This window comes from Roseovarius sp. (assembly GCF_040219995.1).
Lineage (GTDB): Bacteria > Pseudomonadota > Alphaproteobacteria > Rhodobacterales > Rhodobacteraceae > Roseovarius.
Window position 1 is genome coordinate 55,694 of sequence record NZ_JAVJUC010000014.1, and the last position, 112,187, is coordinate 167,880.

108 protein-coding genes, 1 tRNA gene and 2 pseudogenes (1 of these 111 cut by a window edge) are annotated in these 112,187 nt (G+C 65.0%); 67 read left to right on the forward strand and 44 right to left on the reverse strand.

What is annotated here, in order from left to right; all coding sequences use genetic code 11:
• Positions 1–8: 8 nt before the first annotated feature.
• Positions 9–749, reverse strand: coding sequence for a FadR/GntR family transcriptional regulator (locus RID11_RS04440; RefSeq protein WP_350136230.1), 741 nt, complete (start codon positions 747–749; stop codon positions 9–11).
• An 86-nt stretch (positions 750–835) separates the two neighbouring features.
• On the opposite strand from RID11_RS04440, the gene RID11_RS04445 reads away from it, so the two are divergent.
• From RID11_RS04445 to murD, 16 genes are all read left to right on the forward strand, one after another.
• On the forward strand, positions 836–1,570 hold the full coding sequence (locus RID11_RS04445; protein WP_350137712.1) for a DUF2182 domain-containing protein: 735 nt from the start codon (positions 836–838) through the stop codon (positions 1,568–1,570).
• A gap of 16 nt (positions 1,571–1,586) precedes the next feature.
• Positions 1,587–2,222, forward strand: coding sequence for a DUF1326 domain-containing protein (locus RID11_RS04450; RefSeq protein WP_350136231.1), 636 nt, complete (start codon positions 1,587–1,589; stop codon positions 2,220–2,222).
• The gene (locus RID11_RS04455; protein ID WP_350136232.1) at positions 2,222–2,737 is read left to right on the forward strand and encodes a DinB family protein; all 516 of its coding nucleotides are present in this window, start codon (positions 2,222–2,224) and stop codon (positions 2,735–2,737) included. The genes RID11_RS04450 and RID11_RS04455 overlap by 1 nt, the downstream gene beginning before the upstream one ends.
• On the forward strand, positions 2,734–3,846 hold the full coding sequence (locus RID11_RS04460) for a dimethylsulfoniopropionate demethylase (RefSeq protein WP_350136233.1): 1,113 nt from the start codon (positions 2,734–2,736) through the stop codon (positions 3,844–3,846). The genes RID11_RS04455 and RID11_RS04460 overlap by 4 nt, the downstream gene beginning before the upstream one ends.
• 105 nt (positions 3,847–3,951) lie before the next feature.
• Complete coding sequence (gene acuI, locus RID11_RS04465; protein ID WP_350136234.1) at positions 3,952–4,947, forward strand: acryloyl-CoA reductase; 996 nt, start codon at positions 3,952–3,954, stop codon at positions 4,945–4,947.
• Positions 4,948–5,006: 59 nt separating this feature from the next.
• Complete coding sequence (locus RID11_RS04470; protein ID WP_350136235.1) at positions 5,007–5,513, forward strand: GNAT family N-acetyltransferase; 507 nt, start codon at positions 5,007–5,009, stop codon at positions 5,511–5,513.
• Between the two features lie 90 nt (positions 5,514–5,603).
• Positions 5,604–5,963 carry a DUF2946 family protein gene (locus RID11_RS04475; protein ID WP_350136236.1) on the forward strand — a complete coding sequence of 120 codons (360 nt, stop codon included), beginning with the start codon at positions 5,604–5,606 and terminating at the stop codon, positions 5,961–5,963.
• A 67-nt stretch (positions 5,964–6,030) separates the two neighbouring features.
• On the forward strand, positions 6,031–7,440 hold the full coding sequence (locus RID11_RS04480) for a PepSY-associated TM helix domain-containing protein (protein WP_350136237.1): 1,410 nt from the start codon (positions 6,031–6,033) through the stop codon (positions 7,438–7,440).
• Positions 7,441–8,167: 727 nt separating this feature from the next.
• On the forward strand, positions 8,168–8,671 hold the full coding sequence (gene mraZ, locus RID11_RS04485; RefSeq protein ID WP_074787704.1) for a division/cell wall cluster transcriptional repressor MraZ: 504 nt from the start codon (positions 8,168–8,170) through the stop codon (positions 8,669–8,671).
• 3 nt (positions 8,672–8,674) lie between these two features.
• Positions 8,675–9,667, forward strand: a complete 993-nt coding sequence (rsmH, locus tag RID11_RS04490) for a 16S rRNA (cytosine(1402)-N(4))-methyltransferase RsmH (protein ID WP_350136238.1) — start codon at positions 8,675–8,677, stop codon at positions 9,665–9,667.
• A complete protein-coding gene (gene ftsL / locus RID11_RS04495; protein WP_350136239.1) occupies positions 9,667–10,011 on the forward strand; it encodes a cell division protein FtsL in 345 nt (114 codons plus the stop codon). The genes rsmH and ftsL overlap by 1 nt, the downstream gene beginning before the upstream one ends.
• A complete protein-coding gene (locus RID11_RS04500; protein WP_350136240.1) occupies positions 10,008–11,792 on the forward strand; it encodes a peptidoglycan D,D-transpeptidase FtsI family protein in 1,785 nt (594 codons plus the stop codon). The genes ftsL and RID11_RS04500 overlap by 4 nt, the downstream gene beginning before the upstream one ends.
• Before the next feature lie 24 nt (positions 11,793–11,816).
• Complete coding sequence (locus tag RID11_RS04505; protein WP_350136241.1) at positions 11,817–13,301, forward strand: UDP-N-acetylmuramoyl-L-alanyl-D-glutamate--2,6-diaminopimelate ligase; 1,485 nt, start codon at positions 11,817–11,819, stop codon at positions 13,299–13,301.
• Entirely contained in the window at positions 13,298–14,734 is a 1,437-nt protein-coding gene (locus RID11_RS04510; protein ID WP_350136242.1) for a UDP-N-acetylmuramoyl-tripeptide--D-alanyl-D-alanine ligase, read from the forward strand. Before RID11_RS04505 ends, RID11_RS04510 begins: the two co-directional genes overlap by 4 nt.
• Positions 14,734–15,816 carry a phospho-N-acetylmuramoyl-pentapeptide-transferase gene (gene mraY, locus RID11_RS04515; RefSeq protein WP_350136243.1) on the forward strand — a complete coding sequence of 361 codons (1,083 nt, stop codon included), beginning with the start codon at positions 14,734–14,736 and terminating at the stop codon, positions 15,814–15,816. The genes RID11_RS04510 and mraY overlap by 1 nt, the downstream gene beginning before the upstream one ends.
• Positions 15,817–16,432: 616 nt before the next feature.
• Positions 16,433–17,830: a UDP-N-acetylmuramoyl-L-alanine--D-glutamate ligase gene (murD, locus tag RID11_RS04520; protein WP_350136244.1), complete on the forward strand. Its 1,398-nt coding sequence runs from the start codon at positions 16,433–16,435 to the stop codon at positions 17,828–17,830.
• 80 nt (positions 17,831–17,910) lie between these two features.
• Here murD and RID11_RS04525 read toward each other — a convergent pair whose 3' ends face one another.
• A complete protein-coding gene (locus RID11_RS04525) occupies positions 17,911–19,098 on the reverse strand; it encodes a BaiN/RdsA family NAD(P)/FAD-dependent oxidoreductase (RefSeq protein ID WP_350136245.1) in 1,188 nt (395 codons plus the stop codon).
• Positions 19,099–19,225: 127 nt separating this feature from the next.
• On the opposite strand from RID11_RS04525, the gene ftsW reads away from it, so the two are divergent.
• The 12 genes from ftsW (at position 19,226) to recN (ending at position 33,479) form a co-directional block, all read left to right on the forward strand.
• Positions 19,226–20,389: a putative lipid II flippase FtsW gene (ftsW, locus tag RID11_RS04530; RefSeq protein ID WP_350136246.1), complete on the forward strand. Its 1,164-nt coding sequence runs from the start codon at positions 19,226–19,228 to the stop codon at positions 20,387–20,389.
• A 16-nt stretch (positions 20,390–20,405) separates the two neighbouring features.
• Positions 20,406–21,512 carry a UDP-N-acetylglucosamine--N-acetylmuramyl-(pentapeptide) pyrophosphoryl-undecaprenol N-acetylglucosamine transferase gene (locus tag RID11_RS04535; protein WP_350136247.1) on the forward strand — a complete coding sequence of 369 codons (1,107 nt, stop codon included), beginning with the start codon at positions 20,406–20,408 and terminating at the stop codon, positions 21,510–21,512.
• Positions 21,509–22,906: a UDP-N-acetylmuramate--L-alanine ligase gene (gene murC / locus RID11_RS04540; RefSeq protein WP_350136248.1), complete on the forward strand. Its 1,398-nt coding sequence runs from the start codon at positions 21,509–21,511 to the stop codon at positions 22,904–22,906. Before RID11_RS04535 ends, murC begins: the two co-directional genes overlap by 4 nt.
• A gap of 5 nt (positions 22,907–22,911) precedes the next feature.
• Positions 22,912–24,102, forward strand: a complete 1,191-nt coding sequence (locus RID11_RS04545; protein WP_350136249.1) for an APC family permease — start codon at positions 22,912–22,914, stop codon at positions 24,100–24,102.
• Entirely contained in the window at positions 24,099–24,344 is a 246-nt protein-coding gene (locus tag RID11_RS04550) for a DUF2484 family protein (protein ID WP_350136250.1), read from the forward strand. Before RID11_RS04545 ends, RID11_RS04550 begins: the two co-directional genes overlap by 4 nt.
• A gap of 114 nt (positions 24,345–24,458) precedes the next feature.
• Positions 24,459–25,403: a UDP-N-acetylmuramate dehydrogenase gene (gene murB / locus RID11_RS04555; protein ID WP_350136251.1), complete on the forward strand. Its 945-nt coding sequence runs from the start codon at positions 24,459–24,461 to the stop codon at positions 25,401–25,403.
• Between the two features lie 94 nt (positions 25,404–25,497).
• Positions 25,498–26,376, forward strand: a complete 879-nt coding sequence (locus tag RID11_RS04560; RefSeq protein ID WP_502949336.1) for a D-alanine--D-alanine ligase — start codon at positions 25,498–25,500, stop codon at positions 26,374–26,376.
• Positions 26,364–27,233 carry a cell division protein FtsQ/DivIB gene (locus tag RID11_RS04565; RefSeq protein WP_350136253.1) on the forward strand — a complete coding sequence of 290 codons (870 nt, stop codon included), beginning with the start codon at positions 26,364–26,366 and terminating at the stop codon, positions 27,231–27,233. The genes RID11_RS04560 and RID11_RS04565 overlap by 13 nt, the downstream gene beginning before the upstream one ends.
• A 2-nt stretch (positions 27,234–27,235) precedes the next feature.
• Positions 27,236–28,570 (forward strand): cell division protein FtsA, encoded by a 1,335-nt coding sequence (gene ftsA, locus RID11_RS04570; protein ID WP_350136254.1) that lies wholly within the window; start codon positions 27,236–27,238, stop codon positions 28,568–28,570.
• A gap of 174 nt (positions 28,571–28,744) precedes the next feature.
• On the forward strand, positions 28,745–30,343 hold the full coding sequence (ftsZ, locus tag RID11_RS04575) for a cell division protein FtsZ (protein WP_350136255.1): 1,599 nt from the start codon (positions 28,745–28,747) through the stop codon (positions 30,341–30,343).
• A gap of 598 nt (positions 30,344–30,941) precedes the next feature.
• Entirely contained in the window at positions 30,942–31,790 is an 849-nt protein-coding gene (locus tag RID11_RS04580; protein ID WP_350136256.1) for an outer membrane protein assembly factor BamD, read from the forward strand.
• Between the two features lie 39 nt (positions 31,791–31,829).
• Entirely contained in the window at positions 31,830–33,479 is a 1,650-nt protein-coding gene (recN, locus tag RID11_RS04585) for a DNA repair protein RecN (protein WP_350137714.1), read from the forward strand.
• A gap of 86 nt (positions 33,480–33,565) precedes the next feature.
• Here the strand turns inward: recN and RID11_RS04590 are convergent, their stop codons facing one another.
• Complete coding sequence (locus RID11_RS04590; RefSeq protein WP_350136257.1) at positions 33,566–35,656, reverse strand: DEAD/DEAH box helicase; 2,091 nt, start codon at positions 35,654–35,656, stop codon at positions 33,566–33,568.
• Positions 35,657–35,817: 161 nt separating this feature from the next.
• Between RID11_RS04590 and RID11_RS04595 the strand changes: the two are divergent.
• A pseudogene (locus RID11_RS04595) lies at positions 35,818–36,978 on the forward strand (M20 aminoacylase family protein).
• Positions 36,979–37,052: 74 nt separating this feature from the next.
• On the opposite strand, the gene RID11_RS04600 reads toward RID11_RS04595, so the two are convergent.
• Together RID11_RS04600 and purB are read right to left on the reverse strand one after the other, a co-directional pair.
• Entirely contained in the window at positions 37,053–37,211 is a 159-nt protein-coding gene (locus tag RID11_RS04600) for a hypothetical protein (RefSeq protein WP_162838257.1), read from the reverse strand.
• Between the two features lie 34 nt (positions 37,212–37,245).
• A complete protein-coding gene (gene purB / locus RID11_RS04605) occupies positions 37,246–38,553 on the reverse strand; it encodes an adenylosuccinate lyase (RefSeq protein WP_350136258.1) in 1,308 nt (435 codons plus the stop codon).
• A gap of 89 nt (positions 38,554–38,642) precedes the next feature.
• On the opposite strand from purB, the gene RID11_RS04610 reads away from it, so the two are divergent.
• Together RID11_RS04610 and RID11_RS04615 are read left to right on the forward strand one after the other, a co-directional pair.
• Entirely contained in the window at positions 38,643–39,050 is a 408-nt protein-coding gene (locus RID11_RS04610; RefSeq protein WP_350136259.1) for a DUF6314 family protein, read from the forward strand.
• Complete coding sequence (locus RID11_RS04615; RefSeq protein ID WP_350136260.1) at positions 39,047–39,769, forward strand: heme-dependent oxidative N-demethylase family protein; 723 nt, start codon at positions 39,047–39,049, stop codon at positions 39,767–39,769. Before RID11_RS04610 ends, RID11_RS04615 begins: the two co-directional genes overlap by 4 nt.
• A 99-nt stretch (positions 39,770–39,868) precedes the next feature.
• Here the strand turns inward: RID11_RS04615 and RID11_RS04620 are convergent, their stop codons facing one another.
• The 6 genes from RID11_RS04620 to RID11_RS04645 form a co-directional block, all read right to left on the reverse strand.
• Entirely contained in the window at positions 39,869–40,828 is a 960-nt protein-coding gene (locus tag RID11_RS04620) for a metallophosphoesterase (RefSeq protein WP_350136261.1), read from the reverse strand.
• Positions 40,829–40,916: 88 nt separating this feature from the next.
• The gene (locus RID11_RS04625) at positions 40,917–41,576 is read right to left on the reverse strand and encodes a hypothetical protein (RefSeq protein WP_350136262.1); all 660 of its coding nucleotides are present in this window, start codon (positions 41,574–41,576) and stop codon (positions 40,917–40,919) included.
• 99 nt (positions 41,577–41,675) lie between these two features.
• Entirely contained in the window at positions 41,676–42,482 is an 807-nt protein-coding gene (locus RID11_RS04630; protein ID WP_350137717.1) for a lytic murein transglycosylase, read from the reverse strand.
• A 101-nt stretch (positions 42,483–42,583) separates the two neighbouring features.
• Entirely contained in the window at positions 42,584–43,429 is an 846-nt protein-coding gene (locus RID11_RS04635) for a hypothetical protein (RefSeq protein ID WP_350136263.1), read from the reverse strand.
• A gap of 207 nt (positions 43,430–43,636) precedes the next feature.
• A complete protein-coding gene (gene glnA / locus RID11_RS04640; protein ID WP_350136264.1) occupies positions 43,637–45,043 on the reverse strand; it encodes a type I glutamate--ammonia ligase in 1,407 nt (468 codons plus the stop codon).
• Between the two features lie 31 nt (positions 45,044–45,074).
• On the reverse strand, positions 45,075–45,413 hold the full coding sequence (locus RID11_RS04645) for a P-II family nitrogen regulator (RefSeq protein ID WP_050662767.1): 339 nt from the start codon (positions 45,411–45,413) through the stop codon (positions 45,075–45,077).
• A gap of 173 nt (positions 45,414–45,586) precedes the next feature.
• Between RID11_RS04645 and RID11_RS04650 the strand changes: the two genes are divergently transcribed.
• Positions 45,587–47,128 (forward strand): NAD(P)H-hydrate dehydratase, encoded by a 1,542-nt coding sequence (locus tag RID11_RS04650; RefSeq protein WP_350136265.1) that lies wholly within the window; start codon positions 45,587–45,589, stop codon positions 47,126–47,128.
• Between the two features lie 3 nt (positions 47,129–47,131).
• On the opposite strand, the gene crtC is transcribed toward RID11_RS04650, so the two are convergent.
• Together crtC and crtD are read right to left on the reverse strand one after the other, a co-directional pair.
• A complete protein-coding gene (crtC, locus tag RID11_RS04655; protein WP_502949337.1) occupies positions 47,132–48,046 on the reverse strand; it encodes a carotenoid 1,2-hydratase in 915 nt (304 codons plus the stop codon).
• Positions 48,004–49,554: a 1-hydroxycarotenoid 3,4-desaturase CrtD gene (crtD, locus tag RID11_RS04660; protein ID WP_350136266.1), complete on the reverse strand. Its 1,551-nt coding sequence runs from the start codon at positions 49,552–49,554 to the stop codon at positions 48,004–48,006. Before crtD ends, crtC begins: the two co-directional genes overlap by 43 nt.
• A 95-nt stretch (positions 49,555–49,649) precedes the next feature.
• Between crtD and RID11_RS04665 the strand changes: the two genes are divergently transcribed.
• From RID11_RS04665 to RID11_RS04740, 16 genes and pseudogenes are all read left to right on the forward strand, one after another.
• Positions 49,650–50,528, forward strand: coding sequence for a polyprenyl synthetase family protein (locus RID11_RS04665; protein ID WP_350136267.1), 879 nt, complete (start codon positions 49,650–49,652; stop codon positions 50,526–50,528).
• Between the two features lie 5 nt (positions 50,529–50,533).
• Positions 50,534–51,667 carry a methyltransferase gene (locus RID11_RS04670; RefSeq protein ID WP_350136268.1) on the forward strand — a complete coding sequence of 378 codons (1,134 nt, stop codon included), beginning with the start codon at positions 50,534–50,536 and terminating at the stop codon, positions 51,665–51,667.
• Positions 51,668–51,794: 127 nt separating this feature from the next.
• On the forward strand, positions 51,795–52,736 hold the full coding sequence (bchC, locus tag RID11_RS04675; RefSeq protein ID WP_350137723.1) for a chlorophyll synthesis pathway protein BchC: 942 nt from the start codon (positions 51,795–51,797) through the stop codon (positions 52,734–52,736).
• Positions 52,733–53,734 (forward strand): chlorophyllide a reductase iron protein subunit X, encoded by a 1,002-nt coding sequence (locus tag RID11_RS04680; protein ID WP_350136269.1) that lies wholly within the window; start codon positions 52,733–52,735, stop codon positions 53,732–53,734. Before bchC ends, RID11_RS04680 begins: the two co-directional genes overlap by 4 nt.
• The gene (locus RID11_RS04685; protein ID WP_350136270.1) at positions 53,721–53,882 is read left to right on the forward strand and encodes a hypothetical protein; all 162 of its coding nucleotides are present in this window, start codon (positions 53,721–53,723) and stop codon (positions 53,880–53,882) included. The genes RID11_RS04680 and RID11_RS04685 overlap by 14 nt, the downstream gene beginning before the upstream one ends.
• Positions 53,879–55,429, forward strand: a complete 1,551-nt coding sequence (gene bchY / locus RID11_RS04690) for a chlorophyllide a reductase subunit Y (protein WP_350136271.1) — start codon at positions 53,879–53,881, stop codon at positions 55,427–55,429. Before RID11_RS04685 ends, bchY begins: the two co-directional genes overlap by 4 nt.
• 85 nt (positions 55,430–55,514) lie before the next feature.
• Complete coding sequence (gene bchZ, locus RID11_RS04695; RefSeq protein ID WP_350136272.1) at positions 55,515–56,996, forward strand: chlorophyllide a reductase subunit Z; 1,482 nt, start codon at positions 55,515–55,517, stop codon at positions 56,994–56,996.
• Entirely contained in the window at positions 56,989–57,213 is a 225-nt protein-coding gene (pufQ, locus tag RID11_RS04700) for a cytochrome PufQ (protein ID WP_350136273.1), read from the forward strand. The genes bchZ and pufQ overlap by 8 nt, the downstream gene beginning before the upstream one ends.
• A gap of 134 nt (positions 57,214–57,347) precedes the next feature.
• A complete protein-coding gene (gene pufB, locus RID11_RS04705) occupies positions 57,348–57,497 on the forward strand; it encodes a light-harvesting antenna LH1, beta subunit (protein ID WP_050662775.1) in 150 nt (49 codons plus the stop codon).
• A gap of 16 nt (positions 57,498–57,513) precedes the next feature.
• Positions 57,514–57,675 carry a light-harvesting antenna LH1, alpha subunit gene (gene pufA, locus RID11_RS04710; protein ID WP_050662776.1) on the forward strand — a complete coding sequence of 54 codons (162 nt, stop codon included), beginning with the start codon at positions 57,514–57,516 and terminating at the stop codon, positions 57,673–57,675.
• Positions 57,676–57,798: 123 nt separating this feature from the next.
• Positions 57,799–58,638, forward strand: coding sequence for a photosynthetic reaction center subunit L (pufL, locus tag RID11_RS04715; protein ID WP_350136274.1), 840 nt, complete (start codon positions 57,799–57,801; stop codon positions 58,636–58,638).
• A 3-nt stretch (positions 58,639–58,641) separates the two neighbouring features.
• The gene (pufM, locus tag RID11_RS04720; protein ID WP_350136275.1) at positions 58,642–59,631 is read left to right on the forward strand and encodes a photosynthetic reaction center subunit M; all 990 of its coding nucleotides are present in this window, start codon (positions 58,642–58,644) and stop codon (positions 59,629–59,631) included.
• 3 nt (positions 59,632–59,634) lie between these two features.
• Positions 59,635–60,729 carry a photosynthetic reaction center cytochrome PufC gene (pufC, locus tag RID11_RS04725; protein WP_350136276.1) on the forward strand — a complete coding sequence of 365 codons (1,095 nt, stop codon included), beginning with the start codon at positions 59,635–59,637 and terminating at the stop codon, positions 60,727–60,729.
• Positions 60,730–60,821: 92 nt separating this feature from the next.
• Positions 60,822–62,750 (forward strand): 1-deoxy-D-xylulose-5-phosphate synthase, encoded by a 1,929-nt coding sequence (gene dxs / locus RID11_RS04730; protein WP_350136277.1) that lies wholly within the window; start codon positions 60,822–60,824, stop codon positions 62,748–62,750.
• A gap of 251 nt (positions 62,751–63,001) precedes the next feature.
• Positions 63,002–63,503: pseudogene (locus RID11_RS04735) on the forward strand (beta-keto acid cleavage family enzyme); the annotation flags it as partial.
• A gap of 144 nt (positions 63,504–63,647) precedes the next feature.
• Complete coding sequence (locus RID11_RS04740) at positions 63,648–65,423, forward strand: SLC13 family permease (RefSeq protein ID WP_350136278.1); 1,776 nt, start codon at positions 63,648–63,650, stop codon at positions 65,421–65,423.
• Between the two features lie 270 nt (positions 65,424–65,693).
• Here RID11_RS04740 and RID11_RS04745 read toward each other — a convergent pair.
• Positions 65,694–65,768, reverse strand: a tRNA-Asn gene (locus RID11_RS04745).
• A 60-nt stretch (positions 65,769–65,828) separates the two neighbouring features.
• The gene (locus RID11_RS04750; protein WP_350136279.1) at positions 65,829–66,761 is read right to left on the reverse strand and encodes an MBL fold metallo-hydrolase; all 933 of its coding nucleotides are present in this window, start codon (positions 66,759–66,761) and stop codon (positions 65,829–65,831) included.
• 39 nt (positions 66,762–66,800) lie between these two features.
• On the opposite strand from RID11_RS04750, the gene RID11_RS04755 reads away from it, so the two are divergent.
• On the forward strand, positions 66,801–68,087 hold the full coding sequence (locus RID11_RS04755; RefSeq protein WP_350136280.1) for an ATP-binding protein: 1,287 nt from the start codon (positions 66,801–66,803) through the stop codon (positions 68,085–68,087).
• A gap of 47 nt (positions 68,088–68,134) precedes the next feature.
• On the opposite strand, the gene RID11_RS04760 is transcribed toward RID11_RS04755, so the two are convergent.
• The 11 genes from RID11_RS04760 to RID11_RS04810 form a co-directional block, all read right to left on the reverse strand.
• Entirely contained in the window at positions 68,135–69,640 is a 1,506-nt protein-coding gene (locus RID11_RS04760; RefSeq protein ID WP_350136281.1) for a DEAD/DEAH box helicase, read from the reverse strand.
• A 198-nt stretch (positions 69,641–69,838) separates the two neighbouring features.
• Complete coding sequence (locus RID11_RS04765) at positions 69,839–70,807, reverse strand: glycosyltransferase family 2 protein (RefSeq protein ID WP_350136282.1); 969 nt, start codon at positions 70,805–70,807, stop codon at positions 69,839–69,841.
• A gap of 192 nt (positions 70,808–70,999) precedes the next feature.
• On the reverse strand, positions 71,000–71,443 hold the full coding sequence (locus RID11_RS04770) for a MaoC family dehydratase (protein WP_050663526.1): 444 nt from the start codon (positions 71,441–71,443) through the stop codon (positions 71,000–71,002).
• A gap of 101 nt (positions 71,444–71,544) precedes the next feature.
• Positions 71,545–72,417 (reverse strand): TIGR01459 family HAD-type hydrolase, encoded by an 873-nt coding sequence (locus RID11_RS04775; protein ID WP_350136283.1) that lies wholly within the window; start codon positions 72,415–72,417, stop codon positions 71,545–71,547.
• 103 nt (positions 72,418–72,520) lie between these two features.
• Positions 72,521–73,024 carry a flavin reductase family protein gene (locus tag RID11_RS04780; protein ID WP_350136284.1) on the reverse strand — a complete coding sequence of 168 codons (504 nt, stop codon included), beginning with the start codon at positions 73,022–73,024 and terminating at the stop codon, positions 72,521–72,523.
• Between the two features lie 183 nt (positions 73,025–73,207).
• On the reverse strand, positions 73,208–74,584 hold the full coding sequence (locus RID11_RS04785; RefSeq protein ID WP_350136285.1) for a TRAP transporter large permease: 1,377 nt from the start codon (positions 74,582–74,584) through the stop codon (positions 73,208–73,210).
• Complete coding sequence (locus RID11_RS04790; RefSeq protein WP_350136286.1) at positions 74,584–75,264, reverse strand: TRAP transporter small permease; 681 nt, start codon at positions 75,262–75,264, stop codon at positions 74,584–74,586. Before RID11_RS04790 ends, RID11_RS04785 begins: the two co-directional genes overlap by 1 nt.
• 116 nt (positions 75,265–75,380) lie before the next feature.
• Entirely contained in the window at positions 75,381–76,382 is a 1,002-nt protein-coding gene (locus RID11_RS04795) for a DctP family TRAP transporter solute-binding subunit (protein WP_350136287.1), read from the reverse strand.
• 254 nt (positions 76,383–76,636) lie between these two features.
• The gene (locus tag RID11_RS04800) at positions 76,637–77,866 is read right to left on the reverse strand and encodes a sigma-54-dependent transcriptional regulator (RefSeq protein ID WP_350136288.1); all 1,230 of its coding nucleotides are present in this window, start codon (positions 77,864–77,866) and stop codon (positions 76,637–76,639) included.
• Complete coding sequence (locus tag RID11_RS04805; protein ID WP_350136289.1) at positions 77,863–79,623, reverse strand: sensor histidine kinase; 1,761 nt, start codon at positions 79,621–79,623, stop codon at positions 77,863–77,865. Before RID11_RS04805 ends, RID11_RS04800 begins: the two co-directional genes overlap by 4 nt.
• 49 nt (positions 79,624–79,672) lie before the next feature.
• Complete coding sequence (locus tag RID11_RS04810) at positions 79,673–80,239, reverse strand: YqgE/AlgH family protein (RefSeq protein WP_350136290.1); 567 nt, start codon at positions 80,237–80,239, stop codon at positions 79,673–79,675.
• A gap of 134 nt (positions 80,240–80,373) precedes the next feature.
• On the opposite strand from RID11_RS04810, the gene RID11_RS04815 reads away from it, so the two are divergent.
• Positions 80,374–81,186, forward strand: a complete 813-nt coding sequence (locus RID11_RS04815; protein WP_350136291.1) for a protein-disulfide reductase DsbD domain-containing protein — start codon at positions 80,374–80,376, stop codon at positions 81,184–81,186.
• A 6-nt stretch (positions 81,187–81,192) separates the two neighbouring features.
• On the opposite strand, the gene RID11_RS04820 is transcribed toward RID11_RS04815, so the two are convergent.
• The 3 genes from RID11_RS04820 to RID11_RS04830 form a co-directional block, all read right to left on the reverse strand.
• Positions 81,193–82,023 (reverse strand): arginyltransferase, encoded by an 831-nt coding sequence (locus RID11_RS04820; protein ID WP_350136292.1) that lies wholly within the window; start codon positions 82,021–82,023, stop codon positions 81,193–81,195.
• A gap of 77 nt (positions 82,024–82,100) precedes the next feature.
• On the reverse strand, positions 82,101–82,550 hold the full coding sequence (locus RID11_RS04825; protein ID WP_350136293.1) for an RDD family protein: 450 nt from the start codon (positions 82,548–82,550) through the stop codon (positions 82,101–82,103).
• A 65-nt stretch (positions 82,551–82,615) separates the two neighbouring features.
• Positions 82,616–83,083, reverse strand: a complete 468-nt coding sequence (locus tag RID11_RS04830; protein ID WP_350136294.1) for a YbaK/EbsC family protein — start codon at positions 83,081–83,083, stop codon at positions 82,616–82,618.
• Between the two features lie 79 nt (positions 83,084–83,162).
• Between RID11_RS04830 and glnE the strand changes: the two genes are divergently transcribed.
• The 5 genes from glnE (at position 83,163) to RID11_RS04855 (ending at position 88,771) form a co-directional block, all read left to right on the forward strand.
• Positions 83,163–85,949 (forward strand): bifunctional [glutamate--ammonia ligase]-adenylyl-L-tyrosine phosphorylase/[glutamate--ammonia-ligase] adenylyltransferase, encoded by a 2,787-nt coding sequence (gene glnE / locus RID11_RS04835; protein WP_350136295.1) that lies wholly within the window; start codon positions 83,163–83,165, stop codon positions 85,947–85,949.
• Positions 85,950–85,958: 9 nt separating this feature from the next.
• On the forward strand, positions 85,959–86,231 hold the full coding sequence (locus RID11_RS04840) for a hypothetical protein (protein WP_350136296.1): 273 nt from the start codon (positions 85,959–85,961) through the stop codon (positions 86,229–86,231).
• A gap of 128 nt (positions 86,232–86,359) precedes the next feature.
• On the forward strand, positions 86,360–86,995 hold the full coding sequence (locus tag RID11_RS04845; protein ID WP_350136297.1) for a DUF6778 family protein: 636 nt from the start codon (positions 86,360–86,362) through the stop codon (positions 86,993–86,995).
• A 37-nt stretch (positions 86,996–87,032) separates the two neighbouring features.
• Positions 87,033–88,229 (forward strand): RSP_2647 family RNA methyltransferase, encoded by a 1,197-nt coding sequence (locus RID11_RS04850; RefSeq protein ID WP_350136298.1) that lies wholly within the window; start codon positions 87,033–87,035, stop codon positions 88,227–88,229.
• On the forward strand, positions 88,226–88,771 hold the full coding sequence (locus RID11_RS04855; RefSeq protein ID WP_350136299.1) for an RSP_2648 family PIN domain-containing protein: 546 nt from the start codon (positions 88,226–88,228) through the stop codon (positions 88,769–88,771). Before RID11_RS04850 ends, RID11_RS04855 begins: the two co-directional genes overlap by 4 nt.
• 273 nt (positions 88,772–89,044) lie before the next feature.
• Here the strand turns inward: RID11_RS04855 and RID11_RS04860 are convergent, their stop codons facing one another.
• The 4 genes from RID11_RS04860 to RID11_RS04875 all read right to left on the reverse strand — a co-directional run bounded on the left by RID11_RS04860 (position 89,045) and on the right by RID11_RS04875 (position 92,896).
• Entirely contained in the window at positions 89,045–90,229 is a 1,185-nt protein-coding gene (locus RID11_RS04860) for a vWA domain-containing protein (RefSeq protein ID WP_350136300.1), read from the reverse strand.
• A 6-nt stretch (positions 90,230–90,235) separates the two neighbouring features.
• Entirely contained in the window at positions 90,236–90,403 is a 168-nt protein-coding gene (locus tag RID11_RS04865; protein WP_350136301.1) for a hypothetical protein, read from the reverse strand.
• Positions 90,404–90,406: 3 nt separating this feature from the next.
• Positions 90,407–91,780, reverse strand: a complete 1,374-nt coding sequence (locus tag RID11_RS04870) for a DUF2927 domain-containing protein (RefSeq protein ID WP_350136302.1) — start codon at positions 91,778–91,780, stop codon at positions 90,407–90,409.
• 276 nt (positions 91,781–92,056) lie between these two features.
• The gene (locus RID11_RS04875) at positions 92,057–92,896 is read right to left on the reverse strand and encodes an AAA family ATPase (protein WP_350136303.1); all 840 of its coding nucleotides are present in this window, start codon (positions 92,894–92,896) and stop codon (positions 92,057–92,059) included.
• Positions 92,897–93,055: 159 nt separating this feature from the next.
• On the opposite strand from RID11_RS04875, the gene dksA reads away from it, so the two are divergent.
• Positions 93,056–93,511, forward strand: coding sequence for an RNA polymerase-binding protein DksA (dksA, locus tag RID11_RS04880; protein WP_350136304.1), 456 nt, complete (start codon positions 93,056–93,058; stop codon positions 93,509–93,511).
• A gap of 85 nt (positions 93,512–93,596) precedes the next feature.
• Positions 93,597–94,766: an FAD-dependent oxidoreductase gene (locus tag RID11_RS04885; protein ID WP_350136305.1), complete on the forward strand. Its 1,170-nt coding sequence runs from the start codon at positions 93,597–93,599 to the stop codon at positions 94,764–94,766.
• A 16-nt stretch (positions 94,767–94,782) separates the two neighbouring features.
• Here RID11_RS04885 and xth read toward each other — a convergent pair whose 3' ends face one another.
• Positions 94,783–95,565: an exodeoxyribonuclease III gene (gene xth, locus RID11_RS04890; RefSeq protein ID WP_350136306.1), complete on the reverse strand. Its 783-nt coding sequence runs from the start codon at positions 95,563–95,565 to the stop codon at positions 94,783–94,785.
• Positions 95,566–95,755: 190 nt separating this feature from the next.
• Here xth and RID11_RS04895 point away from each other — a divergent pair, with 190 nt between their 5' ends.
• Positions 95,756–96,688, forward strand: coding sequence for a Hint domain-containing protein (locus RID11_RS04895; protein ID WP_350136307.1), 933 nt, complete (start codon positions 95,756–95,758; stop codon positions 96,686–96,688).
• A 2-nt stretch (positions 96,689–96,690) separates the two neighbouring features.
• Here RID11_RS04895 and erpA read toward each other — a convergent pair whose 3' ends face one another.
• Entirely contained in the window at positions 96,691–97,014 is a 324-nt protein-coding gene (erpA, locus tag RID11_RS04900) for an iron-sulfur cluster insertion protein ErpA (RefSeq protein ID WP_350136308.1), read from the reverse strand.
• A gap of 103 nt (positions 97,015–97,117) precedes the next feature.
• Between erpA and RID11_RS04905 the strand changes: the two genes are divergently transcribed.
• The 8 genes from RID11_RS04905 (at position 97,118) to RID11_RS04940 (ending at position 105,761) form a co-directional block, all read left to right on the forward strand.
• Positions 97,118–98,287 carry a deoxyguanosinetriphosphate triphosphohydrolase gene (locus RID11_RS04905; RefSeq protein WP_350136309.1) on the forward strand — a complete coding sequence of 390 codons (1,170 nt, stop codon included), beginning with the start codon at positions 97,118–97,120 and terminating at the stop codon, positions 98,285–98,287.
• Positions 98,288–98,290: 3 nt separating this feature from the next.
• Positions 98,291–100,105, forward strand: coding sequence for a cation:proton antiporter (locus RID11_RS04910; protein WP_350136310.1), 1,815 nt, complete (start codon positions 98,291–98,293; stop codon positions 100,103–100,105).
• A 204-nt stretch (positions 100,106–100,309) separates the two neighbouring features.
• Positions 100,310–102,055 (forward strand): arginine--tRNA ligase, encoded by a 1,746-nt coding sequence (argS, locus tag RID11_RS04915; protein ID WP_350136311.1) that lies wholly within the window; start codon positions 100,310–100,312, stop codon positions 102,053–102,055.
• Positions 102,056–102,137: 82 nt separating this feature from the next.
• Positions 102,138–103,061, forward strand: a complete 924-nt coding sequence (locus tag RID11_RS04920) for an SPOR domain-containing protein (protein WP_350136312.1) — start codon at positions 102,138–102,140, stop codon at positions 103,059–103,061.
• On the forward strand, positions 103,058–104,065 hold the full coding sequence (nagZ, locus tag RID11_RS04925; RefSeq protein WP_350136313.1) for a beta-N-acetylhexosaminidase: 1,008 nt from the start codon (positions 103,058–103,060) through the stop codon (positions 104,063–104,065). Before RID11_RS04920 ends, nagZ begins: the two co-directional genes overlap by 4 nt.
• Positions 104,058–104,846, forward strand: a complete 789-nt coding sequence (locus RID11_RS04930; protein WP_350136314.1) for a segregation and condensation protein A — start codon at positions 104,058–104,060, stop codon at positions 104,844–104,846. Before nagZ ends, RID11_RS04930 begins: the two co-directional genes overlap by 8 nt.
• A gap of 4 nt (positions 104,847–104,850) precedes the next feature.
• Entirely contained in the window at positions 104,851–105,513 is a 663-nt protein-coding gene (scpB, locus tag RID11_RS04935) for an SMC-Scp complex subunit ScpB (protein WP_050663432.1), read from the forward strand.
• Positions 105,514–105,611: 98 nt separating this feature from the next.
• Entirely contained in the window at positions 105,612–105,761 is a 150-nt protein-coding gene (locus tag RID11_RS04940) for a hypothetical protein (RefSeq protein WP_350136315.1), read from the forward strand.
• On the opposite strand, the gene RID11_RS04945 is transcribed toward RID11_RS04940, so the two are convergent.
• The 8 genes from RID11_RS04945 to RID11_RS04980 all read right to left on the reverse strand — a co-directional run bounded on the left by RID11_RS04945 (position 105,749) and on the right by RID11_RS04980 (position 111,421).
• Entirely contained in the window at positions 105,749–106,357 is a 609-nt protein-coding gene (locus RID11_RS04945) for a nucleotidyltransferase family protein (protein WP_350136316.1), read from the reverse strand. The genes RID11_RS04940 and RID11_RS04945 overlap by 13 nt on opposite strands.
• Before the next feature lie 4 nt (positions 106,358–106,361).
• Positions 106,362–107,168 carry an ABC transporter permease gene (locus RID11_RS04950; RefSeq protein ID WP_350136317.1) on the reverse strand — a complete coding sequence of 269 codons (807 nt, stop codon included), beginning with the start codon at positions 107,166–107,168 and terminating at the stop codon, positions 106,362–106,364.
• Positions 107,165–108,046, reverse strand: coding sequence for an ABC transporter permease (locus RID11_RS04955; protein WP_350137725.1), 882 nt, complete (start codon positions 108,044–108,046; stop codon positions 107,165–107,167). Before RID11_RS04955 ends, RID11_RS04950 begins: the two co-directional genes overlap by 4 nt.
• A gap of 57 nt (positions 108,047–108,103) precedes the next feature.
• The gene (locus RID11_RS04960; protein WP_350136318.1) at positions 108,104–108,823 is read right to left on the reverse strand and encodes a transporter substrate-binding domain-containing protein; all 720 of its coding nucleotides are present in this window, start codon (positions 108,821–108,823) and stop codon (positions 108,104–108,106) included.
• Positions 108,824–108,852: 29 nt separating this feature from the next.
• Positions 108,853–109,626, reverse strand: a complete 774-nt coding sequence (locus tag RID11_RS04965) for an ABC transporter ATP-binding protein (protein WP_350136319.1) — start codon at positions 109,624–109,626, stop codon at positions 108,853–108,855.
• A 123-nt stretch (positions 109,627–109,749) separates the two neighbouring features.
• Positions 109,750–110,493 carry a phosphate/phosphite/phosphonate ABC transporter substrate-binding protein gene (locus RID11_RS04970; protein WP_350136320.1) on the reverse strand — a complete coding sequence of 248 codons (744 nt, stop codon included), beginning with the start codon at positions 110,491–110,493 and terminating at the stop codon, positions 109,750–109,752.
• Complete coding sequence (locus tag RID11_RS04975; protein ID WP_350136321.1) at positions 110,490–110,930, reverse strand: tellurite resistance TerB family protein; 441 nt, start codon at positions 110,928–110,930, stop codon at positions 110,490–110,492. Before RID11_RS04975 ends, RID11_RS04970 begins: the two co-directional genes overlap by 4 nt.
• A 53-nt stretch (positions 110,931–110,983) precedes the next feature.
• Positions 110,984–111,421, reverse strand: coding sequence for a tellurite resistance TerB family protein (locus RID11_RS04980; protein ID WP_350136322.1), 438 nt, complete (start codon positions 111,419–111,421; stop codon positions 110,984–110,986).
• A gap of 168 nt (positions 111,422–111,589) precedes the next feature.
• Here RID11_RS04980 and RID11_RS04985 point away from each other — a divergent pair, with 168 nt between their 5' ends.
• Positions 111,590–112,162 (forward strand): hypothetical protein, encoded by a 573-nt coding sequence (locus tag RID11_RS04985; RefSeq protein WP_350136323.1) that lies wholly within the window; start codon positions 111,590–111,592, stop codon positions 112,160–112,162.
• A 4-nt stretch (positions 112,163–112,166) separates the two neighbouring features.
• Here RID11_RS04985 and pyrG read toward each other — a convergent pair whose 3' ends face one another.
• Positions 112,167–112,187 carry the final stretch of a CTP synthase gene (gene pyrG / locus RID11_RS04990; RefSeq protein ID WP_350136324.1) on the reverse strand. The gene runs 1,623 nt beyond the window's last position, so only the last 21 of its 1,644 coding nucleotides appear in the window; its start codon lies beyond the right edge, outside the window; it ends in the stop codon at positions 112,167–112,169.

Below are 112,187 nucleotides of genomic sequence, written 5' to 3' on the forward strand. Positions count from 1 at the left end.
TTGATCCCTCACGCCGGTTGGCGTGGCCGCGCGCGGGCCGCCATCACGTCGCGCCCCAGTGTCAGCGTGTAGGCTTCGAGTTCCGAAAGCGCGGCCTGCGCCGCGTCGGCCTCGTGACGCTCCAGCGCGTCGGCGATGCGGGTGTGAAAGCCGACGATCGCCTCGCGCGACCGCGCGGTGAAGGTGATCATGTTCATCAGCGGCTGCATCGCCTCGACCGCCCCGGCCAGTTGGTAGGACAGCACCGGATTGTCCGCGCTGTCCACCAGGGCCCGGTGAAAGGTGACATCCGAGGCGCAGAACGATTCGTCCGTCAGCCCCGGTTGCCCCTGCCGGTGGATTTCCGCCCGCATCGTCGCCAGCGTGTCGGGCGTGCGGCGCGCGGCGGCCAGCGGCGTGCAAGCGCGCTCCAGCGCATAGCGCGCCTCGCAGGCCACATCAAAGCTGATCGCATTCATCGACAGCAGCAGCGTCGATGTGGTGATATGCTGCCCATACGCCTCGGGATAGCTCAGCCGATTGACGAAGGCCCCGCCGAACGCGCCCCGCGCGGTGCGGATGAGCGATTGCGCCGCCAGCCGCTTGAGCGCCTCGCGCACCGTCGGGCGCGACACCTCGAAGTGATCGGCCAGTTCCGCCTCGGACGGCAGTCGCTCGTCCACAATGAGCCGCCCGGCCATGATCTCCTCGCGGATGGCCTCGGCGATCTGGGCCGAAAGGTCGGCCTTGTTATCGGGATCAATTTTCATTTGTCTTACATTTAAATGTCTGACAATTTAAACGCAAGAGATGAGTCGTGAGGGAGAGCGCGATGATCGCAGCACAGGTCAGACGGATGGGCGGCGGGCACTGGCTGGTGCTGTTCGGTCTCATTCTGGGGGCCTGGGGGCTGCTCTATGCCATGGCGCTGCCGCAGGATTTGCGCGACGGCGCGGTGATCTTTGGGGCTGATTTCCTGCAAAGCCTGTGCATCGTCACACCAGATGCCGCCGGATTTGGCCGCATCATCCTCATGTGGGCGCTGATGTCGGCGGCGATGATGGCCCCCACGGCGCTGCCCGCTTTCGCGACCTACGAAGAGTTGAACCACACCGGCGAAACCCGCTTTGGCGCGCTGGTCGCGGGGTATCTGTCGGTCTGGCTGGGCTTTTCGGTTCTGGCCGCAGCCGCGCAGATGGCGCTCTTTCAGGCGGGCTTGCTCACAGCCTTCGGCGACAGCCGCTCCGGCGTGCTGTCGGCGGCGCTGCTGGCACTCGCAGGGCTATACCAGTTCAGCCCCGCCAAGGAGGCCTGCCTGTCAAAGTGCCGCCGCCCGCTGGCGTTCTTCATGCAATACTGGGACGAGGGCGCTGTGCGCAACGGCGTGCGGCTGGGCCTCGTCTGCCTTGGCTGCTGCTGGGCGCTGATGCTGCTGGCGTTCGTGGGTGGGGTGATGAACCTTGCCTTCATGGGGCTGGCCACGGTGATCATGGTTCTGGAAAAACTGCCCGATATCGGGCGCTGGCTCACCCGCCCCCTAGGCATCGTGCTGCTGGCCGCATCGGTCTGGGTTCTGTTCGCGACAATATGAAAGAGGAGGCCACGACATGGCATTGGACGACGCAAGCGTGGGCACGGTGCCCTGGACGATCAAGGGGGAGCTGATCCTCAACTGCAACTGCACGGTGTTCTGCCCCTGCGTGGTCAGCCTTGGCAAACACGCACCCACCGAAGGCTACTGTCAGGCATGGTCGGGCGTGCGCATCGACGAGGGACAATATGGCGACGAGGACCTGAGCGGCCTCAACGTCGGCCTGATGCTGGAAATCCCCGGCCTGATGGCGCGTGGCAACTGGAAGGCCGCCGCCTATATCGACGAGCGCGCCAATGATGCGGCCTATGAGGGGCTGGTCAACATCTTCTCCGGCAAGGCGCGCGGCACAACGGGCCTTTTCGGGGTACTGGTCAGCGAATTTCTGGGGGCTGAGCGCGCGCCGGTCATCTTCGAGACCGAAGGCAAGGCCCGCCGCCTGATGGTCGGCAAGAAGATCCAGGGCGAGGTGGTCCCGGTCGAGGGCCACAAGGGCGAGGATATCGTCGTCACCAACACCGAATACTGGATGGGTCCCGACATCACCGTTGCCACCGCCACCAAGGGCCGCGTGCGCGCCTTTGGCCGGGTCTGGGATTTCGACGGGCGAAGCGCGGAAATCTGCCAGATCGACTGGAAAGGCCCGCGCTGATGATGCTGACGGCGGATTATGTCGCGCTCATGGCGCGTTATAGTGCGTGGCAGAACGCGCAAATCACCCGCGTCCTCGACGGGGTGAGCCTCAAGGTCTTGACCGAGGATCACGGGGCGCATTTCTCGTCGATCCTCGGCACGCTCAACCATATCCTCTGGGCCGACCGCATGTGGCTGCACCGGTTTGGCGTGGAGGACACCCGCCCCGAGGGCGGCATCGCCGAGAGCACCACGCTCACCCCCACCGGCGCGGCCTGGAGCGCCGAGCGGTTCACCACCGATGGCCGGATCAAGGCCTGGGCAAACCGCGTGCACAGCATCGACCTCACCGGCGATCTGACGTTCTACTCTGGCGCGCTCGGGGCCGAGATCACCACCCCCATGGCCGCCTGCGTCGCCCATTTCTTCAACCACCAGACCCATCACCGGGGGCAGGTCCACGCGATGCTGACCCGCGCCGGGCTGCCCGCCCCGGTCACCGACATCCCCTTCATGCCCGAGGAGGCAAAATGAACGCACCCTTGCTGTCCCTGTCGCGCCGCTTGCGCCGCACACCCTTTTCAGACGGGGTCGAGGCGGCGGGGGTCAAGGCCTACACGGTCTACAACCACATGCTTCTGCCGACGGTGTTCCGCTCCATCGAGGAGGATTACCGCCACCTGAAAGACGCGGTGCAGATCTGGGACGTGGCCTGCGAACGGCAGGTCGAGTTGCGCGGCCCCGGTGCGGGCCGCCGGGTTCAGATGCTGACCCCCCGCGACCGTCGCGGCATGACGCCCGGGGAAAGCGATTACGTGCCCCTCCGGGATGAGACCGGCGGGATGCTCAACGACCCTGTCGCGGTGAAACTGTCCGAGGATCGCTGGTGGATCTCGATTGCGGATTCGGACCTGCTCTACTGGGTGCGCGCCACCGCGCATGGCTGGCGTCTCGACGTGCTGGTCGATGAGCCGGATGTCTCGCCGCTCGCCATCCAGGGCCCGCGCGCCGATGACCTGATGGCGGCGGTCTTTGGCGACGCGGTGCGGGATATCCGCTTCTTCCGCTTCGGCGTGTTCGACTTTCAGGGCCGCGACATGGTGATCGCGCGCTCGGGCTATTCCAAGCAGGGCGGGTTTGAGATTTATGTCGAGGGCTCTGACCTCGGCATGCCGCTCTGGCACGCGCTGATGGAGGCCGGCAAGGGCATGGATGTCCACGCCGGCTGCCCCAACCTGATCGAGCGGATCGAGGGCGGGCTCCTGAGCTACGGCAACGACATGACCGACGACAACACGCCGCATGAATGCGGGCTGGGCCGGTTCTGCAACACCCATACGGCGATCGGGTGCATCGGCCGCGATGCCCTGCTCAGGGTGGCCAAGGAAGGCCCGGTGCAGCAGATCTGCGCCATCGCCATCGAGGGCGGCGCAGTGCCGCCCTGCCGCGAATGGTGGCCGGTCCTGTCGGAAAAGGGCCGCCGCGTCGGGCGGATCAGTTCCGCCGCATGGTCGCCGGATTTTGACACCAACGTCGCCATCGGCATGGTCCGGATGACCCATTGGGACGCGGGCACCGAATTGCGCATCAGCGCCCCGGGTGGCGAACGGCGCGGCGTGGTGCAGGACGGGTTCTGGGCCTGAGCGGTCCTTGAGCGTGGGAGTGAGGGGCCAGCCCCTCACACTCCCCGGGATATTTCTGGCAAGATGAAGCAGGGGGCTGGCCCTGCGATGGAAAAGGAGAGCGACATGTTCAACGCGTTGGTCGTCGAGAAGGACGAAGAGAGCGGCAAGACCTCCGCCGCGGTCAAGCAGATCACGGTCGATGACCTGCCGGAGGCGGAGGTGCTGGTCGCGGTCGAGTATTCCACGGTGAATTACAAGGACGGGCTCTGCGTCGGGCCCGGCGGCGGGCTGGTGCGCAACTATCCGCATGTGCCCGGCATCGACTTTGCCGGGACCGTCGAGGAGAGCAGCGACGACCGTTACAAACCGGGTGACAAGGTCGTGCTCACCGGCTGGCGCGTCGGCGAGGCGCATTGGGGCGGCTACGCGCAGAAGGCGCGGGTCAAGGCCGACTGGCTGGTGCCGCTGCCCGAGGGGCTGGACACGCGGCAAGCGATGGCCGTGGGCACGGCGGGGTTCACCGCCATGCTGGCGGTGATGGCGCTGGAGGATCATGGGCTTGCACCGGGGCACGGGCCGGTGCTGGTCACCGGGGCGGCGGGCGGTGTCGGCTCGGTCGCGACCGCGATCCTTGCCAATCTCGGCCATGAGGTCGCCGCCGTCACCGGTCGCCCCGATCAGGAGGACTATCTGCGCGGCCTCGGCGCTGGCCAGATCGTCGCGCGTGATGAGCTGACCGAGGTGACGAAGAAGCCGCTCGAGGCCGAGCAATGGTCAGGCTGCGTCGATGCGGTGGCGGGCGCGATGCTGGGCCGGGTGCTCAAGCAGATGAAATACGGCACCTCGGTCGCCGCCATCGGGCTGGCAGGGGGACCGGCCATCGAAGGCGCGCTGATCACCCCCTTCATCCTGCGCGGCGTCAACCTGCTGGGCATCGACAGCGTCATGCAGCCCTACGAGAACCGCACCCGCGCCTGGGACCGCATCGCTCGCGATCTGCCGATGGACAAGCTCGAGGCGATGGTGCAGCCCGCCTGCCTCGGCGATCTGCCCGAGCTTGGCCGCGACATCCTCAAAGGTCAGGTCAAGGGCCGCGTCGTCGTGGACGTCAACACCTGAGCCTTGTCAAACCCCGCGCCCCCCGCTAGCCATGGCTTGAGCGGGGGGGGGGCGGCGATATGGACAGCGATCAGGGCATCACCATAAGGTACGCGCGCGAGGGCGATTTCAACGCCCTCTGGCCGATCCTGCGCGGCGTCATCAAGGCAGGCGAGACCTACACGATAGAGCCGGGCCTGACCCGCGAGGCGGTGCGCGAGATGTGGATGCAGACCCCGCGCGCCACCTATGTGGCCGAGATCGCGGGCGAGGTCCTGGGCACCTATTACATCAAGACCAATCAGCCCGGCGGCGGCGCGCATGTCTGCAACGCGGGCTTCATGGTGGCCGAGGCGGCGCGCGGGCAGGGCCTTGCCCGGGCGATGTGCCTGCACGCGCAGGACGAGGCCCGCGCCATGGGCTATCTCGCGATGCAGTTCAATTTCGTGGTCGAGACCAATACGAGGGCCATCGCCCTTTGGGAGGATCTGGGCTTTGAGACCGTGGGCCGCCTGCCGCGCGCCTTTCGGCATCCTGTCGCGGGCCTTGTCGATGCGCGCATCATGTACAAATGGCTCGGGGACTGAGCCTGCCTCCGCATTGAGAACTGGCGCAATGCCCGGACCTGTGGCAGAGTGCCGCGCATGACGCGCGTTTCATTCGGTCTTTTTTCAAGATTGATTTTGGTTATCGCCCTGAGCGTGGCGATGGCGGCGGTGGGTTTTGCCCATCGCGATCTGACCGGGGAGACAGGGCGCAGCGTCAATCCCGATTACCTCGCCTATCTCGCGGCGGGCGGCAGCGCCGATGACCTCTGCGCGCACGATGCCCATGACGGCGGCGCGGGGCACGACAACGCCGCCACCGGATGCGAGGCCTGCCGCCTCGCGGCCTCGGTACTGCTGCCAGGGCAGGCGGCTCTGCCCGAGGCATGGAGCGCTCCGCGTGAGGCGCGGATCAAGCACGCCCCGGAATGGCATCTGACACGGGCCTTTGCCCATGCCCGGCCCAATCCGCGCGCCCCGCCGCGCGCCTGATTTCCTTAAAATTCGTCTCTTTTACCCGTTTCCCCCCGGCATCCGGGGTCTCTGATGGAGCCTTTCCATGACGTCGATCGAGCCGACCCACGCCCCCGCGCAGCCGCGCAGCGGGGCAAACCCGTTCTATTTCGCCGCCTGGCGCTGGCATTTCTATGCCGGCCTCTTCGTGATCCCGTTTTTCTGCATCCTCGCCGTCACCGGCATGCTGATGCTGTGGATTTCCTGGGTCGATGGGCGCGACGGCGAGCGCACGCCGGTGATCCCGCAAGAGGCGGCGCTCGCCGTCTCCGAGCAGGCCCAGGCGGCCACCGCCGCCATCCCCGGCGGCACCCTCAAGCAATACGTGGCCCCGCGCCGCGATGATCTCGCGGCGATTTTCCGCGTCGATCTCGACGGCGAGGCCAACATGGTCGTCGTCGATCCCTACAGGGCTGAGGTGCTGGAGATCTTCCCGCGCCGCTCCGGTTGGTACGATTTCGCCGATGGCATCCACAGCAACCTGATGCTGGGCGTGACCGGCGACCGGATGCTTGAAATTGCGGCCTCGCTCGGCATGGTGCTGATCGCCACCGGCCTTTACATGTGGTGGCCGCGCGAGGCCGGATGGCGCGCCGCATTGATCCCCAGCTTTGGCCGCGGCCGCGCGCTCTGGCGCTCGCTGCATGGCGTGCTGGGCTTCTGGATTTCCATCGTACTGGCGTTCTTCCTCGTCTCCGGCCTCGCCTGGGCGGGCATCTGGGGCGAGAAGATGGTCCAGGCATGGAGCCAGTTTCCGGCTGAGAAATGGGATAACGTGCCGCTCTCGGACGATATTCACGCCAGCATGAATCACGACCGCAAGGAGGTGCCCTGGGCACTCGAACAGACACCGATGCCTGCCTCGGGCAGCCGTGCAGGCCATGCAGGCGTCGATGCCGAGGGCGGCAGGGCAGTGGATATCGACACGCTCGACGCGCTCGCGCGCGAGATCGGCTTTGACGCCCGCTACCAGCTCAACCTGCCGAACGGCGAGGCGGGCGTCTGGACCATCAACCGCGACTCGATGAACACCGATGACACCGACCCCACCAGCGACCGGACCGTGCATGTCGACCAGTATACCGGCAACATCCTCGCCGATGTGCGCTACGCCGACTATTCGCTGGCGGGCAAGGCGATGGCGGTGGGCATCGCGCTGCACATGGGCACGCTGGGGCTTTGGAGCGTTCTGGCCAACACCGTCTTTTGCCTCTCGGTGCTGTTTCTCTGCGTCAGTTCCGTGGTGATGTGGTGGAAGCGCCGCCCGGCGGGCATGGCCGGGCGTCTCGCCGCGCCGCCCTTGCCGCGTGACATGCCGATGTGGCAGGGCGCGGTGCTGGTCGGGCTGGCGGTCTCGCTGGCCTTCCCCCTGGCCGGGCTGACGCTGATCACCGTGCTGGCGCTCGATGTACTGGTGCTGCAACGCCTGCCCGCGCTGCGCCGTCTGGTCAGCTGATCACCGCCCCCGGTGCGGGGACCTTCAATTTGAGCATTGCAAAACCCCGTCCCGAAAGGGCGGGGTTTCGTCGTTCTGGCGGGATTGGGTGGGACTGTTCGGGAAACATGGGAATTCATGGGCCGAACTTGCCCCACGGTGATGACTCGACGCGAAAATCGAATCAATCCGACGTGAATCACCGTCTTCCTGCGCGCCAAAAGCCCGTTGATTTGCGTCGTCCGAGCCTGTAATCCCGAGATTAGAGCGCAAACTTCCATAAAAATTTGGAAATCATGGGAAATAATAGGAAACAGGTAAGATGCGTATATATGGTGCCCTATCCGACGTACCTAACTATATAAGCCACCGCCAAGCGTGAATTTGGCACATTATGTTGTTTTCAAGTGGCCTCTAAAGCAACATCCTGTGCCTGTAAGTGCAAAAAAAAGTTGCCATGGGACGATTTCCCATAGTATCAATAAACCACGATGAAGACGGGAACACAGAGGGGCAGCAAGACCCCAAAAACTCCCAAGTCAGGTTTCATACAGGCACCCGCTTTCATCGAACAAAGAGATCCGGCGCGCGAGCGAGCAGACATCCCCCCAGGTGGCGCGCGCAGTCGGACACCCCGCTCAAGCGGGACGAGGGCGGCGGGTTGATCAGTGGCAGCAGATCAACCCGCCGTTTCGTGTCTCAGGGGGCAGGTTTTCAGCCGGGGGCGTAACAAGGGACCAACGGGACAGTGGGCCGGATATTCAGAGGCGAGAGTCTCCACAAGGTGGATGGAAAGGGCAGGGTGTCGATCCCGGCTCTTTATCGCCGTGTGATCGAGGCCTCAGACCCGAACTGGACCGACGGCCTCAGCCCAGAACTCATCATCGTCTACGGCGATCACCGCCGCAATTTCCTCGAATGCTACACCGTCGAGGCAATGCAGGAGGTGGACGACAAGATCGCCGCCCTGCCGCGCGGCTCGCAGGCGCGCAAGCATCTCCAGCGGCTCTTTCACGGCCAGAGCTTTCCCACCTCGGTGGACGAGACCGGGCGGCTGGTGCTGCCCGCCAAGCTGCGCCGCAAGATCGACCTCGAAGGCGAGGCGTTCTTCATCGCCGCCGGCGACACCTTCCAGATCTGGAAGCCCGAGACCTACGAGTCCGAGGAACTGGCCAAGACCGAAGAATGGCTCGACGACTTCCCCGAGGATTTCGACCCGCTCATCCTGCTCGATACACCGGACGGGGCGTGAACCATGGCCGCTGCCGCCGCCACATCCCCCGACGCCCCGCATATCCCGGTCCTGCTGCGCCCGCTTCTGGCGGCCGTGGCCCCCGTCACCGGCACCTGGCTTGATGGCACGCTCGGCGCGGGCGGCTATGCGCGCGGGCTGCTGGACGCCGGGGCGGCCCAGGTCATCGGCGTCGACCGCGACCCGCTGGCGCTCGATCTCGCGCGCGACTGGGGCGCGGACTACGGCGACCGGCTGCGCCTCGTGCAGGGCAATTTCGCGCAGATGGACGACTACGCCAGTGATCTCGACGGCGTCGTGCTCGATCTCGGCGTCTCCTCGATGCAGCTTGACGAGGCCGCACGCGGCTTTTCCTTCCGAAACGACGGCCCGCTCGACATGCGGATGAGTCAGTCCGGCCCCACCGCCGCCGATCTGGTCAACGAGACCCCCGAGGCTGAGCTTGCCAATATCATCTTTCTCTACGGCGAGGAGCGCGCCAGCCGCCGCATCGCCAAATCCATCGTCCGGGTCCGCGAGGACGCCCCCATCGAGACCACGCTGCAACTCGCCGGGATCGTCGAGCGCTGCCTGCCGCGCCCCAAGCCCGGCCAGACCCACCCCGCGACCCGCACCTTTCAGGCGATCCGCATCGCGGTCAACGACGAATACGGCGCGCTGATCGAGGGGCTGGAGGCCGCAGAGCGCGCCCTGAAACCCGGAGGACAACTGGCGGTCGTGACCTTCCATTCCATCGAGGACCGGATGGTCAAACGTTTCTTGCAGATCCGCGCAGGCGCCACCGGCGGCGGCAGCCGCCACGCCCCCAAGATCGAACAGCCCGACCCGCAATTCACCCTCAAGTCGCGCAAGGCCATCGGCCCCGACGCGCAGGAACTCGATGAAAACCCGCGCGCACGCAGCGCCAAGCTGCGCGTCGCAACCCGCACCGAGGCCCCGGCGGGCCATGTCGACCGCAGCGCCATCGGCATGCCGATGCTCAAGGGGGGCAAATGATGCGCAGCCTGCTTTATGTTCTGACCGCCCTTGCCGTGATCGGCCTCGCCTTCTGGGCCTACCGCGAGAATTACCGCACACAAGAGGCGCAGGCCGAGGCGCAGCGCCTCCAGCACGCCATCGGCGACGCGCGCGCCCGGCTGCGCGTGCTCAACGCCGAATGGGCCTATCTCAACCGCCCCGACCGGCTGATGGATCTGGTCGAGCTGAACTACGACAAGCTCGGCCTCCTGCCGCTCCAGCCCTACCAGTTCGGGCGGATTGATCAGGTTGCCTTCCCCGCGCCGCCCGAATTGCCGATCACCAACCCCGTTGACGTCTCGAACCCGGAGCAACAGCCATGATCCGCACGCCCCTGCGTCCGCTCGCCCGCATCCTCGAGGCCCGCAGCCGTGGCGAGAACCCCGACGCCATCGAGCGCGAGAACATCCGCCTGCGCCACGAGGAAATGCGCGACCGCGCCCGCCGCCGCGCCGAGGGGCGGCTCTTGGTGCTGGCGGTGTTCTTCTTCTGCGCCTTCAGCCTCGTGGGCGGGCGCATGGCGGTGCTGGCGCAATCCGAGCCGGGCGAGCCGCGCACCAGCGTCGCAGGCGCGTCGATCCTCGCGCAGCGCGCCGATATCGTCGATCGCGAAGGCCGGATACTGGCCACCAATTTCGACACCCACAGCCTCTATGCCCAGCCCGAGGATATGATCGACCCCGAACATGCCGCCGACAAGCTGGTGGAAATCTTCCCCGATCTCGACCGCGCCCGCCTGATCCGCGATTTCACCGGCACCCGCAAGTTCCTCTGGATCAAGAAGAAAATCAGCCCCGAGCAACAGCAGGCCGTGCATGATATCGGCGAGCCGGGCTTGCTCTTCGGCCCGCGCGAGATGCGGCTCTATCCCAATGGCCGGATCGCGGCACATGTGCTGGGCGGGGCCAGCTTCGGCCGCGAAGGCGTGCATGCCGCAGAGGTGGTCGGCGTCGCCGGCATCGAGAAGTATTTCGACGAGCGCCTGCGTGATCCCGCCCGGGCGCATCAGCCGCTCACCCTCTCGCTCGATCTCAGCGTGCAGGCCGCGATGGAGCGGGTCTTGCATGGCGGCATGAAGATCATGAACGCCAAGGGCGCGGCGGGCATCCTGATGGAGGTCGACACCGGCGAGGTCGTGGCCGTCGCCTCGCTGCCGGATTTCGACCCCAACGACCGCCCCGCCGCCCCGACCGAGGGCAACCCCGATGACAGCCCGCTCTTCAACCGCGCGGTGCAGGGGGTGTATGAGCTGGGTTCGGTCTTCAAGGTGTTTTCCGTCGCGCAGGCGCTGGAACTGGGGCTGGTGAATCCCGACACGATGATCAACACCAAAAGTCCGATGCAATGGGGCAAGTTCCGCATCCGCGACTTCCGCAATTACGGCCCGGAACTGAGCGTCACCAAGGTGATCGTCAAATCCTCCAACGTCGGCACCGCCCGCATCGCGATGGATATCGGCGCGGACCGGCAGCGCGCCTTCCTTGACAGCCTCGGCTTCATGCAGGCCTCGCCGCTGGAGATCACCGAGGCCTCGGGCAGCAAGCCGCTCCTGCCCAAGAACTGGTCGGAACTGTCGACCATGACGATCTCCTACGGCCACGGTCTCTCGACCAGCCCGATGCACCTCGCCGCCGCCTATGCGACCATCGCCAATGGCGGGCGGCTCGTGACACCGACCCTTCTGCATGACGCGGCCCGCGCCCCCGGCGCGCGCGTCATCTCCGAAACCACGGCAGATGCCATGCGCCACATGATGCGCAAGGTGGTCAGCGAGGGCACCGCCAGTTTCGGCGAGGTCGAAGGCTATGCGGTCGGCGGCAAGACCGGCACCGCCGACAAGCCCAAGGCGCGCGGCGGCGGCTATTACGACGACAAGGTGATCGCCACCTTCGCCAGCATCTTTCCCGCGCATGATCCGAAATACGTGCTTGTCGTCACCCTCGACGAGCCGGTCGAGACCTCGGGCGACGAGCCGCGCCGCACCGCTGGCTGGACCGCCGTGCCGGTTGCCGCCGAAATCATCCGTCGCGTCGCTCCGCTCATGGGGTTGCGACCCGAGATTGAACCCGCAGACCTTGCTGCTATAAGGCGGGCATCCAACTAATCGCGGCAAGGCGGGGCACATCACGTGGCGGGGCAGATCAGATCATTGGCAGAGCTTGGCCTGACCGCCATGGCGGGCCGCAACGCGCAGGTCACGGGGTTGTCGGTGGACAGCCGCGCGGTGCGCAAGGGCATGCTCTTCGCTGCGCTGCCGGGGGTCAAGGTGCATGGCGCGGCCTATATCGAAACGGCCCTCGCGCAGGGGGCGGCGGCGATCCTGACCGATGCCCAGGGCGCGCGTCACGCGCATGAGGCCCTGGCTGGCAGCGACGCGGCCCTTGTCATCGCCGAAGATCCGCGCCAGACCCTCGCCTTCGCCGCCGCCCTCTGGTTCGGCGCACAGCCCGAGGTGATGGTCGCCGTCACCGGCACCAACGGCAAGACCTCCGTGGCCAGTTTCACCCGCCAGATCTGGGAACTGATGGGGCTCGACGCGGTCAATCTCGGCACCACCGGCGTCGAGGGTGCGCTCAGCCTGCCGATGACCCACACCACGCCCGAGCCGATTACCCTGCACCGGCTGCTCGCCGACTGCGCCGAGGCCGGTGTCGATCACGCCGCGATGGAGGCGTCCTCGCACGGGCTGGCGCAGAAACGGCTCGACGGGGTGCGCCTCGCGGCGGCGGGCTTCACCAACATCACACAGGACCATCTCGATTATCACGCCGATTTCGATGAGTATTTCGATGCCAAGGCCGGGCTCTTCTCCCGCGTCCTCTCCGAGGATGGCGTCGCGGTCATCAATATCGACGACCCGCGCGGCACCGGCATGGCCGAGATCGCCACCGAGCGCGGGCAGGACCTGATCACCGTCGGGCGCAGACCCGGTGCCGATCTGCATCTGGTCGCACAGCGCTTCGATGCGACCGGGCAGGTGCTCCGTTTCGACTGGGAGGACAGCACTCATCAGGTGCGGCTCGACCTGATCGGCGGGTTTCAGGCGGAGAACGTCCTGCTCGCGGCGGGCCTCGTGATCGGCACCGGCGAGGACCCCGAGCGCGTCTTTGCCACGCTGCCCGAAATGCGCACCGTGCGCGGCCGCATGCAGCTTGCCGCCACCCGCGAAAACGGCGCGGCGGTCTTCGTCGACTACGCGCACACGCCCGACGCCGTGGCCACCGCCCTCAAGGCGATGCGCCCGCATGTCATGGGCCGGCTCTATGCCATCGTCGGCGCGGGCGGCGACCGCGACCGGGGCAAGCGGCCCCTGATGGGGCAGGCGGCGACCGAATTCGCCGACCGCGTGATCGTGACCGATGACAACCCCCGCTCCGAGGATCCGGCCAGCATCCGGCAGGCCGTGTTGCAGGGCTGCCCCGGCGCGCAAGAGGTGGGCGACCGCGCCGAGGCGATCCTGCGCGCGGTCGACGCACTCGGCCCCGGCGACGCGCTGCTGATCTGCGGCAAGGGCCACGAGACCGGCCAGATCGTCGGCGACGACGTGCTGCCCTTCGACGATGCCGAACAGGCCAGCCTTGCGGTCTCCGTGCTCGACAGGGGGCGGGTATGACGCTCTGGACGGCACAAGAGGCGGCAGAGGCGACCGGCGGGCGCGTAACCGGCGTTTGGACCGCGAGCGGCGTCTCCATCGACACCCGCACATTGCAGCCCGGCGATCTTTTCGTGGCACTCAGGGATGTGCGCGACGGCCATGATTTCGTCGCACAGGCGCTTGAAAAAGGCGCGGCGGCGGCTCTCGTCAGCCATATCCCCAAGGGCGTGGCCAAGGATGCCCCGCTCCTCATCGTCAAGGATGTGCAGGCCGCGCTCGAGGCGCTTGGCCGCGCTGGCCGCGCCCGCTTGCAGGGCCGCGTCATCGCCGTCACCGGCTCGGTCGGCAAGACCTCGACCAAGGAGATGCTGCGCGACGTTCTGGGTGCCCAGGGCCGCGTGCACGCCGCCGAGGCCAGCTACAACAACCACTGGGGCGTGCCGCTCACGCTGGCGCGGATGCCCGCGGACACCGACTTTGCCGTGATCGAGATCGGCATGAACCACCCCGGCGAAATCGCGCCGCTCGCGCGGATGGCCCGCCCGCATGTGGCGCTCATTACCACCGTCGCCCCCGCGCACCTTGAGGCGTTCGAGAATATCGACGGCATCGCCCATGAAAAGGCTAGCATCTTCGAAGGGCTGGAGCCGGACGGCGTGGCGATCCTCAACGCCGATGTCGCGACCGCCCCGATCCTGCGAGACGTGGCGGCGCGGCATGCCGGGCGCGTCCTCTCCTTCGGCTGGTCACGCACCGCGCATCATCGCCTGCTGTCGGTCGATCTGCATGAGAATTCGACCGTCGCCCGCGCCCGCGCCTGGCGCACGCCACTTGTCTACAAGATCGCGGTGCCGGGGCGGCATTTCGCGCTCGGCGCGCTCGCGGTGCTGGCGGTGGTGCGGGTGCTGGGGCTCGACCGGGCCGTGGCGATGGCCGATCTTGCGACATGGTCGCCGCCCGCCGGGCGCGGCACACGCGAGCGGCTGGTGCTCGACACCGCCGAAGACGGGATGAGCATCGACCTGATCGACGACGCCTTCAACGCCAACCCCGCCTCGATGGAGGCGGCGCTTGATGTGCTGGCGGTCAGCCATCCGCGCGACGATGTCGGCCGCGTCGCCCGTGGCCGCCGGATCGCCATCCTCGGTGACATGCTGGAACTCGGCGAGACTGAACGCGCGCTGCACGCCGCCCTTGCCGATCTGTCCGCGATGCAGGCGGTGCACGAGGTGCATTGCGTGGGCCCGCGCATGCGCGCGCTATGGGATGCGCTGCCATGGGAAAAGCGCGGTCGCCGCGTCACCCGCGCCGAGGATCTGGCGCAAGAGGCGCACCGGCTGGTCGATGCGGGCGATGTGGTTCTGGTAAAGGGCTCCAAGGGGAGCCGGGTAAGCTTGGTCGTCGCCGCGTTGCGGCGGGCAGGGCGCAAGATGGAAGAGGACGTGGCGTAATGCTCTATTGGCTGACGATCTGGTCGGACGGGGGGGATTTCTTCAACCTCTTTCGCTACATCACCTTCCGCGCGGGCGGCGCCTTCATGACCGCGCTCATCTTCGGCTTCCTCTTCGGCCCGCCGCTGATCCTGTCGCTGCGCCGCCGTCAGGGCAAGGGCCAGCCCATTCGCAGCGACGGGCCGGAATCGCACCTGGCCAAGGCCGGCACCCCCACCATGGGCGGGCTCTTGATCGTGGGCGCGCTGCTCACCTCGACGCTGCTTTGGGCGCGGCTCGACAATCCTTACGTCTGGCTGGTGCTGTTCGTCACGCTCGCCTTTGGCCTGATCGGCTTTGCCGATGACTACGCCAAGGTCTCCAAGGGCAATCACAAGGGCGTGCCCGGCCGCGTGCGCCTTGCGCTTGGCTTTCTCATCGCGCTGATCGCGGCGGGCTGGGCCAGCTGGCACCACCCGGCGGAGTTACAGTTCCAACTGGCGCTGCCGGTCTTCAAGGACGTGCTGGTCAACCTCGGCTTCCTCTTCATCCCCTTCGCGATGATCGTCGTGGTCGGTGCCGCCAATGCGGTCAACCTCACCGACGGGCTCGACGGGCTGGCGATCATGCCGGTGATGATTGCCTCGGGCGCGCTCGGCATCATCGCCTACACGGTGGGGCGGACCGACTTCACCGAATATCTCGGCCTGCATTACGTGCCCGGCACCGGCGAGATCCTGATCTTCGTGGCAGGCCTCGTGGGCGGCGGTCTCGGTTTCCTGTGGTACAACGCGCCCCCGGCGGCGGTCTTCATGGGCGACACCGGCTCGCTGGCCCTCGGCGGCGCATTGGGCGCGATTGCCGTGGCCACCAAGCACGAACTGGTTCTGGGCATCGTCGGCGGCCTCTTCGTGGCCGAGGCGCTCTCGGTGATCGTGCAGGTGATCTATTTCAAACGCACCGGCAAGCGCGTCTTCCTCATGGCCCCGATCCATCACCACTACGAGAAAAAGGGCTGGGCCGAACCCCAGATCGTCATCCGCTTCTGGATCATCGCGCTGATCCTCGCGATGATTGGGCTGGCAACGCTGAAATTGCGCTAGGGGCGCGGTTTTGACCTTGAGTGGACATAAGAGCCAGCCGCGCGAAACGCACCGAAGGTGCCGCGCGATCGCCTGGCCGTCCCGCGGCCTGGCGATTTGAGGGGTTGCGCCACGTGTCGATACTTCGATGACTTGGCTGACATAAAGTACCCGCCACGACCGTTGCATCGCCAGTCCCCGGCCCTGCGATCACGCGGCACCTTCTGGCGGAGTGCTATGTCCGCTCCAAACCAACCCTGGCCCCGCGTCAAAAAACACCCGCACAACCCGGTCTCCGTCCCCAGTCCCCCGTACCCGTCATCCTCGGGCCTGACCCGAGGATCTCCCTGCCAGCAGATCGCCCGGTTAAACCGGGCGATGACGCCCATGTTCCACCGACCCTCGCACGCCCCGTTAACCCCGCCCGACCCCCACATCGCCACCGTCGCGATACCGATGCAATACCGACGCGATACAGACAGCCCGAAACCGCCCCATCCCCCTTGTTAACCTGGCGATTCGGGCCCTCGCACCCCTCCACCCGCACGCCGCCCGCAACCATTCGTTAACCCGCTTGCGCGCGCCGCCGCGCCGGGGCACTCTCGCGCGGCGAAAACGGCGGGAAGGAAACGGCACGATGATCAAGGTGCAGGGAATGGCCGGACAGCGCGTGGCGGTGCTGGGACTGGGGCGCTCGGGCCTCTCGGCGGCGCGTGCGCTCAGTGCAGGCGGGGCCGAGGTGCTGGCCTGGGACGACAACCCGCCCGCCCGCGACGCCGCCCTCGCCGCAGGCCTCACCGTCACCGACCTCACCCGCGCGGGCGCCTTCGATGACGTGGCGCGCCTGATCGTCAGCCCCGGCATCCCGCATCTCTACCCGTCGCCCAACAAGGTGATCACAGCGGCGCAAGAGGCGGGCGTTCCGGTGGACAACGATATCGGGCTCTTCTTCCGCTCCCTCGCCACGCCCGACTGGAACAGTTTCGACCAGCCGCCCAAGGTCATCGCCGTGACCGGAAGCAATGGGAAATCAACGACATCCGCCCTCATCCACCATGTCCTGACCGAGGCGGGAAAGCCCGCGCAGCTCGCGGGCAATATCGGGCGCGGCGTGCTTGATATCGACCCGCCGGGCGATGGCGGCGTGGTGGTGCTGGAGCTTTCCAGTTACCAGACCGATCTGGCCCGCGCACTCACGCCGGATGTGGCGGTGTTCACCAACCTCTCCCCCGACCATCTCGACAGGCACGCCGGTCTGGGCGGCTATTTCGCGGCCAAGCGGCGGCTGTTCTCAGAGGGCGGGCCAGACCGCGCGGTGATCGGCGTGGACGAGGATGAGGGCCGCTATCTCGCGGGACAGTTGAGCGAGGCACCGAGCGACGACCGGGTGATCCGCGTCTCGGTCGAGCGCAAGCTCACGGGCCCCGGCTGGATGGTCTTCGCGCGCAAGGGCTTTCTCAGCGAATACCGCAAGGGCAAGCAGGTCGCCTCCATCGATCTGCGCGCGGTGCCCGGCCTGCCGGGCCGCCACAACCACCAGAACGCCTGCGCCGCCTACGCCGCCTGCCGCACCCTCGGCCTCGCCCCCCGGGTGATCGAGGCCGCCTTCCACAGCTTCGCGGGCCTGCCGCATCGCAGCCAGACCGTGGCCGAGCGGGGCGGCGTGCGCGTCGTCAATGACAGCAAGGCCACCAATGTCGATGCCGCCCTGCAGGCGCTTCTGGCCTTCGACAACATCCGCTGGATCTGCGGCGGGCTGGAGAAGGAGGGCGGGCTGGCCGGGCTGGCACCCGGCCTGCAAAACGTGCGCAAGGCCTATGTCATCGGGCGCGAGGCGGCGCAATTCGCCCTTGGTCTGGAGGGGGTGGAGGTGGAGATCTGCACCACCATGGCCCGCGCCGTCGAGGCCGCCCTGACCGAGGCCGCGCCGGGTGACGTGGTGCTTCTCGCCCCGGCCGCCGCCAGCTTCGATCAATACGATAATTTCGAGCAACGCGGCGAGGATTTCATCTCGCAGGTGCGCGCCCGGTTGTGAGCATCGGCTATGAGTATTTTTGCCAAGAAGAAGCGGGAATCAAGGGTTTCTTTATGGTCCAAATACTCAATTCCGGCGGCTCAGCCTCGCGCCGCGATCGCCTGTCCAGCGGCCCAGCCCGACGACCACGCCCATTGGAAATTGTAGCCGCCGAGCCAGCCGGTCACATCGACCGCCTCGCCGATGGCATAAAGCCCCGGCAGGTGCTGTGATTCCATGGTTTTCGAGGACAGCCCGCCGGTGTCGATGCCGCCAAGCGTGACCTCGGCGGTGCGATAGCCCTCGGTGCCGGTGGGCCTCAGCGTCCAGCCGCGTAAGGTATCGGTGATCTCGGCGAGCCTTGCGTCGGACTGATCCGCCAGATTGCCCGAAAGGCCGAGTGCCGGGGCAAGATGGCCGACCAGCTTGGCGGGCAGGTGGTGGCCGAGTTCCGTGGTCAGGTTGCGGCGGCCCTGGCTCTGGCGTTGCGCGCGCAGCGCCTCATAAAGCTGCGCCTCGGGGTCGAGATCGAGGGTGATCGCCTCGCCCTCGCGCCAGAAGGACGAGATTTGCAGGATCGCCGGGCCCGAGAGGCCCCGATGGGTGAAAAGCGCGGCCTCCTCGAAGGCCGTGCCGTTGCAGGCAGCACGCACCGGCAGGGCGGTGCCGGACATCGCCGCGAAAGGTGCCTCGGAAAAGGTGAAGGGCACCAGCGCCGGGCGCGTCTCGGTCAGCGCGTGGCCAAAGCGTTGTGCAATGTCATAAGCCAGCCCCGTCGCCCCCATCTTTGGGATCGACTTGCCCCCCGTGGCGAGCACAAGGTTGCGCGGGCTGAGCGTTACGCGCGCGCCCTCACGCTCCAGCACGGCGTGAAAGCGGCTGCCGTCATGGGAAAGGTCCACCAGCCGCGTCGACAGCCACAGATCGGCCCCCGCACCGCGCAACTCCTTGACCAGCATGGCGATGATCTGCGTGGCCTTGTCGTCGCAAAACAGCTGGCCAAGCGTCTTTTCATGCCAGGCGATGCCATGGCGCGCCACGAGGTCGATGAAATCCCATTGTGTGTAGCGCGACAGGGCCGATTTGCAGAAATGTGGATTGGCCGACAGGAAATTCCCGGGCCCCGCGTGCAGATTGGTAAAGTTGCAGCGCCCGCCGCCAGAGATGCGGATCTTCTCACCGGGCGCGCGGGCATGGTCGATGACCAGCGTGCCCGGCCTGGCCTGCGCTGCGCACATCAGCCCGGCCGCCCCCGCGCCGAGAATGAGGGTATCGAAGGCCTCTGTCATGGCTGCGCCTGAAACGCGAAAACCCGCCGAAAGGCAAGGGGGATAGTTCTGGCGTCTTAGCTGAAAAATCGCTAGACTGTGCATCAGACCCCGAAAAGGGGCGTAAAATGCATGAGGCGGCAGGCAGATGACGGAAATGGTCTATGGGGCAGTGCCCCAAAGGGACGCGGAGCCCATCCTTCCCAAATGGTGGCGCACGATCGACAAGTGGTCGTTTTCCTGCGTGCTGATCCTCTTCGGAATCGGGATATTGCTGGGCCTCGCGGCCTCGCCGCCGCTGGCCGAGAAGAACGGGCTGGCCCCGTTTCATTACGTGCAGCGGCAGGCGTTTTTCGGCGTGCTGGCCCTGATCGCGATGGTGCTGACCTCGATGATGCGGCCAGACATGGTGCGACGGTTGGCGGTCATGGGATTTCTCGCGGCCTTCGTGGCGCTGATCTTCCTGCCAGTCTTTGGCACCGATTTCGGCAAGGGCGCGATGCGCTGGTACAGCCTCGGTTTTGCCAGCGTTCAACCTTCGGAATTTCTCAAGCCCACCTTTGTCGTCGTGGCCGCCTGGATGATGGCGGCAAGCCAGCAGATCAACGGCCCGCCCGGGCTCAGCTGGTCGTTCCTGCTGGCCATGGTGATCCTTGCCTTTCTCGCCATGCAGCCCGATTTCGGGCAGGCGGCGCTGGTGCTCTTTGGCTGGGGGGTGATGTATTTCGTGGCCGGCGCGCCGATCACGCTGCTTCTGGCGATGGCCGGGGGCGTGGTGCTGGCGGGCAGTTTCGCCTATTCCAATTCCGAGCATTTCGCGCGGCGTATCGACGGCTTTCTCAGCCCCGAACTTGACCCCACGACGCAGCTTGGCTTTGCCACCAACGCGATCCGTGAGGGTGGCTTCTTTGGCGTTGGTGTGGGCGAGGGACAGGTGAAGTGGAGCCTGCCGGACGCGCATACCGATTTCATCATCGCGGTCGCCGCCGAGGAATACGGGCTGGTGCTGGTGCTGTGCATCATCGCGCTTTATGCGGGCATCGTCGTGCGCTCGCTGGTGCGGCTGATGCGCGAGCGTGATCCCTTCATCCGGCTGGCAGGCACCGGGCTCATTGCCGTTTTCGGCGCGCAGGCGATGATCAATATGGGCGTCGCCGTGCGGCTTCTGCCCGCCAAGGGCATGACCTTGCCGTTCGTCAGCTACGGCGGCTCGTCGGTGGTGGCGGGCGGCATCGCCGTGGGCATGCTGCTGGCCTTCACCCGCAACCGTCCACAGGGACAGATCGGCGATCTGTTGCGCGGACGTCGGTAAGCACGAGGGGCAAGGCATGAGCGACACGGCACCCCTTCTGATCATCGCGGCGGGTGGCACCGGCGGGCACATGTTCCCCGCGCAGGCGCTGGCCGAGGTGATGCTGCGGCGCGGCTGGCGGGTGCGGCTGAGTACGGATGCGCGCGGCGCGCGCTACGTCGGGGGCTTTCCCCATTCGGTCGAGATCGAGCAAGTCGCAAGCGCCACCTTCGCGCGCGGTACGCTCTTCAACAAGCTGCTGGCCCCGCTGCATATTGCGGGCGGCGTTTTGGGGGCCACGCTGCGGATGCGGCGCGACAAGCCCGCAGCGGTGGTGGGTTTCGGCGGCTATCCGACCATTCCCGCCCTAGCGGCAGCCTATCTGCTGCGCCGCCCGCGCATGGTGCATGAACAGAACGGCGTGCTTGGCCGGGTGAACCGGATCTTTTCCGAACGTGTCGACGTGGTCGCCTGCGGCACCTGGCCCACCGACCTGCCAGAAGGGGTCGAGGGCGTGCATGTCGGCAACCCGGTGCGCGCCGCGGTGCTGGAGCGCGCGGGCGCGCCCTACATTCCGCCGGGCGATTACCCGATGTCGCTCTTGGTGATCGGCGGCAGCCAGGGCGCGCGCATTCTCAGCGACGTGGTGCCCGGGGCCGTGGCCGCACTGCCCGAGACGATCCTGCGCAATCTCCGGGTCAGCCATCAGGCCCGTGAAGAGGACATGGACCGCGTCGCCAAATTCTACGCCGATGCGGGGATCGACGCCGATGTGCAGCCGTTCTTTCGCGATGTGCCGCGCCGGATGTCCGAGGCGCAGCTGGTGATCAGCCGGGCGGGCGCGTCGAGCATTGCCGATATCTCGGTCATCGGACGGCCCGCGATCCTCATCCCCTATGCGGCCGCCGCCGCCGACCACCAAAGCGCCAACGCGCGTGGATTGGTCGAGGCGGGTGGGGCTATCCGCATCCCCGAACGCAAGCTGGACGCGCCCACCCTGACCGCGCAGATTGCTGCCGTTCTTGGCGATGCGCAGGGCGCGGTGATGATGGCGCATGCCGCACTCTCGCAGGGCTTGCCGGATGCGCCGCAACGATTGGCCGACATGGTCGAGAAACTGGCACGTAAAGGGCAAGACAGATGAACGCAGCCACCAAGCTTCCGACCGATGTCGGCCCGATCCATTTTGTCGGCATCGGCGGGATCGGCATGTCGGGCATCGCCGAGGTGCTGATCAACCACGGCTACGAGGTGCAGGGCTCGGACCTCAAGTCTACCCCGATCACCGAGCGGCTCAAGGGCATGGGGGCGAAGATTTTTATCGGGCAACGCCCCGACAATCTGGATGGAGCCGAGGTGGTGGTGATCTCCTCCGCCATCAAGCCGGGCAATACAGAGCTTGACGAGGCGCGCCGTCAGGGCCTGCCGGTGGTGCGCCGCGCCGAGATGCTGGCCGAACTCATGCGGCTCAAATCCAACATCGCGGTGGCGGGCACGCATGGCAAGACCACCACGACGACGCTGGTGGCCGAACTGCTGGTCAAGGGCGGGATCGACCCGACGGTGATCAATGGCGGCGTCATCCATGCCTATGGCTCCAACGCGCGGATGGGGCAGGGCGAATGGATGGTGGTCGAGGCCGATGAGAGCGACGGCACCTTCAACCGCCTGCCCGCGACCATCGCCATCGTTACCAATATCGACCCCGAGCATATGGAGCATTGGGGCGATTTCGATGCGCTGCGACAGGGCTTTCACGATTTTTTAAGCAATATCCCGTTCTATGGCCTCGCGGTCTGCTGCACGGATCACCCCGAGGTGCAGGCGCTGGTTGGCCGAATCACTGACCGCCGCGTCCTGACCTACGGCTTCAACGCGCAGGCCGATGTGCGCGCGGTGAACCTGGCGTATGAGAAAGGTGTGGCACATTTCGATGTGGCGCTTCAGGCCGAAGGGCGGATGATCGAAGGGTGCACCCTGCCCATGCCCGGTGATCACAACGTCTCGAACGCGCTGAGCGCGGTCGCGGTGGCACGCCACCTTGGCATGAAGCGCGACGAGATCCGCGCGGCACTCGCGAGCTTTGGCGGCGTCAACCGCCGCTTCACCCGCGTGGGCGAGGTGAACGGCGTGACCGTGATCGACGATTACGGCCACCATCCCGTCGAGATCGCCGCCGTGCTGCGCGCGGCCCGGCAGGCGACCACGGGCCGCGTGATCGCGGTGCATCAGCCGCACCGCTATTCGCGCCTGTCCTCGCTCTTCGAGGATTTCTGCGGCTGCTTCAACGAGGCTGACGTTGTCGGCATCGCCGAGGTCTATGCGGCGGGTGAAGACCCGATCCCCGGGGCCTCGCGCGACGATCTGGTGGCGGGGCTCATCCGGCACGGGCACCGGCACGCGGTGGCCCTCGACAGTGAAGACGATCTGGAACGGCTGGTGCGCGAGACCGCCCGTCCCGGCGACATGGTCGTCTGTCTCGGCGCAGGTACGATCAGCGCATGGGCCAATGCCCTGCCCGGACGCTTGCGGGGATAGCGCGCATGGCAGAGACCCTCAAACGCCGGATCGGTCTGGGCCTCCTGACCGCCTATGGCGTGGGGGTCATGGTGGGCGCGGGGATCTACGTGCTGGTCGGCGCGGTGGTGGCCGAAGCGGGCATCTGGGCCCCGCTCGCTTTCATCCTGGCAGGCGTGATTGCGGCCCCCACGGCGCTCAGCTATGCAGAATTTTCCACCCGTCTGCCCGAGGCGGCGGGCGAGGCGATCTTCGTCGCCAAGGGGTTGAGCCTGCCCTGGCTCGGCACGGCCGTGGGCCTCGCGATCGTCGCGGCGGGGGCCATTTCGGCGGCGGCGGTGCTGCGCGGCGGGGTGGGCTATCTGGGGGCTGTGACGGGGCTGCCGTTCACGCCTTCGGTAGTGGTCCTCGGGCTGGCGCTGATGGCGGTGGCGGTTGCGGGCGTGCTCGAAAGTCTTGCTCTCGCAGCGATTTTCACCGTGGTCGAGGTGGCGGGGCTGGCGATGGTGGTCTTTGCAGGATTCACCGCCGTGCCTGCTCCCGACTGGCAGATGGGCGGCGATCTGGTCTGGTCCGGCGTCATGGCAGGTGCGGTGCTGGCTTTCTTCGCTTTCATCGGCTTCGAGGATATCGTCAACATGGCCGAGGAGGTGCGCGAGCCCGAACGCATCCTGCCCCGCGCGATCCTGTTGTCACTGGTGATCACCAGCGCGCTCTACGCGCTGGTCAGCGTGGCGGCGGTGCGCGCCGTGCCGCTCGCCACGCTCGGCGGCAGCGAACAGCCACTGGCGCTGGTCTGGCAGGCGGGGCGCGGCGGCAGTGCGGCGTTTCTCTCGCTCATCGCGGTGGCGGCGGCGCTCAATGGCGTGCTGGCGCAGATGGTGATGGCAAGCCGGGTGCTCTTCGGCCTCGGGCGGCGCAGCACTGCGCTCGCGGGCTTCCATCACGCCCATCTGCGCTTCGGCACCCCCCTGCGCGCGACGCTTCTGATTGGCGCAGCGGTGATCGCGGGGGCGCTCCTGTTGCCGGTGGCAGATCTCGCGGGGCTGACCTCGACGCTGCTCCTGACCGTTTTCGTGCTGGTCAACGCGGCGCTGATCGCGATGAAGCGCACAAGTCCGGATGCCGCCTTCCGGGTGCCGATGGCGGTGCCGGTCTTCGGCCTTCTGGCGGCTCTGGCCGCGCTGACCGCAAGCTTTGCGGGAGGGGCAGGATGACGCTCTCGCTGGCTCTGGCCTGTCTCTGGGCGGTCGTCGCGAATGTGCTGGCGACGCTGCCTTCGCGCGACAATCACTGGCGACGGGCCTATGTGCTGATCGCGATTGGTGTGCCCATTCTGGGGTTCGTGACCTATCAGAACGGACCATGGATCGGCCTGCTGGTGCTGGCAGCCGGGATGAGCGTGCTGCGCTGGCCGGTGGTCTATCTGGGCCGATGGCTGCGCCGCCGGCTGGGTTAGGCGCAATCGTTTTGCAAAACGATTGCAAGCCGTTTCAAACGGCTTGTCCAACGGCCTTGCAAGGCCGTTGCGGCGCTCTTTACCTTTCGTGCGGTGCAAGGCAAAAGCGGTAACATGACAGAGCTTCCACAGACCCGGGGCCGGGTGACGCCCGACCGCCCGCTATCCGACCTGACATGGCTGCGCGTGGGTGGCCCGGCGGAGTGGCTGTTCCAGCCTGCCGACCCGGAGGATCTCGCAGAGTTTCTGGCGGCACTCGCCCCTGACATCCCGGTTTTCCCGATGGGCGTGGGCAGCAATCTCATCGTGCGCGATGGCGGGATGCGCGGCGTGGTGATCCGCCTCGGGCGCGGCTTTAACCATATCCGCGTCGAGGGCAACCGCGTCATCGCCGGGGCGGCCGCGCTCGATGCGCATGTGGCGCGGCGCGCGGCGGAAGCGGGGGTGGACCTCACCTTCCTGCGCACCATCCCCGGCAGCATCGGCGGCGCGGTGCGCATGAATGCGGGCTGCTACGGCGCGTATGTGGCGGATCACCTGATCGAGGCGCGGGCGGTGACGCGGGACGGCGTGCAGTTGACCCTCACCCCGCAGGATCTGAACTTTGCCTATCGCCATAGTGACCTGCCCGCGGGCTGCGTCATCACCGAAGCCACGTTCGAGGGGCAGTCCGGCGCGCCCGAGGTCCTGCTGGCCCGGATGGAAGAGCAACTCGCCCGTCGCGACGCGACGCAACCCACCAAGGACCGCAGCGCGGGCAGCACCTTTCGCAACCCCGCCGGGTTTTCCTCGACGGGCCGCGCTGATGATGTCCATGATCTCAAGGCCTGGAAGGTCATCGACGACGCCGGTTTGCGCGGCGCGCGGCGCGGCGGTGCGCAGATGAGCGAGAAGCACCCCAATTTTCTGATCAACACCGGCGACGCGACCGCCGCTGATCTCGAAGGTCTGGGCGAAGAAGTTCGAAAAAGGGTTTTCCAAAACAGTGGAATAGCGTTACAGTGGGAAATCATGAGGGTCGGTGAACCGGCCCCGGGCGAAAGCCTACAGGCAGACTAAAGAAAACGATAACCGAGGCTGTGTGAAACGGCCCGATATATTGAGGCACAAGGTGGTTGGTTCGAGCAGAACAGCCTCCAGAATTGCGGTGATCATGGGTGGCCCCTCGGCGGAACGCGAGGTGTCTCTGTCCACGGGTCGCGAATGCGCCGCCGCATTGAGGGAGGCAGGGTTTGAAGTGGTCGAGGTCGATGCAGACCGCGATCTTCCTGCACGCCTGTCCGAGATTTCCCCCGATGTCGTCTTCAACGCTCTGCATGGCCGCTGGGGCGAGGATGGCTGCGTGCAGGGCCTGCTGGAATGGTTGTGCCTCCCCTATACCCATTCGGGCGTTCTGGCCTCGTCGCTGGCGATGGACAAGGAACGCACCAAATCCGCCTATCGCGCCGCCGGGCTGCCGGTGGTGGATAGCGTGCTCGCCCCGCGCGACGACGTGCGGGCACGTCATGTGATGGTGCCGCCCTATGTCGTGAAACCCAACAATGAGGGCTCTTCGGTCGGCGTCTATCTGGTGCAGGAGGCCGCCAACGGCCCGCCGCAGCTTGCGGATGACATGCCCGAGACGGTGATGGTGGAGGCCTATGCGCCGGGGCGCGAGTTGACCACCACAGTGATGGGGGACCGCGCGCTGACGGTCACCGATATCCTGACCGATGGCTGGTATGACTACGACGCAAAATACAAACCCGGCGGGTCGCGCCACGTGGTGCCCGCCGCGGTCCCGCAAGAGATTTTCGACGCCTGTATGGACTATGCCCTGCGCGCGCATGAGGCGCTCGGCTGTCGCGGGCTCAGCCGGACGGATTTTCGCTGGGACGAACCGCGCGGCTTGGACGGGCTGATCCTGCTTGAGACGAATACGCAACCGGGCATGACGCCCACCTCACTCAGCCCGGAACAGGCGCAGGTGGTGGGAATTTCCTTTCCCGAGTTGTGCCGCTGGATGGTGGAGGATGCCTCATGCGACAGGTGATTCCCCGTATCGACCCCGCCCCCTCGCGGCTGAGCTACCGGTTTCAGCGCCTGATGCTGACGCCGCTCTATCGCAGGCTGTTGCGCGTGGGGTTGCCTGTGCTGGTGGTGGCGGGGCTCTGTGCAGGCTACCTGGCGGATGAGGGGCGGCGCGTGGCGCTGACCGATCAGGTCGCCGAGATCCGCCGCCAGATCGAAACGCGGCCCGAATTCATGGTGCGCCTCATGGCGATCGACGGTGCGAGCGAGAGTGTGCAGGCGGATATCCACGAGATTTTCCCCTACGACCTGCCCGCCAGTTCCTTCGATCTCGACCTGCCGGCAATCCGCACCATGCTGGAGGAGTTGCCTGCCGTGGCGCAGGCCAATGTGCGCATCCGGCAAGGCGGCGTTCTTGCGGTCGAGATTGCCGAACGTCAGCCGGTAGCGCTGTGGCGGACGCGCGATGGCATAGATGTGGTCGATATCGAGGGCGAGAGCATCGCCAGTGTGACCTCCCGCGCTGCGCGACCCGATCTGCCGGTGATGACCGGAGATGGAGCCGCCGCGCACGTTGCGCAGGCGCTGGACATATTGCAGGCGGCGCGGCCGCTCGGGCAGGATATTCGCGGACTGGTGCGCATGGGCGAGCGTAGATGGGACCTTGTGCTGCATGATGGCAAGCGCATTCTCTTGCCGGAAGACGAACCCGTGCGCGCGCTTGAACGGGTGATCGTGCTCAACGCGGCACATGACATGCTGGATCGCGACCTCGTTGCCATCGACATGCGGATCGGTGCGCGTCCGACGGTCCGCCTCAGCGACTATGCCACCGAGGAATGGTGGCGCATAACAAGCATGACGTCAGGGGCAGACTGAAGATGATCGAGCTATACGAATCCCAAAGGGCAATGCGCGCGATGCGCAAGGCGGCTTTGCAGCGCGGCGTGGTGGCGGTGCTGGATGTGGGGACCTCCAAGATCGCCTGTCTCGTGCTGCGGTTCGACGGCACCGGCCGCCTCGGCGAGGCCGAAGAGGTGGGCCGCATGGCCGGGCAGGCCGGGTTCCGGGTGATCGGGGCCGCGACCACCCGTTCGCGCGGGGTGCGTTTCGGCGAGATCGATGCCATGGTCGAGACAGAACGTGCCATTCGCACCGCTGTGCAGGCGGCGCAGAAAATGGCCAACATCCGGGTCGATCACGTGATTGCCTGCTTTTCCGGGGCAGAGCCGCGCAGCTACGGCCTTGCCGGTCAGGTCGAGCTTGAGGGGCATACCGTCAGCGAGCAGGATATCAGCCGCGTGCTGAGCGCCTGCGACGTGCCCGATTACGGCGAGGGGCGCGAGGTGCTGCACGCACAACCGGTGAATTTCGCGCTCGATCACCGAACCGGGCTGATTGATCCGCGCGGGCAGATGGGGCAGGTGCTGTCCACCGACATGCACATGCTGACCGTGGATGGCGCCGCGATCCAGAACCTCGCGCATTGCGTCAAGCGGTGTGATCTGGAACTCGCAGGCGTGGCAAGTTCGGCCTATGTCTCGGGCATCGCGGCTCTTGTAGAGGACGAACAGGAACTGGGCGCGGCTTGTATCGACCTTGGCGGCGGTACAGCCGGGGTGTCGATCTTCATCAAGAAACACATGATCTATTCCGACAGCGTGCGGATGGGCGGCGATCACGTCACCAGCGACATTTCCATGGGTCTGCAGGTGCCGCAGGCCACGGCCGAGCGCATAAAGACGTTTTACGGCGGCGTTGTCGCCACCGGAATGGATGACCGTGAGATGATCGAGATCGGTGGCGATACCGGCGATTACGAACATGATCGCCGACAGGTCAGCCGCGCCGAACTGATCGGCATCATGCGTCCCCGGGTCGAGGAAATCCTCGAAGAGGTGCGCGCCCGGCTCGATGCGGCGGGCTTTGATCACCTGCCCAGCCAGCAGATCGTGCTGACCGGTGGTGGTAGCCAGATTCCCGGTCTTGATGGGCTGGCCAGCAAGATTTTGGGGCAACAGGTGCGGCTTGGGCGGCCCTTGCGGGTGCATGGATTGCCGCAGGCGGCGACCGGTGCGGGCTTTGCCAGTGCGGTGGGCATGTGCCTGTTCGCGGCCAACCCGCAGGATGAATGGTGGGATTTCGAGATTCCCGTGGATCGCTATCCGGCGCGCTCTCTCAAGCGGGCGGTCAAGTGGTTCAAGGATAACTGGTAACCGCAATATGTGGCGTTATCGGCGAAATCCCGCAGAAAAGGCAAGAAAAGTGGCCATATTTGGTAGTCAAACGGTGTTTTTTTGGTGACGATTGGGCTATCCATCGGTAAGAATGGACCCAATCAGGCGGAAATCGGCCCGAAAACGTGGCCATAACGACAGGCGGATAGAGCAATGACACTCAACCTTTCAATGCCCGGACATGATGAGCTCAAGCCCCGGATCACCGTCTTTGGTGTCGGTGGGGCGGGTGGCAATGCCGTGAACAACATGATCGAGAAACAGCTCGATGGTGTGGATTTCGTGGTGGCCAATACCGATGCGCAGGCGCTGAGCCAGTCGAACGCGGAACATCGCGTGCAGCTTGGCGTGAAGGTGACCGAGGGGCTGGGCGCGGGCGCACGCGCCTCGGTTGGGGCCGCCGCTGCCGAAGAAAGCATCGAGCAGATCGTCGATCATCTGGCGGGGGCGCATATGTGCTTCATCACCGCCGGGATGGGCGGCGGCACCGGCACCGGGGCGGCTCCGATCATCGCGCAGGCCGCGCGCGAGCTGGGCGTGCTGACCGTGGGTGTCGTGACCAAGCCCTTCCAGTTCGAGGGTGCCAAGCGGATGCGTCAGGCCGAGGACGGGGTCGATGCACTGCAGAAGATGGTCGATACGCTGATCATCATCCCCAACCAGAACCTGTTCCGTCTGGCCAATGAAAAGACGACCTTCACCGAGGCGTTCAGCATGGCCGATGACGTGCTCTATCAAGGCGTCAAGGGCGTGACCGATCTTATGGTGCGCCCGGGCCTCATCAACCTCGATTTCGCCGACGTTCGTGCGGTGATGGACGAGATGGGCAAGGCGATGATGGGCACCGGCGAGGACAGCGGTGAGGACCGCGCCATCCAGGCCGCCGAAAAGGCGATAGCGAACCCGCTTCTCGACGAGATCAGCCTGCGCGGTGCCAAGGGCGTGTTGATCAACATCACCGGCGGGCATGACCTCACGCTGTTCGAGCTCGATGAAGCCGCCAACCGCATCCGCGAGGAAGTGGATCCCGACGCAAATATCATCGTCGGCTCCACACTCGATCCGTCGATGGAAGGCGCGATGCGCGTCAGCGTCGTGGCCACCGGTATCGACGCGAGCGAGACGCTCGAGACGCCGCTGCCGCGCCGCTCGCTGGCGCAGCCGCTCAAGCAGCCCGAAGCAGTCGAAGTGGATGCAAGCGATCACGTCGTGGAGCCCGTCGCGGCCCGCACCGACGCACAAGAGCCGTCACTGTTTGAACAGGTGGACGCGCAGCGCGCCGCCGCCGAGGACCAGATGGAAGACATCTTTGAAGAAGATGACGCCGGTCTGCCGCCGCCTGCCTACCAGCCCCGGGTCGAGGAATTTGCACCCGCTGCAGAGTTTGAAGCCGAAGATGAGGCCGAAAGCTTTGTCGCTCCGCGAGCACCGGCACCCGGCACGCCCTCGCCCGAAGCGCTGCAACGCTTGCAGGTCGCCGTCGGTCGGGCGTCGTCGCAACCCTCGCCGCAACGGGCAGAGCAGTCCGCGTCTGCACCTCAGACGGCCGCCAGTGAAGAGCGTCAGCAGCGTTTTGGCATCAATTCCCTGATCAATCGCATGACCGGGCACGGCGGTGCCGCAGAGGCACAGCGTCCGGCACGTCAGCAACCGCAGGTGCAATCCGCTCCCGCGCATCAGGCGGCCCCACGGGTGCAGGACGAGGATGAGCAGATTGAAATTCCGGCGTTTCTGAGACGTCAGGCCAACTGACTTCCATGTGTCAGTCAAGCAAAAGGGCCGTCCGTCAGGGCGGTCTTTTTGGTTTGATTGGAAGCGTGTCCTACGGGTGGGTGAAGAGCTGGGCAAGCCTTGCAACGGCGTGTTTCGAACGGTCGCAAGATTGAGTCGAGGCACTGATCCGCTGCACCCAGACCTCTTGAGGCAGATATAAAAAGTCCACCGACCCGCGCCAAGAACCGAACCATCCGGTGGTTTTCGAGGGGGCTGGCCTGCATCCCGGCAAAACCGCACATCTGGTGCTGGGCACGATCGAGGTACAAAAGGGTCCGGCGTGCGCGTCCAGAGCCGGACGCTCCATTGCCATCGCGTTCGCCAGCGTCTTCGAGGATGCGGTTATCGGTCTGTCAGGGAAAAGTGCTTTGTTTGCGCGATGGTAGTTTTGTGCGTGAGCGCTCGAAGTGCCGCTCCTTCTGCCGTAGGTCAGATCTCGCTGAGATTTTGAAGGTCGCCTGACACGCATGCGTCGCGAAATGCGCCAAAGGCGTTTTGCACCGGAAATTTCTGTGCTAGGACCAAGGCAACGTGCGGGGTTGGACCCCGCCTAAAGAAATCTGGAGTGAGAACGCGCATGAGTAAGGGCAAGTCCCGGGCCACGCTGATCGGTGCCGCCTTGGCGGCTTTGGCGGTGGCCGGATGCGGGGATAAAGAGAGCGTCGAGCGCGGCACGGTGAATTATGAGAGTTACACCGCGCAGCAGATTTTCGAGCGCGGAGAGTACGACCTGGCACAGAACGATCCTGCTCTGGCCGCCAAGAGCTTCTCCGAGGTCGAGCGGCTTTATCCCTATTCCGATCTCGCCAAGCGGGCGGTGATCATGCAGGCCTTTGCCTATCACCGGGACAAGGATTACGAGCAGAGCCGCGCTGCCGCACAGCGCTTTATCGACTTCTACCCGACCGACGAGGATGCGGCCTATGCGCAGTATCTTCTCGCGCTGAGCTATTACGACCAGATCGACGAGGTCGGGCGCGATCAGGGCCTGACCTTTCAGGCGTTGCAGGCGCTTCGGGAGGTGATCGAGCGCTACCCCGACAGTGAATATGCCAATGCTTCGATCCTGAAATTCGATCTCGCCTTCGATCACCTCGCCTCCAAGGAAATGGAGATCGGGCGCTATTACCTCAAGCGCGATCATTTCCCCGCGGCGATCAATCGGTTCCGTGTTGTGGTCGAGGATTTCCAGACCACGACGCATACCGCAGAGGCGCTGCACCGGCTGGTGGAATCCTATCTCTCGCTTGGCCTCGTGGATGAGGCGCGTACCGCGGGGGCCATTCTGGGCCATAACTTCCGCAGCACCGAGTGGTACGAGGACAGCTACAAGCTGTTGACCGGGCGCGGGCTGACGCTGGAAGCGGCGGGCGACAACTGGCTGAGACAGATCTATCGCCAGACGGTTCAGGGGCGCTGGCTGTAAAGGGCGGCGGGGACATACCCCGCCCGACGGGTGGACTGGATGCTGGGCGCGCTTGAAATCCGCGATATGCTGATCATTGACCGGCTTGAACTCAGTTTTCAGCCCGGCCTCAACGTGCTGACCGGCGAAACCGGGGCCGGCAAATCCATCCTTCTGGACAGCCTCGGGTTCGTGCTGGGCTGGCGTGGGCGGGCCGATTTGGTTCGCGCCGGGTCTGAGCGTGGTGAGGTCGTCGCGGTGTTTGATCTCGCCCCCGGTCACCCCGCGCGCGCGGTTCTGGAGGAGGCGGGTTTTCCCGACAGTGACGAGTTGATCCTGCGGCGGGTGAATACCGCTGATGGGCGCAAGACATCCTGGGTCAACGATCGTCGCGCCTCGGGCGAGGTGCTGCGGCGGCTGTCCGAGACGCTGGTGGAATTACACGGTCAGCAAGATGATCGCGGTCTGCTCGACCCCAGGGGACACCGCGACATGCTCGATACCTACGGCCGGCTTGGTCCTCAGCGTGATGCGGTGCGCGCTGCCTGGAGTGCCCGCTCCAAGGCGCGCAAGGCATTGGAAGAGGCCGAGATTGCATTGGAAAAAGTGCGTGCCGAGGAGGAATTCCTGCGCCACGCTGTCAAGGAACTCGACGCCCTTGATCCGCAGCCGGGCGAGGAGGCGGAACTCGATATCCGCCGCCGACTGATGCAAGGGGCCGAGCGTATTCGTGAGGATATCGCACGCGCCGCGACGCTCATCGGTTCGGACGGTGCCGAAGGCGCGGCGGGTGACGCGTTGCGCTGGCTGGAGGGGGTGTCGGATCAGGCCGAAGGCGCGCTCGACGCCCCGGTCGCTGCCCTTGGCCGTGCACTTGTGGAACTCGACGAGGCCGGGCGCGGCGTAGAGCGTGCTCTCGAGTCGATGAGCTTTGATCCGTTGGAACTGGAGCAGGCTGAGGAGCGTCTCTTTGCCATTCGTGCCCTTGCCCGAAAACATGGGGTGTTGCCCGATGATCTGGGTGCCTTTGCGGGAGACCTGCGCGAACAGATCGCGGCACTTGATGCGGGCGATGCGGATCTGGCAAAGCTGCGTGCGGAACTCGATGCGGCGGGTCACGCTTACGAGGCCGAGGCCGGGGCGCTGAACACCGCGCGTCAGACGGCGGCGCGCGCGCTCGATGAGGCTGTGATGGAGGAGTTGGCGCCGCTCAAGATGGAGCGCGCGATCTTCACCACTGCAATCAGATCTGCAGAGCCCGGCCCCACGGGCCGCGACGAGGTGACCTTTACCGTTGCCACCAACCCCGGTGCACCCTCTGGCCCCTTGAACAAGATCGCCTCGGGCGGCGAGCTCAGCCGTTTTCTTCTGGCCCTCAAGGTCTGTCTGACCGGCACCGATAGTGGCCTTACCATGATCTTCGACGAGATCGACCGGGGCGTGGGCGGGGCTACCGCGGATGCCGTCGGTCGCAGGCTGGCGCAGCTGGCCGATGGCGGTCAGGTCCTGGTTGTCACCCATTCCCCGCAGGTCGCAGCGCGCGGCGCGCATCACTGGCGCGTCGAAAAACGTGTCGAGGATGAGATGACACTCTCGACGGTCCGCCCGATGGCCGGGCAGGACCGCATCGACGAGGTGGCGCGGATGCTATCTGGGGACCGGGTCACCGAAGAGGCCCGCGCGGCGGCACGGGCGCTCATGGCGGGGTAGGGTGCGCGCCAGCCTTACGGCCGTGTCGCGCGCGGGTGCTTCACCCGGATGACCGCTTCACGTCATTGCCTACCGGGCCCGCTGCCTCACGGCTTGCGCCGTTTCGGTGGCGTGCTGCCGCCGAACCCTGGCCGCGATTTCGGGGCAGCGCCCTTGGGCTTGGGTTTGCCCGGCTTGCCGGGTTTTCCCGGGGTGCCCGGCGGGGTGAACCGCTTGGAGGTATCGCTGGCCGGGTTGCGCTTGGGCTTGGCGGGTGCCGCTGGGGCCTCGGGGCGCGGCGCAGGCTTGGCCTTGGGCTTCTCGAACGGCTTGCCCCCCGGCTTGCCGGGCTTCTTCTCATAGGCAGGTTTGCCCGGTTTCTTATCGGCCCAAGGCCTTTTCTCCGCCGGTTTCGGCGCATCAGACCGGGGCTTGCGCGCGGGCGTCACTGCGCCGCTCTCGACGGCCTTTTCCAGACGGTCGGGCTTGGGCGCGGGGCGTGTACGGGGTTTTGGCGCGGGGCGGGCAGCGTCCTTGTCACGCGGGGCACGGTCCGTGCGCGGGGCGCGGGGCGCGCGCGTGTCCCGGTCTTCGCGCGGGGCACGCGGAGCAGGGCCGAGATCGGGCGCACCGTCGATCTTGCGCGCCGTGATCCCCTCGTCGAGCGCGCCATCCGCGCCGAGGGCTGACTGAAAACCGGGCACCGCCGCGTCGCTGAGCTCGACAAAGGTTTCCTTGTCCTGCACCCGGATTGCGCCGATGGCGGATTTGTCGAGATTGCCGGCCCGGCACAGGAGCGGCAGCAGCCAGCGCGCCTCGGCACGGTCGCCGGCCCCGACCGAGAGGGCGAACCACGTGCTCGGCCCGAACGGCGTGCGCTCGCGTGCGGGCTGGGCGGCATCGGGCGCACTCAGATCTTCGGGCGCGGACCAACGCGACTGATAGAGCCGCAGATAGGCAGCCGCGATCTCTTGCGGGCTGTGCAGCGTGAGGAGGTCTTCGGCAAAGGCTGTTTCGGTCTCTGACGGGGCTTCGGACCAGACCGGATCGGCCAGCAACCGCGCACGGTCCTGCGCCTCGATATCCTGTGCTGTGGGGGGCGTGGTCCATTCCGCCGTGATCTTGGCGAATTTAAGCAGGCGTTCGGCCTTTTTCACCGCCTTCACCGGCACGATCAGCGCTGAGACGCCCTTGCGGCCAGCGCGTCCCGTGCGGCCCGACCGGTGCAGCAGCCCTTCGGAATTGGTGGGCAGTTCGGCATGCACAACCAGATCGAGATTGGGCAGGTCGATGCCGCGCGCGGCGACATCGGTGGCGACGCAGACCTTGGCGCGCCCGTCGCGCATTGCCTGAAGCGCATGGGTGCGTTCGGATTGGCTGAGCTCGCCCGAGAGCGACACCACGGCAAAGCCGCGATTGGCCAGCCGGGCCGTCAGTCGCGCCACCATGGCGCGGGTATTGGCGAAGACGATGGCGTTCTGCGCATCGTGATAGCGCAGCAGGTTGATCACCGCGCCTTCGGCATCCTGCGGCGCCACGCGCAGCGCCTGATAGGCGATGTCGCTGTGCTGCTTGCCGCCGCCCAGAGTGGTCACGCGCGTCGCATCCCGCTGGAATTTCTCCGCCAGCTTGGCGATCATCGGCGGCACGGTGGCCGAGAACATCAGCGTGCGTCGGCCCTCGGGGGCTGCGGCCAGCATGAATTCGAGATCCTCGCGAAAGCCGAGATCGAGCATTTCGTCGGCCTCATCCAGCACCACGGCGCGCAGGCTGCCCATGTCGAGCGCGCCGCGATTGATGTGATCACACAGCCGCCCCGGCGTGCCCACCACGATATGCGCGCCGCGCTCCAGTGCGCGGCGTTCGTCGCGGGCATCCATGCCACCCACGCAGGACACGAGCCGCGCGCCGGTCTCGGCGTAAAGCCAGCTCAGCTCGCGCATCACCTGCAGCGCCAGTTCGCGCGTGGGTGCCACGATCAGCGCCAGAGGGGCGGCGGCGGGTGGCAGCCGGGGCTCATCCCCCATCAGCGTCGAAGCGATGGCGAGGCCGAAGCCCACCGTCTTGCCCGAGCCGGTCTGCGCCGAAACCAGAAGGTCGGCCTGCCCAAGGGCTGCATCGGTCACGGCCTCCTGAACGGGGGTGAGCGTGTCATAGCCGCGAGCGGCGAGTGCGGAAGAAAGTGTCTGGGGGATCATCAGAGAAATCGGCCTTGAGCATGAGTCGTGCGCCCGTGGCGCAAGCCGCGACGCATAACTGAGCCGCGCGCCAATGTATATCGCAAATCGCCCCCCTTGTAGACCCCGCGCGAATGCGCCACGGTATGCGAAATCCCAAAATGCGAACAGGAGTGCAGAGCATGCCCGTCAAGAACCGTTTTGCCGAATTGCACGGTGACATTACCGAATGGCGACGCGATATCCACGCCCATCCCGAGATCCTTTACGAGACGCACCGCACCAGTGCGCTAGTGGCCGAAAAGCTGGAGGCGTTCGGTTGTGACGAGGTCGTGACCGGCATCGGGCGCACCGGCGTGGTCGGCGTGATCAAGGGCAAGTCCACCGGCTCGGGCAAGGTGATCGGGTTGCGCGCCGACATGGACGCGCTGCCCATCCACGAGGCGACGGGGGTGGAGTATGCCAGCAAGACCCCCGGCGCGATGCATGCTTGCGGCCATGACGGGCACACCGCGATGCTGCTTGGTGCCGCGCGCTATCTGGCCGAGACGCGCAATTTCGACGGCACCGTCGTGGTGATCTTCCAGCCCGCCGAAGAGGGCGGGGCCGGTGGCAAGGCGATGTGCGACGACGGGCTGATGGAGCGGATCGGCATCCAGGAGGTCTAGGGCATGCACAACTGGCCGGGCCGCCCGGTCGGCAGCTTTGCGATCCGTCCCGGCGCGTTCTTTGCCGCGACCGATCAGTTCGATATCGAGATCACCGGCAAGGGCGGCCATGCCGCCAAGCCGCAGGAGACGGTCGACCCCACGGTGATGGCCGCGCATATGGTGACGATGTTGCAGACCATTGCCAGCCGCAATGCCGACCCGGTCGATCAGGTCGTGGTCTCGGTCACCTCGTTCCAGACCTCGTCGAACGCGTTCAACGTGATCCCGCAATCGGTGCATCTGCGCGGCACCGTGCGCACCATGAGCACCGAGATGCGCGATCTTGCGGAGAGCCGCCTGCGTGCGATTTCCGAGCATGTGGCGGCAGGCTTTGGCGGGCAGGCCGAGGTGACCTATCATCGCGGCTATCCGGTGATGGTCAACCACGAGGAGCAGACGGACTTTGCCGCCTCGGTCGCGGCCAAGGTAAGCGGTGGCTGTGCCGAGGCCCCGCTGGTGATGGGCGGCGAGGATTTCGCCTTCATGCTGGAAGAACGCCCCGGGGCCTATATCCTCGTCGGCAATGGCGACACGGCGATGGTCCACAATCCCGACTACAACTTCAACGACGAGGCAATCCCGGCCGGATGCAGCTGGTGGGCGGGCATCGTCGAAGAGCGGATGCCGGCCTGAGCGGCGCGCCGTCGGGTTTGAGTATTTGGAGAACGGTGAAAGAGGGGCGGGGTATCATCCCGCCCCTTCTTCCATCAGCTCGATGTGGGCACGCAGGTATTGGTCGCGCTATCCCAGGTGGAGCCTTGGGCGCAGGAAAACGCTTGTTTTTCCTTGCCGTAACTGCAGGCCGCCATGGCCAGAGACGGCATGGCGACGAGGGCGAGGGCGGCAAGTCCGAATTTCAACTTCATGATATGTCTCCCTGTTGGACAGGGTTTAAGTATATCATGATTCCCCGAAAACCCGTCCAAATATCGTGTCCACATGCTTGGTGTGATAACCCAAGTCGAATTTTTCATCAATTTCGGCTGGGCTGAGTGCTGCCGTGACCTCCGCGTCATTCAGCAACTCGGTCCTGAAATCGCAGCCCGTCTCCCAAACTTTGAGCGCGTTGCGCTGCACGAGGCGATAGGCGTTCTCGCGGCTGACACCGGCTTGCGTAAGGGCCAGAAGCACCCGCTGCGACATCACGAGGCCCGGGAACCTGTTCATGTTGGCCAGCATGTTGTCAGGATAGACGATCAATTTGTCGATGACATTGGTCAGACGCGCGAGAGCGAAATCGAGGGTGATCGTGGCATCGGGGCCGATATTGCGCTCGACCGAGGAATGCGAGATGTCGCGCTCGTGCCAGAGGGCCACGTTCTCCATCGCGGGCACCACCGTCATGCGCACGAGGCGCGCAAGACCCGTCAGGTTTTCGGTCAGCACCGGGTTCTTCTTGTGCGGCATGGCCGAAGAGCCTTTTTGCCCCATCGAGAAGAATTCGGCCGCCTCCAGCACCTCGGTGCGCTGCATGTGGCGGATTTCGGTGGCGACGTTCTCGATGCTGCTCGCCACGACGCCAAGCGCGGCGAAGAAGGCCGCGTGCCGGTCACGCGGGATGACCTGCGTGCTGATCGGCTCGGGCGCGAGGCCAAGCTGCGCGCAGACATGTTCTTCGACGCGCGGATCGACATTGGCGAAGGTGCCCACGGCGCCGGAGATGGCCCCGGTCGCGATCTCGTCGCGCGCGGTGCGCAGGCGGGTCAGGTTGCGGTCCATCTCGGCATAGAAACGGGCAAAGGTCAGCCCCATCGTGGTGGGCTCGGCGTGGATGCCGTGGCTGCGCCCGATGCGAATGGTGTCCTTGTGCTCATAAGCGCGGCGTTTCAATGCCGCGAGCAACCCCTCCATATCCGCGATCAGGATATCGGCGGCCCGCGTCAGCTGGATGTTGAAACAGGTGTCGAGCACGTCCGACGAGGTCATGCCCTGGTGCACGAAGCGGGCTTCGTCACTGCCCACATGCTCGGCCAGATGGGTGAGGAAGGCAATGACGTCATGGCGCGTCTCGGCTTCGATCTCGTCGATGCGGGCGACGTCGAACTCCACGTCCTTGGCTGTCCAGACGGCTTGCGCATTCTCACGCGGGATCACGCCCAGATCGGCCATGGCATCACAGGCATGCGCCTCGATCTCGAACCAGATGCGGAATTTGGTGGCAGGCTCCCAGATGGCGACCATATCGGGGCGGGAATAGCGGGGAATCATCGGCGGTCCTTGCAGATTGGTATGGAAAGCGGTTGAGCGCGCTTGTAGTGGCTAAGGCACAGCACGGCAAGGCGGGGTGAGGGCGGCGTATGCGGCCAAGGCGATTGCAGGATTTCGAGGGCGCATGGCGCTTCACGCGCGAGGTGGTCGAGGCGGATGGACGCAGGGCCACCGTGACGGGCCGCGCGGTCTGGGTGCGCGACGGCGCGGGGCTGGCCTATACCGAGACCGGCGAGATGCGGATCGCGGGCCATGTGCCGATGCAGGTGGAGCGGCGGTATTCTTGGGACAGCGATCTGGCGGTGTCCTTTGAAGATGGCCGGTTTTTCCATCATGTGCCGCCCGAGGGCGGCGAGACCGCGCATTGGTGCGACCCGGATCAGTATGACGGCACCTATGATTTTGGCAATTGGCCGGAGTTCACCGTGACATGGCGGGTGCGTGGCCCGCGCAAGGATTACCGCATGGTGACACGCTACAGACCGGAGGGAGAATGACCGAGATATTGCAGCAACGCCTGCCCTATGACGTGGAGGCCAAGCGCCCGCTGCCGGGCATCGCGCCGCTCGATATGGCGGAGTGGCTGTTGGTGGACGAGGCATTCAGCGCACAAATGGCCGAACGTGCGCGGTTGTTGTCGGAGCGGCGCGACGAGGTGCTGGCCGTGACCGACGGGGCGGGGCCCGCGATGGCCGAGCTTTTGCAATATGTGCTGGACTGGCTGGCAAAGAACGGAGCGGGCTATGTCATTTCCGCAAATGAGGTGCGGCGCCCGGATGGTGTGACCGTGCCGATCGACCGCGATGATCCGATGGGCACGCTCGGGCATCTGGTGCAGGAGGATCTCTGCCTGCTGGAAAAGCGCGGCGGGGAACATGTGCTGACGGCGGCGGTGCTGTGCTTCCCGGCAAGCTGGCGGCTGGCCGAGAAGATCGGCCGGCCCCTGACCGGGATCCATGTGCCAGTGCCCGAATATGACGACGGCATCGCGCGGCGGGTGCAGCGGCTCTTTGACGGGGTGCAGCCCGGCCGCCCGCTCTGGCGGTTCAACGCGCTCAACTATGCCGAGGCGGTGCTGCATCAGCCCCGCTCGCGCGTGCAACCAAGTGAGACGGCAGACCTGCCCTATCTGCGCTCCGAGCGACAATGCGTGTTGCGCCTGCCGGAAACACGGGCCTGTGTATTCTCGATCCACAGCTATGTATTGGCGCGGTAAGTGAGAGGCGAGTTTTGGTGCTGAGCGGACATCGCATTGAAGCGCTTGCGAGATACGTGGCGCATGGCATTGTCCGCCTCAGACCGGAAGCGCTCCTCCTCAGTCGCGAGGCTGCAATGGCTGCTCCGGGTTAAGCAGCGGCCGCACACTGAACGGATAGGGCGCGGATGCATCGACCGTTACCGAAACCGCATGCATATGCGCTGCCCCGAAGGTCTCCAGCGCCATGATCCCCGGCGCCCTTTTGGGAAAGGGCCGAAACATCCGGAACCGGTGGCTATCGCCATAAGTCAGCAGGACCGGACGAGCGAAGCGGTTGGCCTCCTCGATGAGCAGCTCTGCAAAACGGGCGAAACCGGAATGACGCAGAAAGGCCTCGGCATTCCAGGGTGGGCCAAAGCCGAATTCGAACATGTCCCCGTGAATGGCGAGAATGAGGGCACCCGCCTCGGCCTCTTGCGCGGCGGCAAATGTGGAGGTCAGCCACGCTCGATTGGCGTCATCCCGGGCAAGCGCCTCAAGTGCTGTTTCAGGGTCATGCGGCTCAAACCCGTTGTTGGAGCCGACAACATGTGCGGTTACAACCATCGCGCCCTGCAGCATCAGCCGGGCGTTCTCGGGATAGCCCGCCTCGGCTTGGCTATCGACGGGCAGGGGACGGGACCCCAGGCTCTGGCCGGGTGTGGCAAAATAGGTGCTGCGGATATGGGCGAGGCGTTCGCGCGGATCGAAGCCACCAGCCCGCGCAGTATGACAATCGGTCCATTCATTGTCGCCGGGTGTGTAGAGCAAGGGCGCGGCAATCCGCTGCATATAATCAAGCTGTTCGGCCAGTACCGCGTCGGTGCAGGGGCTGCCGCCGGACTTCGTGTCGCCCACATGTATAACGAGATCGGGTGTTGTCTCGTTGATCCGCTCAATAAGCGCCTCAAAAGGCGGATAGCTGGCCTCTGGCGGGCCATAGGGCATGTCGCCGAGGATGACCAGATTGAACGGCTGCGCCGCCGCCGCAAGCGGAAGGGCGAAAACGGCAGCGGCGAGTAGCGCGGTTTTGAGCATGCGGGCCCCCGGCGGTATGTGCAGACTTTCCCTGTCAGCATATCTGCTGGCTGCGACAGTTCAATGTCGGTCGCGCAAACGCGCCCTTCTAGCCAAACAGCAACGGCTGCGCCTCGCGCAAGGTGGTGTAAGTCAGCAGCGCAGCGCCCACCGGCGGCGCATGGATGAAAAGCGTCAAACCGAAGGTGATGATGGTCAGTCGCATGGGCACAGAGGCCTGTTGCGGAAGGCGACGTGCCTCGTTGGCATCCATTGCCCCGTCGGACCAGTCTTCCGCTTTCGGTTGGCGGCGTTTCTTCTGGGGCTTGGCCTTCGCGGTCTTGGGCGCAGTCGCCGATAACAGTTCGAAAGTCCTGTCCAGCAGAGCCGAGCCGATCGGTTGTGCGGCAGGTCCGGTTAATCTTGCGTCATAGGGCAGGTAATCGCGCACCCGCTCGACCGCGCGGTGCAACAGCATCTGGTAGGCTGACGGATCGAGCGTGGTGCGGGCCTTTCGTCCCGGTGGGCCAACGGCGATCACCAGGTAATGCGGGCGCTGTGAGCGTTCCGGGGGCAACCAGCCAAGCGCGATGCGCACGGTTTCGCGGTCGATGATCGCGACATCCTCGCCGTCCCATGTCAAGCTGCGCACCTGCGTCGCCAATGCATGCGAAGCGATGTCGAATTCCTCGACGATATCGGGGAAGTCCATCCCGGGGGGCTGGTGATATTCCAAGGCGGCGATTTCGCCGAAGTTCTGTTTGCTCATGTCATGCCTCGATTATCGTTGGTTTTGGAAACCGCACGTATTTGGCACTCTGAAACCAGTTATCGGGCGCACACATATGCCCGACTTGTCTTGCAGGGGTCAGCCCCCGTCGATCCGCGCCGCCATTAGGGCGATGGCCTGCTGATAGACCGAGGCCGCATTCCATTGCTCGATGACCGCGAAGTTGGGCTCGCCTTGACGATATCCCACTCCCGGCTGCCATCCCTTCTGCCGCAGGAAATAGGCGGTCGAGGCCATGGCATCAGTTAGGTTGTAGAGATCGACCCGTCCGTCGCCATTGCCATCGACGCCGAAAGCCAAAGCATTGCCGGGCAGGAATTGCGTATGGCCCAACTCTCCATGTCGCGCACCCTTAGTCTGTCCCGTAATCGACCCGCGATCCACCAGCTTGAGCGCACCGATGGCATGCGGATGAAAAAAGTCCGAGCGTCGGCAGTCATAGGTCAGTGTGACGATGGCCGAGACCACCGAGGTATCGCCCATGAAGCCCCCAAAGCCAGTTTCCATGCCGTGAATTGCGATGAGAACCCCGGCGGGCACCCCATATTGCCGCTCGAGCGCGTCATAAAAGGCCGCGTCGCGGACGCGCCGCTTGCGGCCCTGCGCCACGATGGTGTCGGCCCCGCGCACCTGCATGAACTTCTCCAGGCTATAGCGAAAGCTTTTCTGATTGCGATCCGCCGCGATGGTGCGGGTCGCGTAGCGCGCGCCTTGCAACGCCTCTAGCCCGCGCGGCCCCACGCCCTCGGCTGCGGCTTCCCGGGCGAATGCCGCCTTCCAGCTTTCGAAGCCTTGACCCGTATTGCCACAAGGGGCGGCCAGTGCGGCCGATCCCCCGAGAAGGCAGAACCCGAGCCCGAGGCCTTGCGTGACGCAGCGGATCATAGCGGTCTTCAACATCCGAACTCTCCCAAACAGACTGTGTTCAGGATGCAGCATAGCGCGCCCGTGGCACAGTACAAAGCAGCGTGAGGCCCCTGCATGGGTCATGTTCCGATGCCCTGCACAATCTCTAGAACCTCTGCCAGTGCGCCATGTGCCTGAAGGGCCATGAACATGCCGGTGAGCGCGGCGGTTTGCGAGGCAAGCCGAAGGTTCTCTCCGCGCAAGAGGTTGAACACCGTCAGTGCCGCAGCCACCGGCAGAGCAAAGAGCCCAAGCGTGATGGTCATCATCCAGACGCTCAGTCGCAATGGCGCCGTTGGCTCGCGAATGCCGTCACCGGGATCATCGACCTCTTCGGGCTCGGGGTCGCAGAACGCAGCGCGCAGTGCGCGCAAGCGCGCTTCATCTGCTTCGCTGTAATCGCCCGCCTCGGGAATGCTGTGTTGCAACCCGGAATAGGCGGTTTCGACATCCGGCAGACGCTCTCGTCCGGGGCGCCTGCGAGCGCGCCGTGTTTCCACGTCTTGTGGCGGGCTGATCGCGGCGCGGAATTCGGCCCGTGTCAGCAGCGCGTCCTGCTCGGTCCATTGCACGAAGTCGGGTGCAAGTGGCACGTGCAGAGCCGCAAGCGTCTGCGCCAGAATCGTCTGCGATGCTTCCGGATCGGTCCAGAGCGGGCCGTCCTCTCGCATCAGCGTCAGGCCGATATAGTGATCCGCTGGCAAATCCAGTTTCGGGATATACCGTTTGCGTTCGATAGTGACGCGCAGGTCAAAGTCGCGCGTGCGCAAGACTGCCGCCTCTTCTGAAAGACATCGCTGCGAGGTCAATTCCACGCCGAGTTGGTCCAGCGTGTGCACGATCCGCTTGCTGATCGCAGTGATGTCGAGTGCTCTCATACCGAGAAATACTAGCCCTGCCGTAACCTTGTGAGTGGTATGGGTCATGGTCGGGTCCATCCGTGTTTTTACACTCATAAGTTGACCCTAGAAAACGGAACCAGTTTGTTTCAAATGAGGATACATTGGGGCAATCCTCTCCTTTGGATGTCTTTGGTTCCTGAACGGCAACGATGGTGCCGCATAAAAAAAGCGCCCCCGGATGGGGGCGCCCTCTCGGCTTGAAAGGTGGCCGCTGGCGACTGGCCGGCCGCCTCAGCAGCTGTAGTACATCAGGAATTCGACGGGGTGCGGAGTGTGCTCGTAGAGTTCAAGCTCTTCCATCTTGAGGTCGATATACCCATCGATTTGGTCCTTCGTGAACACGTCACCGGCCAGCAGGAACGCATGATCGGCACGCAGCGCGTCGAGCGCCTCGCGAAGGGAGCCACAGACAGTGGGGATACCTTCAAGCTCTTCTGCGGGCAGATCGTAGAGGTTCTTGTCCATCGCCTCGCCCGGGTCGATTTTCGACTTGATGCCGTCGAGACCAGCCATGAGCAGCGCGGCAAAGCACAGATAGGGGTTCGCCGAGGGATCCGGGAAGCGAGCCTCGACACGCTTGGCCTTGGGGCTTTCGGTCCACGGAATACGCACGCAGCCCGAACGGTTGCGGGCCGAATAGGCGCGCAGTACGGGGGCTTCGAAGCCGGGGATCAGCCGCTTATAGCTGTTGGTTGAGGGGTTGGTGAAGGCATTTAGCGTCTTGGCATGTTTGAGGATGCCCCCGATGAACCACAGCGCTTCCTGGCTCAGGTCTGCATACTTGTCGCCGGCGAAGAGCGGCTTGCCGTCTTTCCAGATCGACATGTTGACATGCATGCCGGTGCCGTTGTCGCCATAGATCGGCTTGGGCATGAAGGTTGCGGTCTTGCCATAGGCCTGAGCGACGTTGTGGATGACATACTTGTATTTCTGCAGCTCGTCTGCCTGCTCGGTCAGTGTTCCGAAGATCAGACCAAGCTCGTGCTGGCACGAGGCCACCTCGTGGTGGTGCTTGTCGACCTTCATGCCGAGACGCTTCATCGTCGAGAGCATTTCCGAGCGGATGTCCTGACCGTCATCGATCGGGTTGACCGGGAAATAGCCGCCCTTGACGCCAGGGCGATGGCCGGTATTGCCCATCTCGTATTCGGTGTCGGTATTCCAGGATGCGTCGAGCGCGTCCACTTCATAGGACACCTTGTTGATCGAGTTCGACACGCGGACATCGTCGAACAGGAAAAATTCCGCCTCGGGGCCCCAGTAGGACACATCCCCTATACCCGACGCCTTCAGATACGCCTCGGCCTTTTCGGCAGTGCCGCGCGGATCGCGGTTATAGGGTTCGCCTGTATCGGGTTCCACAACCGAACAATGGATACAAAGCGTCTTTTCGGCGTAGAACGGATCGACATAGGCGCTGTCGAATGCCGGCATCAGCTTCATGTCGGAGGCTTCGATCGACTTCCAACCCGCGATGGACGAGCCATCGAACATGAACCCTTCTTCGAGAAAGTCCTCGTCTACCTGATCAGCCATCACCGTCACATGCTGCAGCTTGCCGCGCGGGTCGGTGAAGCGGATGTCGACATACTCGATATCCTCGTCCTTGATCTGCTTGAGAATCGCGTCTTTGCTCATTCTCTTTTTCCTTTTCTTGCTGGGAAATGGGTTAGAGCGCGTCCGGACCGTGCTCGCCGGTGCGGATGCGGATCGCTTGTTCGACGGGGCTGACGAAAATCTTGCCGTCGCCGATCTTGTCGGTTTTCGCGGCGTCGATGATTGCCTCAATGGCAGCATCGACCTGATCGTCGTCGAGAACGACGTCGATCTTCACCTTGGGTAGGAAATCCACCACGTATTCGGCCCCGCGATAGAGTTCGGTATGGCCCTTCTGGCGACCGAACCCCTTGACCTCGATCACCGAAAGGCCCTGAATGCCAGCTTCCTGCAACGCTTCCTTCACCTCGTCGAGTTTGAAGGGCTTGATGATCGCTTCGATCTTTTTCATGGGCGCGGGCCTCCTCGGCTGTCGTTTCGCAACGTGCAGACCACTTCTCAGCGGGGGGCTCAATCGGTTACAGTCGCAACTTGCATGTTCCGGGGGTAGCCAGATTAGGGTTGCCTAAAAATTATGCATATCGCCTTATTCTGAGGCGAAAGTGAATCGCTAGAGGCTAGGCAATGCGCGAAATCCTCACAGCCGCCCAAATGCGCGCCATAGAGTTGGCCGCAATCGAGTCGGGTGTAGTCACCGGGCTGGAACTGATGGAGCGCGCCGGGCGCGGCGTGATCGAGGCGGTGTTCGAGGAATGGCCGGAGTTGGCAAAGTCACCCCACCATGCCGTGGTTGTGTGTGGACCCGGCAATAATGGTGGCGACGGGTTTGTGGTGGCGCGGCTGTTGAAAGAATGGGGTTGGCAGGTCGAGGTTTTTTTCTTCGGGGAGCCTTCGAAACTGCCGCCGGATGCGAAGCTGAACTATGAGCGTTGGCTGAAATTGGGCACGGTCGATGACCTCGTGCACGCTCCCAAATTTGCTCATGAAGCAGATTTGTTCGTAGATGCGCTGTTTGGCACCGGTCTGCGGCGACCTCTGGAAGGGGCCGCGCTTGCCTGGGCGGCCGAGCGGGTTTCCGATCCTGATGCTCAGGCCAAAACCGTGGCTGTGGATATGCCCTCTGGCCTTTGCAGCGACAGCGGACGGGAACTGCAAGATGGAACAGAGACGGTTCTGGCGGCACTGACGGTGTCGTTTCATGCGCCCAAGCTGGGCCATTTTCTTGGCTGGGGGCCGTTCAAATGCGGGCGTATGGTCGTCGCTGACATCGGCCTGGCGGAGAGAGCAGAGGCCGAGACCGTAAGGCTTGTGATGTCGCCGCAACCGCGGATCATCGACAAGGCCGAGGTGGCGCATAAATACGGCTGTGGTCACGCCCTTATACTGACCGGCGGCGCGGGTAAGACCGGGGCCGCACGTCTGGCGGCGCGAGGCGCTTTGCGGATTGGCGCGGGGTTGGTGACGCTTGGCGTACCGCCTTCTGCGCAGATGGAGGTGGCGAGCCAGATCACCGCACTCATGCTACGGCAGGTCAGAGATGCCGAAAAGTTTGCGGCGATACTTGAGGATCCAAGGCTCAACGCGGTGTGCTTGGGGCCGGGTTTGGGGATAGAGCGTGCACGTGATCTGGTTCCGGTGGCGCTGCGCGCGGCACACCTGCCGGGCGTGGTGCTTGATGCCGACGCACTGACCGCGTTCCAGGATGCACCGCAGACGCTCTTCGCGATGCTGCATGAACGCTGCGTGCTGACGCCGCATGCTGGCGAATTTGCGAGAGTATTTCCGGACCTTGCCGAGGCATTGAGCGCTGCGCCCATCAAAGGTCCGGCCTGTTCCAAGGTCGATGCTGCACGCGACGCGGCCCGGCGGGCAGGGTGCGTGGTGCTCTTGAAGGGACCCGATACCGTGATCGCGGCACCTGACGGGCGCTGCAGCATCAACTCGGCGCAGTATGAGCGGCGGGCACCTTGGCTGGCCACCGCCGGGTCGGGTGATGTGCTGGCTGGGTTCATCACCGGGCTACTGGCGCGGGGATTTCCTCCAATGCAGGCTGCCGAAACCGCCGCGTGGCTGCATGTGGAGTGCGCGCGCAGTTTTGGCCCCGGTCTGATTGCCGAGGACTTGCCCGAGGAGTTACCATCGGTCTTGCGCGCGCTCGAGGCGTAAAGCTTAGTCCTCGAACCGCCACCGCGCCCGGCGCGGCACCCGCACCGCCAGCATCGGCTTGAGCAAGGCGGCGCGGAAGCGCCTGAGATCTAGCGCCTCATGTACGCCCACGGTTTCCTCGCCATCCAGACAGGTCTGCACGGCGGATCGGCAATAGAACGGCGCGTCGAGCATCGGCTTGACCTGGCGTGGCTGATAGCCCGGATCGGCCCGCGTTTCGCGCGCCACGGCCCAGAGGCTGCGGCGCATCCGGACCTTGGGAGCGGCGTCGATCACCTGCGCCTGACCATCCGCATCGAAATGCACCGCCGTGGCGAGGCCTGAGCCGTCAAGTCGCGTGGCATCGTAGAAACAGGTGCTGCCGCCGCGCGCGGGGTAGCGCCCCCAGGTCCAGGTGCTGAAATCCTGCTCCAGCGCGCGGGTGCCGAAATTGGCGTCGAAATAGCCATGTCCGCGCCATTGCCAGCCCGGGGCCTCCAGTTCGACCTCGATATCCGCCGTGGGGCCGAAGGGGCGCCAGATATGGCTGCCATCCGGGGTGAGGGGCAGTTCCACTTGGCTGAGCGCCGTGGGCGTGACGGTGATGCGCCCGCGGACGCGCGACACCATCGGCGGTGAGCCGATCTCGTTCACCTCGATCACCAGCCGGTCACCCTGCCAGCGCATCGAGGAGGGACCGACGGTCAGGCAGTCGCGGCTCTGGCGCAGGGCGCTTTCGCCCCGGTCGGTCATGGTGAAGCGCCCGCCGGGTCCATAGGTGGCCACGTTGATGCAGACATGGTTCGCCGGGCGTTTGCGCCCCGACCACGCATACCACGGCGAGAACACCGAGCCGATGAAGCCGATCACGCTGATCGCGCGGGCACCGTCGTCGCTCAGGCCGTCGACATACCACCAGGCATAGCCGTTCTCGGGCACGTCGAGGTCGAAATTCGGTCGCTCAAGATCGCCTCGGCCGCGTGCCGGGCGGAGAGGGTCGCCATCGGCACGCCCGCCCCCGGATGTGCCCCGCCCCCCGCCAGATAGAGGCCCTTGACCGGCGTCCGCGCCGTCGGCCGCTGGAAGGCCGCGAACATGCCCTGCGGGCTCTGCCCGTAGAGTGCGCCGAGTGTCGCGGGAAAGAGTTTCTCGAAGCTCTGCGGTGTGCTCAGGCACTCCGGCCCCGGCGCGGGATCGAAGCGCAGCCCGAAACGGCGCAGCATCTGGAAGGTGCGTGTCTGACATGCGTGGATATCCTCTGATTGGGCAAGGCCGGGGCGCAGGGGCGGCGCGTTGGCGATGATCTCGAAGCGTTCGATTTCTGGCGGCGACGCGGACAATCCGCGATCCTGCGCGCAGACATAAAGCGTGGGGTCATGCAGGCGGGTGCCCTTGGCGAGCGCGTCGAATTCGGCCTGCGCATCCTCACGGAAGAACACGTTGTGATGGGCGAGGTCGGGGCCGTGCGGGGTGGCGGCAAAGGCCCAGACATCCGCCGAGAGCGAGCGCGCGGCGCGGGTGGTCTGCGGGGAGACGCGGGCCACATCCGGCCCGAGCGCGCCGGTGGCAAGCGCGCGCGGGTCGCCGTTGAATAGCACCGCCTCCGCGGCCATTGTTGTGCCGTCTGCCAGCACCACCTGCGCGGCGCGTCCCTCTTCCGTCTCGATCCGCGCGACATGGGCGTTGTAGTGGAACACCGCGCCATGCTTGTCGGCCAGATCGGCGAGCGCCTGCGCCAGCCGCGTCATGCCGCCCTCGACCACCCAGACCCCCGCGGCCTCGGCCTGCCAGATGAGGGCCAGAAGCGCCGGCACCTTGTCCGGCGCGCCGCCGACGTAGGTGGCGTAGCGGCCGAAGAGCTGCGCAAGGCGCGGGTCGTCGAAGCTGCGGCGGAGCAGCCCCGCGAGCGACGACGCGGGGGCCATCGCGCGGATCAGATGCGGGTGGCGCGCGACATGCGCGATCAGGCGCGCGGGAGAGGGGGTGGCAGAGTGCATCACCGGGCCGTCGAACCCGTCGAACAGCGTCCTCGCGCGCGCGCAGAAGCGGCGGAATTGCGCCTCGCCGCGGGACCCTGCGAAATCGCGCACCGCCGCCGCGCTGCGCTCGTGGTCGGCATAGAGGTCGAGCGTGCTGCCATCGGGCCAGAAATGCCGCGCCAGCACATCCTGCCGGTGCAGGGTCACGTGATCCTCCAGCCGGGTGCCAAGCTGCGCGAAGAGATCGTCAAAGACGGCGCGCATGGTCAGCACGGTGGGCCCGGTATTGACCGGACCGGCGCGCGAGGGCAGGGCGCGGATCTTGCCGCCGGGGGCGGCGTGACGTTCCAGCACCGTGACCGGGAGCCCGGCCTGCGCCAGCCGCGCCGCCGCCGCAAGCCCGGCCACGCCCGCGCCGACGACGATCACGGGCGGGCCGCTGCGATCCGGGAAATTTCTGTCGCTCATGGGGCGATTGTTGACTCGAATGCGCAATGTGTCCAGTATGATTTACACATGACATGTCAGATATGAATGACATACGCAAAGCGAAGGAGGCTTGCATGCCACTCACCGACCGGATCGACAGCGCGCTGCGCCGTGCCATCAGGCGGGGGCAGGGCGGGCTTGCCCCGCAACAACTGGCCTCGGCGCTCGACTATGCCACAACCCCGGGCGGTGCGCGCATCAGGCCGACGATCCTCATGTCGGTAGCCATGGCCTGCGGCGATGACAGGCCCGCGGTCACCGATCGGGCGGCGGCGGCGTTGGAGCTTATCCACTGTGCGAGCCTCGTGCATGACGATCTGCCCTGTTTCGACGATGCCGATCTGCGGCGCGGCAAGCCGTCGGTGCATCGCGCCTATTCCGAGCCGCTGGCGGTGCTGACCGGCGACAGCCTGATCGTGATGGCCTTCGACGTGCTGTCGCGCGCCGACGCGGGCGAAGCGGGCCGTGCGCTCGGTCTCATACGCGCGCTTTCGGACCGGACCGGCATGCCAAACGGAATCTGCGCCGGGCAGGGCTGGGAGAGCGAGCCCGAGATCGATCTGCGCGCCTATCACCGGTCCAAGACCGGCGCGCTCTTCATGGCGGCGACCGAGATGGGGGCGCTGTCGGCGGGGCATGCGCCCGAGAACTGGACCGATCTGGGCGCGCTGATCGGCGAGGCGTTTCAGGTGGCCGACGATCTGCGCGACGCGCTGCTGGACGAGGCCAGCCTTGGCAAGCCGGTGGGGCAGGACGATCTGCACGCGCGGCCCAATGCGGTCGCCGAGCTGGGCGTCGATGGTGCGATGGCGCGGTTGGGTGACATTCTGGCCGGGGCCATTGCCTCGATCCCGTCCTGTCCCGGTGAGGCGGCGCTCGCGCAGATGGTGCGCAAGCAGGCGCAACAGATCATGCCCAAGGTGCCTGCCGCCCGCGCCCGAAGCTCGGTCTGAGCCGCATGGCGGTGCAGGGCGCAGCCCCCGCTCCGCGCCGCCCGCGCGCGGGGCTCATCGCGCGGCTGCTCGCCAATCCCGGATTTCAGAGCCTTGCCAGCCGGTTGCCGTTCAGCCGGGGGATTGCCCGGCGTGACGGTGCCGCGCTCTTTGATGTCGTGCAGGGTTTCGTGCAGTCGCAGGTGCTGTTCGCGCTGATCGAACTGGATATCCTGCGCCGCCTCTACACTCATGGCCCGCAAGCGCCCGAGGCGCTGGCCCGCGCAACGGCCATCCCGCCCGACCGGATGACACATCTCATGCAGGCGGGTGCGGCGCTCGATCTGCTCAAGCGGCGGCGCGACGGGCGGTTTGCACTGGCGCGCCGCGGGGCCGCGCTGCTGGGGGTGCCGGGGCTGGAGGCGATGATTCGCCACCACCGGGCGTTCTATGCCGACATGGCCGATCCGGTCGCGCTCTTGCGTGGCGAGGGGGAGACGGAACTGGCCCGGTTCTGGCCTTACGTGTTTGGCACCGGCGGCGACATCGCCCCCGATGTGGCGGAGCGGTATTCCGACCTGATGGCACAAAGCCAGGTTCTGGTGGCCGAGGATGTGCTGCGGATGATTCCGTTGCGTGGGGTGCGCCGCCTGATGGATGTCGGCGGCGGATCGGGTGCGTTTCTGCGCGCTGTGGCGCAGCGCCATCCGCGCCTGGACCTGCAACTCTTCGATCTGCCCGAGGTGATGCCAGAGGCAACGCGCCGTATGGCCGAGGCGGGGCTGTCGGGCCGGGTGGATCTCTGCGGCGGCTCTTTCCGCGACGAGGCGCTGCCGACGGGGGCAGATGCGATTTCGCTGATCCGCGTGCTCTATGATCATGCCGATGACACCGTGACCGACCTGCTTGCCAAGTGCCATGCCGCGCTGCCGCCTGGCGGGCGGCTGATCGTGGCCGAGCCGATGTCGGGCGGGGCCCGGCCCGAGCGTGCAGGCGACGTGTATTTCTCGTTCTATACCATGGCCATGGGCACCGGGCGCGTGCGCTCTGCCGCGCGGATTGCCGAGATGTGTCGCGCGGCGGGCTTTGACACCGTCACGATCCCGCGCGCGCCGCGCCCCTACATCACCGGGGCGTTGAGCTGCGTTAAGGCGGAATGACAGTATTTCAGGCAAATGTGTAACGCAAACTTGACACATAAACATGTCCGAGTAGACTGACATCATGAACCCGTATCTGCCTGCTGAGTCTTTCGCGCAGGAAACGGGCCACAGCTGGGAGGCGATCATGGAAACCCGCGCTGTCTTTTTGAACGGTCCCGAGGATCTTCATCTCGACACCCTCGCGCTCAAGGCGCCGGGCGCGGGAGATATCGTGGTCGAGATTGCCCATTCAGGAATTTCCACCGGCACCGAAAAGCTGTTCTGGAACGGTACGATGCCACCGTTTCCGGGCATGGGCTATCCGCTGGTGCCGGGATACGAGGCCGCAGGTGAGGTGGTCGAGGCCGCACCGGGCACGGGCTACAGGCCCGGCGATCATGTGTTTGTTCCGGGAGCCGATTGTTTTGACGGGGCGTTTGGTTTGTTTGGCGGCGCGGCGTCGCGGCTGGTGACCTCGGCCGCCCGCGTCACGCGCATCGATTCGCAGATGGGCCCGGAAGGCGCGCTTCTGGCGCTTGCCGCCACGGCGCGGCATGCGATGGCGGGACTGGATAGGGCGGTGCCCGACCTGATCGTCGGGCACGGCGTGTTTGGCCGCCTTCTGGCGCGGCTTACCCTTGCGGCGGGCGCGCCTGCGCCGACCGTTTGGGAGACCGAGCCGGGACGGCGTAGCGGCGCGCGGGGCTACGAGGTCATCGACCCGGCAGACGATCCGCGCCGCGATTACCGCACGATCTATGACGCGTCCGGCAATGCCGCGATCCTCAACGATCTGATCGGGCGCATTCAGAAGGGCGGCGAGATCGTCCTTGCGGGGTTTTACCCCGAGGCGCTCAGCTTTGCCTTTCCGCCCGCCTTCATGAAAGAAGCGCGGCTGCGCGTGGCGGCGGAATGGGCGCGCGAGGACCTGGCGGCGGTGAGTTCGCTCATCGACCAAGGGGCACTCAGCCTTGGCGGGCTGATTACCCATCAGGCGCCCGCAGTGGAGGCCCCGAGCGCCTACCGCACGGCTTTCGGTGATCCCGACTGCCTGAAAATGATACTCAACTGGAAGGATGCAGCGTGAAGGACGACGTGCCGAATCTCAAGGACTTCGACCAGCGGCTGCGCGATGAGGCGCATGAAGATCTGGCCGATCTGATCACCGAGGAACCGACCTCCAAGACCCAGATCATCGCGATCTACGGCAAGGGCGGGATTGGCAAGAGCTTTACCCTCGCCAACCTGAGCCACATGATGGCGGAACAGGGCAAGCGCGTGCTGCTGATCGGCTGCGACCCGAAATCGGATACCACCTCGCTCTTGTTTGGCGGCAAGGCGTGTCCGACGATCATCGAGACCTCGACCAAGAAGAACCTCGCTGGCGAGCCGGTGAAGATCGGCGACGTTTGTTTCAAGCGCGGCGGTGTCTTTGCCATGGAACTGGGCGGCCCGGAAGTCGGCCGCGGCTGTGGCGGGCGCGGCATCATCCACGGCTTTGAACTGCTGGAGAAGCTGGGTTTTCACGACTGGGATTTTGACTACGTGCTGCTGGACTTCCTCGGTGACGTGGTCTGCGGCGGCTTTGGCCTGCCGATCGCGCGGGACATGGCGCAGAAGGTCATTTTGGTGGCCTCAAACGACCTGCAATCGCTTTATGTGGCCAACAACGTGTGCTCGGCGGTGGAGTATTTCCGCAAACTGGGCGGCAATGTCGGCGTCGCGGGCCTTGTGATCAACAAGGACGACCATTCCGGCGAGGCGCAGGCCTTTGCCAAGGCGGTGGATATCCCGGTGCTGGCCGCCATTCCGCAGGATGACGACCTGCGCAAGAAATCCGCGAATTACCAGATCGTCGGCACATCGCAGAGCCAGTGGGGCGAGCTCTTCGCCGGGCTGGCCGAGCAGGTTTCGGTGGCCCCGCCGGTGCGGCCCACGCCGCTCGATCAGGACGGGCTTCTGGGGCTGTTCGACAGCAAGGATACCGGCGGCGACTATGTGCTGGAGCCTGCGACGGACGAGGACATGCGCGGCAAATACGCCGCCCCCAAGGCATCGCTGGAGGTGGTTTATGACGACGCCTGAGCGCCCCCGCAAGGAGACCCTCGCCGAGGTGCAGCGCATGCTGGCGCGCGCCCGGCCCGAGCAACTGCGCCGCCTGCTGGCGGATATCGCAGCGGTCGAGATGATCACCGACCGGGGTGAAAGTACCCCCCAAAGGCGGGCGTCATGAGTGATGAAGTCACATATGATGGGGCCGCCGACGCGCCCGTGATCACTGGCCCCGCCGCTGAAGCTGCGCCGCAGGAGGAGATGGGCTGTCATTCGGGGTCGGAGATGGAGAAGGCCGCGCGCATGGCGGGGCAATCCGAATTGCTCGACCAATATGCCAAGGACTATCCCAAGGGGCCGCATGATCAGCCGCAAAGCATGTGCCCGGCCTTTGGCTCGCTCCGTGTCGGCCTGCGGATGAAGCGAGTTGCGACGGTGCTGAGCGGGTCTGCCTGCTGCGTCTATGGGCTGACGTTCGTGTCGCATTTCTACGGTGCGCGACGCTCGGTCGGCTATGTGCCGTTCAATTCCGAGACGCTGGTCACCGGCAAGCTCTTTGAGGATATCCGCGAGAGCGTGCATGAGATGGCGGACCCGGACCGGTTTGATGCCATCGTCGTGACCAACCTCTGCGTGCCCACGGCGAGCGGGGTGCCGTTGCGGCTTTTGCCGAAGGAAATCAACGGGGTGCGGGTCGTTGGTATTGACGTGCCGGGATTTGGTATTCCCACCCATGCCGAGGCCAAGGATGTGCTGGCGGGCGCGATGCTCAACTATGCCCGCAAGGAGGTCGAGGCGGGGCCGGTGGCGGCGCCGGAATCGGGCGTCTCGGATCGGCCTACGGTTACCCTGTTGGGAGAGATGTTTCCGGCCGATCCGATGATGATCGGTGCGATGCTGGCGCCGATGGGGCTGGCCGCCGGGCCGGTGGTGCCGTGCCGCGAGTGGCGCGAGCTTTATGCGGCGCTCGATTGCGGGGCGGTGGCGGCGATTCATCCGTTTTATACCGCCGCTGTGCGCGAGTTCGAGGCCGCTGGTCGCCCCATCGTGGGGAGCGCGCCGGTGGGCCATGACGGCACTGCTGAGTGGTTGAAGAACATCGGACAAGCCTTTGGATTGTCTGAGGAAAAAATTGCTGCTGCGCAGAACGCCTTTCTACCCTCGATCCGCGAGGTGCTGGCGAATGCACCCATCACGGGGCGGATCACGCTGTCGGGGTATGAGGGCAGTGAATTGCTCGTTGCGCGGTTGCTGATCGAGAGCGGGGCAGAGGTGCCGTATGTGGGCACCGCCTGTCCCAAGACACCGTGGTCTGCGGCGGATGCGGAATGGCTGACCGCGCGCGGTGTGACGGTGAAATTCCGCGCCTCGTTGGAAGACGACTGCGCCGCGATGGAAGCGCTGGAACCGGACCTTGCCATCGGCACAACACCTGTTGTGCAAAAGGCAAAAGAAAAAGGTATTCCAAGCCTTTACTTCACTAACCTCATGTCGGCACGCCCCCTGATGGGCCCCGCCGGGGCGGGCAGTCTGGCCGAGGTGGTCAATGCTGCGATGGGCAACAAGGACCGCATGGGCAAGATGCGCGCCTTCTTCGAGGGGGTGGGCTCTGGCGATACGGCGGGGGTGTGGGAAAGCGATCCGAATATCCGCGAGGATTTCCGGGCGACCAACCTCAAGAAGATCGAAAAGAAGGCCCGCGCGGCCAAGGCGCAGGAGATGATCTGATGCGCGGGATGGCTCAACATATCGCGGTCGGTATCACGTCGGTATTCCGTCGGTATTGCGTCGGTGCGCAGCTAGGCGGTGCGTCATGCTGATCCAGGACCATGATCGCGCGGGCGGATACTGGGGGGCGGTCTATGCCTTCTGCGCCGTCAAGGGATTGCAGGTGGTGATCGACGGCCCCGTCGGCTGCGAGAACCTGCCGGTGACGAGCGTGTTGCATTACACCGACGCGCTGCCGCCGCATGAGTTACCCATAGTGGTGACGGGACTGGGCGAAGGCGAGATGGGTGCGGGCACCGAAGAGGCGATGAAGCGCGCCTGGGGCACGCTCGATCCGGCGCTGCCTGCCGTGGTCGTGACCGGCTCCATCGCCGAGATGATCGGTGGCGGGGTGACGCCGCAGGGCACCAATATCCAGCGGTTCCTGCCGCGCACCATCGACGAGGATCAATGGCAGTCCGCCGACCGGGCGATGACCTGGATCTTTACCGAATTCGGCATGACCAAGGGGCGAATGCCCCCCGAGAAGAAACGCGAGGAGGGCAGTGCGCCCCGCGTCAATATCCTCGGGCCGATGTATGGCACGTTCAACATGCCCTCTGATCTGGCCGAGATCCGGCGTCTGGTCGAGGGGATCGGGGCCGAGGTAAATATGGTGATGCCGATGGGCGCGCATCTTGCGGAGATGCGCAACTTGGTGAACGCCGATGCGAATATCGTGATGTATCGTGAGTTTGGCCGCGGTCTGGCCGAGGTTCTGGGCAAGCCCTATCTGCAAGCGCCGATCGGTGTCGAGTCGACCACGTTGTTCTTGCGTAAACTCGGCGAGATGCTGGGACTTGACCCGGAACCGTTCATTGCCCGCGAGAAGCATTCGACGCTGAAACCGGTCTGGGATCTGTGGCGCAGCGTCACGCAGGATTTCTTTGCCACGGCGAATTTCGGGATCGTCGCGGGGGAAACCTATGCGCGCGGTATCCGCAATTACTTGGAGGATGATCTGGGCCTGCCCTGCGCCTTTGCGGTGGCGCGCTGCGCGGGCAGCAAGACGAATAACGAGGAGGTGCGGTCGCTGGTGCATAACAAGCGCCCGCTGATCCTGATGGGGTCGATCAACGAGAAGATCTATCTCGCCGAGCAAAAGGCGGGCCACGGCCCGCGCCCGACCTTCATCCCCGCGTCATTTCCGGGGGCGGCCATCCGGCGCGCCACGGGCACGCCGATGATGGGCTATGCCGGGGCGACATATCTCTTGCAGGAGGTGTGCAACGGGCTCTTTGATGCGCTGTTTCATATCCTGCCTCTGGGGTCCGAGATGGACGCCGGACCCTCGACGCCGACGCCCTTGCGCCGCGATTTTCCGTGGGATGCGGATGCCGCGCGCGAGCTGGAGCGGATCGTGTCCTCGCATCCGGTTCTTACCCGAATTTCCGCCGCCAAGACGCTGCGCGATGCCGCCGAGGAGGCAGCACTGCGTCAGGGCGACGAACGTGTCGTTCTGGAGACCATCCAGGCGTTTTCCACACTTCCGACAGCATCCGACAAGGAGGATCTGACCGATGACTGACATGACATCAAACCCGCCGCAGCGTAGCCGCGCGGGCCGCCGGCGCAGCGCGGAATACCACGTGTATTTCTTCTGCATCTTCTTTGTCGCCATCCCCTTCGCAAGCCTGCGGTGGATGCGCGACGTGATCCGTCACCGCACCCTCAACCTGCGCGGCCCGCTGGCGCGCGCATGGCTCGAGGCGGACCGGGTGACGCCAATGATTTTCTCGGTCTGAGGCTTGCATGGCCAATGACCGAGATACGACCTGCCTGCCCGAAAGGGCGGACAGAAACCTGAGGGACCACGAAGGGCCCAAAGGACCCGGCCGCGGGGTTCGCGGCGTCAGCATAACTATCCGGAGGAAAGTTCATGGCTGATAAATCCGACCTGTCCTTCACAGGTCTCACAGACGAGCAGGCCCAGGAGCTGCATTCTGTCTATATGAGCGGCCTTTGGCTGTTCTCGGCAATTGCAGTGGTTGCACATATCGCAACCTTCATCTGGTTCCCGTGGTTCTGAAGAAAGGGGTTAGAAAATGGCTAAGTTTTACAAGATCTGGCTGATCTTCGACCCCCGCCGCGTTTTCGTGGCGCAGGGCGTGTTCCTGTTTCTGCTGGCGGTGATGATTCACCTCGTGCTTCTGAGCACCGACGGTTTCAACTGGCTTGAAATCGCGACTGCCAAGTACGGCGGGTGATCACACTGTTCTAAAGCCCGCTGCGGGCGCGGCCCGGTGCATCGCCCGCAGCTATCAAGATTAAAATGAACTGGCCTCTCGGGCGGATGCCGCCCCCGTGGCCGAACGCGGAGACTTAAGACGATGGCTTTGCTCAGTTTCGAACGCAAATACCGGGTCCGCGGGGGGACGCTCGTTGGCGGCGATCTGTTCGACTTCTGGGTCGGACCGTTCTATGTCGGCTTTTTCGGGGTCACGACGGCCTTTTTCGCCCTCCTTGGGACCATTCTGATTTTTTGGGGGGCCTCGCAACAGGGCACCTTCAACCCCTGGCTCATCAATATCGCGCCGCCTGACCTGAAATACGGGTTGGGGCTGGCACCGCTGATGGATGGCGGGCTGTGGCAGATCATCACGATCTGCGCGATCGGTGCCTTTTGCAGCTGGGCGCTGCGCGAGGTGGAGATCTGCCGCAAGCTGGGGATGGGCTATCACGTGCCCTTCGCCTTCAGCGTCGCGATCTTTGCCTATGTCACGCTGGTGGTGTTCCGCCCGCTTCTGATGGGGGCCTGGGGGCACGGCTTTCCCTATGGCATCTTCAGCCATCTCGATTGGGTCAGCAACACCGGCTATGCCTATCTGCATTTCCACTACAACCCCGCGCATATGCTGGCGGTGACGTTCTTCTTTACCACCACGCTGGCGCTGGCGCTGCATGGCGGGCTGATCCTGTCGGCGGCGAACCCTGAAAAGGGCGAGGAGATGAAGACGCCGGATCACGAGGACACGTTCTTTCGCGATTTCATCGGCTATTCGGTCGGCACGCTGGGGATTCACCGGGTCGGGCTGTTGCTCGCGCTCAATGCCGGGTTCTGGTCGGCCATCTGTATCATCATCTCTGGCCCGGTCTGGACCAAGGGCTGGCCCGAATGGTGGAACTGGTGGCTCGAGCTGCCGATCTGGCCCTCTCAGGTAGGGATGTGACCGATGATTGAATATCAGAATATCTTCACCCAGGTGCAGGTGCAGGGCACGCCCGAGATGGGCATGGACGACACCGGCGGGCGGCTGACGGCGGAACGCGTCGGAAAGCCCGGGTTTTCGAAACTGCTGGGCTGGCTGGGCAATGCGCAGCTTGGGCCGATCAACCTCGGGATGCTGGGGGTGGTGAGCCTTGCCAGTGGTCTGCTGTGGTTCTTCATCGTCGGCATGAACATGCTGGCGCAGGTGGGCTGGTCGCTGCCGGAGTTCCTGCGGCAGCTCTTTTGGCTGGCGCTGGAGCCGCCGGGGCCGGAGCATGGCCTGTCGATGCCGCCGCTCAATGACGGGGGCTGGTATATCATCAGCTCGTTCTTCCTGCTGGTGGCGGTGCTCGCGTGGTGGGCGCGCAGCTATCAACTGGCCGCCAGCCACAAGATGGGCAAGCACGTGTTCTGGGCGTTCGGCTCGGCGATCTGGCTGTTCCTGGTGCTGGGCCTCTTTCGCCCGGTGCTGATGGGCAGCTGGTCGGAGGCGGTGCCTTATGGCATCTTCCCGCACCTTGACTGGACCACGGCGTTCTCGATCCGCTACGGCAACCTCTACTACAACCCGTTCCACTGTCTTTCGATCGTGTTCCTCTATGGCTCGGTGCTGCTCTTTGCGATGCACGGGGCGACCATTCTGGCCGTCACCCGCTATGGCGGCGACCGGGAGCTGGAGCAGATCGTCGACCGGGGCACGGCAAGCGAGCGCGCCGCTCTCTTCTGGCGCTGGACCATGGGTTTCAACGCCACGATGGAGGGTATTCACCGGTGGGCCTGGTGGTTCGCGGTGCTGACGCCGATCACCGGCGGGATCGGTATCCTGCTGACGGGAACCGTGGTGGATAACTGGTTCATCTGGGCACAGGAGCACAATTTCGCGCCCATGTATGACGGCTCTTACGGCTACGAGGCTTACGGCTCCTACGAAGCCTTCATCGGACAGGAGGAGTGAGCCATGTTTCCCAGATGGTTTGACAAATGGAACCGCGAGAACCCCAAGGACATCTATGGCCCGGCCATTGCCATCGGGGTGGTCGGGGGGGCGATCTTCACCGCGACGATGCTGATCGCCTTCGGGCAGCCCAATGCGACGGACAGTCTGCAGACGGGCCCGCGCGGCACCGGCATGTCGGTGCCCGAGTTCAAGACCGATCTCGCCAAGCCGGATCCGGGGATCGAGGCGTTTCTCGCCTCGACCTCCGCGCCGGTGGTGCCGCAGGGCGGTGAAGAGACCGCCGGAGAGGCGCGTGAGAACGTGCCGCCGGGGCTGGAGAACCTGACGGTCGAGAACTATGATCGGCTGCTGGCGGCGATGCGCGAATGGACGGGCATTCCCGATCTCTTCGATGATCCGGCAAGCTATCAGACCAGCGTCGGGCATGTGATGATCGGGATGACCCAGAACCTCAACGAGGAATGGGCCGGTCATGTCATGGCCAACAAGGAGGTGGGTGTGACCTGTTACACCTGCCACCGTGGCGAGCCGGTGCCGTCGGATGTGTGGTACAGGATCAGCCCGGTGAACGAGAGCGCCGAAGGCTGGTCGGCCAATCAGAACCGGGTGACGATGCAATCGCAATACACCTCTCTGCCGTCGGATGCGCTGGAGAAATACCTGCTCGATGGCGAGGCGATCAACGTCCACGATCTGGAAAGCCGCGTCGCCGGTGTGCCGGGCGAGGATGGTTATCCGGGCATTCAGCAGGCCGAGCGGACCTATTCGCTGATGAACTATGTCAGCAATTCGCTCGGGGTGAACTGCGTGTTCTGTCACAATTCGCGGGCCTTCTACGATGGCTCTCAGGTGACGCCGCAATGGGGCACCGAGATGCTGGGTATCCAGATGGTTCTGGAGCTGAACAATACCTACCTGGTGCCGCTGGAAGGGCTGTTGCCCGAGAACCGGCTTGGCCCGGTCTATGCCGACGCGCCCAAGGCCGCCTGCAAGACCTGCCACAAGGGCTATCAGCAGCCCCTGCAGGGCACCAATGTGATCAAGGACTGGCCAGAACTGGCTACCACGAGTGGCGAGCCGGATTACGGCAACTGATCCAAGCGCGGGGGCGCGGATGAATGCGCCCCCGGCCCAAGTTTGCGCCGCCCTCGCGCGGGTGGCGATGCGCCACCGAGGAGGAGGCCGACATGACCCAAGAAACCCCCAAGACACCGCTTCTGGACCGGATCGCCGGGCCGTCGGACCTGCGACAGATGCCGGATGACAAGCTGGCCCTGTTGGCCGACGAGTTGCGCGCCGAGGTGATTTCAGCCGTGTCGGAGACCGGCGGGCATCTGGGATCGTCGCTTGGGGTGGTGGAGTTGAGCGTGGCGATTCACGCGGTGTTCAATACTCCGATGGACAAGCTGGTGTGGGACGTGGGCCATCAATGTTATCCGCACAAGATCCTGACCGGGCGGCGCGACCGTATCCGCACGCTGCGGCAGAAGGACGGGTTGAGCGGGTTCACCAAGCGGTCGGAGTCGCAGCATGACCCGTTCGGGGCCGCGCATAGTTCGACCTCGATCAGTGCCGCCCTTGGCTTTGCCGTGGGGCGCGACATGGGGCAGGCGACGGGTGACGCCATTGCCGTCATTGGCGACGGGGCGATCAGCGCGGGCATGGCCTATGAGGCGCTGAACAATGCCGGCGCCGAGGGCCGACGGCTGTTCGTGATCCTGAATGACAACGAGATGAGCATCGCGCCGCCGGTTGGCGCGATGTCGTCCTATCTGAGCCGGATGTATGCCAGCGAGCCGCTGGCGCGCGTGGCGTCTTTGGCCGAGGGGTTCGAGGCGGCGCTGCCTGCGCCGATGCGCGACGGTGCGCGCCGGGCGCGGCAGTTGGTGACCGGGCTCACGGGCTCGGGCACGCTGTTCGAGGAACTTGGATTTCAGTATGTCGGCCCGATCGACGGGCATGACATGGGGCAATTGCTGGCCGTGCTGCGCGCGGCGCGGACTCGGGCGACGGGGCCGGTGCTCATCCATTGCTGCACGGTCAAGGGCAAGGGCTATGCCCCCGCCGAGGATGCCGCAGACAAGGGCCATGGCGTGTCGATATTCGACCCCTCGACCGGGGCGCAGGCGAAATCCTCGGGCGGTGCGCCGTCCTATACCTCGGTTTTCGGGCAGGCGCTGACCGATGAGGCGGCGCGCGACGAGCGTGTGGTCGCGGTGACGGCGGCGATGCCGGACGGCACCGGCGTGTCGAAGATGGCCGAGCGGTTTCCGGGGCGGGTGTTTGATGTCGGGATTGCAGAACAGCACGCGGTGACCTTTGCCGCCGGGATGGCGGCGAGCGGGCTGCGGCCGTTTTGCGCGATCTATTCGACGTTTCTGCAACGCGCCTATGATCAGGTGGTGCATGACGTGGCCTTGCAGGGCCTGCCGGTGCGCTTCGCGATTGACCGCGCGGGGCTGGTGGGTGCCGATGGCGCGACCCATGCCGGGGCGTTCGATATCGGCTATCTGGGCAACCTGCCGGGGATGACGGTGATGGCCGCTTCGGACGAGGCGGAACTGGTGCATATGGTCGCCACGGCGGCGGCGCATGACGCAGGGCCGATTGCCTTTCGCTATCCGCGCGGGGCAGGGACCGGCGCGGCACTGCCGGAACGGGGCAGGGTGTTGCCCATTGGCAAGGGCCGGGTGATCGAGGAAGGCTCTGACGTGGCGATCCTGAGTTTCGGCGCGCATCTCTTCGAGTGTCAGGTGGCCGCCGACATGCTGGTCGAGGAGGGGATTTCGGTGACGGTGGCGGATGCGCGGTTCTCCAAGCCGCTCGACACTGATCTGCTGATGCAGCTGGTGCGGCATCACCGCGCGCTCATCACCGTCGAGCAGGGGGTGATGGGGGGCTTCGGCTCCATCGTGATGCACGAGTTGGCGGCGCGCGGGGCGTTCGACCGGGGGCTGGCGATCCGCAATGTCTGTCTGCCGGATCGGTATATCGACCAGGCGAGCCCGGCGCAGATGTACGAGGATGCGGGCATGACGGCGGGCGACATCGCGGAGACGATCCGACAGGTGGCGGTGCCGGGCAAGGCGCAGGTGGTGCCGTTGCGCGGGGTGTGATGGGGTGGTTTGGGACGGCGCGGTCATTCGATTGAAGCACCCGCGCGATACGCGGCCGTAAGGCCGCCGCGCATCGCCGGGCCGCCCCCCGGCACGGCGATTTGGCTGCAACCTGCTCTGCGCTCTGATGTTTTTCGGATTTGGCTGATATAAAGCGCTAAACAACTGAGGTAGGATCGCCGCACCGCGGCCCGTCGATGCGCGGCTCACGGCAATGTCGGCTCAAGGCCAATCGCGGCCTGCCAACTGACCGGACGCGCGGCGTGATGCTGCCCCTGCGGCCGGATATGGCGTCGCTCTCGGTCGGCTCGAACAATTTTCCGACGCGGGTCTATGAAAATCCGCCCGATCTGGTGGATTGGCTGGCGGGCGAGATGCTGGCCCACGGCGTCACGCCCGAGATCGAGGCGTTTGATCTGAGCCATATCCTGAAGGCCCGGGACATGGCCGACAAGGGGCAGCTGGCCGGAACGCCATATACTCAGTTCGTGATGGGCGTGAGGAATGCCATGCCCGTGGATCGTGACGTGTTCGACTATTATATCCACACGGTGAAGCGGCTCTTCGGGCCCGAGACGCCGTGGTGCGCGGCGGGTATCGGGGCGCATCAACTGACGCTCAATGAATGGGCGATCGGTGCGGGCGGTCGATATCTGCGAGCGGCACGCGCGCCCGGTGGCGAGCTGGCAGGAGGCGCGCCGCATCCTCGGTCTGCGTCTGCCCGATGACTGCGCGCAGGATCACGTCGCGTGACGGCGGGGCGATGGCGCGAAATTCCTTGGCCTGACATGGACATATCCGCATCAGATCGCGCAAACCATTCAGTTTGCGATTGAAACCGAGAGACCCTTCATCGTTTATACCTGTCGAGTGCCATCGCCCATGAGAGGGTCATACATGAGTCTCGACCAGATCTTCGTTCTTGCGCTTGTCGGCGTGGTTTTCCTGAGCTTCTTCAAGGAGATCTATCCGCCCGAGGTGACGGCGCTGGCGGCTTCGGCGGCGCTGTTGGCGACGGGGATCATCGAGACGGGCGACTTTCTGACGGTGTTCAGCTCCTCCGCGCCGATCACCATCGCGATGATGTTCATCATCTCGGCGGCGCTGGAGCGCACCGGCGTGCTGACGATCATCGGCGATGTCCTGAAGCGGCAGGCGCGCGGATCGTACCTGCGGGCGATGCTGTTGATGATGGCGGGCACGATGGGGGCCTCGGCCTTCATGAACAACACGCCGGTGGTGATCCTGCTCACGCCGATCATGATCTCGGTCGGGGCCTCGATCGGGGTGGCGCCATCGCGGCTTTTGATTCCGCTGTCATTCTCGGCGATCTTTGGCGGCACGCTGACACTGGTCGGCACCTCGACCAACATCCTGATGAGCGGTGTCGCACAGGAGGCCGGACAGCCGACGATCACGATGTTCGAGATGACGCTGCCGGGGTTGATCTTTGCCACGACGGGCATGCTTTACATGGTCTTCGCCGGTCGGTTCCTGCTGCCGGACCGGGGGTCTTTGTCGGGGCTTTTGGGGCAGGAAAGCAAACGCAGGTTTCTGGCCCGCCTGCTGATCCCGAACGGATCGAAATATGTCGGCAAGCGCCTGTCGGACCTGCCGTTCAACACGGCCGAGACGCGCATCCTCGACGTGGTGCGCGGCGAGGTCTCGATGCGCCGCACGATGAAGGAACTGGTGCTGGAGGTCGGCGACCGGCTGGTTCTCAAGACCGGCACCGGCGAGATCCTCGGGCTCAAGGAGGACGGGCAGATCGCCTTTCGCGACCGGGACGATCACGATGTCGAACCGGTGACCGCCGATCAGACGATCACGATGGAGGCGAGCGTGGGGCCGAACTCGCATCTGCGCGGGCGGCCGATCAAGGATCTCAAGCTGCGCCGGAAATACGGTGTCTACCTGATGGCCGTGCACCGGCAGGAGCAGAATATCAGCCAGGAATTGCAGGACCTGCGCCTGCAATTCGCCGATACGCTGCTGCTGGAAGGGCCGCCCGAAGGGCTTCAGCGGATGATGGAGGATGGCGGCATCGTCAACCTGTCCGCGCCCACCGAGCGCCCGCAGCGGCGCGCCAAGGCCCCGATTGCGATCGCGACGATCTTTGTCGTGATGGGACTGGCCGCACTCGGTATCATGCCGATTGCGGGCCTTGCGGTGATCGGGGCGGTGGTGGTGATGATGACCCGCTGCGTCGATCCCGAGGAGGCGTTTGACGCCATCGACTGGCGCATCCTGTTCCTGATCTTCGGGATGCTGGGCCTGTCGATGGGGATGGAGGCGACCGGGACCGCGCGGGTGATCGTCGAGGCGGTGGTGCATGCATCGGGCGGCGTGGGCCCGCTGGCGATCCTCGCCGCTGTCTACGTGCTGACCAATGCGCTGACCGAGATGGTGTCGAACAACGCGGTGGCGGTTCTGATTGGCCCCATCGTGATCGCGCTCGCCCTCGAGCTCGGTTTCGATCCGCGCCCCTTCATCATGGCGGTGATGTTTGCGGCCTCGGCCAGTTTCGCGACGCCCATCGGCTACCAGACCAACACGTTCGTCTATGGGGCGGGGGGGTACAAGTTCACCGACTTCATCAAGGTGGGCTTGCCGCTCAACATCATCTTCGCCGTGGTCGCGGTGATCATCATCCCGCTGTTCTTTCCGTTCTGAAATCTGCGGTCAGGATGGGCAAGCGTACGCTGTGGCGTTGATCATCTCGGCTGCGGTGTGCATTGGAAATCCCGCAGCAAACCTTTTCGGCGGGTTCAGTGGCCTCTTTGCGGCGGGCGACTAAACCGCGCGACAGTCGTATCTCAGCGGCACAGGTCGAAAACGACGTCTTGGACGTGACATGGCTGTCACGTCCGATCCGAAATCCGAGAGGACCGCGCATCGGCCGACTGTCGGCAAGCGGTGCCGATCCTAAATGTTTGATTTTATTGGCTCCGGCGGTAGGGATCGAACCTACGACCAATTGATTAACAGTCAACTGCTCTACCGCTGAGCTACGCCGGAACACGAGAGCGCGTATAGCAATCCGGTCTGAAGAGGTCCAGAGGGTTTGTGACAAAAATTTCACGAATTCTCTGGTGGGGCCGGGACCGGCTCGAAGAGCGTATCGGCGTCCAGTGCGCCGAGGGGGCGGGCCAGGGATTTTCCCGTCAAGTCAATGAGATGCGCGAGCACGTTGCGGCTTGCGGCGGGCAGGAGGGCGGGGGGCGTATCGGTATAAATGCGCGCGGCGAGCGCGGCGGCGGTTTGTGGGCCATCGGCCAGGGCCGTCAGGATCTCGGCTTCGCGCATGCGCCTGTGCGCGAGCAACCAGTCGAGCCGCGCAGCAGGGTCCGTCACCGGCGCACCGTGCCCCGGCAAGAGTACCTTGGGCGCCCGCGTCCGCAGACGGGCGCAGGAGGCCATGAACTGTGTCAGGTCGCCGTCGGGCGGTGAGACCAGGGAACTGGCCCAGCCCATGACGAGATCACCGCTGAGCACCGTATCGCCCAGCTCAAAGCACAGGTGATTGCCGAAATGTCCGGGCGTCCAGAGTGCGGTTGCCGTCCAGCCGTCCCCGTCGATGCGGTCTTCGTCGCGCAGGCTGATATCCGGGGTAAAGGTGGCATCCACGCCTTCGCCGCCGCCGATTTGGGCGCTCTGCGCGATCTGCTCCATCACCGGGCTGCGCCCGGCGCGGGCATCGCCAAAGGCCAGCACCGGTGCTCCGGTTTCCTGTGCGAGGCGGGGTGCGAGCGGTGAGTGGTCGAGATGTGCATGCGTGACGAATATATGGCTGATGCTCTGGTCTGGCGCGAGGGCGTCCATGATCGCGGCCAGGTGGGCATCGCTGTCCGGGCCGGGATCGAATACGGCGATCTGGCGATGACCGAGGAGGTAGGTATTGGTGCCCCAGAATGTCATCGGCGAGGGGTTGGGGGCGAGGATGCGGCGCAAAGCGCGGCCAATCGGCTGCGCGACGCCGACGGGTGGGGCCGTTCCCTGTTCAAGTCGCATCGCTCTTCCTTCCGGTGCTCGACAGGGATAGGTTTAGCCATGTCCAAACGCATCCTCAAACGCTATCTGCCGCGCGGTCTTTATGGCCGGACGACGATAATTCTCTTGTTGCCGGTGATCACGCTGTTGCTGGTGGTATCGCTGGTCTTTGCGCAGCGCCTGTTCGACGATGTGACGCAGCAGATGGTCAAGACGGTCGCGCGCGAGCTGCGGCTGGTGCTGGACGAGCCGGAGGGCAGCCCGGTGGCGGACGCGCTGGAAATCGAGCGCCGCCGGGTTCCCGAGGCCGATATGCCTGCGACCGACAGCTATGACTGGTTCGACATTTCGGGCGTCGTGGTGGTGCGCGAGTTGCGCGGATATTTCCCGGAACTGACGCGTGTTTCGCTCTCGGACAGTCAAGTGGTGATGCTGTATTTTCAAGACGAAGCGGGGGTTACGGAGCTGATTTTTGACCGGCGCAGGGTATCGGCGCGGCGACCCTATCAGGTGCTGGTCAACCTCGCGTTTTACGGCATCCTGATGACTGCTGTCTCGTATTTCTACATGCGCAAGCAGTTGCGGCCCATTTCACGGCTTGCCGAGGCAGCAGAGGCCTTTGGGCGCGGGCGGCATGTGCCGTACCGGGCTTCCGGTGCGCTGGAGGTGCGGGCGGCGGGGAATGCCTTTGTCGACATGCGCGCGCGGCTGGAGCGGCAGATCGAGCAGCGCACCCTGATGCTGTCCGGGGTCAGCCATGACCTGAGAACACCGCTGACGCGGCTGCGACTGAGCCTTGCGATGCTGGATGAGGACGAGGCCGCGCCGATGCTGCGCGACGTCGTCGAGATGGAGCGCCTGCTGGAGGGGTTTCTGGCCTTTGCGCGCGGGGCACATGGGGCGGAGCCCGAACCGGTGGACCCGATCGCCCTCGTGCGTCAGGTCGTGGAGGATGCGCAGCGCACGCAGAGCCCCGTCAGCCTGATAGAGGCACATGGCGCGGGGCAGATTGCCTTGCGGGCCGAGAATATCCGCCGCGCGGTCGAAAACCTGATCGGCAACGCGGTGCGATACGGAACACGCGCGGACGTGTCCGTGACGATGACCGACAAATCGTTGCGAATCCGGGTCGAGGATGACGGGCCGGGTATTTCGCCCGAGAACCGGGAGGAGGCGGTCAAGCCCTTTGCCAGGCTTGATCCGGCGCGGAATCAGAATCGTGGGACCGGTGTGGGGCTGGGCCTGTCGATCGTGCTGGACGTGGCGCGCGCGCATGGCGGCACGCTGCGGCTTGGGGAAAGCGAGCGGCTGGGCGGGCTTTGCGCGGATATCGTGATTGCCCGCTAGCCGTGGGGTGCAAGCCGGTGTCAGACGGTTTGCGGTGGCCGGTCCGGTCAGCCGACGCGCCGCTCGTCGAAGCTGAGCGCGATGAAGCTGGGCATGTGATCACCCATGCCGACGACCCTGTTGCCCTGATCACCGCCACGACCTGCGCCACTGCGGCCGGAACCGCCGCTGCGGCCACGGCTCTGGCTGCGCTCCTGGGGCTTGTCTTGCGGCTTGTCCTCGGATTTGGCCTGGGGCTTGGGCTCCGCCTTCGGTGTCTCGGCGGGCGTCTCGGCTTGCGCCTCGACGGGGGCCTCCTGCAGTGCGTCGGCCTTCTTGCGGCTGACAGTGCGGCTGCGGCTGCGGCTCGGTTTGGCGGGCTTGTCCTCTGCCTCGGCCTCGACCGGCGTGTCGCCGCCCCCGGATTTCACCGGGCTGTCGAGCCGGGGGATCTCTTTCTGGAGCAGCGCCTCGATCGCGGCAAAGTTCTTTTCATCGCGAGGGTTGCAGATCATCATCGCCTTGCCCGAGCGTCCGGCGCGGCCGGTGCGGCCGATGCGGTGCACGTAATCCTCGGCATGGCTGGGCACGTCGTAGTTGAAGACATGGCTGACCGCCGGCACGTCGAGGCCGCGCGCGGCGACGTCCGAGGCCACGAGAATTTTCAGGTCCCCGGCGCGGAATTGATCGAGCGTGCGCGTGCGCTGGCTCTGATCGAGATCGCCATGGATGGGGGCCGCGTCATAGCCGTATTTCTTGAGCGACTTGGCGACCACATCGACGTCGATCTTGCGATTGCAGAACACGATCGCGTTGGTGCAGGCCTCGCCCTCGCCGTCGATCAGCGCGCGCAGAACGGCGCGTTTTTCGCTATCGGCGCGGTCGCGGCGGGTGGCCTTGATCATCACCACACCCTGCTCGATGGTCTCGGAGGCGGTGGCCTGACGGGCCACCTCGACCCGCGCGGGGGCCGACAGGAACGTGTTGGTGATGCGCTCGATCTCGGGGGCCATGGTGGCCGAGAAGAACAGCGTTTGCCGGGTGAAGGGCGTGAGGCTGAAAATCCGCTCGATATCAGGGATGAAGCCCATGTCGAGCATGCGGTCGGCCTCGTCCACCACCATGATCTGCACGCCGGTGAGCAAGAGCTTGCCGCGCTCGAAATGGTCGAGCAACCGGCCCGGTGTGGCGATCAGGACATCGACGCCCTTGTCGATCAGCTTGTCCTGTTCCTTGAAGCTGACCCCGCCGATCAACAGCGCCTTGGTCAGTTTGAGATGCTTGGAATAGGTGTCGAAATTCTCGGCCACCTGCGCCGCCAACTCGCGCGTCGGGCACAGCACGAGGCTGCGCGGCATGCGCGCGCGGGCACGTCCCCGCGACAGCATCGACAGCATCGGCAGGGTAAATCCTGCGGTCTTGCCGGTGCCGGTCTGGGCGATGCCCAGAACGTCGCGCCCTTCGAGGGCCGGGGGGATGGCGCCCGCCTGAATGGGGGTGGGGGTTTCGTATCCCGCTTCCTCGATCGCCTTGAGGACTTTGGGGTTGAGATTCAGATCTGAAAATTTGGTCATGCGTATCCGTGGTTTACGGACACAATCCTGGCCCGTACGTCTGTCGCCGGGTCAGGCCCCTCCTGGGCCTGTGGTTCTCCACATGGGTGACCCGCTGCGCGTCCCATACCTGAAGCGCCGGGTGCGGTCAATGACATGCCTCCAAGGTGCCAGGGCAAGGGCCTGAGGGGCCGCAGATTGTGTATGAATGCGAAACAATCACGCGAAATCGGGGAAGTGTTCTTGACGTTTTTCATCGAGCGCGAGGGGGATGGAGTGCAGGGCCCCATGCGCGGCGAGCCGCGCACGCAGGGCAGGTGAGGCGACGCAGACCTCGTCGTAAAAGCGGCGCAGCGCCGCCTCGCCGCCCTCGTCCTCAAGCATCCGAAACAGGGCGTGCATGGTGAGCCCGCCGCCGCCGGGCTGCGGGGCGGGTTTGAGGCTGTCGCGGTACGAGCCCTGTTCGAGGCGAAAGCGATAGGCGGCCAGCCAATCCTCCCACGAGGGGGCGTGGAGATGGCAGAGATGCGTGTCGGGTAAATCTGCTGGCGCGTCATCCATCAGCTTGTCGCGAAAGGCGTTGTGGATGCGCAGGCTGATGTCGGGCAGCCCGGTGCGGACGAACACCTTGCCCGCCACATGGCTGAGAAAGCCGCCATTGAGATGCGGGCCGTAGGTGGGATAGATGGCGTTGGTCTGCTCACGGCGCTGCATCTGCGACAGGGCGCAGGACTTGAACCATTCGGTATCCGCCGGCGGAGGATCGTCAGGGTCTGAGGCGAGCGCCTCGATCGGGCGGATGCGGGCGCTGAGCGTGTCCTCGGGCAGGGCGGCCAGCTGCGCGGGCAGGGGGCTGGCGGGCCAGAGGAATTCATCCACGTCGATATGCGCCAGCCAATCGACCTGCGGGCGCTTGTTGAGACAATGGGTGGCGTTGAGGCTCTGGCGCGGCTGGTGCTTGTCCGGTCGCCCCTTGCGCAGGCGACGTTGCCAGTAGTCGTCATCGCAGAGGATCACCCGGCATTTGGGATGCGCGCGCAGCGCCGCCTCGGCCTGAGGATTGGCAGCGTCGAGATAGACATGCACCCGGTGTGCGCCCAGATCGAGGTGATGGGCGGCGAAATTCAGAATGTCGCGGGTGGGGGCCTTGATCGTGGCGACAAGGCCCCATGTGGGGGCAGGGGTCATGTGCGGAGCATGCGGTGCGGCGTTGTACGGCGCAAGGGGTTACGGGATGTGTGGCTGGGCTGGAGTGGACGTTTGATTGACGCACCTACGCGATGCGCGGCTCAAGTCAACGGCAGCGTCAGGCCAATTGCCCCGTCACGCCGTGTAAAAATGAATGTGGCGCGGAGACGCGAGGCGGCGATCAGCAGTGGCTCAGTCGAACTTGCGCGACGGTGCCAGTACGGTGGCCTCGCCGATCAGCACTTTCTTGCCCTCTACCAGACAGCGGCAGTCCAGTTGCACGCGGCGCTTGCCGTGGTCGATGCCCACGACCTCGACCTCGGCATGGACCATGTCGCCGGGGCGCACGGGGGCGAGGAATTTCAGCGTCTGGCCCATATAGACCGTGCCATGACCCGGCAGTTGCTCGCCAATCACCGCAGAGATCAGCCCGGCGGTCAGCATGCCATGCGCGATGCGCCCCTCGAAGATCGTGTCCTGCGCATAGGCGTCATCCAGATGCACCGGGTTGTGGTCGGTCGAGACCTCGGCGAACATCTCGATGTCGCGGTCGGTCACGACTTTGCGCAGGTGGCGCGTCATGCCCATTTCGATATCTTCGATACAGATCGTGCCGCGCGGCATATTATCCAACATCTCCGCCCTCCGCAGGGTTTGGCGTGTAACATTCAGGCACTTTCATGCCAACAATTGGAATTTTATTACTTTGCGGCTGCAGCAAAAGCAAGCGGTTTCTATCAGCGTAGAAACCCGATCGCGTAGGTCGGAGAGGACATTTCCCTTGTAAGGTAGTCGTTTAGCGCGTTTTCCTCGGGCTGGTGCGACGTTTTGGTCTCCTTCGCAGCGAGGCCGCCGGTGATGAAAAGAGAATCGATATCCTCGCCCATGGCGCCCTTGATGTCAGTCTGCACGCCATCGCCGATCGCGAGGATGCGGTGGTTCTCCACGTCGCGCCCGAGGGCCGAGAGCCGCCGCCGCGCGAGGTCGTAGATCGGCGGGTGGGGCTTTCCGAAATAGAGGCTCTCGCCTCCCATCTCGGTGTAGAGCTGCGCCAAGGCACCCGCGCACCATTCCCGGGTTTCGCCGCGATCCACGACGATATCAGGATTGGCGCAGAGCAGCTTGAGGCCCTTTTGCTTGGCATAGAGGAATTGCGGCCGCATCTCGGCGGGGTCAGCCTGGGGGTCGAAGGGGCCTGCGCAGACGATGCCATCGGCCTCTTCCAGTGGCACACGGGCGACCTCGACCGGGTCCTCGATGATCTGAAGCGGTTCGAAGAAGTTCTTGTCATGGGGTTGTCCGATGAACCACAGCTTTTGCCCCACGACACCGCGGAACATCGCCGCGCGGGCGCTGTCACCGGAGGTGGCGATGCTGTCCCAGGCATCGGTCGGCACGCCGAAACCGTCAAGTTGCCGCGCCACCGAGTCGCGGGCACGCGGCGCGTTGGTTACCAGAATTACCGTGCCGCCCGCCCTGCGATAGGCCTGCAAGGCCGTGACCGCATCGGGCAGGGCGTGCACGCCATCATGCACGCAGCCCCAGAGATCGACGAAGAGCGCATCGTAGCGGTCTGATACCTCGTGCAGGGCGGTGATGATACGGGTCATGGGCGCGTCTCCTTGGCTGGGTCGCGCGCAGATATGGCAGGGGTCGCACGGTTTGGCCAGCCGTGCGGGTCGAGTATTTTCGCCGTGAGGAAACGGGATGGTGTCAGTCGCGATGCGGGCGCACGATATGGTAGTCGCCGCTCAGATAGGTCAGCGGACGCTCGCCGGTGTTGCTGAGCCGGGTGACCTGTCCGATGCAGATCGCGTGGCTGCCGTGGATCATCCGCTCGGTGAGTGTGCAGGAAAAGGCGGTGGCGCGTGGCAGGATGGGGCCATGCGCGTCGGCCTCGAAGGACAGCCCGGCAAAGCGGTCCTCGGGATTGTCGGGCGAGGGCCCGGCAAAGGCGCGGGCCACCTCGACGGCATGCTCGGGCAGGATATTAACGCAAAAGGCGCGATTTTCGGCCACGGTGGAGGCGATCCGGCTATCCGTGCGCAGACAGACCAGAACCGAGGGCGGATCAGCCGAGAGCGAGGTAAAGGCGCTTACGGTCGCACCTGCACGACCTGCGGGACCGTCGGTCGTGACCACGGTGACGGTGCTTGCGACCTGCCGCATGGCCGCAAGGAAGGCGTCACGTTCCACGCTCAGGGTCTCTTGGGTCACGCGTCTCTCCTCAAACTCGGTCAGGCCTTTGGGTAGCGATGAAATAGGGCGTGGTAAAGACGTCACCGCGACAGCGCAGGTAGCGCGGGGGGCACGGCATTCCAACCGCAAATCCACTGACTGCATGAAATAACGCCACGCGAAGTTTCCCTCGCGTGGCGCATGACGCACTGTGTCTTTGCGTCAGTTGGTGATGATCTCCGGCCCCATGAAGGTGTTGGGCAGGACCGTCGATAGCCACGGGATATAGGTGACCATGATCAGGAACACGAAGAGCACCGCCAGGAAGGGCAGGGCGGCGCGCACCACGGCCATCATCGGCATGCCTGCAACACCTGAGGTAACGAAGAGGTTGAGCCCCACCGGCGGCGTGATCATGCCGATCTCCATGTTCACCACCATGATGATGCCGAGGTGAATGGGGTCGATGCCCAGTTCGATGGCGATCGGAAAGACCAATGGCGCGACAATCACCAGAAGGCCCGAAGGTTCCATGAACTGACCGCCAATGAGCAGGATCACGTTCACCATGATCAGGAACATCACCGGGCCGAAGCCGGCCCCGAGCATCGCGTTGGCGATGCTTTGCGGGATTTGCTCGTCGGTCAGCACGTGTTTCAGGATCAGCGCGTTGGCGATGACGAAAAGCAGCGTCACCGTCAGCCTGCCCGCCTCGAACAGCGTTTTCTTGGTGTCGGGGTGCACGAAGGCGGTGAGGACGGCCCAGGGCTTGCGCAGGAGGTTTGTGTTCTTGCCCTCGCCGGTGGTGGCGAGCGGCCCCATGTCACGGTAGATGAAGCAGGCGATGAAGAACGAATAGACCGCCGCCACCGCCGCGGCCTCGGTCGGCGTGAAGATGCCGCCATAGATGCCACCGAGGATGATGACGATCAGAAATAGGCCCCAGCCCGCCTCGCGCCCCGAGGCCCAGATCTCGCCCCAGCCCTGCCAGTCGCCCTTGGGCAGATTGCGGACACGCGCGATGACATAGATCGTGGTCATCAGCATCAAGCCCGCCAGAAGGCCCGGAATGACGCCGGCAAGGAACATCCGGCCGACCGACACATCGACCGAGGCGGCATAGACCACCATCACGATGGAGGGCGGAATGAGGATGCCGAGCGTGCCGGCGTTACAGATCACGCCAGCCGCGAATTCCTTGGTATAGCCGACCTGCCGCATGCCCGCGATGACGATCGTGCCGATGGCCACCACGGTCGCTGGCGAGGAGCCAGAGAGCGCGGCAAAGAGCATGCAGGCGAACACGCCCGCGATGGCAAGGCCGCCCGGCAGGTGCCCGACACAGGCGATGGAGAAGCGGATGATACGCTGCGCCACGCCGCCCGTGGTCATGAAGGCCGAGGCGAGGATGAAGAACGGGATCGCGAGCAGGGTGTAATGGCCCACGAACGCCTCGAGCAGGGTGCCTGCGACCGAGGCCAGCGAGCTTTCGGAATAGATCAGCAGGAAGATGGTCGAGCTGAGACCGAGCGAGATGGCGATCGGCACGCCGATCAGCAGCAGGCCGATCACCATGGAGAAGAGAAGGACGACATCCATCAGTTCGATCCCCCGTTCGCGTCGCGCGCATGCCCGGCACGGATTTCATCCAACTCGTCCTCGACCTCGTGGCTGGCAACGAGCCGGTCCACATCGCCGCGCCAGATCGCGACCGCGACCTGAGCAAAGCGCAGCACCAGCAGAAGCGCCGAGATCGGCAGCACGATATAGGGGATGACCTTGGGCAGTTTCTCGTAGGTTTCGCCGTAGTTGATCATGTCTTCGAGGAAGCGGAAGACGCCGACCATGGGCACGTCCTGCACCTCGTAAAAGCTCTGGCTGCGGGCCTCCATGTCGAAGCCGGTCGGGAACCAGCGCCCCGAGGTGGGGGGCAGATCGGCAAAGACCGCCCAGTAGTCATAGCAGCCCTTGAGCAGGAGCAGCGAGAAGACGAGGCAGGCCGTCACGGAGATCAGGGCGAGCACGCGGCGCGCCGGTTGCGACACCATGTTGAGGATCGCGTCCACCCCCAGATGCGCGTGTTTCTTGACCGCGTAGGAGGCCCCCAGAAGCACCAGCCAGCCGAACATGAACACCGTCAGTTCGAGCGCCCAGAGGATGTTCGAATTGAAAATGTAGCGCGCCACCACATTGGCGAAGGTGATGAGTGTCATCAGCCCGAGCAGCACGGCGATCACCGTCTCCTCGATCTGGTCGATTAGCCCAGTCTTGTGCTGCATCGTCCCGGTTCCCTGATTTTTCGAAAGGTTCTTGCGCATCGGGCGGGCCGTGGGGGCCCGCCCGATCCTGAGGCGCGCGCCCCGATATTGCGGGGCGCGGCGCTGTGATCAGAGGCTTACGAGCTGCTGTTCGACGCGACGGCCGCGTCGATATTCTCCTGGCCGACATCGCCCTTGAACTGCTCCCAGACCGGGTTCATCGTCTCGACCCACTTCTCGCGCTGTTCGGGGGTCAGCTGACGCACCACGCCGCCGGCGTCGATGATCGCCTGCTTGGCGTCCTGGTTGACCTTGGCGGACTCGCTGTTGCGGGTCTCGGTCACCTCGGCGACGATGGTCAGGAACTGGTCGCGGACATCCGGCTCAAGGCTGTCGAGCCAGTCGACGCTGGTCACGAGCAGATAGTCGATGATGCCGTGATTGGTTTCGGTGATGCCGTCCTGCACTTCGAAGAACTTCTTGCCGTAGATGTTGGACCAGGTGTTTTCCTGGCCGTCCACAACGCCCTGTTGCAGCGCGCCGTAGACCTCGGAGAAGGCCATCTTCTGCGGGCTGCCGCCGATTGCCTCCATCTGTGCCACGAGCACGTCCGAGGATTGCACACGGAACTTGAGGCCGTTGGCATCCGACGGTTCCAGCAGCGGCACGTTGGCCGACATCTGCTTCATTCCGTTATGCCAATAGGCGAGGCCCTGAAGGCCGCGGCGCTGCATGCTGTCGAGCATCGCCTGACCGGTCTCGGAGGCCTGAAAGCGGTCGACGGCATCCACATCCGAGAACAGGAAGGGCAGATCGAAGAGGCGGAACTGCTTGGTGAATTTCTCGAATTTCGAGAGGCTGGGGGCGGCGAGTTGCACGTCGCCCTGCAGCATCGACTCGAGCACCTTGTCATCGTTGTAGAGCGTGGAGTTCGGATAGACCTCCATGCACATGGTGCCGTTCATTTCCTCGTTGACGCGGTTTTCCAGCAACGAGGCGGCGATGCCCTTGGGGTGCTTGTCGGTGTTGGTGACGTGGCTGAACTTGACGACGATCTCACCATCGTCACAGGCGGCCATCGCGGTGCCTGCGAAGGCGGTGAGGGCCAGTGCCGATACGGCAGCGGTCATGAATTTCATTTGGGTCTCCTCCCATGGATTTCAGTCTGTTCCAAAACGCCCGGTTCGGGGCGCGGTGCCGCTATGGTGGGAGAATCACACGCGCCGCTCAAGCGCTGCGTGGTTTTAGGGCGCGCTGCCTGATTTTTGGCCTTATATCAGGTGTTTGAGGGTCAATTTTCACATGGCCGCTTTGCGTCTGCAGCATGGCTTGTGCGGTAATCCGCACGTGACTTTGGGTGCTTGTGCGAATTTCCGCACAGTCAAGGCACGGATCAGCGGCGGTAATCCTCGGGGCGAATCCCGTAGCGCGCCAGCTTGTCGTAGAAGGTCTTGCGGGGCAGTTTGAGCGCCTGTGCCGCCTGTGCCGCGCGCCCGTTCTGCCGCCCCAATGCCGCGATCAGAAGCGAGCGTTCCACCCGTGCCATCTGTTCCGCGAGCCCCAGTTCTGCCGCTTCCGCCGCGTTGTCGGGCATGCCCAGCACGAAGCGCATCGCCGCCGACATCAGCGAACGCGCGTTGCCGGGCCAGTCCTGCGCCATGAGTGCTGCGAGGTGATCGGGGCTGATTTCAGGGGCCGAGAGCCCGGCCTGCTCGGCCGCCTGTGCCACGTAATGACGAAACAGCACGGGGATATCCTCTGGCCGCTCCGACAGCGCCGGGATGCGCACGCGCAGCACTTCCAGCCGGTAGAAAAGATCGGCGTTGAAGCGGCCCTCGGCGGCGGCCTGCGCCAGATCTGCGGTGCTGCCCGCAATGAGCCGCGCCTCGCCCCCCGGGTCGAGCCGTTCGAGCAGGGCATACTGGCTCGCTGTGGGCAGGGCCAGGATCTCGTCGAGGAAGAGATTGCCGCCTGCTGCCTGCGCATAGGCGGCCTCAAGCGCCTGTGGATCGAGCCCCGCCGCCGCGCGCTTGACGAAAGGGCCACTCGCGCCCTGCGACATCAGGTGGATGACCTCCGCCACCTTTGAGACACCCGCGCCGGGCGGGCCGGTGACCAGCACCTCGGTGCCTGCGCGCGCCGCCTGACGCACGGTCTGGCGCATGTCCTCGGCCAGTTGCGAGGTGCCAAACAGCATGCGCGCCGCCGGATCGCCGGTTTCAAGCTGCGCCTTGAGGCGGCGGTTCTCAAGGACCAGACGGCGGTTCTTCAATGCACGTTCGAGCACCGGGATCAGCTGATCCGGTGCGCAGGGCTTTTCAAGGAAATCGAAGGCGCCTTCGCCCATGGCCTTGACCGCCATCGGAATATCACCTTCGCCGGTCAGCAGGATCACCGGTAATTCATCATCCAATGCGCGGGTATAGCCGAGCAGGTGAAATCCGTCGCGCCCCGGCATGCGGATATCCGACAGGATCACGCCGGAGAAATCGGGCGCGATATGGTCCTTGGCCTCGATGAAGGATCCGACGGCGCGCACGCGGTATTCGGCCAGTTCCAGCGTCTGCGTCAGCGCCTCGCGGACCGGGCGGTCGTCATCCACCACAAGCACCTCGCCGGTCATGCCGCCCCCTCCTGTCGCTCGGCCCATGGCTCCAACTCGACGGTGAATTCCGCGCCGTGGCCGGTATTGGCCCCGGTGATCTTGCCGCCGAAACTCTGGACGAGGCCATAGGATATCGAGAGGCCAAGGCCCATCCCGTCGCCCGCGCCGACAAGCTTGGTGGAATAGAACGGGTCGAAAATCTTTTCCGGCTCTTCGATGCCCGGCCCGGTATCCGACAGGCGCAGCGTGACCGGCGCGCCATCGGTAAGGGTGATCGAAAGGCGTCGCGCGTCGCTGTCGGACATGGCATCGGCGGCATTGGTTATGAGGTTGAGCACGACCTGACCAAGCCGCACCTCGCCGCCGCGCACGGGCACCGGATGCGCGGGTGGGTGCCAGTCTACCTCTATGCCATCCTTGACCAGCCGCTCGCCGGTCATCTCGAGCGCGGTCTGCACCACCTGCACCATGTCGACCCGGGTCACCGGCTCGTTCTCGTTGCGCACGAAGGCGCGCAGGTTGCGGATGATGCGGCTCATGCGGTGGGCCATCTCGTCGATGCGGGTGAGGTTCTCGGCGGCCTTGTCGGGTGTGCCGCGTTGCAGGAAGGCCCCGCCATTCGCGGCGAATTGCCTAATCGCCATCAAGGGCTGGTTGAGCTCGTGGCTGATGCCCGCGCTCATCTTGCCAAGTGCGCTGAGCTTGCCAGCCTGCACCAGTTCGGCCTGTGCACGGCGCAGTGCGGCCTCGGCCTCCTGCCGCTCGCGGATTTCGCGGCGCAGGGCAAGGTTGGTCTCGGTGAGGCTTGCGGTGCGGTCGGCCACGCGGCGCTCCAGCTCAGCGTTGGCGCGGGCCAGCGTGCGGCGGCGTTCCTGCGCAAAGAGCAGCAGCGCGCCGAAAAACAGCAGCATTCCGCCCACGGCCCCCGCCTGCAACATGGCGATGCGCCGCGCCGGGGCCACATCGACCAGTGCCGCACCTGTCATGCCGATCCTTGGCAGTGCCTCGCTCACCTGTAGCGCGCGGCGCGGCAGGTAGGGGCCAAGGTCAATCTGCCAGATTTCATGCGGGCCACGGCGGCTTTGCGCAAATCGGATCGGCGCGCCACCGGGCGGCACCAGCTGCGCCTCGCCCGGCACCTTGCCCCAGCCCAGCAGTTCGGAGCGGTTGGACATGAAGACGCGGCCCGCCTCGTCCACCAGGAACACCGCCGTCTGCAAGCCGCGCCAGCCGAATTCGACATTTTCGGCATTGGCCACGCTGATCAGCGCGCCGTTGACCCTGCCATCAGCCCCGAACGACGGGGCGGCGAACTGGAATATCCGGGTGTCGCCCGCAGGCTGCATGGCATGGGTCGTGCCAAGCGCGCCGTCCATCGCACGGGCAAAGGCGGCAGAGCCGGTCAGGTTCTGTGGAAGCGTGCCGCGCGTGCCTGCGAGAAGATGTCCCGCCTTGTCGACGAAATAGAGTCCGGCCGCCCCGGTCCGGTCCGCCGATGCGGTCAGCAGCCGATTGGCCGCTGCTTCCTGATGCGGCACGCTCGATCCGGTCAGGACCGTGAGCGTCGGGTGATCGGCCAGGGCCACCGCCTGATCGCGGTAGCGTTGCAGGTCCGAGACCAGCCCGCCCAGAACCAGCGACATATCGGCCGTGCCCCGGCGCGAGAGCGCGTCGAGCGCCTGACCGTAGCCATATTTCCAGACCGAGCCGGTGATCAGGGCGACGACCAGCAGAATGGGGAGCACCAGCATGATGCGGGGGGCAGGGCGGAACATGGTCGGTAATCTATCAGCGCGTGACAGATGTTGACCAGCGACAATCCGCTCAGGCGCGGCCGGCGTCTGAGGACAGCATCAGGGACGACACCCCGAGGCGCGACAAGGCGGCCTCCCACTTGTCGGTATCGGCGGTGGAAAAGACCAGATCCTTGTCGGCCTCGCAGGTCAGCCAGCCATTGTCCGCAATCTCGGCCTCGAGTTGCCCGGGCCCCCATCCGGCATAGCCAAGCGCAAGAAGCGCATGGGTCGGGCCACGTCCGTCGGCGAGATCCTCGAGGATATCGAGCGTTGCGGTCATCGCGAAGGCATCGTCGATATCAAGCGTGGAGATGGCGGAATGATAGCCGTAATCATGCAGCACAAAGCCGCGCCCATGCTCTACCGGGCCCCCGAAATGCACCGGGAGGTCGCGCAAGTCAGGGCCGGGTGTGATCTCCAACTGTTCGAGCAGGTCGCGCATGCGCAACTCCTGTGTCGGTTTGTTGATGATCAGCCCCATCGTGCCTTCCTCGGAATGGGCGCAGAGAAACACCACCGCATGGGCAAAGCGGGGATCGCCCATTTCGGGCATCGCGATAAGAATTCTTCCTGTCAGATCGGTCGCTTCCGTCACGTGCTGCCCCTTTTGGTCATGTCCCCAGAATGGGGGCAGGGACAGCCCGGTGCAAGCCGGGTGTTAAAATCGTGGCAAGATTTCTCGCTTGAATGTGAGTTGGCATTTCCGTCGAAATCCCCCATTTGAAAGGCATGGTCAAATCCTTGTTCGCTCCTCTCTTGATCGCCGCCATGTCGCTCGCCTCGCCGGGGGCGGCCCAATCCGCCGATGATATGGTCAGCGTTTCGGTGCTGCCGGGATGGCAGATGTCCGACGGTCGGCACATGGCCGCATTGCGGTTTCGGCTTGAGGACGGGTGGAAAACCTATTGGCGCGCGCCGGGCGACGCGGGCATACCGCCGAGGTTCGACTGGCGCGGGTCGCAAAACCTGTCGCAGGTGGAAATCATCTGGCCCACCCCTGAGCAGACCATAACCAATGGCATGCGCACGATCGGCTATACCCATGACCTTGTATTGCCGGTGCGATTGACGCCGAAACAGGCGAATGTACCGATCTCGCTGTCGGCGGATATGGAAATCGGCGTGTGCAGCGATATCTGCGTGCCGGTCGAGATCGGCGTCGGGCTGGACCTGCCGCTTGGGTCCGGTGACCGCGATCCGCGCATTGCAGCAGCCCTTGCCGCACGCCCCTACACGGCAGCGGAGGCCGGGGTCGGGCGCGTCGCCTGTTCGGTCACGCCGATCGCCGGTGGCGGTCTGCGTCTGGTGGCACAGATCGACATGGAGCAGATGGGCGCGCAGGAACTGGTGGTGGTCGAGACCGACAATCCCGACCTCTGGGTCGCTCAGACGGACACCAACCGCCGTGGCGCCATGTTGCAGGCAGAGACCGAGATGCACCATGTCGAAGGGCGCGGCTTTCTGCTGGATCGGTCGGGTCTGCGGCTTACGGTGCTGAGCACGGGCGATGCGGTGGATATCCGGGGCTGTCCTGCCCCGTGATGCCGCTCAGCGACCGGTGCGGCGGGTCGGACCGCCATCGGGCAGGGCGATATTCGCCACCTGTTCCGAAATCGGATCATTGACCAGCGGGTGGGCCTGGGCGCGGAACGCGTCCGGGTCGTACATCTTGCGCCAGGTATCGCCTACATAGACCTCGAGACCGGAAAACGCGGCCTTGTAGCCCATCTTGGGGCTGCCGGGCACCCAGTAGCCGAGATAGACGTATGGCAGGCCATTCTCGCGCGCGATGTTGATGTGGTCGAGGATGATATAAGTGCCCAGAGACGCCTTGGGGCGGTTCGGCTCGTAAAAGGAATAGACCATGCTCACCCCGTCATCGAGGATATCGGTGAGGCAGACGGCAATCAGGTCGTCGCTCTCGGGGTCGGTATATTCCACGACACGCGTGCGGATCGGCGTTTCCTCGATCATCGCGGCGAATTCGAACGTGTCCATGTCGGCCATGCCGCCGGTAGCGTGGCGGCTCTCCAGATAGCGGCGGAAGAGATCGTATTGATCCTCGGTCGCCCAGGGCGAGGTCGCCCGGCGCTTGAGATGCGCGTTGCGGCGCGCGGTGCGCTTCTGGCTCTTGGAGGCGGTGAACTCTGCCACGTTGATCCGCGCCGAAAGACAGGCCGCGCAATCGGCGCAGGACGGCCGGTAGAGCACGTTCTGCGACCGGCGAAACCCTTGTTTCGACAGCCCGTCATTGAGGCGCTGCGCGCCCTCGCCCTGCAGGGCCGTGAACAGCTTGCGCTCCATCCGGCCCGGCAGGTAGGGGCAGGGTTGCGGGGCCGTCACATAGAACTGGGGCGCTATGGGAAGCGTGTGTCGCATGGGGGTATTCCGCGTTGTCCTTGGGCGCGACGATAACAACCATCACCGCCCCCGCCAAGAGGCTTGTCACGCCTCTGTCACATCGCCGCGCGGCGGTTGACGGCGACGCTGCCCAGAACCAGATCGCTCAGCCCCTGACCGCGCGCTCCGGTGAGCATCAAGACGATGGAAATGACCTGCAGGATCGGCAAGCCAAAGGAAATCGTCAGCCCGAGCGTATGCGCGAAGGCCAGCCCGAGATCGAATCGTTGGCCGTCGGATGCGCGAAACTCGATCGCCATCAGGCGCATGCCCCAGGTGGCCGAGCCGCGCGCGATGGTCACGACGCGGTAGGCAAAGCCGACCACCGTCATCAGTACCGGAAAGAAGAACAGGCCGGTGAAGGCGGTGAAGGGCACGATCAGCAGGCAGATCACGATGATCAGGATGGTGTCGACGATAAAGGCCACCAGCCGTTTTGACGCCACATCGGCATAGAATTCCGGTTGCCGCTCGGGGTCGGGCAGGTGCCAGGTGATGTCGCTCATGCGGGGGCCAATCGGGTCTGAGTCATTCGCTTTAGGATGGGCATGGGTGGGGCATTTGCAAGGGGTCAGGCGGTGAAATCCGCCTCTTGCGCGCCTGCGATTTCCATCAGGTGCCGTGGGGCGATGCCGAAGAGATGCCGGGGCGTGCCCGCCGCCGCCCAGACCTGCTCGAAGGTCAAGAGATGCGGATCGAAGAAGGCGCGCGGGTGCGTCAGGTGCCCGACTGGCGACACGCCGCCGATGGCAAAGCCGGTCTGCGACCGGATGAGCGCGGCATCGGCCTTGCCGAGCGCCTCGCCTGCCACGGCACTCGCGCGCGCATCGTCGACCCGGTTGGCCCCTGAGGTGACAAAGAGGATCGCAGTGCCGCTCGCCTCTCCGCGAAACATGATCGACTTGGCGATCTGCGCGATATCGCAGCCCACCAGATCGGCGGCCATCTGCGCCGTGGTGGCGTTTCCGATCTCGACGGGCGTGATCTCCAGCCCTGCGTCCTTTAGCGCGCGGGTCACGCGGGCGAGGCTCTTGCTCATGATTGTTCTCCGGTTTTTTCCCCTTATTTCAACTCCGTCAGCCATTGACCAGACCCGCGCGCCTTGTATCACTCGTGCCATGACATTCACCGATCGCCTGACCCGCCTGCCGCGCCCCTATGACCCCGACGAAGGGGAGGAGGCGCGCGCGGCGCTGCCCGACCTGACGGGAACGCTGTCGGATCTGCTGGCCGGGGCAGGGGGGTGCAGCCCGTTCCTGAAGACGCTGATCGTGCAGGAGGCGGCGTGGCTCGAGGCCGCGTTCGACGCGCCGGAGGCGGCGCTGACGGGGCTGTTCGATGCGTTGAAAGAGGTGCCGCCGGACCGTCTCGGGGCGGCCCTGCGCGAGGCAAAGCGGCGCGTGGCGCTGCTCACCGGGCTTGCCGATCTGGCGGGTGTCTGGCCGCTGGAGGAGGTGACGGGCCGTCTGACCGATTTTGCCGATCTGGCCTGCGATCTGGCGCTGAAATCCGCACTTGCCACCGAAATCCGGCGCGGCAAGCTGCCCGGCATGACCGAGGAGGACATCGCCACCGGTGCCGGAATGGTGGTGATCGCGATGGGTAAGATGGGCGCGCATGAGCTCAATTACAGCTCTGATATCGACCTCATTTGCCTGTTTGACGAGACCCGGTTTGACCGTGATGATTTCCACGAGGCGCGCGCCAGTTTTGTCCGTGCCACGCGCAAGATGTCCGCGCTGCTGAGCGACCGCACCGCCGAAGGCTATGTGTTTCGCACCGATCTGCGGCTGCGTCCGGATTCGGGCGTCACCCCGGTCTGCATGGCGATGGCCGCCGCCGAGACCTATTACGAGAGCCTAGGGCGCACATGGGAGCGCGCGGCCTATATCAAGGCGCGGGCCTGTGCGGGCGATATCGCGGCGGGCGACCGCTTTTTGTCCACGCTCACGCCGTTTGTCTGGCGCAAGCATCTCGATTTCGCGGCCATCGAGGACGCCCATAACATGCGCCTTGCTATCCGCGAGCATAAGGGGCTCGGTGGGCGGCTGTGTCTTGAGGGGCACAACATGAAGCTGGGGCGCGGTGGCATCCGCGAGATCGAGTTCTTCACCCAGACCCGGCAGTTGATCGCGGGCGGGCGCGACACCGATCTGCGGGTGCGCGGCACGGTGCCGGGGCTGGCGCGGCTGGCCGAGAAAGGCTGGATTCCCGAGAGTGCGGCCGAGACGCTGACCCGGCATTACCGCTTTCACCGCGAGGTCGAGCACCGGGTGCAGATGCTGCGCGATGCACAGACGCATCTTCTGCCGAATTCAGTCGAGGAATTCGACCGGCTCGCTGCCTTCATGGGCCGCGACACGGGGGATCTGCGCGCCGATCTGGAGGCGCGGCTGACCGAGGTGCATGACCTGATCGAAGGCTTTTTCGCGCAGGACACCGGCACCGAGGAGTGCGCCGTGCCGGATGCGCTCGACGGGGATGTGATCGCCCGCTGGCCCAGTTATCCGGCGCTGCGTTCCGCCCGGGCGGTGGAGATTTTCAACCGGCTCAAGCCCGATATCCTCGCGCGCCTTGCTCGCACCACCGAGCCGAACGAGGCACTGCTGGCCTTTGATGGGTTCCTGTCGGGCCTGCCTGCGGGGGTGCAGGTGTTTTCGCTCTTCGAGGCCAATCCGCAACTGATCGACCTGCTTGTCGATATCGTCGGCACCGCCCCGGTGCTGGCGCAGTACCTGTCGCGCAACGCGGGCGTGTTCGATGCGGTAATCGCCGGGGATTTCTTTGCCGACTGGCCGGGCCGCGCGGCGCTGGAGGAGGAGTTGGCGGCACGGCTGGCGCGCGAAGCGGATTACGAGCGCGCCCTCGATGCCGCCCGCCGCTGGCACAAGGAATGGCATTTCCGCGTCGGCGTGCATCACCTGCGCGGTCTCATCGACGCGGATCAGGCGGGGCGGCACTATGCCGATCTGGCAGGCGCGGTGATCGCGGCGGTCTGGCCACGGGTGATCGATCAGTTCAGTGAGAAACACGGGCAGCCACCGGGCCGTGGCGCGGTCGTGGTGGGCATGGGCTCGCTCGGGGCCGAGCGGCTCAACGCCGGATCCGATCTCGACCTGATTGTGATCTATGACGCCGGCGATGCGGAGGGCTCTGATGGCCGCCGTCCGCTGGCGTCGCGGCCCTATTACGCGCGGCTCACGCAGGCGATGATCACCGCGCTGACCGCGCCGATGGCCGAGGGGCGGCTTTACGAGGTCGACATGCGCCTGCGCCCCTCGGGCAATCAGGGGCCCGTCGCGACAAGCTGGCCGTCGTTCCGGAATTACCAGCAGAACGAGGCGTGGACATGGGAACATCTGGCGCTGACCCGGGCGCGGGTGATCACCGGGGATGCAGGGCTCGCCGAGGATGTCGAGGCGTTCCGTTCCAGCCTCATTGCCGAGAAATCCACGCCCGGTCCCGCGCTTGCATCGGTCAAGGAAATGCGCGCCCGCGTGGCCGAGGCCAAGCCCTCCGACGGACCCTGGGATGCCAAGCTGGGGCCGGGCCGCCTGCTCGATCTGGAGCTTGTGGCGCAGGCCGGGAACCTGATGGCGGGGCAGGCGGCGCGCGATGTGGCGTCGGGCTTTGCGGGCGGTGTCGCAATCGGCTGGTTGAGTGACGCCGACAGCGCAGCGCTCACACGTGCTTATGCGCTTTGCTGGCGAGTGCAGATGGTGGCCCGGCTGATCAGCGACAAGACGCTTGCGCCCGACCGCATCGGCGAGGGCGGCGCGGCATTCCTGCTGCGCGAGACCGCAGAGGAGACGCTGAGCGTGCTTGAAGACCGGTTGACCACCACCTGCGCGGCGGCGGCGGAGGTGATCGACGCCTGCCTTGACCACCCCCTCGGAGAGGGCTGAGCCATGGCCATGCAGCGCGATCCGCTCGACCCCAAGGGGCTCATCCGCGAAGCCTATCGCATCGACGGGATCGGGCCGGGGGAATGCCGCTCGATCTTTCTCGACTGGGCGCTGTCGCAGCCGCAGGAAGACAGCCCGCAGGTGGCAATCGCCGCGCTGATCGAGCAATATGCGCCTGACAATCCCGATCACCCGATGACGCAGGTTCTGCGCGAGGGGATGGAGAAATCAGGCCCCGCGCGCCGTCGTGGTGGCTGGCGCTCGCGTCCGAGAGACGTGTGAAACAGGGCCGAAGCCGTGTCACGTGCCTTGGGAATGCACGGAAAATGCGCTGAGTTCGTCTAAAATGCGCCCCAATTCAGGGTCACCTTCAGGTTGCAGCCATAACAGGCAATGCCTTGGAGGACACCATGATCACATTTCGTCTCGCCGCCGCACTGGTTCTGGGGTTTGGCCTGTCGGCCTGTGCCAGCGTCGATACCGCGACCCGCAACGCCCCGCTGGACAGCGCGATCACCCAATCGGTTCCGGTTTCGCTGGATATTCAGGATGTTCGTGTGACGGTGCCGAAATCCCTGAAGGCGTCCGAGGCAAACCGCTATTACCCCGGTGGTGACATCGTGTGGCGCGAGGACCCGCCCGGCGACCGTCACGCGCAGGTCAAGGCGATCTTCGAGACTGCCCTGCAAACCGGCGTGTCGCAGATGCCCAAGGGGGCTGTGCCCGCGATCCTCGATGTCAGGGTCACGCGGTTTCATGCATTGAGCGAAAAGGCGCGTTATACCATCGGCGGCGTGCATGCGGTGCAATTCGAATACGTGCTGCGCAACCCCGCGACCGGCGAAGCCTATGGCGCGCCGAAACTCGTCAAGGCCGACTTCAAGGCGTTTGGCGGGCAGGCTGCGATCAATGCCGAGCGGCAGGGGATCACGCAGAAGGTGCGTATCTCCGAGCAGCTTTCCAACGTGATCCGGTCCGAACTGCAGCCGTCCCAAGACTATCACGCAGAGGCGCTCGGACTCATGGGTGCGCTCAATCAAATCTGATCTTTCCCGGCAGCGGTAAACGGCGTAAGGGGGCGGGATGACACCGCCCCCTTATCCCGTGATCCGCCTCAAACCGAAGACCAACGCGCGCGCCATTCGCCATGGCGCGCCCTGGGTGTTCGACAATGAACTCGTCACTGATCGGCGCACCCGCGCCCTTGCCCCCGGCAGCATTGCCGTGCTCGAGGATGCCGAGCGCGCGCCGCTTGGCCTGGTGGCGGTCAATTGCGCCTCGCGCATCGTGGGCCGTATGCTGGATCGCGATGTTGGCGCGCAGATCGACAAGGCGTGGCTTGCGGTGCGTCTGGCGCGCGCGCAGGCGTTGCGAGCCCGGCTGTTCGAGGCACCGTTTTACAGGCTTGTCCATGCCGAGGCGGATGGCCTGCCCGGCGTGGTGATCGACCGTTTCGACGACATTGCCGTGATCCAGCCAAATGCGGCCTGGGCCGAGGCGCTGCTGCCCGAGATCGCGGCGGCGCTGCAAGAGGTGACGGGCGTGAGTACCGTGCTCAAGAACGCCTCGGGCCGGGCGCGCGGGCTGGAAGGGCTGGATGATCTGAGCGGTGTTCTGGCCGGACATGCGCCCGAGGGGCCGGTGCCGGTGCCGATGAACGGGGCCACTTACATGGCCGATCTTCTGGGCGGGCAGAAGACCGGTATTTTCTATGATCAACGGCCCAACCACGCGTTTGCCGCGCGGCTGGCCAAAGATGCGCGGGTCCTTGATGTGTTTGCCCATGTGGGCGGTTTCGCCCTGGCCGCTCTGGCGGGGGGCGCGGAGCGTGCATTGGCGGTGGACGGCTCTGCCCCGGCGCTTGATCTGGCGCGCGAGGGCGCGGCACGGATGGGGGTCGAGACCCGCTTTCACACGCGTCGCGGCGACGCGTTCGAGGTGATGGAGGCGCTGATCGACGAGGGCGCGGAATTCGATCTGGTGATCTGTGACCCGCCCGCCTTTGCCCCCTCGAAACCTGCGCTCGAGAAGGGGTTGCGCGCCTATGAGCGGGTCGCGCGGCTGGCGGCGGGGCTGGTCGCTCCGGGCGGCTATTTGGGACTTTGTTCCTGCTCGCATGCTGCTGATCTGGCGCGCTTTCGCACGGCCTGCACACGTGGCATCGGGCGGGCAGGGCGCGAAGGCGCGCTGATCCATAGCGGGTTTGCCGGGCCGGATCATCCGCTGCATCCGCAACTGGCGGAATCGGGGTATCTCAAGGCGCTCTTTTACCGGCTATGAAGGTCCTGCTGGATACCTGCGTGATCTATCCGACGGTGATGCGCGAGATGATCCTGGGCGTGGCCGGGGCCGGGACCTTCACCCCGCTCTGGTCCGAGCGGATCATCGGCGAGTGGCTGCGTGCGGTGGCAAAACTGGGGCCGGATGCGCAGGCGCAGGCGGCGGGAGAGGCGGCGCTGATGGCTGCGCGATGGCCTGAGGCAAGCGTCGCTTACGCGCCCTCGCTCGAGGCCCGGCTGTGGCTGCCTGATCCCGCCGATACCCATGTTCTGGCCGCAGCGATCGCGGGGTCTGCCGATGGCATCCTTACGCTGAACGCGCGTGACTTTCCGCGCAACATTCTGGCCGAGGAGGGGCTGTGGCGGGCCGATCCCGACGGGTTCCTGCATGGCATCTGGCAGGCACAGCCGGGTCTGGTCGCGGAGGTGGCGGCGGGCGTTCTGGCGGAGGCAAAGCGGCTGTCGCAGGGGGATTGGGAGATGCGTCCCCTGTTGAAAAAGGCGCGGATGCCGCGACTGGCCAAGGCGCTTTCGGGAGGGTGATCTGGCCGGGGGCTGGGGTGGTCTGGCTTGGAGCGGACATAAGAGCCAACCGCGCGAAACGCACCGAAGGTGCCGCGCGATCGCAGGGCCGTCCCGCGGCCTGGCGATTTGATGGGTGGCGCAACGTGTTAAATTTAGAATGACTTGGCTGGCATAAAGCACCCGCCACGGCCGTTGCATCGCCAGTCCCCGGCCCTGCGATCACGCGGCACCTTCTGGCGGGGTGCTATGTCCGCTCCAGGCGAAGATCTGCCCCGTCCTTCGGATGCGATATCAGCGCAGCAACGCCTTCATTCCCTGATCCAGCCCTTCAAGCGTCATCGGGACCATACGGTCGTCGAAGATTTCGCGGATCATGCCGATGGAGTGGGTATAGTCCCATTCGCGGCGTGGCACCGGGTTGATCCAGAGGTGATCGGGCCACTGCGCGCGGGCGCGGTCCAGCCAGACCTGACCGGCCTCGGCGTTCCAGTGCTCGTTGGCGCCGCCCGGATAGGCGATCTCGTAGGGGCTCATGCTGGCATCGCCCACGAAGATGCACTTGTAATCGGCGCCGTAGGTGTTGAGTACCTCCCATGTCGGCGTCTGCGCATTCCAGCGCCGGGCATTGTCGCGCCAGACCCCTTCATAGAGGCAGTTGTGAAAGTAGTAGTATTCGAGATGCTTGAACTCGGCGCGCGCGGCTGAAAACAGCTCCTCCACCACCTTGATATGCGGATCCATCGAGCCGCCCACGTCGAGAAACAGCAGCACCTTGACGGCGTTGCGCCGCTCGGGCCGGGTTTTCACGTCGAGATAGCCATGCTCTGCGGTGGCGCGGATGGTGCCGTCGAGGTCAAGCTCTTCGTTCGCCCCGTCGCGTGCCCATTGCCGCAGACGCTTGAGCGCGACCTTGATGTTGCGCGTGCCAAGTTCGACGCTGTCGTCGAGATTGCGGAATTCGCGCTTGTCCCAGACCTTGACGGCGCGGCGGTGGCGGGACTCATTCTGACCGATGCGCACGCCTTCGGGGTTGTAGCCATAGGCCCCGAAAGGCGAGGTGCCCGCAGTGCCGATCCATTTCGAGCCGCCCTGATGGCGACCCTCCTGTTCGCGCAGCCGCTCCTTGAGCGTCTCCATCAGCTTTTCAAAGCCGCCGAGCGCCTCGATTTCGGCCTTCTCCTCGGGGCTGAGATGCTTTTCGGCCATCTTTTCAAGCCAGTCGGCGGGCAGGTCCACCGTGTCGAGCACATCCTGCATCGTGATGCTGTCCAGCCCTGAGAAACTGGCGGCGAAGGCCCGGTCGAAGCGGTCGATAAGCCGCTCGTCCTTTACCATCGCGCTGCGCGCGAGGTAATAGAACCCCTCTACGTCGTAGATGACCAGATTGACGCGCATCGCCTCGAGAAAGGTCAGGTATTCGCGCAGGGAAACGGGCAGGCCCGCTTTCCGGAGGTGCTCGAAAAACGGCAGAAACATCGCGGCTTACATCGCGCTGCGATGGATGATTAGTGTCGTGAACAACCCGGCAAGGCCGAAGACCAGACCGTAAACAAAGGCATAGAGCAGGATATCCGCCAGCTTGCCCTTGCGGGTATAGGCCACGGCTGCGCCACCGATGGCCCCGAGAACTGCGCCTGTGATTACAATCATCGCTTACCCGTTCGGTCCCTTGAGCGGGCTGAGCGCGCCAACTTCCCGCAGTTTCGCGCGCACCGCCCAATCTGCCCCATAGCCGTAGCGTGCCCAGCCCAGACTGTCCAGCCTGACGCTGCGCGCCTCGGCGACGCGTCCGGTCAGTTCGAGCGCCTCTGCGCGCAGCATTTGCAGCGTTGCCAGAAGCGCGGCATTCTCAAATCGCTCTGCCGTGCCGAGATGCGGGCCGATCAGCATCAGGGCATCCTCACCCCGGCCCTGCGCGATCGCGTAGCTGGCCAGTTGTGCGGCGGTAAAGGCGCGGTGCAGTTCGGTTCCGGGGGTGCGCTGATAGAATTGATCGGCGGTGGCGAACTGATCCTGCGCGAAGTCGGGATCGCTGGCCTGGGTCAACCTCCCGAGTGCGAAATGACTGAACGCGCGCCGGTGATCGGCCCAGCCCACGGCCTGTGCGATGCGCAGCGCATCGATTGCGGCCTCACGCCGTTGCGCGGTGCGCGCGCCGGGGCCAAGCGCGGTCTGGATCGCATCGATCCAGGCGCGCGGTGTGGAGCCGTGAAACCGCGGCCCGATCCGGTCACCGCCCGGGTTGAGCCGCGACAGGATCGCGGGCAGCCGTGCCTCGACCTCACGGCGGGTCATGCCGGCGCGCAGTTCCGGTGCGTAATAGGCGCGCAGGATCAGCATGTCGAAACCCGTCAGCACCGCATGCACGTTATCGTCATTGAACACGCTGTCGTTCAGGCGGTAGAGATCGTTCAGCGGACCGAGCGCCTGTGCAAGTTCTTCATGCAGGCAGTCGCGCACTTCCTGGGGGCTGGAATCGTTGGGCACGAAGATCGCGATCTTCTCGCGCCGGGTGATCCGCGTCCAGTCGGTGCTGCGGGCGTTGCGCGCGCTACGATACTGAGTGATGCGCGAGATGTTGGGCACCACGAAACAGGCCGCCGTGGGCAGTTGCCGACGGATATCATCGCGGCTCACGGCCTCGATGGTGATATTTGCACCCTCGTCATTCACGCGGCGAATGTCGATCCCGGCCTCGGTGCGCAGCCGGTGGATCAGGCGATTGAGGTCGGCCATCAGCGTGATCGGCGGCTCGCCCGTGACGCGCAGCGTGACCGGCCCCTCGAAGCGTGAGAAGTGCTGGAGCATGCGCCCCGATTCCATCTGAAAGCTCAGATCGAGAAAATCCCGAATGATATCGCGGTTGGAGCGCTGTGGCGGTACCGGGCGGGGTGCGGAAAACGCCTTCATCGGGGGCATCGTGCTCTCTTGCGGGAGGGCGGCACGCGACGCGGGTTCGTTATAGGTATAATTGCCGGGCACGCAAGCCCCGAGCATCAGACAGATTGGTAGAATGACACGGCGCATCAGGCCCCCGAAACTAGTTATGCCAGTAGGCGACCCGATGCCGGAATGGCGCAAGGTCGGACATCGGCGGGGTAAGGCAAAAAGAGGCGCGGCTGCGACTGAAGCAAACCACGCCTGTCCCTTGCCGCATCCAGTGCCGGGTCCGGGGCAGAGTTGACGTTCATCCTGTTCTGGGTAAGGAGCAATCAAGGCAAAATTGTGGCAATCGCCTCTCGCGCGAGTTGCGGGGCGGGACGGTCTGTCTGTGATGACGGATCGCGCCCGCATGACATCGCCTCAGCGCTGCCGCCGCGCCATGAAGGCGAGGCGTTCGAAGAGATGCACGTCCTGTTCGTTCTTGAGCAGGGCGCCATGCAGTTTCGGCAGGGCGTCCGCGCCGTCGCGGCGCAGGTCCTCGGGGGCCAGATCCTCGGCCAGAAGCAGCTTGAGCCAGTCGAGCACCTCGGAGGTCGATGGCTTTTTCTTGAGCCCGGGCTGGTCGCGAATCTCGTAGAACTGGGTGAGCGCGGCGGTGAGCAACGCCTCTTTTATGCCGGGGTGATGCACCTCGACGATGCGACGCATGGTGTCGGCCTCGGGAAAGCGGATGTAGTGAAAGAAACAGCGGCGCAGGAAGGCGTCGGGCAGTTCCTTTTCATTGTTCGAGGTGATGATGATGACGGGGCGATGACGGGCGCGAATCGTCTCACCGGTCTCGTAAACATGGAATTCCATGCGGTCGAGTTCCTGCAGCAGGTCGTTGGGAAACTCGATATCGGCCTTGTCGATTTCGTCGATCAGCAGCACCACCTTTTCGCCCGCCTCAAACGCCTCCCACAGCTTGCCCTGTCGGATGTAGTTGCGCACGTCATGCACGCGTTCTTCGCCCAGTTGACTGTCGCGCAACCGGCTGACGGCATCGTATTCGTAGAGGCCCTGTTGCGCGCGGGTGGTCGACTTGATGTTCCACTCGATCAGCCGCAACCCGAGCGCCTGCGCCACCTGCCGCGCGAGTTCGGTCTTGCCGGTGCCGGGCTCTCCCTTGACCAGCAAGGGACGTTCTAGCGTGACCGCGGCATTGACCGCGACAGTCAGGTCAGCGGTGGCGACATAGGCGTCGGTGCCTTCGAATTTCATCGGTTTATCAATCCTTTTCGGGACCGCACGCAGCGGTGTCGCGGCTAAACTAGTCCGTTCGACAATTCACATCAATGGCGTGTGATTGGCTAGTGACAATCGGGGCGGTCAGGTGTAGATCAGCCCCCAATGGGGCACCCACTGTCTGAGGAGTACACGATGCCAGACACTGGCCTTGATGAGGGGATCGAGATGAAAGCCGAAGTATTTCTGCCCGAGGATTATCAGCCGGCCGAGGACGAGCCGTTCATGAACGAACGCCAGCTCGAGTATTTCCGGCGCAAGCTGATCAAGTGGCGTCTGGAGTTGCTGGAAGGCAGCCGTGAAACCATCGAAGGCCTGCAGGATGGCACCCGCGCCATTCCCGACGTGGCCGACCGCGCAAGTGAGGAAACCGACCGCGCACTTGAGTTGCGGACCCGTGACCGTCAGCGCAAGCTGGTCGCCAAGATCGACGCTGCGCTGCGCCGGATCGACGAGGGTGAATACGGCTATTGTGAAAAGACCGGCGAGCCGATCAGCCTCAAGCGGCTGGACGCGCGCCCGATCGCCACGATGACGCTCGAGGCGCAAGAGCGCCACGAACGGCGTGAAAAGGTTCACCGCGACGACTGATGGCACGGTGACCGTGCACGGGGACGTCCTGCAAATGATGCGCCGGAGATCACTCTCCGGCGCGTTTTGCCTTTGAAAGGCCACGATGAAACTGGATACGCTCAAGGTATGCGTGATCGGCGCGGGGATTGGCGGGCTCGCCGTGGCACGTGCGCTGGCTCTGCGCGGGGCGGATGTGAGCGTGCTCGAACAGGCCCCCGAGATATCCGAGGTGGGTGCCGGGCTGCAGATCAGCCCGAACGGTTTTGCCGTGTTGCGCGCGCTTGGTCTGGATGCCGCCCTTCGGGCCCGCGCGGTGCAGGCAGAGGCGGTGTGCCTGCGTGATTATCGCCGGGGAGAGGTGCTGCGGCTGGATCTCGGCGCTCTCGACAGTCAGGACTATTACTTTATCCACCGCGCCGATCTGATCGAGGTGCTGGCCGAAGGCGCGCGCGAGGCCGGGGCACGTATCCGTCTGCTGCAAAAGGTGTCGTCGGTCGAAGGCGGCGCGCAGCCGCGCATACATCTGGCCAGCGGGGCGCAGACCGAAGCCGATCTGGTGATCGGGGCCGATGGCCTGCATTCGGTGGTGCGCCCGGTTCTGAATGGCATCTCAACGCCGTTCTTCACCCGGCAGGTGGCGTGGCGCGCAACAGTTCCGAACCTGTGGGATCGCGGCCCCGAGGTGCAGGTGCATATGGGCCCGATGCGCCACGTGGTGAGCTATCCGTTGCGGGGCGGGGCGTTGCTTAACCTCGTGGCGGTGCAGGAACGCGCCGCCTGGACCGAAGAAAGCTGGAGCCAGCGGGACGACCCGGTGGCCCTGCGCGCGGCTTTCGGAGATTTCAGCGCCGATCTGCGGGCCATGCTCGATGCCGTCGAAGAGGTGCATCTGTGGGGATTGTTCCGACATCCGGTGGCGAAGGTCTGGCAGCGCGACGGTCTGGCACTTCTGGGGGATGCGGCCCATCCCACCTTGCCGTTCATGGCGCAGGGCGCGTCGATGGCGCTCGAGGATGCGTGGGTGCTGGCCGATGCGCTGCGCGATGAAGCGTCGCGCGAGGCCGCTCTTGATCGCTACCAGGCGCGCCGCGAGGGGCGTGCCGCGCGGGTTGTCGATGCTGCCAGCCGCAACGCGTGGAAATATCACCTGTCCTTCCCGCCGCTGAGATGGGCGGCGCACACCGCCCTGCGCGCGGGCGGCGCGCTCGCCCCTGATCGGATGATGCGTCGGTTCGACTGGCTATACGGGCATGATGTGACACGCGCCGCGTAGGGCAAATGCGCGACGATCAGGCGTCGAGGTCGACCCAGACGGGCACGTGATCCGAGGGTTTTTCGCGCCCGCGGACGTCTTTTTCGATATGGCAGTCGGTCATCAGGTCCGCCGCTTGCGGGCTGAGCAGGAAATGGTCGATGCGGATGCCGTCATTGCGGTTCCACGCTCCGGCCTGATAATCCCAGAAGCTGTAATGCCCGGGGCCTTGGGTGCGGGCGCGAAACGCCTCGGTATAGCCAAGGTTCAGGATCCGGCGAAAGGCGGCGCGGCTGTCGGGCAGGGCGAGCGCGTCCTTGGCCCAAGACTCGGGTCGGGCGGCGTCCTCGTCTTGCGGGATGATGTTGTAATCACCCCCCATGAGCACCGGCTCTTCGGTTTCCAGAAGTGCTGCGGCGCGGGTGTGCAGCCGCTCCATCCAGGCCAGTTTGTAGTCGTATTTCGGCCCCGGCGCGGGGTTGCCGTTGGGCAGATAGAGGCCGCAGAGACGGAGCGCGCGATGCTCGCCCATCACCGTGGCCTCGATCCAGCGGGCCTGTTCGTCGGCATCATCACCGGGCAGACCGCGCGTGACATCCTCGAGCGGGCGCTTGGATAGAATCGCCACACCGTTGAAGCCCTTTTGCCCGTGGGTTTCGACGTTATAGCCGCGCTCTTCGAACATCTCGCGCGGAAAATTCTCATCGACGGATTTGATTTCCTGCAACAGCGCCACATCGGGCGACGCGTCGTCGAGCCAATCGGTCAACGCCTGCAGGCGCGCCTTGATCCCGTTGATGTTGAAACTCGCGATCCTCATGGCAGATGTCCCCTCTCGGCAGGTGCTGCAGCTATCGCAGCGTGCTTGTAGGGTTGCAAGTGGTTTCAGAAATGCGCACCGGAGCAAGGCAATGATCACAAAAACGACCGGAGCCGCCCACATTTAAACCAAATAACAACGTCATGCTGCGACACAGAGAAAGAGTTTACCGAGGAAGAGTGGGCGCCACGTGGCTGTTTTCACGGATCAAACCATCGCCGGAGATTTTGACCCGGGCGCTCCGCCGGGCCTTCCGACGACGATCACCGTCGTCACGATGGAAATCAACGATGCGGATGATGATGGTCTGATCCGACCCAATTCCGGCGATCAGGTCAATGGCAGCAACGTCAATGCGGTCTGGGTCGGAGATACCGTTACGATAGACGGCGTGACGATCACGGGTGTGACGTTCTACACCGATGACGGCGCGCGCTATTTCACTCCGTCTGATGGATCGGTGCTGCCGGATGGGGGCGAGGCCACGGCCACCACCTTTGTTCAGCAAAGCACCCAGTTCCCGGTGGGCAGTTTCGGGCCCCCGTGCTTTGTCGCGGGGTCGCGGATCGCGGTGCCCGGCGGGTTTGTTCCGGTCGAGGGGCTGCGGATCGGTGACCTTGTTGAGACCCGCGATCATGGCGCGCAGGCGGTCCGCTGGATTGGGCAACGCACGGTGCCGGGGCGCGGGGCGTTCGCGCCGATCCGGTTTGCGCCGGGGGCGCTTGGGGTTCACGGAGAACTTCTGGTCTCTCCGCAGCACCGCATCTTGCTCGAAGACTGGCGCGCGGCGTTCTACCTAGGAGAGGACGAGGCGCTGTGCCCGGCGCATATGCTGGTCAACGGCGATACCATTCACCGTGCCCCTCGTGCGCAGGTGACCTATGTGCACTTCATGTTCGATGCGCATGAAATCGTGATGGCCGAGGGTTTGGCGAGCGAGAGTTTTCTCTTCGGCGATTATCTTTGCAAGGATACCAGTGCGTTACGCGCTGAAATCATTGCGCTTTTCCCCGAGTTCGGGGGGCAGGGCCCGAAGATGAGTGCCGCGCGGCGCACGCTGCGGGCGCATGAGGCGCGATTGCTGCGGGACGGGGCCGCGCCGCGCAACACCTGCGCCGCCTGACCCTACATCGAGAACGAGGTGCCGCAGCCGCAGGAGGAACTTGCGTTGGGGTTCTCGATCACGAAGCGTGCGCCGATCAACTCTTCGCTGAAGTCGATCGTCGCCCCGGCGAGGAAGGGCAGCGAGACACTGTCGACCACCACTTTCTGCCCCTGACCCTCAAGCACCATGTCATCCTCGGCGGGCTGGTCGAGCTTGATATCGTACTGGAACCCCGAGCAGCCGCCACCTTCGACGGCAACGCGCAGGGCCTGATTCTGTTCGCCTGCTCCGATCTCTGCCAGACGGGCAAAGGCGCGCGGGGTCACCTTGGGGGGCATTTGCATGGCGCATCTCCGGGGATTTTCGTGGTCTGTATAACGTCGGTTTAACGTCGGTATTGCATCTGTAATATAGAGGCCGAGGCAACAGGCGACAAGGACATGCAGAATGACGGCCCTTTATGCCACCGATCCGGCGCGCAGCCGGGGCCGCCGCGTGCCCGAAGAGGAAAGCGCGTTCCGTTCGGCCTTTCAGCGTGACCGCGACCGGATCATCCATTCGAGCGCCTTTCGACGGCTCAAGCACAAGACGCAGGTCTTTGTCGCCCATGAGGGGGATTACTACCGCACCCGGCTCACGCATTCCATCGAGGTGGCGCAGGTGGCGCGGACGATCTCGGGCGCGCTTGGCCTCAATGCGGAACTGACCGAGGCGGTGGCGCTGGCGCATGATCTGGGACACACGCCGTTTGGTCACGCGGGCGAGGATACGCTGGCGGCGCTGATGGCCCCCTATGGCGGGTTCGACCACAACGCGCAGGCGCTGCGGATCGTGACCTTGCTGGAACGGCACTATGCCGCCTTCGACGGGCTCAACCTGACATGGGAAACGCTGGAAGGCATCGCCAAGCATAACGGCCCGGTCACTGGCGCGCTGCCCTATGCGCTGGCTGACTATAACGCGGAGCACGATCTGGAGCTTGCCACCCATTCCGGGGCCGAGGCGCAAGTGGCCGCATTGGCGGATGACATCGCCTATAACAATCACGACCTGCATGACGGGCTGCGGGCGGGGTTGTTCACCGATGAGGAGATTGCGGCGTTGCCCATCGTCGGGGACTGCTTTGCCGAGGTGGACCGGCTTTATCCCCGGCTTGATCCGAAACGCCGCAGGCATGAGGCGTTGCGGCGGGTGTTCGGGGTGATGGTGGGCGACGTGATCAGCGGCTCGCGCGCCACGCTGGACGAGATGCGGCCCGGGACCGTGGAGGAGGTGCGCCATCTGGGCGCGCCGGTGATCCGCTTCTCGCCTGCGCTGTGGACGGATCTGCAGGCGATCCGGCGGTTTCTCTACACCCGGATGTATCGCGCGCCAAAGGTCAATGAGATGCGCGCCATGGTCCACGAGGTGGTCAGCGATCTTTTTCCCTTTTACCTCGACGCGCCCGAGCACCTGCCCGATGAGTGGCGCAGCGACGTGGCGCAGGCGGCGGACCGCACCGCGCTGGCGCGGCTGGTGAGCGACTACATCGCCGGAATGACCGACCGGTTCGCGTTGCAGAGCCATGCGCGGCTGATCGGCGGTGATCCCAACCCTGCGACACATGATGGAGTATGAGTGATGGCCGTTGAACAACAGGCGGGCGAACTGGCCCCGGTGATGGTGTTCGCGCTTGTGGGCGCGCTCGGGGTGGGGGCGCAATGGCTGGCTTGGCGCCTGCGCATGCCCGCCATCGTGCTGATGCTGCTGGCGGGGCTGGCGGTGGGGCCGGGGCTGGGCCTGTTTGATCCGGCGCGCGATATCGGCCCGCTGATGACCCCGATGGTGGCCATCGCGGTGGCGATCATCCTCTTCGAGGGCGGTCTGACCCTGAACCTGCATAGCCTGCGGGGGGCTGCCGAAGGGGTCTGGCGGCTGGTGATCATCGGCGCGCCGCTGGGCTGGCTCGGCTCGACGCTGGCGCTGCATTATGCCGCCGGTCTGGAGTGGCCCGTTGCCGCCGTGTTCGGCGGGATCATGATCGTCACAGGCCCGACGGTGATCGCGCCGCTGCTGCGGCAGGCGCGGCTTGCGCGGCGCCCGGCGCAACTGCTGCAATGGGAGGCGATCGTCAACGATCCGGTCGGCGCGCTGGCGGCTGTGCTGGCCTTCGAGGTGGTGCTGGTGATGGCCGCGTCAGAAACGGCAGGCGGGGCCGTCCTGTCGATGGCGCAGGGCATCGCAGTGGCATTGGTGCTGGGACTGGGGGCCGGTTGGGGGCTGGTGCGGGCCTTCACCGCCGGGCATGTGCCGGAATTCATGAAGGTGCCGGTGCTCTTTGCCGTGCTGCTGGGGGTGTTTGCGTTGTCGGATACCGTGCTGCATGAAAGCGGGCTGCTGACGGTGACGGTGATGGGCGTCTACATGGCCAATACCGACCTGCCAAGCTATGCCGAACTGCGCCGGTTCAAGGAACATGCGACGGTTTTGCTGGTGTCGGGCGTGTTCATCCTGCTGGCTGCCTCGATGAACATGGAGGCGCTGGCGCTGCTCGATGCCCGCGCGGCGGTGTTTGTTGTGGTGACGATCCTGCTGGTGCGCCCGCTGACGGTGCTGGTCTCGCTTCTGGGCACCAAGGTGGCGATGAATGAGCGGCTATTGGTGGCGTTCACCGGGCCGCGCGGCGTGGTGCTGGTGGCGGTGGCCGGGCTCTTCGGCGAGCGGCTGGTGGCGCTCGGCTTTGAGGATGCGGCGCGGCTCACGCCGCTGGCCTTTGCGCTGGTGGCGGCGACGGTGGTGTTGCACGGGTTTTCGCTGCGGCCCATGGGGCAGCTTTTGGGGCTGGCCGGGCAGGGGGTGCCGGGGGTGATCATCGTCGGCGGCTCGCAATTCTCGGCGTCCTTTGGCAAGGTGCTGTCGGAGATGGACGTGCCGGTGCTGATCTCTGACCCCAATCGCGCGCGGCTGCGCACCGCGCGCGAGGCCGGGCTGCGCACGTTTTTCGGCGATATCCTTTCGGAGGCCGCCGAGCACGGGGTGGAGATCGTGAATTTCGGGCGTGTTCTCGCGGTGACCGACAACGATGCCTACAACACGCTGGTGGCCACCGACCTTGCCCCCGAATTCGGGCGCGAGAATGTCTATCAGTTGCGCCGCGCGAAAGAGGACAACGCGCGCCATGCGCTGCCCGCCACGCTGGGCGGGCGCAAGATCGGCGGTGAGTTGGGCTATTACGAGATTGCCCGCCACATGAGTAAAGGATGGACCGTGCGCGCCACCAAGCTGAGCGACAGCTACGCGCTGGAGGACTGGCAGCGCGACAACCCCGAGGCGGTGCCGCTGGCCGAGATGGCGGCGGGCGGCGGGCTGTCCTTTGTGACCCGTGAGAGCGAGGCCAAGGGCGGCGACGGCACGCGGTTGATCGCGCTCGCGCCGCCGCGCGAAAAGGCGGACTAGGCGGAAAAGCGGCAGGGCGCGGTGGTCAATGCCTAGCGGCTGGCATCCCGGTCCTTTGGCGCGCGGCTCTGGCCTGCGGTCGAGGCGCTGGCGGCGGGGAATTGGGCCGGGCCTTGTGGCTCGGTCCTGCATCTGGGGCCTGAATGATTGACGCGGGGGCTATCGGTGGTAAACCGGCGCGCATCGCAGCAGGAAAGGCGTGCCATGAATCTCTTTACCGACATCCGCAGTCTCGTCCTTGATGCACTGGCCCGGATGCAGAGCGCGGGACAGTTGCCCGAGGGGCTCGACATGGGCAATGTCACGGTGGAGCCGCCGCGCGATCCGGCGCATGGCGATATGGCCACGAATGCCGCGATGGTGCTGGCCAAGCCTGCCGGGCTGAAGCCGCGCGACATTGCCGCCACGCTGGCCGACATGCTGGCCGAGGACGACCGCGTTGCCGTGGCCGAGGTGGCCGGGCCGGGGTTTCTCAACCTGCGGCTGGCGCCGGGGCTGTGGCATCGCGTGCTGCGAAACGTGCTGGAGACGGGGCCGGATTTCGGGCGCTCGGATTTCGGGCAGGGCAAGCGCGTCAATGTCGAATATGTTTCGGCCAACCCGACCGGGCCCTTGCATGTGGGCCATACGCGGGGGGCGGTCTTTGGCGATGCGCTGGCGAGCCTGCTGGATTTCAACGGCTATGAGGTCACGCGCGAATATTACATCAACGATGGCGGCGCGCAGGTCGATGTGCTGGCGCGGTCGGTCTACCTGCGGTATCTGGAGGCGCATGGGCAGGAGGTGGCCTTTGCCGACGGCACCTATCCGGGCGATTACCTGATCGAGGTCGGTCGCGCGCTCAAGGACAAGGTGAATGATGCCTATGTTGGTCAGCCTGAAGAGGTCTGGCTGGAAGCGATCCGCGATTTCGCCACTGAGGCGATGATGGATTTGATCCGGGCGGATCTCAAGGCGCTTGGCGTCGAGATGGACGTGTTTTTCTCGGAAAAATCGCTCTACGGGACCGGACTGATCGAGGCGGCGATCGAGGATCTGCGGGGCAAGAACCTGATTTACCGCGGCGTGCTGGAGCCGCCCAAGGGCAAGATGCCCGAGGATTGGGAGCCGCGCGAGCAGACGCTGTTCAAATCGACCGAGCATGGCGATGACGTGGACCGCCCGATCATGAAATCGGATGGTGGCTGGACCTATTTCGCGCCCGATATCGCCTATCACTATGACAAGATCAGCCGGGGGTTCGATCTGCTGATCGACGTGTTCGGTGCCGATCACGGTGGCTATGTCAAGCGGATGAAGGCGGCCGTTTCGGCGCTGTCGGAAGGCCGGGTGCCGGTCGATATCAAGCTGTGCCAACTGGTCAAGCTCTACAAGAACGGCGAGCCGTTCAAGATGTCGAAGCGCGCGGGCACGTTTGTCACCCTGCGCGATGTGGTCGATCAGGTGGGCGCGGATGTGACCCGCTTTGTCATGCTCACGCGCAAGAACAATGCGCCGCTGGATTTCGATTTCGACAAGGTGATGGAGCAATCGAAGGACAACCCGGTATTCTACGTGCAATATGCCAATGCGCGGGTGAATTCGGTGCTGCGCAAGGCGCAGCACGCGGGGATTGCGGTCGACGATGCCACGCTTGCGGCGGCGGATCTGTCGGGGCTGACCCATGAGGCCGAGATCGCGGTCGCCAAGAAGGTCGCCGAATGGCCGCGCCTTGTCGAGATCGCGGGCCGCTCGAACGAGCCGCACCGGGTGGCGTTCTATCTCTACGATCTGGCCTCGGACCTGCACGGGCTGTGGAATCGCGGCCATGACGAGCCGTCGCTGCGCTTTCTGCAGGAGGGCGATCCGGCCACGTCGCAGGCGAAAATCGCCCTCGTGCGCGCCGTAACCGTTGTTATTTGCGCAGGTCTTGGTATCTTGGGGGTAACTCCGGCGGAAGAGATGCGTTAAGCGATCCGACATCAAGCCGGGGATGAGGCAGTGTAATCAATTCCCGGCGGCCATGTATCGCCGGTGAGGCAAGAGGCAGAGCATGGCTGATATGCACGATGCAGGGTTCGAACCGGCGCCCGCACGCACGGCGGCACTCGGGACACTCACCAATATCACAGGCGCGGTCCTGTCATTTGCGCTTGTCGCGGGGGTGGGCGTCTGGGGCTATGAACTCATCATGCGCGACGTTTCGGGTGTGCCGGTGGTGCGCGCGGTCGAGGGGCCGATGCGCGTGGCCCCCGAGGATCCGGGCGGACAGGCGGCCGATCATCAGGGGCTGGCCGTCAATGCGGTGGCCGCCGAGGGCATCGCCGCGGCACCTGCGGATCGCCTGATCCTGGCGCCGCCGCCGCTTGACCTGACGCTGGAGGATGTGCCGCGAGTGGCGGCAGCGACTGCGGAACCGGCGGAGGTCAGCCCGACCGCCGAGGCGGGTGAGGAAACCCCGGATGACGCGCCCGAGGTGCTTCAGCAAGCCTCCGTGCAGGCGCTGGCCGATCTGGTCGCCGAGGATGTCGCCCCGCTGACCCCGCTTGATCCGCCGCAGGAGGATGCCGCCGAGGAACCGGAGCAGGCGACCGTCGAGGGTGGGCTGAGCCGGTCCTTGCGTCCGCGTCAGCGGCCGGACGTGTCGCAGGCCGTGGCGCTTGCCGTGGCGGCGGCGCGCAGCACGGATGAGGCGGCGCAAGAGATTGATCCCGAGGCGATCCCGACAGGAACACGCCTTGCGCAGCTTGGGGCGTTTGAATCGGCTGCGGTGGCGCGCGAGGAATGGGACCGGTTGCAGACCCGGTTCGAGGATTTTCTGGATGGCAAGAACCGCGTGATCCAGAAGGCCGAGAGTGGTGGGCGGACGTTCTACCGGTTGCGCGCCATGGGCTTTGCCGATCTCGGCGAGGCGCGGCGGTTCTGCTCGGCTCTGGTGGCGGAACGCGCCGATTGCATCCCGGTGGTCACCCGGTGACGCGCTACGGCGCGACGATCCTCGATGCCGAAGGGCTGTGTCTGACCCCTGACGAGAAAGCGTTTTTTCGCGATGCGCGCCCGTTCGGGTTCATCCTGTTCGCGCGCAATATCGACACGCCGGATCAGGTGCGGGCGCTGTGCGCCGAGATGCGCGAGGCGGCGGGGCATGACGCGGTGATCACCATTGATCAGGAGGGCGGGCGCGTGCAGCGCCTGCGCGCGCCGCACTGGCGCGACTGGCCCGCGCCGCTGGATCAGGTGGCGCAGGCGGGGGCCGAGGCCGCACGGGCGATGTATCTGCGCTACCGGATCATCGCGGCGGAACTGCATGCGCTCGGGCTCGACAGCAATTGCGCGCCGCTGGTCGACGTGGCCGGGCCGCGCACGCATCCGTTCCTGCGCAATCGCTGCTATGGCGAGGATGCCGTGACGATGGGCGCGCTTGGTCGTGCGGTGGCGGAGGGGCTGTTGGACGGGGGCGTGCTGCCGGTGGTCAAGCATATCCCCGGGCATGGCCGCGCCGAGGCCGACAGCCATCACGATCTACCGCTGGTGGATGCCGTGAAGAGTGACCTGCAAGATGTTGATTTTGAGCCGTTTCGGCTGCTAAATGACCTGCCGCTCGGGATGACGGCACATGTGGTCTATTCGGCCATCGACGGCCTGCCCGCCACGCTGTCCGCCCCGATGATGCGGGTGATCCGCGAGGAAATCGGCTTTGACGGGCTGATCATGACCGACGACATCTCGATGAAGGCGCTGCAGGGCACGCTGCCTGATCTTACGCGCAAGGCGCTTGGCGCAGGCTGTGACGTGATCCTGCATTGCAACGGCACGCTGGCGGAGCGGCAGGCGGTGGCAGAGGCGGCGGGCGCGATGTCTGACGCGGCGCAAAGCCGGGCGGAGCGGGCTCTGACATGGCGTAAAACGCCCGATCCGGTTGACATTTCGGCCCTCTCGGCGCAGCTTGACGCGCTGATGAGTGGGCGCTTGCATGGCTGAGGACGACTTCGATCAGGGTGAGGCAGTGACCAATGTGGCGGACCGTCTGGCCGCCGAGGCGCTGATCGTCGATGTGGACGGGTTCGAGGGGCCGCTCGACCTGCTACTGACGCTGAGCCGGACGCAAAAGGTCGATCTGCGCAAGATATCTGTCCTGCAGCTGGCGCAACAATACTTGGCCTTCGTGGAGCGCGCCAAGGCGCTGCGGCTGGAACTGGCCGCCGATTACCTAGTGATGGCGGCGTGGCTGGCGTTTCTCAAATCACGGTTGCTGTTGCCGCCCGACCCGTCGGAAGACGGGCCCTCGGGCGAGGAGATGGCGGCGCATCTGGCGTTTCAGCTGGAGCGGTTGCAGGCGATGCGCGATTGCGCGGCGCGGCTGATGGGGCGCGACCGGCTGGGGCGGGATTTCTTTGCGCGCGGTATTCCCGAGGACGTGATGCGGCTGCGCAAGGTGCAGTATACCGCGACGTTGCTGGACCTTATGCAGGGCTATGCGCGGATCAGGACGCGCGACGAGTTCCGCCCCTATGTCATGGACCGGGACGCGATTTTCACGATGGAACAGGCGCTGGAGCGGTTGCGGGGGCTGATCGGCTTTGCCGGGACATGGACGGATATCTCAAGCTATTTGCCGGACGGGTTCACCACCGATCCGGGGCGGCGGCGCTCGGCGACGGCGTCGACCTTTGCGGCCTCGCTGGAATTGGTGAAAGAAGGGCGGGTAGAATTGCGGCAGGCCGAGACATTCGCCCCGATCGAGCTGCGGCGTAAGGATTAAGAGTTTGTCAGAAGAAACGGAAAAGAAAGAAGAAAGCCTGTTTGATGCGCCGCCCATGGCGGAGCAGGAGCGGATGGTTGAAGCGATGCTGTTTGCCAGCGCCGAGCCGCTGAGCACGCGCGATATGGGCGAGCGGATGCCACATGGCTGTGACCCCGCAGAGGCGGTGGTGCATCTGCGCAAACGCTATGAGGGGCGTGGGGTCAGGGTGGCCAAGGTCGGCGATGCCTGGGCGATGCGCACCGCGCCCGATCTGGGCTATCTGATGAGCCGTGAGACGGTCGAGACCCGCAAGCTGAGCCGGGCGGCGATCGAGACATTGGCGATCATCGCCTATCATCAGCCGGTCACGCGGGCCGAGATCGAGGAGATCCGGGGCGTGTCGGTCAGCCGGGGCACCGTCGATCAACTGCTTGAAATGGAATGGATTCGCTTTGGTCGGCGCAAGATGACGCCGGGGCGTCCGGTGACCTTCGTGGTGACGCAGGAGTTTCTGGATCAGTTCGGGCTAGAGAGCGCGCGCGATCTGCCGGGGCTCAAGGAACTGCGCGCGGCGGGGTTGCTGGAGAACCGCCCGCCACCCGGCACGATGCCGCAACTGGGCGAGGGCGAGGAGGCCGACGAGACCGAGACCGCGCCCGGGCAGAACGAGTTGTTCGAGGATTGAGGCGCGCGCACCCGGCCGGTGAATTTCTGCCGGTCCTGCCCTGAAATCTGCACGTTTACATGTTATGGTCTGCAAGAGGCAGCGAGAGGAGAGGCGCAATGAACGCCAATCAGATGATCAACATGGTGATCCGCATCGTCATGCGCCGGTTTCTGAGCCGGGGTGTGAATGCGGGGATGGATGCGGTGGGCAAGCGCATGGGCAGCGGGGCCAAGCGTCCGCCGCGGGACAAGGATCACCGGTCCTGATCGGGTGAGGTGTGGCGCCACGCGGTCCACGCCTCGGGCGTGTCGAGATCGGTGGTGGCGCGGGTGCCCGGTAATCTGACGGTTTGAACGGGGTTGGCGTGCAGGATGTCCTGTGCGCCCTGATCGCCTGTGAGGTGGCGCATCGCGGGCAGGAACGCGGCCGGGAAGAGCACCGGGTGACCGGGGGTGCCGTCCTGGGCCGTGGCGCGGATTATTTTACTCTCATCATAGGCTTGAAGGACGGTGTTAATGTCCTCTGCGGTCAGGTCCGGCAGGTCGGGCAGGAGCACCAGGAGCGCGCTAGGGTCGTGGCGCAGTGCCCAATCGGCCCCGGCGCGCAATGAGGCGGAAAGGCCTGTGGCGGCATCCTCGACAATCACGGTGGAAAGCTGCGGCTGTGCGAGATCGCGCAACGCCTCGGCGCGCCGGGGCCTGTCGGGGGGCAGAGTGACGAGGACGGGGTGCCCGAGGCCAAGCGCCATCCCGACCCGGTCACGCAGAAGGGGTGCACCGCGCACCTCCTCCAGCAGCTTGTCGCGCCCGCGCATCCGCGACGAGGCCCCGGCGGCGGGAATGAGGATGAGCACATCGGCCATGCCGTCAGCGGATCACGTTCATCCGCAGTTTCAGCCCGCGCCGTGCCTCTTGCGGCAGGTGGCGGTTGAGGTGGCGGTTGATCAGCCCGAAAATCCCGATGATCACCAGCGTGAGCAGGATGAAATATCCCGCAAGGATCGGGTAGGGCACGAACGGGTTGAAGGTCTTGTCAGCGAAGTAATTGGCGTAATAGAGCGCGTCGCCGCGTTGTTGCCAGGCCGGAAAGCCCGAGAAAAAGACCAGCGTGGTGGCGTGAAAGAGAAAGATCGCCTCGTTGGTGTAGGCGGGCCAGGCAAGGCGCAGCATGGTCGGCCAGATGATCCGGCGAAACCGTGCCATGCCGGTGAAGCCGTAGGCATCGGCGGCCTCGACATCGCCCTTGGGGATGGAACGCAGCGCGCCGTAGAAGATTTCCCCCGAATAGGCGGCGGTGTTGAGAAACAGAACGATCAGTGCCCCGAGCCAGGCCGAGGTGAAGGCGTCGAAGACGGGCGAGACGGATTTCAGCGAGAGGAACAGGAAATAGGCGAAAAAGAACTGGATGAAGAGCGGCGAGCCGCGAAAGACGAAGATGAACCATTCCGAGGGCTTGCGGATTGCCGGGTTCTGCGCGCCCTTGCCGAGGGCGACAAGCGTGGCGAGGAAGAACCCGGCCAGCAGGGCGAGCGTGCCGAAATAGACATTCCAGATCAGGCCGGAGCCGATCAGGGTGAAATGCTCGCACAGCGTATAGCCCTCGCGCGGGAGCAGGCGTTCGCCATAGCCCAGGGAGCGGAAGGCATAGTCCTGAACGGTCTGCCAGCAACTCATGCCGCTTTCCTCTGCGCTTCGCCGCCGGTGGTGGCCTGGCCGTGGGTGAGGCGCTGCATCAGGCGTTCGAGGTAGATCTCGGAGATGCGGGTGAGGCCGAGGTAGAAGACCATGAGGCCGAGGAAATACCACATCCGCCAGTCGCCATGCGGATAGTCGGTAAAGCGGGGGTTGGCGGTGCCGCCCAACTCGCGCGCCCAGTAGACGATATCCTCGACACCGAGCAGGAAGAGCAGCGGCGTCGCCTTGGTCAGCACCATCCAGAGATTGCTGAGGCCGGGCAGCGCATAGACCCACATCTGCGGCACGAGGATGCGCCAGAAGGTCTGACGCCGGGAGAAGCCATAGGCGGCGGCGGTCTCAAGCTGTGCATGCGGGACAGCGCGCATGGCGCCAAATAGCACGTTGGCGGCAAACGCCCCGAAGACGATGGCGAAGGTCAGGACGGCGAGGAAAAAGCCGTAGGTTTCATGCATCCATTGCGGATCATTGCCAAGCGGCAGCTTGGCCGCCTGACAGACCACGAAATCGTTGCCCTGCCATATGGGTTGATCCCAGTCCGGGCATTTGACCTTATGGCGGATCGCCTCGAAGAGCTGATCGAGAGCGATGACGAAGAACAGAAAAAACGCGATATCGGGCACGCCGCGCACGATGGCGATATAGCCCTTGCCGAACCAACTGAGCGGGGCAAAGCGCGAGCGCGCGGCCATCGCGCCGCCAAAGCCGAAGGCCAGTGCTGTGGGCGCGGTGATCGCCAGCAAGAGCAGCACGGTGCCGGTGGCGACATAGAGATTGGCGTGCTTGCCCGTGGTGAGGTAGCACGACAGCCATTTCAGGCCCTCAAGGCTGGCAGGATCGGCGCAGAAGGAAAAAATGGCGGCCTCCCTCGGGTGGAGAGGCCCCCGCGCAGGGCGCGCGGGGGCGGGATTGGATCACTCGAAGGTCGAGGAGACTTCCCATTTCTTGATCATTTCGTTGAGCGAGCCGTCATCCTTCATCGACTGGATTGCGGCGTCAAAAGTTTCGCGCAACTCGCCGTCGGATTCGCGCACGCCCATGCCGACGCCACCGCCAAGCGGCACGTCTTCGCCGACGAACATCAGGTCGGCATCTTCGGCCGCGACGGGCGCCAGGAAGGATTTATCGGCCAGCACCGCATCCGCCTCGCCGTTGCGGACGGCGGCGATGGTTTCCTCGGGTGTGGCGAATTCGACCAGCGTTGCGCCGGATTCGGCGACATAGCCCGCCTGAATGGTGCCGGTCTGTGCCGCGATCACGCCGCCGGTCACGTCCACGCCCTCGGACATGCCGAGATAGGCCGAGGGATCGGGGGGCGTGTAGTTCTGGGTGAAGTCGATGACCTCGTCGCGCTCGTCGGTGATCGACATGCCGGCGATGATGGCGTCATAGTTGCCCGAAACGAGGTTGGGGATGATGCTGTCCCAGTCGTTCGTCACCCATTCGCAGTTGAGTTCGGCGCGCTTGCACAGCTCGTCGCCAAGCTCGCGCTCGAAGCCGTCGACCTCGCCCGCGTCATTGATGAAGTTCCACGGGGGGTAGGCGCCTTCGGTGCCGAGGCGGACGACGTCCTGCGCCATGGCCATGCCCGCCATCATGGCGAAGGCGGCGGTGGAAAGCATGAGTTTTTTCATGAGTGGTTTCTCCCTTTGGTTGGTTGCTCTCAGGCGGCCATGGTGGAGCTGAGAAAGCCCTGTAGCCGCTCGGATTTCGGTGCGCCGAAGAGCGCGTCGGGCGCGCCCTGTTCCTCGATCAGGCCCTGATGCAGGAACACGACGTGATCGCTGACATCGCGGGCCATGCTCATGTCGTGCGTGACGATCATCATCGTGCGGCCCTCATTGGCCAAGTCCTTGATAACACGTATTACTTCTTGTTCAAGCTCGGGGTCGAGGGCGGAGGTCGGCTCGTCGAAGAGCAGTGCCTCGGGCTCCATGCAGAGCGCCCGGGCGATGGCGGCGCGCTGTTGCTGGCCGCCCGAAAGCTGCGCCGGGTAGACATCGCATTTGTCGCCGATGCCGACCTTGTCGAGATAGCCGCGCGCGGCCTGCTCGGCCTCGGCGCGGTCGCGGCCCAGCACGGTGACGGGGGCCTCCATCACGTTTTGCAGGATGGTCATATGCGCCCAGAGATTGAACTGCTGGAACACCATGGAAAGGTTGGTGCGGATGCGCAGAACCTGGGCTGCGTCCGCCGGGTGGCGGTTCAGCCCCTCGCCACGCCATTTGACCGGCTCGCCCTTGAAGAGGATATCACCCTGCTGGCTGTCCTCGAGCAGGTTGGCGCAGCGCAGGATGGTGGATTTGCCCGAGCCGGACGAGCCGATGAGCGAGATCACATGCCCCTTGGGCGCGGTGATATCGACGCCCTTGATCACCTCGAGCGCGCCGTAGGCCTTGTGCAGATTACGGATTTCGAGGACCGGAGTCGTGGTCAAGCGCGTCACCCTGTTGGCTGGTCGTTTGTCGTTTTCATGACAATAGGGCTGAAAAAATGGTGCAATGCAACTTGCAATGCGGGCGAATGGCGGGGCTGACGTCCGAATTGACGTATCGTCAGCTCAATTCGGAGGCGGTGGCGGGGGATTGGGCACGGCAAGATAATCCGTTGCGGGCAGACGGATGATGCCGGTGATGCCGAGGGTTGTGCGGTCGTCCTGCGAGAGCCCGGCGATGGCCGTTTGCAGAGCGTCAAAGAGCGGGGCCGGGTCATTGGCCTGCGCGGTGATATAGGGCAGGGCGGGGGTTGGCTCGGTACGGGCGAGAACCTGCAAATTGTCGGTGAATCGGTCATGGGTGTGCAGGATGTTCCACGTCAGCGCGTCGATGGCGGCGATGTCGGCACGGCCCTCGGCGACGGCCATGGCCGAGGCGCGATGCGCGCCGGTCTTGACCGGGTTCGAGAAGCTGAAGCCGCGTGCGGCGGCCCAGTTTTGCGGCGCGGCCCAGCCCGATTGCGAGAGCGCCTCGTTATAGGCGAAGGGAGCGCTGGCAAAGTCCTGCGGGGCCTCGCGCGGATCGTCGGCGCGGACGACAAGCGCGCTGTGATAGTGCCCCGGCGGCGTGTCGGGCAGGGCGAGGACCGGCGTGCCGACGAGCTGCACATGTGGGTGCAGGCGGGCGCGGAACGGGTAGCCGCAGGTCTGCGCGATGAGCAGATCGGGGCTTTGCCAGATGTCCCAGAGATCGCCGTCGCGGGTGAGGGTCTCGGGGCCGTATCCCAGACCGGCGCGCATGGCCTGCCAGAGCCGGTCATTGGCCGCTGCCGTCTCGGGCCGGTCATACATCGGCAGGGCGGCGATCATTCGGTGGATGTGACCCGTTGGCGGGCGAGTGCGCTGTCGCGGTCGGAGATACCCAGGAAGTTTGAGACGAGCCGAAGGAGCGAATCCTCGTGGCTCTCACGCTCGCCATCGGCAAGTGCCACCTGCCACAGCGCCTCGATTACGGCGACGCGCTCCTCGTAGGGCACCGCATCCTTGATCGCGCGGGTGAAGCGGACGGTATCGGGGGCCTCGGATTCGAGGGTTTCGGCATCCATGCGCAACGCCTCGGCCGCGTCATGCGAGAGGTTATACCGCGCCTCGACGATCCGGGTGATTCGAATGATTTCGGAGGCCGCATAATCGCCATCGCTGCGCGCGACACGGACAAGCAGGGCGGTGAGCGCCAGACGGGCATCGCCATCGTCGAGCGGATCAGGTTCGGGCTGAAACAGCCGGTTGAGAAGATCTGCGAACATGGCCACAGGTATAGGGCGATGCGGCGCGCGGGCCAATGGCGAATTGCGCGCGCTTATTGCGCCTCGGCTTGCGCGCGGGCGGTGTCGCTGTCGGCATGGCTGAGCCCCATCGCCTCGCGGGCGGCGTCGAGCACCTGCAGTTCCTGAGGCTGGCTGTCGCCATCCGAAAGCACCACTTCCCACAGCGCCTCGAGTGCGGCGACGCGGGCCTCGAGACTGACGGTTTCGCGGATCAGGAGGCCGAATCGATCGGTATCGGGGGCGGCATGTTCGAGCTTCTCGCAGATCGCGCGCATCTTGGCTGCCTCGATCGGTTTCAGTCCGTAGAGTCGGGCGAGGAGACGGTCGATGCGCTTGATCTCGGCCAGATCATAGTGGCGATCGGACTTGGCGACACGCACCATCAGCGCCCCGAGTGCGAGCTTCTCGTCGGGTTCGGGCAGGGGACTGGGCTTGGGCGCCTGAAAGGCGTGCAGGATACGGGACAGCATCCGTAAATCGTAATCCGCGCGGGCCGCGCACCCAAGCGAATTCTCGCCGATCTCATGCGAGGCGCGCGAAAATGTGCAGCGCCGCAACGGTGACACAATTGCTCCCAAGAAATCCCATTTTGTGAGCCGAAAGAAAGGCCTGCTGCTACTAGAAATACGGAGTTTGATATGAGCGAGGCTGACGCGTGGGCCGGGATGTCGGCAGAGGCGCAATTGGCACAGCTTCGCAGCCTGCCGGCCCGGGAAATGGCCGATCTTGTCACCAATTATGACTGGTCGCAGCATCCCGAGCCGGTGCTTGGCTGGGCCATGGCGCAAAAGGGGATCGACCTGCGCGTGGCCGTTTGTGTGTTTTTTAACGGCGCACCGGAGCGGTTCAATTACATGCCCAAGCGTCACGTGCCCGACCCGCTGCGTGGTACGGCGCGGGTGCTCGACAATATCTGCCTGCGGATAAATAGCGGGTTCTATCTGGTGCAGCCCGGCAGCAAGCCGTCCAGCGACAGGGCCCTGCGGCGATGGCTTGAGTATCAGGCGGCGGACCGGCGCGAAGGGCGGCGCGGGCGCTGGATTCTCGACGAGGCAATCCTAACGCCGATGCTGAACGATGAATTGAGCGCGCCGCCGGAACAGACCGCCTGGCGGCACGCGCGCCCGAGACTTTGGCGAGCGTTGCTTGCGCCGCTGATCGGGCTGGGGGTGGATCGCGATATCCTGAAATACAAGGAGCCGCGCGGCTGAGGCGTTACACCAGCCGCGAGGTTTC

What these genes read in the sequence shown, in the direction of transcription:
- murB (WP_350136251.1), top strand. Translation starts at nt 24,459, where the DNA reads ATGACAGAGCTTCCACAGACCCGGGGCCGGGTGACGCCCGACCGCCCG.
- RID11_RS04875 (WP_350136303.1), bottom strand. Translation starts at nt 92,896, where the DNA reads ATGAAATTCGAAGGCACCGACGCCTATGTCGCCACCGCTGACCTGACT.
- RID11_RS04615 (WP_350136260.1), top strand. Translation starts at nt 39,047, where the DNA reads ATGACCGAGATATTGCAGCAACGCCTGCCCTATGACGTGGAGGCCAAG.
- ftsZ (WP_350136255.1), top strand. Translation starts at nt 28,745, where the DNA reads ATGACACTCAACCTTTCAATGCCCGGACATGATGAGCTCAAGCCCCGG.
- RID11_RS04755 (WP_350136280.1), top strand. Translation starts at nt 66,801, where the DNA reads ATGTCCAAACGCATCCTCAAACGCTATCTGCCGCGCGGTCTTTATGGC.
- RID11_RS04535 (WP_350136247.1), top strand. Translation starts at nt 20,406, where the DNA reads ATGAGCGACACGGCACCCCTTCTGATCATCGCGGCGGGTGGCACCGGC.
- RID11_RS04985 (WP_350136323.1), top strand. Translation starts at nt 111,590, where the DNA reads ATGAGCGAGGCTGACGCGTGGGCCGGGATGTCGGCAGAGGCGCAATTG.
- dxs (WP_350136277.1), top strand. Translation starts at nt 60,822, where the DNA reads ATGACCCAAGAAACCCCCAAGACACCGCTTCTGGACCGGATCGCCGGG.
- RID11_RS04820 (WP_350136292.1), bottom strand. Translation starts at nt 82,023, where the DNA reads ATGCGACACACGCTTCCCATAGCGCCCCAGTTCTATGTGACGGCCCCG.
- pufM (WP_350136275.1), top strand. Translation starts at nt 58,642, where the DNA reads ATGATTGAATATCAGAATATCTTCACCCAGGTGCAGGTGCAGGGCACG.
- RID11_RS04980 (WP_350136322.1), bottom strand. Translation starts at nt 111,421, where the DNA reads ATGCTGTCCCGTATCCTGCACGCCTTTCAGGCGCCCAAGCCCAGTCCC.
- pufB (WP_050662775.1), top strand. Translation starts at nt 57,348, where the DNA reads ATGGCTGATAAATCCGACCTGTCCTTCACAGGTCTCACAGACGAGCAG.
- RID11_RS04630 (WP_350137717.1), bottom strand. Translation starts at nt 42,482, where the DNA reads ATGATCCGCTGCGTCACGCAAGGCCTCGGGCTCGGGTTCTGCCTTCTC.
- RID11_RS04805 (WP_350136289.1), bottom strand. Translation starts at nt 79,623, where the DNA reads ATGTTCCGCCCTGCCCCCCGCATCATGCTGGTGCTCCCCATTCTGCTG.
- RID11_RS04975 (WP_350136321.1), bottom strand. Translation starts at nt 110,930, where the DNA reads ATGTTCGCAGATCTTCTCAACCGGCTGTTTCAGCCCGAACCTGATCCG.
- RID11_RS04510 (WP_350136242.1), top strand. Translation starts at nt 13,298, where the DNA reads ATGACGCTCTGGACGGCACAAGAGGCGGCAGAGGCGACCGGCGGGCGC.
- acuI (WP_350136234.1), top strand. Translation starts at nt 3,952, where the DNA reads ATGTTCAACGCGTTGGTCGTCGAGAAGGACGAAGAGAGCGGCAAGACC.
- ftsW (WP_350136246.1), top strand. Translation starts at nt 19,226, where the DNA reads ATGACGGAAATGGTCTATGGGGCAGTGCCCCAAAGGGACGCGGAGCCC.
- RID11_RS04650 (WP_350136265.1), top strand. Translation starts at nt 45,587, where the DNA reads ATGCGCGAAATCCTCACAGCCGCCCAAATGCGCGCCATAGAGTTGGCC.
- RID11_RS04910 (WP_350136310.1), top strand. Translation starts at nt 98,291, where the DNA reads ATGGCCGTTGAACAACAGGCGGGCGAACTGGCCCCGGTGATGGTGTTC.
- RID11_RS04445 (WP_350137712.1), top strand. Translation starts at nt 836, where the DNA reads ATGGGCGGCGGGCACTGGCTGGTGCTGTTCGGTCTCATTCTGGGGGCC.
- RID11_RS04970 (WP_350136320.1), bottom strand. Translation starts at nt 110,493, where the DNA reads ATGATCGCCGCCCTGCCGATGTATGACCGGCCCGAGACGGCAGCGGCC.
- dksA (WP_350136304.1), top strand. Translation starts at nt 93,056, where the DNA reads ATGCCAGACACTGGCCTTGATGAGGGGATCGAGATGAAAGCCGAAGTA.
- pufC (WP_350136276.1), top strand. Translation starts at nt 59,635, where the DNA reads ATGTTTCCCAGATGGTTTGACAAATGGAACCGCGAGAACCCCAAGGAC.
- RID11_RS04770 (WP_050663526.1), bottom strand. Translation starts at nt 71,443, where the DNA reads ATGTTGGATAATATGCCGCGCGGCACGATCTGTATCGAAGATATCGAA.
- RID11_RS04905 (WP_350136309.1), top strand. Translation starts at nt 97,118, where the DNA reads ATGACGGCCCTTTATGCCACCGATCCGGCGCGCAGCCGGGGCCGCCGC.
- RID11_RS04460 (WP_350136233.1), top strand. Translation starts at nt 2,734, where the DNA reads ATGAACGCACCCTTGCTGTCCCTGTCGCGCCGCTTGCGCCGCACACCC.
- RID11_RS04950 (WP_350136317.1), bottom strand. Translation starts at nt 107,168, where the DNA reads ATGAGTTGCTGGCAGACCGTTCAGGACTATGCCTTCCGCTCCCTGGGC.
- RID11_RS04840 (WP_350136296.1), top strand. Translation starts at nt 85,959, where the DNA reads ATGCAGCGCGATCCGCTCGACCCCAAGGGGCTCATCCGCGAAGCCTAT.
- RID11_RS04830 (WP_350136294.1), bottom strand. Translation starts at nt 83,083, where the DNA reads ATGAGCAAGAGCCTCGCCCGCGTGACCCGCGCGCTAAAGGACGCAGGG.
- RID11_RS04480 (WP_350136237.1), top strand. Translation starts at nt 6,031, where the DNA reads ATGACGTCGATCGAGCCGACCCACGCCCCCGCGCAGCCGCGCAGCGGG.
- bchZ (WP_350136272.1), top strand. Translation starts at nt 55,515, where the DNA reads ATGCTGATCCAGGACCATGATCGCGCGGGCGGATACTGGGGGGCGGTC.
- RID11_RS04775 (WP_350136283.1), bottom strand. Translation starts at nt 72,417, where the DNA reads ATGACCCGTATCATCACCGCCCTGCACGAGGTATCAGACCGCTACGAT.
- RID11_RS04545 (WP_350136249.1), top strand. Translation starts at nt 22,912, where the DNA reads ATGGCAGAGACCCTCAAACGCCGGATCGGTCTGGGCCTCCTGACCGCC.
- ftsL (WP_350136239.1), top strand. Translation starts at nt 9,667, where the DNA reads ATGCGCAGCCTGCTTTATGTTCTGACCGCCCTTGCCGTGATCGGCCTC.
- RID11_RS04800 (WP_350136288.1), bottom strand. Translation starts at nt 77,866, where the DNA reads ATGACCGGCGAGGTGCTTGTGGTGGATGACGACCGCCCGGTCCGCGAG.
- RID11_RS04450 (WP_350136231.1), top strand. Translation starts at nt 1,587, where the DNA reads ATGGCATTGGACGACGCAAGCGTGGGCACGGTGCCCTGGACGATCAAG.
- RID11_RS04580 (WP_350136256.1), top strand. Translation starts at nt 30,942, where the DNA reads ATGAGTAAGGGCAAGTCCCGGGCCACGCTGATCGGTGCCGCCTTGGCG.
- murC (WP_350136248.1), top strand. Translation starts at nt 21,509, where the DNA reads ATGAACGCAGCCACCAAGCTTCCGACCGATGTCGGCCCGATCCATTTT.
- pufQ (WP_350136273.1), top strand. Translation starts at nt 56,989, where the DNA reads ATGACTGACATGACATCAAACCCGCCGCAGCGTAGCCGCGCGGGCCGC.
- RID11_RS04785 (WP_350136285.1), bottom strand. Translation starts at nt 74,584, where the DNA reads ATGGATGTCGTCCTTCTCTTCTCCATGGTGATCGGCCTGCTGCTGATC.
- purB (WP_350136258.1), bottom strand. Translation starts at nt 38,553, where the DNA reads ATGATTCCCCGCTATTCCCGCCCCGATATGGTCGCCATCTGGGAGCCT.
- RID11_RS04645 (WP_050662767.1), bottom strand. Translation starts at nt 45,413, where the DNA reads ATGAAAAAGATCGAAGCGATCATCAAGCCCTTCAAACTCGACGAGGTG.
- RID11_RS04635 (WP_350136263.1), bottom strand. Translation starts at nt 43,429, where the DNA reads ATGACCCATACCACTCACAAGGTTACGGCAGGGCTAGTATTTCTCGGT.
- RID11_RS04455 (WP_350136232.1), top strand. Translation starts at nt 2,222, where the DNA reads ATGATGCTGACGGCGGATTATGTCGCGCTCATGGCGCGTTATAGTGCG.
- RID11_RS04885 (WP_350136305.1), top strand. Translation starts at nt 93,597, where the DNA reads ATGAAACTGGATACGCTCAAGGTATGCGTGATCGGCGCGGGGATTGGC.
- RID11_RS04815 (WP_350136291.1), top strand. Translation starts at nt 80,374, where the DNA reads ATGGTCAAATCCTTGTTCGCTCCTCTCTTGATCGCCGCCATGTCGCTC.
- RID11_RS04440 (WP_350136230.1), bottom strand. Translation starts at nt 749, where the DNA reads ATGAAAATTGATCCCGATAACAAGGCCGACCTTTCGGCCCAGATCGCC.
- RID11_RS04850 (WP_350136298.1), top strand. Translation starts at nt 87,033, where the DNA reads ATGACACCGCCCCCTTATCCCGTGATCCGCCTCAAACCGAAGACCAAC.
- RID11_RS04685 (WP_350136270.1), top strand. Translation starts at nt 53,721, where the DNA reads ATGACGACGCCTGAGCGCCCCCGCAAGGAGACCCTCGCCGAGGTGCAG.
- bchY (WP_350136271.1), top strand. Translation starts at nt 53,879, where the DNA reads ATGAGTGATGAAGTCACATATGATGGGGCCGCCGACGCGCCCGTGATC.
- RID11_RS04500 (WP_350136240.1), top strand. Translation starts at nt 10,008, where the DNA reads ATGATCCGCACGCCCCTGCGTCCGCTCGCCCGCATCCTCGAGGCCCGC.
- RID11_RS04750 (WP_350136279.1), bottom strand. Translation starts at nt 66,761, where the DNA reads ATGCGACTTGAACAGGGAACGGCCCCACCCGTCGGCGTCGCGCAGCCG.
- RID11_RS04470 (WP_350136235.1), top strand. Translation starts at nt 5,007, where the DNA reads ATGGACAGCGATCAGGGCATCACCATAAGGTACGCGCGCGAGGGCGAT.
- RID11_RS04665 (WP_350136267.1), top strand. Translation starts at nt 49,650, where the DNA reads ATGCCACTCACCGACCGGATCGACAGCGCGCTGCGCCGTGCCATCAGG.
- RID11_RS04600 (WP_162838257.1), bottom strand. Translation starts at nt 37,211, where the DNA reads ATGAAGTTGAAATTCGGACTTGCCGCCCTCGCCCTCGTCGCCATGCCG.
- argS (WP_350136311.1), top strand. Translation starts at nt 100,310, where the DNA reads ATGAATCTCTTTACCGACATCCGCAGTCTCGTCCTTGATGCACTGGCC.
- RID11_RS04930 (WP_350136314.1), top strand. Translation starts at nt 104,058, where the DNA reads ATGGCTGAGGACGACTTCGATCAGGGTGAGGCAGTGACCAATGTGGCG.
- RID11_RS04560 (WP_502949336.1), top strand. Translation starts at nt 25,498, where the DNA reads ATGGGTGGCCCCTCGGCGGAACGCGAGGTGTCTCTGTCCACGGGTCGC.
- crtD (WP_350136266.1), bottom strand. Translation starts at nt 49,554, where the DNA reads ATGAGCGACAGAAATTTCCCGGATCGCAGCGGCCCGCCCGTGATCGTC.
- recN (WP_350137714.1), top strand. Translation starts at nt 31,830, where the DNA reads ATGCTGGGCGCGCTTGAAATCCGCGATATGCTGATCATTGACCGGCTT.
- RID11_RS04760 (WP_350136281.1), bottom strand. Translation starts at nt 69,640, where the DNA reads ATGACCAAATTTTCAGATCTGAATCTCAACCCCAAAGTCCTCAAGGCG.
- RID11_RS04620 (WP_350136261.1), bottom strand. Translation starts at nt 40,828, where the DNA reads ATGCTCAAAACCGCGCTACTCGCCGCTGCCGTTTTCGCCCTTCCGCTT.
- RID11_RS04865 (WP_350136301.1), bottom strand. Translation starts at nt 90,403, where the DNA reads ATGATTGTAATCACAGGCGCAGTTCTCGGGGCCATCGGTGGCGCAGCC.
- RID11_RS04845 (WP_350136297.1), top strand. Translation starts at nt 86,360, where the DNA reads ATGATCACATTTCGTCTCGCCGCCGCACTGGTTCTGGGGTTTGGCCTG.
- glnA (WP_350136264.1), bottom strand. Translation starts at nt 45,043, where the DNA reads ATGAGCAAAGACGCGATTCTCAAGCAGATCAAGGACGAGGATATCGAG.
- RID11_RS04960 (WP_350136318.1), bottom strand. Translation starts at nt 108,823, where the DNA reads ATGAAAAAACTCATGCTTTCCACCGCCGCCTTCGCCATGATGGCGGGC.
- RID11_RS04610 (WP_350136259.1), top strand. Translation starts at nt 38,643, where the DNA reads ATGCGGCCAAGGCGATTGCAGGATTTCGAGGGCGCATGGCGCTTCACG.
- glnE (WP_350136295.1), top strand. Translation starts at nt 83,163, where the DNA reads ATGACATTCACCGATCGCCTGACCCGCCTGCCGCGCCCCTATGACCCC.
- RID11_RS04670 (WP_350136268.1), top strand. Translation starts at nt 50,534, where the DNA reads ATGGCGGTGCAGGGCGCAGCCCCCGCTCCGCGCCGCCCGCGCGCGGGG.
- RID11_RS04790 (WP_350136286.1), bottom strand. Translation starts at nt 75,264, where the DNA reads ATGCAGCACAAGACTGGGCTAATCGACCAGATCGAGGAGACGGTGATC.
- RID11_RS04740 (WP_350136278.1), top strand. Translation starts at nt 63,648, where the DNA reads ATGAGTCTCGACCAGATCTTCGTTCTTGCGCTTGTCGGCGTGGTTTTC.
- RID11_RS04860 (WP_350136300.1), bottom strand. Translation starts at nt 90,229, where the DNA reads ATGTTTCTGCCGTTTTTCGAGCACCTCCGGAAAGCGGGCCTGCCCGTT.
- ftsA (WP_350136254.1), top strand. Translation starts at nt 27,236, where the DNA reads ATGATCGAGCTATACGAATCCCAAAGGGCAATGCGCGCGATGCGCAAG.
- RID11_RS04945 (WP_350136316.1), bottom strand. Translation starts at nt 106,357, where the DNA reads ATGGCCGATGTGCTCATCCTCATTCCCGCCGCCGGGGCCTCGTCGCGG.
- RID11_RS04590 (WP_350136257.1), bottom strand. Translation starts at nt 35,656, where the DNA reads ATGATCCCCCAGACACTTTCTTCCGCACTCGCCGCTCGCGGCTATGAC.
- bchC (WP_350137723.1), top strand. Translation starts at nt 51,795, where the DNA reads ATGGAAACCCGCGCTGTCTTTTTGAACGGTCCCGAGGATCTTCATCTC.
- xth (WP_350136306.1), bottom strand. Translation starts at nt 95,565, where the DNA reads ATGAGGATCGCGAGTTTCAACATCAACGGGATCAAGGCGCGCCTGCAG.
- RID11_RS04550 (WP_350136250.1), top strand. Translation starts at nt 24,099, where the DNA reads ATGACGCTCTCGCTGGCTCTGGCCTGTCTCTGGGCGGTCGTCGCGAAT.
- RID11_RS04565 (WP_350136253.1), top strand. Translation starts at nt 26,364, where the DNA reads ATGCGACAGGTGATTCCCCGTATCGACCCCGCCCCCTCGCGGCTGAGC.
- mraY (WP_350136243.1), top strand. Translation starts at nt 14,734, where the DNA reads ATGCTCTATTGGCTGACGATCTGGTCGGACGGGGGGGATTTCTTCAAC.
- rsmH (WP_350136238.1), top strand. Translation starts at nt 8,675, where the DNA reads ATGGCCGCTGCCGCCGCCACATCCCCCGACGCCCCGCATATCCCGGTC.
- RID11_RS04765 (WP_350136282.1), bottom strand. Translation starts at nt 70,807, where the DNA reads ATGACCCCTGCCCCCACATGGGGCCTTGTCGCCACGATCAAGGCCCCC.
- erpA (WP_350136308.1), bottom strand. Translation starts at nt 97,014, where the DNA reads ATGCAAATGCCCCCCAAGGTGACCCCGCGCGCCTTTGCCCGTCTGGCA.
- murD (WP_350136244.1), top strand. Translation starts at nt 16,433, where the DNA reads ATGATCAAGGTGCAGGGAATGGCCGGACAGCGCGTGGCGGTGCTGGGA.
- RID11_RS04855 (WP_350136299.1), top strand. Translation starts at nt 88,226, where the DNA reads ATGAAGGTCCTGCTGGATACCTGCGTGATCTATCCGACGGTGATGCGC.
- RID11_RS04940 (WP_350136315.1), top strand. Translation starts at nt 105,612, where the DNA reads ATGAACGCCAATCAGATGATCAACATGGTGATCCGCATCGTCATGCGC.
- RID11_RS04795 (WP_350136287.1), bottom strand. Translation starts at nt 76,382, where the DNA reads ATGAAATTCATGACCGCTGCCGTATCGGCACTGGCCCTCACCGCCTTC.
- pufA (WP_050662776.1), top strand. Translation starts at nt 57,514, where the DNA reads ATGGCTAAGTTTTACAAGATCTGGCTGATCTTCGACCCCCGCCGCGTT.
- RID11_RS04870 (WP_350136302.1), bottom strand. Translation starts at nt 91,780, where the DNA reads ATGCGCCGTGTCATTCTACCAATCTGTCTGATGCTCGGGGCTTGCGTG.
- pufL (WP_350136274.1), top strand. Translation starts at nt 57,799, where the DNA reads ATGGCTTTGCTCAGTTTCGAACGCAAATACCGGGTCCGCGGGGGGACG.
- RID11_RS04920 (WP_350136312.1), top strand. Translation starts at nt 102,138, where the DNA reads ATGGCTGATATGCACGATGCAGGGTTCGAACCGGCGCCCGCACGCACG.
- RID11_RS04525 (WP_350136245.1), bottom strand. Translation starts at nt 19,098, where the DNA reads ATGACAGAGGCCTTCGATACCCTCATTCTCGGCGCGGGGGCGGCCGGG.
- RID11_RS04625 (WP_350136262.1), bottom strand. Translation starts at nt 41,576, where the DNA reads ATGAGCAAACAGAACTTCGGCGAAATCGCCGCCTTGGAATATCACCAG.
- RID11_RS04825 (WP_350136293.1), bottom strand. Translation starts at nt 82,550, where the DNA reads ATGAGCGACATCACCTGGCACCTGCCCGACCCCGAGCGGCAACCGGAA.